Raw genomic sequence first — 115,343 nt, forward strand, 5'->3', positions numbered from 1 at the left:
GCCACCAGCGCCGGGGTTTTTAGAAAATTATTTTTTTTGCAGTACCTCCTTATTAATTTATGATTTTGCCATATAACTATTACTTATACTGCACAGATTTATTAGTTAAAGAAGGTAGATATGCGTGCAGATGCATATCTACTTTCCAATTGTTTTCAAATTTTCTTAAAATCTCAATATTTAAAAATAGCTCTTGCATATCTATCATCATGCCATATTTCAGTCTAACGGACTCTTAACCCCCAATCCTCTATTGAGAACATGGGTGTAAATCATAGTGGTTTTAATAGAATTGTGCCCAAGTAATTCTTGTATGGTTCGTATATCATATCCGTTTTCTAGTAAGTGAGTTGCGAATGAATGTCTGAATGTATGCGGGCTTGCAGGTTTTGTAATTCCTGCTTTCTTTACTGCTTCTTTCACAGCTCGTTGTACCGTACTCTGGTGAATATGCCACCTTAAAATTAATCCACTTTCCTTATCTTTAATAAACTTATCTGCAGGAAAAGCATACTGCCATCCAAACTCTTTTCCGGCATTTGGATATTTTTTCTTCAGTGCATAAGGTAAAATTGTTTCTCCCTTCCCCTTTTTCAAATCGTCTTTGTGCTGTAAGAAAACTATATTTAAATGTTTCTTTAATTCCGGAATTATTGAATCAGGAAGAATTGTGTGTCGATCCTTCTCGCCTTTACCATCCCTTACAAGAATCTGCTTATAATCAAAATCTATATCTTTAATTCTTAGCTTTAATGCTTCAGTTAATCTTAAACCACTGCCATAAAGTAATGAAACAATTAATTTATTCGTTCCTTGTATATTCTTAAATACATTAGCTACTTCTCTTTTAGATAATACAACCGGCAGATGTTTCACTCTCGTTGATCGCTTAATATTTTCAATCCACCCTACATCTTTATTCAAAATATTTTTGTAAAGATAAAGTATACCCTGTAAAGCCTGGTTTTGAGTAGCACTGGAAACATGATGATTAGTAGCAAGATTGTTTATGAATGCTTTTATTTCTTCAGCACCCATATCTTTTGGATGACGCTTATTATGGAAGTAAATAAACCGCTTAATCCAATTCGTATAAGCAGTCTCAGTTTTTCTACTGTAGTGAGCCGTACGCATAGCAATGCGTACCTGCCCGAGCAGTTTCGGTTTGTGTTTTTCAGTTTGAAATATCTTCGGGTCTGAAGAAATATTTTGCTTCCCACCTTGCAAAAAATATATCCCTTTCTTCTCTGATTAAAACTTATGAATTTACATAAGATTTGTCAAGATTTAGTTGATTTTTTTAATCCTCTACATTATGAAGCTATTTAAGTCATTAAATCATTAGCCACGAATTTCACTAATTATTCACGAATTTATGATTTATCCCAATAGTGGTTATGGCATCTATTGTTTATTGATTTGTTTTTAATCACCTACTAAAAAACTTTTCATAATCTTAGAGTTGATTATTTGTTTAATCCAAATTTTATCTGTGAAAAAACTGTGTTTTCTGTGGTTAAATTTTTCTTAACTTGAATGTAAAAGAAAAAAATAATATTACTTCAGCATTAACTATCTTCAAACCTTAAAAATCAGAACAAAGTTTATATTATTTTTGTAACTAAGTAATTGAAGGAGATTGAAATCGAAGGAATTATTTCAAGAGTTGAGAGCAAAGATTATTATGTATATGAGTTAAAATCTCATAATCAGATCCGTTGTGTTCTGAGGAGAACATTCGAAAAGGAATTTTTAAAGAGTTGTTACCAAACTCGCTTAATTCAATCAAGAATATTCATCGTTTGATCAACACTTTACGGTATTGTACATAAAATGCTGCCCAAAACTGCAATGTAAAATTGAAAAGCAATGCCAATAATTATTTATAAATTTGTTTTATTCACCATACTCAAAAAGTAATTATTTTTTCAACTCAACAATAACATTTTTAGAATGCCGCAATGTTTAAAGCAGTCGCTTTGATTTGAGGGTTATAACGTATTTTCTACAGACTAGCAATTCTATAAGTTGCAATTACCAAAAGATGACTTAGAATACCCACTGTAAAAAAATAACCAATTTGTTTAAAATCTATCATGAGTTTATAACTAGCTCTTATGACAATTAAAAGCAATATTAAAAGAACTATTATTCCTGCTGTATATGTACCGATTCCCATTATTATTGATATTCTTGTTTCATCTTGTTGACTAAATCCTCCAAAGACTAGTGAAAAAAAACGAAATACGAATTGAAAGAATAAAACTGGGTAAGCATATATCATTGAATATTTCTCTAAAATTAAAAGAGATATCACAGCCACCAGTATAGTAAACGCAGGTCCACCGATACTTACATATAAATTATGACTTTCATCTAAATAATGTCCACCTTCAGGCCAAACATAGTTTAGACTATATATCATTTTGTTCCCTAGATATTCTCCTACTAACCAATGCCCGAATTCGTGGAATAGATAAGAAAAATAAGATATAGGAATAAATAATAAATAAAGTCTAATTGATATTTTTTTATCAACGGTCACAAATTGATATTTTTTAATTTTACGTTATGAATATTACTCATACTATGTTTATTACTTAATTTACATGGATGTGCGTGCAGCTTCATATCTACGTACTAGCCACTTTTTACTAAGTATTTCTATCTGTATTCCATATGATATAATAAGCAGCTCCAAAGCAATGAGTATCTTATCAAGTAGTTCCGGATTTTCAGAATTATTAATTCAGCAGTTAAGAGAAGTATTTAGCTTTCCACTTTGCAAAAAATATTTCCGTTATTCTTGCTTGAAATTATGATTTTTGGATTGACTTGTCAAGTTAGAATCATTCTTTTTCTTCTTGTTTATATCAATTCAATATTTATGTAAATTTTTTTGGTCATTCCACCAAGTTTATTTTTATAAAAATTCCGATACAGAACTAAATACCTTTCATAATACTTTAGATTAATCATTTAATCCGTATTATTTGTTAGTTAAGGATTTCTTTAATTAAATCTAAAATTTTGTTGTTACTGAATTGAGTTTTAAACTCAATTTTTATTTTTCCATCAAAGAACTTTTCGGCATGTTTAATTTTCATTTTTTCTTCTTCACTCAATCCGCTTGCATCTGGATAATTTTTGCATTCCACCACAAAGTGCAGTTTCTGCTCTCCGGTACTATTTTTTACCACATAGGCAAAGTCAGGTGAATAGGTTTTGCCACCTGCCACAGGAATTTTAATGGAGTTCTTAGGAATTTTTGTAAAGACAATGACTTCCTCAATATCTGTTTGTATATTTGATTTTTCTAGGTCGGAGTCATAATATAATTCTTCGAAGAAATAAGAGTCTGCGACATTTTCATCAGAAAACAATACACCTACATCAGAAGCCGAAATTTCTTTCAGCACATTTCCTTTTTCGTCTGTTAGCTTGGTAGGATGAATGCTATTTTTAACCTTTTTGTATTCTATTGAGTATTTATCAAAGGCTTGTGTCATTAGGAAAAGGTCAAAATTCTGTTTTATAGTTCTCAGTGTCGATTGGTTAAGATAATTATTAATATCAGTTTTTGCTTTAATAATTGATTGATGCAATGTTACAATGTTAATGTTAAGCGATTTTGAGAGTTCTTTCAAAAAATCACTATATTTCATCGTAGCAATAGATTCAGTCTTTGGTTTGTAAACGGATATAGTCTCTTTCGCCACCGCTTTATTATCCCTGGTTTCAACCTTTGAAATTCTTTCAATAATTCCGTCTGAAATAAATTTATCTTTTTGTGTTTTCAAAAATTCCGTAAATAAAGCCTTGAAATTTGATTCGTTTTCAAACTTATATTCAAGAACAACTTTTTCATTAAGCTTTTCCCAGAGTTCTTTTAACTCATCATACTTCGATGTCCTTACCGTGACCTTTTTCTTTGGATCAGTGGCTTTACGAACTTTATTAGAGTTTACACCTTCGAAAATAAGCGGGAAATTTTCTTTGATAAAGTTAAAACCATTTTCTTTAAAATCATTGTTTCTTTTGATAACTCCTTTTTCATCAAGATATTCTAATAAATTTTCATCGTTTGTAAATTTATCGGAGTATTTTTGTAAAATAATTTTTATCAATGGATTAACACTTGTATAGGTTTGTTCAATAGAAACAGCTCCCGATTTTTCGTTAATTTCATTAACCAGCTTATCGACAAAATCGCTTTCGGTAAAATCTACAAAATAGTGTAGATAAAACTGTTCGTCTTTTACTCGATTACCATATTCGTTAACAGGCAAACGCAATCCTCGGCCAACTTCCTGCAATTTAGATATTTCGCTACCGCTGCTTCTCAGCTTACAAATCTGAAATACATTAGGATTATCCCATCCTTCGCGTAATGTCCATTTGGAAAAAATAAATCGTCTTGGATTTTCCAGATCAAGTATTGCTTGTTTATCATGAAGAATTTCATTGATTTCTGCTTCTATTTTTTCATCATTTTCGATATTATCTTTTGAAAAATATCCACCGTGCGTTGCAGAAATGTCAATTAACGTTTTTTCAAGATATGATTTATATAAAGGATCCGTTTCGTTTTTTATTAATTTTTCTATTTCTGCCTTTACATAAGTTTCAACTGTTCTGCGGATATAACCATCCTTATTTCTGTATTCATCAATATTATCAATAAAGAAAAGCGTTAAAGGTTTGATTTTTACTTCTCTTGTTAAAAGTTGTTTTTCTATTTCAAAATGGTGCTTTATTGCCTGTTTTATCATTGTCTCCTGTAATTTTTCAGCATACGAGTAAGGGTTTATTTTATCGCCCTTCTTCATTTCTAAGCCGTTTGACAAAATAACAGTGCTTTTGTTAAGTTTCTCTATGAACAATTCCTTCATTTCCGGATGAACTTTAGCAAGACTTTCTTTTTTTGCAACTTTTACTGTGTTTCGTTCGGCATTTTGAATTAATTCAAAGCTGGCTTCTTTTCCATCAGAATCGATGAACCTTACAATTGCATTTTTACCGCTTTCAAATTCAGTAATGTGCCCAATTACGCCTTTAACTAAATTTCTGTTAAATGCATCTACGGCTGTTAATTTATATACCAGATTTTCATATTCTGTAAATGTTGCCCCATATCGCAAAATAAATTGGGGTTTCATTTTCTGAATGTTTTCCCAGGTCTTATTTTCTTGTGCAAACTTATGAGGCTCGTCAATAATCATAAAAGGATTTACCGCTGCAATAGCATCAAAAGGAATAGTGTATTTATCAAACAAACCTTTATCAAAGCTCTTTTGCATTGTTTCGGAATTAATCATACCTGCATTAATGATCATAACCTGAATGCTGTTTTTTTCAAAATTTCCGGCATTTACAAAGCTACTTACTGCCGCTGGTATGGATGACTTTTTGTTTTTATTACTTTTCTGACTTTCTACAATATGTAAATTCAATATTTTGCCGTATTGCTCTTTGAAATGTTCACGGCAACTTTCAGACTTTAAAAAATCTACTGTTCCAGCTTTGATAGATAAAGTGGGCACAACGATGATAAATTTAAAGACACCGTAAAGTCTATTGAGTTCGAAAATAGTTTTGGTATAGGTATAGGTTTTCCCTGTCCCTGTTTCCATCATGATATCAATGATGTTGCTTTTCTTAAACCCTTCGGTAATTGTGTTGTTACGTTGAATGTTTTCAATATTTCTTTTGTACTGTAAACCAGACTCCCAAATTAACGAAGGATTAACATAATTTTTGTTTACATCAGTGGGGAAGGTAATTTGTAAGTTTTCAAAAACCGCAACGGTATTATCTACTGCTTGTTTCTGATGGGCTAAATCTTTTTCAAAATTAAAGCCTTTCATTTTCCGCCCTCAGTTTTTAGTTGTTTTTGCAACTCTTTTCCTTTTTCTGTAAGGCGATATTTTTGTTTACTACTGGTAGGTTTATCAGGAATAGTAGGTTCAACCAATCCCAGTTGAATAGATTTTTCAAGATACTCTTTTCTGAAATGCTCTCTATCCGATAAATTAAGTTTTTTTTGAAGCTCACTTCTTGAGAATTCACCATCCAGTATTTTTATAATCTCAAGAACTTGCTGGGTGACTTGCTGGGTGACTTGCTGGGTGACCTGCCCGGCTTTTTCTTCTTTTTTAAGATATTCAACTACTTCTTCGTCGGAATAAAAGATGGTTTTAGTAAAATTCTCTGTAAACTTAAAAGAATCTCTGCTATAAAACTGTAGTATTCTTGGCAAACCTGACCCTAATTGCTCCACCAATTCAAGATCTTTAAAAATACGCATTAGTTCCTTGTTTCGTGGAACCGATACCCCATCAAAAAATTCCTCTATAGATAAAAACTCTGGTAGTGATCCGGCAGATATTATTTCTATTCTATCGTCAAAAATTTCAAATTTTGGTGGCACTTCTCTTGTGTAGTCATTATGTACAATGGCATTAATAATGGCTTCGCGCAATGCCACCGGTTGCCATAGCCGTTTTTCTATTCTTTCTTTGGGGGTAATGCGGGCATAAACTCTGTTTTCTATATCAATCTTATCCAGTACACTTTTGGTTGCTTTAATTAGTGAACAGTATCCAAGTTCGGTATTTTCAATCAAGTTAACTCTATCTTTTCCAGAATATTTTGCTACTTTAAATGATATACCATTTTCATCGGCAAGAAGATAAGCCACATAATTTAAGTGCCCATCATCGGTAAGTAGTTCAAGATTTTTTTTGAACTGTTTGTTAAGCGGCTTGCCCTTTTCTTCGTAGTAAATGCGCAATTGTTCAAAGGTTAAATCCTGTCGGGGTGACTTTATTTTACCGATGGAATTTCTTGCTCTTTTTGCAAAAAGTTCATCAATCATTTTTTGCGACATTGGTTGAGCGGCGGTACCTATACGAATAAAACATCCTTTTTCGGTCATCCCATATCTTTTCTTAAAGTACGGCTTTTCGCTTCCACTTGCTACGATAATCTTAATAACAGATTTACCTTCTTTTGTTTCCTCAACAACATCAAAAAGGCCCAGTGCAGAAGGTTGAATATTATTTTTTATACGGTCTATGATTTTTAGTATGGTTTTATCCAGATTGGAAACACCTACCACTTTACCCGAATTATCTATTCCAATATAAATAAATCCCCCTTCGCGATAATTTAAAAAAGCAATAACTTCTTTTTCTAGATCAAGATCATCCGTATATTGGCTTTTAAATTCTATACGGGTTGTTTCCATTGTTAATACCTTACAACAAAATCTATGTCTATCTGCTTTTTGTTAGCATAGTTTTTTACATTTTCGGATAGTTCGCGTAAGCGGGCACTTTCAAAGTGATAGCCAAAGGCAATGATGGTTTTGGGTTCAAAGTGTTTGTCTGTATCTATTTTTTCCAGCAATGCTTTTAAATGATCGGCAGTAAAACCCTTGTGCATTAAATAGAGCTTTCCGTTACCATAAAACGATGTATAGCCTCCTAAATCAATGGTTTCTAACTCTTCTGTTAACGGAATACCATCGTAGGTTTTCCAGGTGGTAAGTAGTGCTTGTATATCTTCGTCGTTAAGTTTTCCGGCATCAAAAAGGGTTTGCGAGCTGTCAAACGCTTCGGCTTCAAAATTATAATCTTCCCAGATGGGGATGGTTTCAAATATTTTAAAGCCCAAATCCTGCCTTTTAAGGGCTTCAATTTCGTTCTGTAGTTTTTTGATTTTTTCTTCTTTGTCTTCTAAATCCAATTGATTATGTAATTCCTGAAGCTCATTTTCTTTTTCTTTGATTTTAGTATCAATGGTTTCGGTTTTAATTTTTTCTGCTGCTCTTATAAGTCTTTCTTTAGTAATTTCAAATATCGTAGGTTCGGCTTTGAGTTCGTTTTTGACAAAATCATAGGCAGTTTGGTTTTTCTTTGGGTCGATTGGTTCTGGTAATTGTACTAAAATAAACTTTCGATTACCCCCATCTTCGGCATTAAGCTGCATCACCGCATCGCCTGTGGTGCCACTGCCAGCGAAAAAATCAAGGATGAGGTCTCCGCAAGATGTCGAAATTTGAGCTATTTTGTAAATAAGTGAAATTGGTTTTGAATACTCAAAAACTTTTTCATCAAAATACTTTGAAATATCTTTTTTAGCATTATCATTTGAATATTTATTATCAATGAACTCAAGTGAAGATGTGGATTTTTTTCTTTCTTGTATTTCAATAAAATAGCCGTTTTTCTTATCTTTTTTGATTACAGCATTTTTATAAGTTTTTGTATAAATTCTATCATTTTTAACAACAATGAAACCATTTTTTAAGCCAAATTCAAATAAGTCTTTTGACCATCTCCAACAAAAGTCGCTTTTAGGATTTGCCTTTTGACGAGCTTCCATTTGTTCTTTTGAAACATTACCTGGTCGGTAAATTTTTCCGTCAAACTCAATCTCATAATCAAGTGATTTAGAATACTGGATTGAACTATAGTCAAGAGTTTGACTTAATTTAAAACTCCCCCTTTCTTCAAAGTATTCATCTATTCCATTATACTTTAAATCTTCAAATGAGCTTTTGCCTATAATCAATTTATCGGTTTTACTATAAGTGATTAAGTAATCAGTGTTTTTTGCTATTAAGTCCGTTGTTTTTCCTGCCTTTTTTGTAATTCTTGGAAACTCCGCCACAAAATTTTCTTCCCCAAAAATCTCATCCATCAAAAGTCGCAGTTGTGCCACTTCGTTATCATCAATAGAAACAAATATTACGCCGTCGTCTCTAAGTAATTGTTTAGCAATGTAAAGTCGCGGGTACATAAAAGTAAGCCAGGCGCTGTGGCTGTTGCTTTTGCTTTGTGTAAAATCTAAAATCCGTTTGGCTTTTTCTTCGTCAATGCCAATAAGGTTTTGCAGGTCTTTTACGGTATATTTTCTATCATCATTATACACAAAGCCATCATTACCGGTATTGTAGGGCGGGTCTATGTATATCATTTTTATTTTTTCGTAATAGGCATTGGCAAGGTGCTTGAGTACTTCCAAATTGTCGCCTTTTATGAGCAGGTTTTCAGAGTTAGTATTTTCAGGTTTTGCGTTGTGGGTTTCGTCTGCTTTTAATAGTGTTGTAGCGGGGTCGCTTGCCAGGAGCCGTGCATAGCTTTTGCCAAGCCATTCCAGCCCATAGCTTTCTGTGGAAAAAGAAATTTCTTTTTCGGTAAGATAGTTTTTAAACTTTTCAAAATCAAAATTGCCGTTTTTATCAAAGTAATGCGGAAAATGAGTTTTCAATATTTCTAGATCCTTGTTCTCCACTTTTATATCACCTGTAACTTTCTCTTTACGCATAGTTAATCCTCTTTTTTATTACGAAATATGACAGCGAGTGTTTAAGACAAGCAAATTTGTCCTTTGAAAATATATCTTAATAAAAATAAAAGTATCAATATAAATTTAGAACCATGCATTTTACACAATGAATTACTGGCAACCTTACTGTTTTCAGATGAACTACTGTTCAGGGGTTGTTTGACATAAGGCATCCACAACAAATGGCAAAGAATACATACGGTAGCCGCAATGTGACAATTCCAATGTCCTGGAGTTGTGTTTTGAATAGTACATCTAAACGCTGCTTTCACATGCTCCTCGTTCTGGAGGTAGATAACTAACAACTGCAGTACGTGAATATCCACGCTCATGAATTTGCTTGATTTACAGATCGGGTCAAGGAAGATCGCCTTTTGATTGCTCCAAAGATGCAAAGACATCAGGTTTAGCATCTTGTTTTTCTGCTCTTTCAGGGTGAGCACCTCGCCAAATTGAGCAACTCTAAGTTTTGATTTTACATGGCTCTGACTGGAACTCATACCACTATATTACCCTCCTCGAACGGACGACTTGCTTTTATTTTTTACGCAATCAAACTTTCACTCAATCGACCAATTTCTACTACAACAATTCTTTTTAATCGACGAAATATTATTTTTTGATCAAATATAACCAACTACTCTAAAATACTCCAAAAATTTATTTGTTCTTTTCGAAATATTTAAATGTCTACATACATTAAAGATAGATTTCAAACAAAATTTTTTCATTTGATCTGGTTAACAAAAAAAGCAGGAAATTTTAGAGTTGATAAATTGGGACTGGCAGATAGATAAATCAATTTATTATCAAATTCAGTCATAATTTCAAAAGTTTTTTATATCCAGGAAACTTGAAATTATCAATAAATGAACGAGGAAAGATGTGTGTGACTTCAGACTTTATGAAATATAGATTTAACAAAATAAAATATTTACGAGTACAATTCTTCTTCATTAAAATTTGTCATTTTTTTATTAAGGCAATATATTTCGGCATAAAATTTTAATGCCCCCGTAGCTCAGCGTGGATAGAGCAGCGGTTTCCTAAACCGCGTGTCGGAGGTTCGAGTCCTCTCGGGGGTACAAAACTTAATCGAGGGATGTGTGAAAAAGTTATTAACTACGCTAATTTTCGCCCTTGTAGATATCGTCTGTTTCCTGCAGGGCTCAGTTATCCTTGTATATTCACTCCTTCATGTAAAATACAAAGTCGAAATTGCACGCGCCGAAGGTTTTACTTCTGTTGAACTAAGTAATTTGCCCGTCGCAATTGGAGGTTACTACTACTATCCCGAGTCGTATATAAAAATTGCAATGATTGGTATTGGATTAATTGTAATGGGTATACTAATGCGCAGCTGGCGCAAACATTATATTGAAAGCGCCGAAATCTAAGGCAAAAGCGTTCCACTTAGCATCATGTGAGCCACGGTAAAATAAATTATAATACCCGTTACATCGACCAGAGTCGCAATAAAAGGCGCCGATGAGGTTGCAGGATCGAATCCCAATTTCTTCATAATAAAGGGCAACATCGAACCCATCAAACTTCCCCAGGCAACAACTCCAATTATTGAACATGCTACAGTAGTAGCTAGCAAAAGCCAGTGGTCGCCATAACTATTTCCTGCATATTGCCAGATTGTAATTCGTATAAATCCAATAATTGCCAGGATTACACCAAGCAGTAATCCCGTAATAATTTCCCGCCTGAAAACGTAGATCCAGTCCTTCAATGTAATTTCATTTAGAGCCAGAGCGCGAATGATAAGTGTGGAGGCCTGAGAACCTGAATTACCACCACTCGAAATAATTAAAGGAAGAAAAAGAGCAAGGACTACCGCCTGACTAATTTCATGTTCGAAAAATCCCATCACAGTAGCTGTAAACATTTCACCAATGAACAAGATGCTAAGCCATACAGCTCTTTTTTTAATCATTTCAAGTACGGGTGTATCTGGATAAGGTTCTTCGAGAGCTTCAACTGCTGCACTTTTATGGATATCTTCTGTGGTTTCTTCTTCGGCTACGTCCAGGACATCATCAACAGTTACAATTCCGACCAGTACTCCTGATGAATCTGTAACAGGCAAAGCAATTCGATCGTACTTCTTAAAAACCTCGATTGCAGTTTCCTGGTCGTCATTTACTTTCAACGATACAAAATTTCCGTCCATCAATTCCGATACTTTTGTGTCAAGTGGTGCCAGCAAAAAATCCCGAATTTTTATATCGTCAATTAATTTCCCTTTGTCGTCCACTACATACAAAATGTTCAAAGTTTCTTTATCGTGCCCGTATTTTCTGATATAATCGAGAGTATCCTGAACTGTCCAGTTTTCCCTGATTGCAATATAGTCGGGTGTCATTAAACGACCGACGCTATCTTCGGGATAGCCGAGAAGTTGTTGAGCAATTTTGCGTTCTTCTGGAGTAAGGTAGTTTATCATCTGTTTAACTACATTCGGCGGCATTTCTTCGAAGAGAGCTGTACGGTCGTCGGGCGACATTTCATTGAGAAGTTCAGCAATCTTCTCCTGACTCATCGACCTGATAAGATCAATCTGTGTATCGTAATCGAGGTATTCAAATACATCTGCAGCAAGTTCTTTGGGCAGCAGTCTGAACAAGAGAGCGCGTTCCTCTTCGTCAAGATTTAAAATAAGATCCGCAATATCGGTGGGATCCCAATCGATAAGAATTTCTTTGAGTTCAGAGAATTTTCTGGTTTTAATTAATTCTTTGATTTCGGGGTTGACAAGCATAGTCAGCATAAATTACCTCCGTTGAGTGGTGAGGTACGGAATTGATTAAAATCGGCAGGTCAAGATAATACTTTAATGTTAAAAATCACATTCTAAATTCAAAATTTCTTAAATTCTGCAATAATTTTATTGATCTCTTCCTCGCTTATGCCGCTGCCGAATTGTTTGTTAGTTTCCTTTTTAGAAGTATTGAAAGAACCGACAGGTGGATTGCCTGCACGTGCTCTTAATCTTTCTTCTATAATATTTGTAAAGCTGGATGAGACGGTTTCAGTTTTTGTGAAACTGTTTCCGTCCAGCGAATTAATAACATTGCCTTTATTAATTGGATTGGTCTCAAAAGCCAGAGTTTTAATATTCATCAGATGAGAAGCCGTAACGTTTTCCGATATAATTGAACCTCCCCAGGTTCCGGGGCCTAAAGTCATTGATGGAATTAATCCCGTTGTATAGCCCACAGCGCCAACAGAAGATGGTGTGTTAACAACAATACGAAATGCCGGTTTTTCCAGCGCAAATTTTAAAATTATATCTCTATCGTTTGAATGGATAGCCATCGTATGGCCAAGTCCTCCAAACTGGAGCAGTTCAATTGAACGGTGGCAACCTTCGAGCCAGCCGTCAACTGTGTAGAAAGCCAGGATGGGCGATAGTTTTTCGATCGAAAGGGGTTCTTCTTTTCCAACTTTGTTACATTCAGCTATCAGTACCGTAGTGCTGGAAGGCACCTCAAATCCTGCATAGGAAGCAATCCAGGTAGCTGACTTACCGACAATATCGGAATTGAGTTTGGCACCTTTGGCAACTTTTTCTTCGAGAAGTTTTTTTTCTTCGGCATTGAGGAAATAGCAACCGAGCTTTCTGGCTTCTTCAATTACTTTTTCTTTTATCGGACGATCTACAATCATTGCCTGTTCGGAAGAACACAAGACTCCATTGTCGAATGTGGTGCCATAGACGATATCTGCCACTGCTTTTTTAATGTCTGCAGTTCTTTCAATAAAAGCAGGCACGTTACCTGGTCCAACTCCGTATGCAGGTTTGCCGGCGCTGTATGCGGCGCGTACCATTGGAGTGCTACCCGTAGCCAGTATGACCGCAATGTTTGGATCGTGCATCAATGCTTTTGTGCCTTCGAGAGTAGGAATTGTTAAAGTCTGGATTAAGCCAGCTGGAGCGCCCGCCTTTTCGGCTGCTTCAGAAAGTATATTCAAAGCTTCTGCTGTCGACTTAACTGCTTTGGGATGCGGACTGGCAACAATTCCATTCCTGCATTTTAAAGAAATTATTGCTTTGAACAATGCTGTCGATGTTGGATTTGTGGATGGAATAAGAGCAGCAACTACTCCCATCGGCTCGGCAATTTTTACTACTTTGCCGTTATTCCTGACTTCGATTATGCCAACAGTCTTGAGATCTTTAATCGAATTATAGACATCCCGCGTGGCAAATTGATTTTTAATAATCTTATCTGAAACTTTACCAAACCCGGTCTCCTCGTGAGCAAGTCGAGCCAGTCTTTCAGCTTCTCTGAACCCTGCCTCGCACATAGCTTCAACAATTTTATCGACTTGCTTTTGAGTAAAATGTTTGAATTCAAGCTGAGCCTCTTTTGCCTTTGCGGCTAAATTGCGAGCCATTTGAATCGACTGAAGGTCCTTATCGAAATCCATTTGCGTCCCTAATTTTTCTTCAAATATAACGACTCCCTTTTCAAAGGTCAATTTTTTATCTGTTCATCAACTTCTTCAGTCGCTGGTATCCAGATTTGCTTACAGAGATTTTATCCCCATTTTTCAAAATCGCTTTGTAGGATTCTTTTTCGTAAGGTTCCAGCTGCACAATTGCATCGAGGCGAGCAATAAAAGAGCGGTGCAAGCGCAAAAAGTTATCGGAATTTAAATTCTTTTCGAACCATCTCATTGTCTTTTGTTTCAGGAATTTTCCCCTTTCAGTGTGCAACATTACGTAATCGTCCTGCGCTTCAATATAAATTATTTCATTGGCAGGAATGATTAAAATCTTGCTGTTGTGCTTTAAAACCACACGTTCGAGCCATTCGCCTTTTTCTTTATCTGCTTCTTTCAATTTGTTTAGTTTATTCAGTAGTTCCGACTTATTCCCGATGTACATTTTTGCTTTTTCGAGAGCTGCTTTGAATCGCTCTTTTGAAAATGGTTTCAACAAATAATCGACTGCATTAACTTCAAATGCTTTGATGGCATATTGATCGAATGCAGTAGTAAAAATTATTGCGGGTGGCTCGTCGATCAATTCGAGCATTTCGAAACCTGTTATCTTTGGCATCTGTATATCGATAAAAATTAAATCGGGCTTTACTTCATTTAACATCTTTATTGCTTCAAAACCATTTGAGCATTCACCTACAATTTCAAATTCTTCGTAATCGGACAAATACTCAGCCACAATATCGCGTGCTAATTTTTCGTCGTCGACTATCAACGCTTTTATCTTTTTCATAAATACTCCGGTATGTAAATATCAACCCTGAATAGTCCTTTGTCTTTATCGATAGTGATAAGATTTTCGTTGTTGTAAAATAATTTGAGCCTGTTTTTAATATTCTTCAAGCCGATGCCTTCGCCTTTTCGGGGCACGGCTTCAGGGTCGTAATTATTTTCCATAGTTATTTGAATGAATCCATTGCCTTTTTTGCATTTTAATTTAATCGTTACTTTTTCGACGCTTTCGTAAACGCCGTGCTTAATTGCATTCTCAAAGAGAGGCTGTAGCAGCATGGCGGGCACTTCCACCTTGCCACATTCGTCGTCGCATTCTTCGACGTAGTCGAATTTGTCTCCGAACCTGACTTTTTCGATGTCGAGATAGAGTCGCGAATTTTCGAGCTCTTCTTTCAAAGGATTGGTTTGATTTTCGTTGCGGGATAAAGTACTTCTTAAAAAAGTCGAAAGTTTAATCGTCATCTCTCTGGCTTTTGCTGGATTGCTCAGTGTCAAAGAGCTGATGGAATTGAGACTGTTAAAAATAAAGTGTGGATTAATTTGATATTTCAACGACCTCAATTCCGTCTCTTTGAGTAAAGTTTTCAGCTCGGCTTCCTTCAATAATTTATCGTGAAAGTTATTGTAATAAATAAGAACGTAATCAATAGCGATAATAATAATGTAAAACATAATTCCCGCAATTGAACGCCATACAAGGCTACTGTTGAGTATCGACAAATATTTTTTATCTTCAATAATATTCGATAGAATAAAATAAGAAATACCAAGCCAGAAAGTTGTAATGATAAATGCAGATGCAATATGATTTAGAATAATCTTAAACGCAGAATAATTATCGAGTGAATTGAAATTTACCATATACCAGAAGCTAAGTCCCAGAAAACAATAAAGCCCATTAAAAATGATACTGTCGATAATCGAGTAACCGAAAGAGACGTCCACAATAAAAGTAAGAATTAACGAATGTGCCACAGCAATAAACACCCACAACAGAAAATAGATTAAGAGAAGTTTTCTATTTTTGATAAAAGGATTAATCATATTATTTTTCGTCAGGAATAATAAACTTCGCAGCCACCGAAAACAACCGAGCCTTTCAGAATTAATAATCCTTCCTGCATTTCTTCTGAATCAGGAATAAAGTAACGTTTATCGTCAAATCCACCGAAGATTGAGGTTAGATTTGAGATCACCTTCCAGTTTTTTGGTACAAAGAGTGTACATCCTCCCATAACACAACTGATATTGAGTACAATCTCTCCCTCTGCGAGTCTGGAATTGTCGAAGTTAAGTTGAGCGCTTCCAAGTATGACATTAATTTTTCCACCGCTGAAATTATTCGATTGTATTAATTTAGTGGAGCTTGTCAGAACGCATTCTTCGTTTATATAATCCGCATTCTCAGTATAATCAAAACCTTTAGAACTCTCTTCCGTATGTGCTGCTTCGAAATGATGATGTTTATTAGAATGCCCATTTCTTTTGAGAATAATAAGAAGTCCAATAATAATTATTATAATCGGCCAGAAATCACGAAACCTGAGAACAAAGAAAGGATGCAGGATTTTGCTTGCAATTCCAAAAATACCAATAACAAGAAAGACTATGCCTGCTACGCTGTTTTTTGATTTCGAATGGATGACAATGCCGATAATTAATGAAACTGTATGCCATGAAAAAATAATGTGTCGGAAAGAAAAGTCGAGCATAAAGATGTTATCAACTAAAAGCAAAGCTCCTGCGATAATTAGAATAATACCGAGCCAGTTTGTTTTTGATATTTTTGAATTGTCCATTTCGACTCCTTAGTTTTTAATTTCGCCGCCGCCGAAAATTATAATTCCTTTGATATAAAGAATTTTGTCCTCGTCAATATTTGAATCTGATACATTCCTTCTTGAATCAGAAAAGCCGCCAAAAATCGGTAGTACGTCGATCACAATCTTCCAGTCTGATGGTACAATCAACGTTGTACCTCCGAAGATGATTGTAATTTCGAGAGTGCTATCGCCTTCGGCAAGATTGCAATTGGAGAGATTAATTTCCGAGCCTCCAAAAATTGATACGATATTTCCGCCTTTGAAATTATTTATATAATAATTCTTGTTGCTACCGCCGAAGACTGAGACTTCTTCGATCATTCCATCTTCCGTCGATGCTTTCCTTTCGCCGATTTTAGTTTTATGATGGAAATATCTCCCGCCGAAACGATGGATTGAATTCCCCCTTTGACGAAAAAGTAGATAGACACCGAGAAGGATAAGTAAGATTGGCCAGAGTTCTGGTGCTATTTTGAACAATCCGATGGCTATAAAAATAAGTCCTGCTGTTTTATTGTGCGTCAACAAAAAAAGAAGGAGTCCGAACAGGATAAACAAATATTCCCACGAATAAATGAACTCGGGAAGAATCAGGACTCCGTAATTGTCGAGCAATAACAATGTTCCCAGCACTATTAGGATAAGTCCCATTAGAATTCTTGTAGTCATATGACTTTGCATTAATTACTCCATTTATAAATTCCATTCGCAAGTTAATAAATCGAAATTGTTCTGAAACTATAATTCGGCAAAATGCAGATTTTTATCGGTAAAGTCGGACTATGCAATTTCAATTGTCGAATAGATTAAATGTTTTCGTAAAACTCTCTGATGATCAATGGATTTTCAATATTGAATTTATCGATTACAGCGTCGAGTAAATTTTCTCGAACGGCAAGAATCAATTGATACGAAGCAGAACTATTGAGCGCAAACTTCAAAGCGGAAGCGAGTCCTGAGTCTTGAAGTTCGAGTCTACCGATCTCGTCGAATACGATGGCTTCGAAATTTTGTTTAACTGCTTCGATCAGTCGCTCGTTAGCCCAGTTGAAAGCTTTCAGACTGAAACGATATTTTCCGACGTTTACGGCATCTTCGCTTTCAGTAGTTTCTAATGAGAACAACGTTTTGCTTTTAATGTGAAAAAGGAAACGCTTACCATCAATAACCGGCTGGAGAATGCCATCGATATTGGATTGCGTGGTTGTCCATTTAAAAAGAGCCGTAGTTTTGCCTGAGTTAATAGGGCCTGAAATAATTTTTATACTGTACATTTTCTTCATTCATCGTAAGAAGCAAGAAAAAAGAGAGGGAAAAGAAAAATATGAGCCGTTGTATTCCGAGGTATCTTCTGGAGACCGACCAGCTGTTATTGATAATGGCGCGGAAACTCGGAAAGAGATCGGTTATTTCGTTTATTTCGGAGGCATGTTCAAATTTTTCCTTTTCGATAAATCTTTTGAATTTTCCGATTACAATTGGAGAGATTATGCTGAACCAGATAAACGAAATTGTAAAGGAGCGGAGCAACATAAACACAACACCCCAGAAACGATTATAATTATTCAGATAATACGAGAATACCAGCAGAAACAAACAAAATATGATAAATAAAATTCCCGACGGGCGCTGCCACCATCTTTTAATCTTTTTACCTTTTTTTTCTTTATTAATAAAATAGTCCGAGGTAATCAGATGAAAAACATAATAAGATTTATAATAATCGTAGGCACTCCTTACCCACCTGGGTATATTAGAAGCCTTTAATCCTACTATTATTCCAGCAAACAAATGCACTCCAACATAGAACGTAATAATCATCATACTGAAGCTGAAGCCAGAACTTGTATCGAACTTATAGAACTGTAGAACGATATAATCTGCAAATTCGTTGAGCGATTCCCATAATGTAAAACCGAACAATAGAGTTAGAACAAAAACCTTCTGAAATGCCGAATAGAACAAAGATAGTACACCCAATAAAAAAGTTGCTAATTTGTGCGATTTGATATAAGAATATAGATAAAATCCAAGGAAAGCCTGAACTGTTATTGCAAAGTAAGAATTCAAGGGGCTGTAAGGACTGACAACAGCTTTAACTAAAGCAGCTAAGAGTGCTGATTTCAAAATGATTTTTTTGTCTTCGGAATAATAAGCCAGAAGTGAAATATATATGACAGTGGCGACGCTAAGGAAAAGGCCGGTGAAAGGAATTTTAAGGATGTGTAGAATACCACCAAACGCAGCCTCGCTGAAAGCCCAGAGAGCAGTTATTCTTTTTAAATCAATTTTGACTTCGTCTGGCTTGACTGAATCAAATAATTCTTCGGTGATAAATCTCAATTATTTCTTTCCTTTCTTTTTGTCGAGAATATCGTCGATCCAGCTCATTACTGCCATCGAAGCCGGGAAACCGATGGTTGGGATTGCCAGAAGCGCCACATGTCTGATTTCCTCATTTTTAATCTTTGCTTTGACTGCTTTTCTGACCTGAGCATGGACTGCGCCTTCCATCATCGCACCTGCCGAAAGAGCCAGCTTAATTAGTATTCTCGTCTTTTCATCGAGCGGACCAGCCTCGTGGACAGCACCTCCCAGCTTTTCGTAAGCCACTGCTACTTGGGGATATTCTTTTAAAAAACGCTCAAATCTCTTGGGTAGTTTTGCCATTTTTTGCCCTGATTGATTCTTCAATTAATTAGTTCAGAGAACTAATCATAATTATTATAGAGTTGAAAATATAATTTTGTATTTTTACAAACAACAAAAAAAATTTTTTCAGGGTACATCAAAAGTGAAAATATTAGTTACAGGCGGAGCCGGATATATCGGTTCTCATTTCGTAAAATACCTCGTAAACAACAATTATTCACCTGTGGTGCTCGACAGTCTCGTAAGAGGTCACCGTGAAGCTGTCGATAAATCAATTCCTTTTGAAAATGTCGACCTGCTCGATTACGTTGAGTTAGAAAAAGTAATTAACAAATATAAACCCGAAGCGATCGTTCACTTTGCTGCTTTTGCATACGTGGGTGAATCGGTAGAAAATCCGGAACTTTACTATACAAATAACGTTGTTGGAAGTTTTAATTTGATTAAAGCAGCTGTTAAACACAATCTGAAAAAGTTTGTCTTTTCTTCCACGTGTTCGATCTACGGCAATCCAAATAAAGTTCCAATTTCGGAGTCTGAACCGGCAAAACCGATTAATCCTTACGCAAACACCAAACTTGTAATTGAGATGATGCTGAAGGACTTTGAATTAAGATACGGTTTGAAGCACGTTTGTTTAAGATATTTCAATGCTGCAGGCGCCGACCCCGAAGGAGAGATAGGCGAGAGCCATTCGCCTGAGACTCATTTAATTCCAATAGTTCTCGAAGCCGCTCTGGGCAAACGCGATAAAGTTTTTGTTTTCGGAAACGACTACGATACACACGACGGCACATGCATCAGGGATTATATTCATGTGATGGATCTGGCAGATGCTCATTTAAAAGCGCTTCTTTATCTGGAAAAAGAAAACACTTCGTCGGAAATTATTAATCTTGGTACAGGCGTTGGAAATTCTGTTCTTGAAATAATTAATAAAGCCGAAGAAGTTACAGGCAAAAAAATAAATTACGAAATTACAGGACGACGTCCGGGCGATCCTGCAGTTCTCGTTGCCGACAATAAAAAGGCACGACAACTTCTGAACTGGAAACCAGAAACAAATATTGATGAAATCCTTTCGACAGCATGGAAATGGCATTCTAATCCAAAATACTGATTATGATTTTCGAAAAAGTACATATCGATGGACTACTGATCATCAAACCAGATATTTATGAAGACGAGCGCGGTTTCTTTTTTGAATTGTTCAACAAATTCAAATACGAAGACGGCGGAATTAAATTTGAATTCGTTCAAGATAACGTTTCAAAATCTGTAAAGAATACAATTCGTGGACTTCATTATCAAGTCGGCAAATTTGCTCAGGGGAAACTCTGCACGGTCTTAAAAGGCAAAGTTCTCGACGTGGCAGTCGACATTCGATATGGTTCGCCAACTTACGGCAAATGTTTTTCTTACGTGCTTGACGACATTAAAAAAGAGCAACTCTGGATTCCGCCAGGATTTGCACATGGTTTTTCAGTCCTATCGGACGAAGCATTTTTCATGTACAAATGCACGGCGCGATACAGCAAAGAACACGAACGAGCTATTTTGTATAACGATCCGCATTTAAATATCGACTGGCACATTGAAAATCCAATTGTTTCGGAGAAAGATTTGAAAGCAAAAAAATTTAACGAAATAGAACACGATTTCTTATTTAAGCAGGAGGACATTTAATGAAATTAGCTGTTATTGGAACCGGTTATGTGGGACTGGTCAGTGGAACTTGTTTTGCCGAAATGGGCAATACGGTTATCTGCGTGGACAACGACCAGAAAAAACTGGAGAAATTAAACCGTCGGATTGTACCGATATATGAACCCGGCCTCGAAATTTTATTCCAGAGAAATATTGACAAAAATAGACTTACTTTTACATCCGACCTGCGTCGCGCGGTTGAAGAGTCTGAAATAATTTTTTTATGCCTGCCAACTCCACAAGGTGAAGATGGATCGGCAGATTTGAAATATGTGTTTGGAGTTGCTGAAGAAATTGGCAAAATATTACAGAATTCTCAAAAGAATGATTTTAAGATTATAGTCAATAAGAGCACTGTTCCTGTTGGCACTTCAGCAGCTGTCAAAAAGATACTTGAAAAGTACAACATTGAAAATTTTGAAGTGGTTTCGAATCCTGAATTTTTGAGGGAAGGATTTGCAGTGGATGATTTTATGAAGCCCGACCGGATAGTAATAGGTGCAAGGAATCCGAAAGCTTTTGAAAAAATGAGAGCTTTATACGAGCCCTTTGTGCGACAGGGTAACCCGATTTTTGAAATGGATCCAGAAAGTGCAGAGGTAACTAAATACGCTTCGAATTCTTATCTGGCAATGAGAATTACATTTATGAACGAACTGGCAAATTTCTGCGAAAAAGCCGGTGCTAATGTGGAAATGGTTCGCAAAGCAATGGGATCCGATACACGTATTGGCAAACGCTTTCTTTTTCCTGGAATTGGTTACGGCGGATCCTGCTTTCCAAAAGATGTAAATGCATTAATTAAAACTTCCGAAGAATTTGGCTCGCCGATGAAAATTCTGAAAGTTGTCGACGAAGTAAATAAAAACCAGAAAGAAATTCTCGTAAAAAAAGTTAAAGAGCATTTCAACGGTATCTTAGATGGCAAAACTTTTGCCGTCTGGGGTCTCTCCTTCAAACCCAATACCGACGATATGCGGGAAGCACCCTCAATTGTAATTATCAATCAATTACTCGCTGCAAATGCAAAAGTGGTTGCATACGACCCGGCGGCAATGGAAAACGCGCGTTTCTATCTGGGCGATAAACCTCAATATGCTCAAGACCAATATTCGGCTCTCAAAGACGCCGATGCACTGCTGATCCTTACAGAATGGAATGAATTCAGAAATCCAGATTTCGAGCAAATGAAAAAGCTGCTGAAAAACAGATTGATTTTCGACGGCAGAAACATTTTCGACCCAGCAAAAATGAAAGAACTTGGTTTTGTATACTACAGCATCGGACGCAAACCCGTAATCAATTAAATTTCTCTTTCCCTCAATGCCTGCCTCGTTTATGGCAGGCATTTCATTTTATGTACCATATTGATAAAACACCACTAAATGGGACACCGCATCTTTAAATTACTTCATTTTTTTGATGAATAACCCTAAAATTAAGGCACTATTTATGCGATAATAAAGGAAAGAAATTTTAAAATTTTATGGAACTAGACGAAATCATTTTTCATATTCTCACAATCTCATTCGCAACTGCAATAATTATAATTCTTTTTTCTTATTTAATTACAAAAATAAGAAAGAAAAATCAGCCGCCTGTTATAAGAACCAGTCAGGTTCCCCCGGTTATCAATCCCTGAACACATATAATTTTGCCGCGTAATATAAAAGTAGTTAAGCAATACGACTTTAAGAAAGAGATGGAAAAGAGGCACGTCAAAGCGCACCGATATAAAATTATTAACGAGGAAATTCATAAAAGATAATAGTGAACTGAATTCTTGAAAGTATAGCGGATAAGAATATATAGTCTATTACGAGTGTAATAAAAATTGTGACCTGTAATAGACACGTTACGTTAGCAATTAAATTTATTCGAAGAAAAAAGAAATCCTTTCATCAGATAAGAGTCGGGACTATCTTAATGCGTGCTTTAAGCGATCGGCACAAATTTCATTATACTTTTGATAGCCCCGACTGTCAAATTAAGCTTTCATCCGTTCGCCTTTTTCTTCTTTACTGAAGATCCATCCGACCACTTTACCGATATCGATTTTACCGAAGTCGTTCCAGTATTTCCTGGTACGAACGTGCATTGAACTGGTATCTTCTTCTGGAATTGAACTGGCTTCTGCAATGATTGCATTAATCCTCTCGATCCAGGTTTCCATGTTTTTCTCTCTCAAATCGACCCAGCCGTCGTGTGCCCACAAATCGATACTTTCTGCGGTAATATTCAATTCATTTTCGCCTCTGAACGGAGGAATCTTCATCGTATTACCTCGTAGCAGGGATTTGCCATCGGGCAGAAGAATTGGAATACCAATCGAAATTATTTCATTTCTCAACCTGTCGTTTTCTTTGATGTACTCGAAAACTTTGTTCGATAGTTCAGCTGGAGAAAATTCTGGTATTCTTTTCATTTCGCCGGCGACGTGTCTCAGTAAATTTATTTCATGCAATAATTTTGAAAGGCGCGGTGGACCTAACAATTCGAATGCAACACTTTCTTTGCCGTACAAATTTTCGAGTTCTTCGAGTTTCTCGACGGCTGAATGCTGCAAGAATCCGGCTCTGTATGTTGGTTCGAGCGTTGCATTGTCGAGAGCATTGATTATGTCGTGACCAGTATTACCGCCTTTAATTTCGTATATCAGGTCGTCGGCAATTTCTTCTGGAGTTACATATTCCATCTGTCCTTGAGTTGTAATTGCCTCGAACTCTCCTCTGGAAAAAGTGCCATTCTCTCCGGTATCTATGTAAACCGATTTTAATGATTCACCGGTTGACTTGAATTTAATATCGGGTTTTAATTGCAACTTTCCTTCTAACCTAACAGCATCATTCAAGTCGACATTCTGAATTTCGATTGGTTTTCCTCCTTTTCTAATTTCACCGAACTCAATTTTTTTCCAGGCGATGGCGGCAGTCGGTTTAATTTCTTTTGTAATTGGTCCTTGTGGAGTTCTGCCCATTAAAAATAGCAATAGAGTATGAGCTCCGGCTACGGCAGATTTACTCAGCAGAACGCGTGACGGTTTCTCTTCGCTGTGTGTGTAAGGGATATTCAATCCCATTCCCCCTGTGCCGCTCGTTCCAATCTTAAAATAAATTTTTGTGCCTGCCCTGCTCATTGCATTATAAAGTATTTGTACGTGTCGGATAATTTGAGGAACATATTCGCTGCAGAAGAGTTTTTCCATTTCATTTCGCATTACTTCGGCATCCGAGCCTTCGTTCATTAATCTTTTAATCCGGTAATAAGTCGAATAGATATCCTGGTATGCGATTGCCGTTGCTGAATTTACACAATCGATAACAATTTCTGGTTTGAATTCCATAATTAATTTATAAGCCGCCGAAGCCTCAAGTATCTCGTCGTTCAATTCCTCCATTATATCGTACATAAGAATTCGGCGTGATTCGGGATCTTCGAGCAGTTCCAGACGATTTTTATCCTTAAATTCATACCGTACAAAAATATTTCCCCACCACGGAACAAAATAGTCTTCCGGCAATCCGGTGAATTCTTTCTTTAGCTTTTCAACCTGTGCAAGCGCTTCTTCTTTTTTGAGTGAAGTTACAATAATTCTTTTTGGCTTTTCGCTCACCAGTTTGCGCGTAACGGCGTTACCTACCAGTCCCCATGCCCCCAGAACTAATACTGTTTTGTTTTGAATATCCATTATAACTCCAATTTTATTTTTAATGATAAATTAAGGTTACTTTTATCCGATTTCAAGAAAATTGGTAGTAAAAAAATCTGGTCGATTGATAAAGGGATAATGGTTTCTTAAATTTGTAGCAGTAAAAACTAAGTGGGTATTAGATGAAAATTTCGGATATTTTACAACCCGACAAAATTATACCTTCGTTGAAGGGGAAAACCAAAGCCGAAGTTATTAATGAATTGGTAGATTTATTTCGAGATGACGAACGGGTTAAAGACCTTGAAGGGGTTCGTGAAGCCGTACATGAACGTGAAAAAATAATGTCGACAGGTGTTGGTAAAGGTTTTGCCATACCGCACGCTAAATCAAACGGCGTCAATGATATCATTGCTGCATTTGGTAAACTCGACGAGCCAATCGATTTTCAGGCTCTCGACGGTCAACCGGTAAACCTTGTCTTTTTACTCGTCGGCAAAGAAAACCTTGTCGGGCCGCACATCAAACTCCTCAGCAGGATATCGAGAATGATGAATAACGAGGAATTCAGAGAAAATCTTTCCAAGGCTAAAACTGCCGACGAAATTTATAATCTCTTTCTGGAAGAAGAAAAACAATATTTCGAAATTAACTAATACCAGGTTTCTCCTTAATGATTAAAGCCGTTACAGGTACAAAAGATATCCTTCCAGGTGATATACCCAAATGGAGGTATATTGAAAATCTCGTCCGCACAACTTTTGAAAAATTTAATTATAGTGAAATTCGGACACCGATTTTTGAAGAAACGCGACTTTTTGCTCGTGGCATTGGAGAAGAGACCGACATAGTTAGCAAAGAAATGTATACATTCGAAGACAGAGGCGGACTCAGTATTACTCTTAAACCTGAAATGACAGCCGCTGTAGTGAGAGCATTGATTGAGCATTCACTCCATAAAAAATCACAGTTAAACAAGCTCTTTTATATCTCTCCTATGTTCCGGCAGGAAAGACCTCAAGCAGGCAGGCTGCGTCAATTTCATCAATTTGGGGCCGAAGCAATCGGCAGCAACGACCCTTTTTTAGACGCTGAAATGATTGTGATTGCCTATTCCATATTAAATCAAATTGGACTGAAAAATTTAACCGTAATCATCAATACTCTCGGTATTCCTTCAGAAAGAGAATCCTACAAAAATGAATTAAAGGGTTATCTAAAAAATCACTACAGTCGTCTTTCAAACGAAAGCAAGAGAAGATATGAGACCAATATCCTGCGAATCTTCGACAGCAAAGAGGAACAGGATATCGAGATAATGAAAGATGCACCCCTTCTTATCGATTTTCTCGGAGCTCAAAGCCTCGAACACTTTGATAAAGTAAAGAATGCTCTTGTTAAACTTGGAATAAAATATGAAATAGAACCCAGATTGGTAAGGGGGCTGGATTATTACACACACACCACATTCGAAATAGCAAGTGGCAGCGTCGGCTCGCAAAGTGCACTGTGCGGAGGAGGTCGTTATAACGGTCTGGTTGCCCAACTCGGAGGCGACGATTTGCCAGGCGTTGGATTCGCTGCTGGAATTGAACGAATTTTACTGGCTTGCGAAAATGAAAATATCCTTAATATCCCTCAAGATAAAATTGACGTATATGTAGCATTGCTCGATAAAAATCTCAACGACGATTCTTTTATTCTTACTAATCGATTGAGACAGAAAGGATTAAAAGCCGAGTGCGATTATCTGTCGAGAAGCCTGAAAGCACAAATGCGAGAAGCAAACAAATTGAATGCTTCATACGTACTCTTTTTTGGTGGCGAGGAATATAATGATAAAAAGGCTCTATTAAAAAATATGACGACCGGCGAACAAACTGCCATTTCGTTTGAAGATATTGACTTGGTCGTCGATAAAATAAAGAGAGGTTGATATGCCTCTGCGTAAAGTAAACGATCCGCCAAAGATTCCCAAAACGCGGAAGAAAAAACCCGAATCGGTACTGAAAGCTATACCAGCACCCAAGCCCGACAAGCTCGAGTATTTATGCAAACTCTTTTTCAGATACGATAAAACTGTAAAGAAACAATATCTCGTTATACGTATCGAAACTATCGCATATTTTACAAACTTTACGTACGAAATCACTTATGACTTGATAGAAAAAGAGAACAACATTTATATAATAATTACAGGACTGAAAGCTAGAATGGACCTCGTGCCTGAAGTAGGTCCTGCATCATGCGAATTATTGAGAGAGTTTCTGGAAGGTAATATCAATATAAATCTAACAAAGCAAGACGGGGCTATCAACAGCGCTGAATACCAGGTCGATTTCAACAACAGGGCAATTAATTTGATAAAAGAATTTATGCCTCCCAAAAAAAACAACCGCATCTTCTGTAAATTCGAAGTGGATAATAATAATTTTAGTTTTGCTGACTAAGCGGGGACTTTAAATTGGAAATTATTTACGGCAGGAAGCCCGTACTCGAAGCAATTAATGCAAAGGAAGACATCGAGGTAATTTACGTTGCTTATGGTCAGCATGGCGAAGCAATAAATCGAATATTTACAGCAGCCAAGAAAAACAATTTTAAAATCACACAACTCTCTTCGAAAAAATTCAAGCAGCTGGCTGGCAATCTAAATACTCAAGGTGTAATTGCAATTAAAAGCATCTATAAATTTCTGGATTATCGCGAACTGATCGATCATTCTTTAAAAAGTAAAGAGCCTTTAATTTTAATACTCGATACATTGCAGGATACTCACAATCTTGGAGCAGTTTTGAGAACAGCCGAATGTGCAGGGGTTGATGGAGTAATAATTACGTCAATCAACAGTGCACCTGTAAACGAGACAGTAGCAAAAATTTCAGCTGGTGCATTATCACATTTGAAAATTTCCAGAGTCGGAAATCTTATGCAGCCAATAAAATATCTCAAGGAGAAAGGATTCTGGATTGTTGGAGCTGACGTTTCTGAAAAATCGGTAAATTACGACACTGTCGACTATTCTTCTCCAATTGCCCTTATAATAGGTAACGAAGAAAGAGGAATAAGAAGGCTCGTTTCAGAAGAATGCGATTTCCTGGTTAAAATTCCGATGAAGGGAAAAATTGACTCATTAAATGTATCTGTTGCAACAGGAGTAATTCTTTTCGAAATTAACCGCCAGCGTTCAGTCAAACGAAAGGATTAAGAATTCATAACTTTTTCGTAATAGTCTATGTACTTCGGCACAATCAAATCTTTGTCAAAATTTTTCACTGCTCTGTTTCTTGAATTCAATGAAAAAGTTTTATACTTCTTTTCGTTAGTAAGCAAATCGAGAACATATTTTGCCATTCGTTCCACGTCCCCAATTTCTGCAATATATCCGGTTTCGTTGTGAATAATTAATTCGGGTAATCCACCTACTGAGGAACTGACAACAGGCAAACCACAAGCCATTGCCTCAAGAGCAGAAAGACCAAAACTTTCGGACTGAGAAGGCATTAAAAAAATGTCAGCTGCATTTAAAATTTCTGGAAGTGCATCTTGCTTGCCCAAAAAAATTACTTCTTTATGGAGATTTAATTCCCTCGTTAATCGTTCGCATTCCGAACGTTCCGGTCCATCGCCTACAAGTAAAAGGCGTGTTGGAATTTGCTTATTAACAATATAGAGTATTTTGATTGTATCGGTTACTCTTTTAACGGCTCGGAAATTAGAAGTGTGAACCAGCACTTTTTCTCCATTCGGCGCAATATGATTCCTGAAGTCTTCGTTCTCCTTAGGTCTGTATTTATTAATATCTATAAAATTATAGATAACCTCTATCTCTTTCTGGATATTGAAATTCGTCAAAGTTTTTTCTTTCAGGAAGCGGGAAACTGCCGTTACGCCGTCGCTTTCTTCAATACTGAATTTAACGAGCGGCATAAAAGATGGTTCCAATCCCATCAAAGTTATGTCGGTACCATGTAATGTCGTTATAAATTTAATATCGCTGTTTAATTTTTTTCTAATTTGCTTTGCCAGATATGCACTTATCGCATGAGGAATTGCATAATGTACATGCATTAAATCCAGGTTTTCATATTCAATAACTTCAAGCATTTTACTCGTAAGCGATATATCGTAAAGCGAGTGCTCGAAAAGCGGATAACTTGCCATTTCTACTTCGTGGAAAAAAATATTTTCGACAAAACGATCCAGACGATGAGGAATTGCATAACTAATAAAATGAACCTGATGACCTCTGGCAGCAAGTTCAAGTCCTAATTCGGTTGCAACAACTCCGCTACCGCCATAAGTTGGATAGCATGTTATTCCGATTTTCATAACTTTTCTTATAATTTTTTGTAACTTTTGACCATACAACAAATTCATGATTTAAACTGTTCACAATATATTAATTTTTCAAGATATGAATATTGCACTGGTAGGACATTCGATTATCGACTATATCTCCCATTACGGGAAAGAATATATAAGGCCAGGTGGAATTTATTATTCTGCGCTCGGCATGCTTTCGCAGATTAACGAAACGGATAACGTTTTTTTAATTACGGGTGTAGATAAAAATAAGTTCCACCTCTTTAATTCTCTCTACAGTAAATTGCGCACCGATTTTATTTTCAATTTAGCTGATATGCCTTCAGTCCTTTTAATTACCGAACAAGAAGGAGAGCGGGAAGAAATCTATAAAAATTTATCCGACAGATTAATTCTACCCGATATCGACTGGAACCGTTTCGACGGCATTCTAATTAATATGATAACTGGTTTCGATATCGATCACCAACAACTTGAAAAAATTAGAAAGAATTACAAAGGACTAATTTATTTCGACGTCCATACATTGGCACGCGGAGTTGATACAAACAACAAGCGCTTCTTTAGAACAATACCTGAAATAGAAAAATGGCTATCATGCATCGATATCCTGCAGTGCAACCAGAACGAGTTAAAAACTATTTATGACTACAGTGACAGGAAAGAAGCAGCGGCAGAAATTATAAATCACGGAGTTAAGATTGTTCTGATTACAAAAGGAAATTCAGGAGCAGAACTTTATTATATTTCGGGCGAGCAATTAGAAACGGTCGAAGTCAAAGCTGAAGATGTGGATGAGATTAATAAAATTGGTTGCGGCGATATCTTTGGGTCGGTCTTTTTTTATTCATATCTTTCGACGCAGGATTTGAATTACTCTCTAAAGAAAGCCAATTATTTTGCCGCTCTATCTGTATCTGGTAAAATTGACAACATTATAAAAGCAAAATTATGATTAAGACGAGAATCTTGATTGTTGGATCGAATGGAATGTTAGGTCAACGTCTCACACGTTTCTTTTCATCGCGTTTGGATAAATTTGAACTTTTGTGTACCTCGATTGAAAAGAATTCATATATAAAATCAGTTCAGTATAAAACCCTCGACATAACAGACAAAAACAGTGTAAAGAAAATAATACTCGATTTTTTTCCCGATTTTGTAATAAACGCCGCCGCTTATACAAATGTTGACAAAGCTGAAACAGAACGCGAACAGGCGTGGAAAATAAACGTAACGGGTGTAGAAAATCTGGCATTCTATTCATGGACAATCGATGCCCATCTTATCCACATTTCTACCGATTATATTTTTGACGGGAAAAAGGGACCTTATACCGAGACCGACCGTCCCTGTCCAATTAGTTATTACGGCAGGACAAAACTTGCCGCGGAGAATTCGATAAGAGCAAACGGAGTTAGATATACAATATTGAGGACAAACGTTCTCTACGGTCCAGTTCAAGAAGGTAAGCCGGATTTCGTTAAATGGGTAATTAACTCTCTGAAAGAAAACAAGGTTATCAGCATTGTAACCGACCAATACAACAATCCAACTTTTACGGACGACCTGGTAGATTCCATAGCCAGAATAATTGAATTCAAGAAAGAAGGAATTTACAATATAGGCGGGAAAGAAATACTATCCCGCTACGAATTCACACAGAAAATTGCGGACTATTTTCAACTCGACAAAAAATTGATTCGACCTATATTAACAAAAGATTTGAATCAACCGGCACCGCGCCCACTGAAATCGGGATTAATTATTCTCAAGGCCATAACCGAACTGGGTTATCAGCCTCATTCAATTGAAGATACTTTTTCTGTAATAAAATCGGAATTGAATTTATAGTGTTTCATATTTCTCTTTTAAAATTAAATGCACTAATCGTATCGGAAAAATTATATCCAGTGAATATTTTTGAACTCAACGTAGATAACTTAAGTAAATCAAAAAAAAATGTATTTTTTAATATATAATTCAGCATTTCAATACCCATTCAAAATTTGTATATTTTGTTATGATTTATATCATACAATGGTAAAACACAATTTCTTAATATTCAGGCAAGAAATTTAACTTTCGTGAAATATGGAATTCCAAAACTGGTCTATCGACAAAGGGGATTATAAAAGAGATAAAACAGCCACGTGGACTTATCAAAAGAAGCTAATTAAGAAACGGCGACTAAAAAAAATATTGCTATTAATTCTTTATATAACAGTCCTCACATTTGCATCATACATAATTATAGAAGGATTATGAGTAGCGATCGAGTCTGAATTTTTCACCAAGATAAAGTTTACGAACTTCCTCGTCTTCAGCTAATTCGTGGGCAGTTCCTTCCTTAAATATTTTTCCGTTAATCAATATGTAAGCCCGATCTACAATGCTCAACGTTTCGTGTACGTTGTGGTCTGTAATTAAAATGCCGATGCCTTTATGTTTCAAGTTGGCGACAATATTCATAATATCTTCCACGGCAATCGGGTCGACGCCTGCAAAAGGCTCGTCGAGCAGGATAAATTTTGGATTTGTAGCCAGTGCTCTTGCAATTTCTGTCCTTCTTCTTTCGCCTCCACTGAGTTGAAATCCCATACTTTTTCGAACGTGTTTTATACCGAGTTCGTCGAGAAGGGATTCGAGCCTTTCTTCCCTTTCTGACTTAGAAATGTCTATCATTTGAAGAATTGCCATAATATTGTCTTCGACACTCAATCTACTGAAAACGGAGGCTTCCTGTGGTAAATAACCGATGCCCATTTTAGCTCTTTTGTACATCGGTTCTTCCGTAATCTCGTTACCATCCATGAACACTCTTCCGCCATTGGGTTTAATCATTCCAACAATCATATAAAAAGTAGTGGTTTTACCTGCGCCGTTCGGCCCTAAAAGCCCTACCACTTCTCCCTGTTCAACCGATATAGAAACTTCGTTTACGACAGTTCGTTTCTTATAAATTTTCTTAAGACCTTCACCACTTAATTTCATATTACCAACCGTAGTTTTCAATTTTTAATGAATTCGTCTTTTACTGGTTTATCTTTTATTAGTATAAAATCGGGCAAAGTAAAGTCAATTTCTTTTTCGGTCACAAGATTTTCGGGGTAATATTCACTTGCCGGTTTTCCGAATAATTTTACTTTGTCCACCTTATTATCAATGAAATAAATCACTGCACTTTGTGAACTCGATTTTATCAAACCGTTAGGTTTATTTTCTTCATAAAGGTAATAAATACTCAGCATATTTCCACTTACAACCGTTTTATTCAATTTGCCACTTTCAAAAAACATTTCGAATTGTGCACCAGAAATCTGGTCGTATCTTTTTGGATAGTCAATATTCTGCGTGACAAGAAGTGCATTTAACGTTGTTTCGGAATCCGATTTAATTATCATTCTTTCCAGTTTATTATTATCGGTTATAATATCGATTGTGTCCCCAAGAATCTGCGTATTTTCATTCCATATTACAGGCGCCATTTGATCGTTCGGTAATTTGTATGTAAAAATTCTATCTTTATCTCTATAATAAATGGTAAAGTTATTTACCGAAGCAAATTTTCCTTTAAGTATCCTAACAGAATCGGTGCAAATCAGTCGATTTGTAGAATCCGAATACGATTCCATAATTTTAGCTTTTACAAACAATGTATCCTTTTCACCAGATTCGAGTGTGTCAATCTTCATCAGGAAGGCATTGCCGGTTACTTTCGAGTAATCGTTTTTACTTTCCAGATAATTACCTTTAATCAACATACTGTTATTCAAATCTTTCAAGATGACGTTATTAAAAGCAAACGTAGTATTCTCGTTTCTGTAATTTATCAAACTGTCTGTTTGGAGAATTAAAGATGTGTCAATCACTGTTACGTTGCCCGCAGCGACTGCTTTATCGGCGTCATCGTAATAATAGAAACGGTCGGCATTTAATTTTGTCACCAAATCGTGTATAACGACATTGCCATAGAAGAATGCTCTTTTTTCGTCGTAATAATAATAACCGTTATCTGCAGTCAACGTTATATGACCATCTGTGTAAAATACTCCGTTATTTGAAAAACTAATTTTTGAGTCGTCATAATAAAATCCACGGGTTGTTTTTATTACAATGCTATCCTGTAGAATTATAACATTTCCGATCAATTCAGCTCTTTCTTTTGTAATGTATTGAATGGCAGTATCACACTTTATAATAACATTGTCCTGATACATAACCACGTTGCCGTGTACTTCGCGTATTGTTTCACCGTTAATTCTTTTGCCAATTAGGCTGTCGCCTTCTACACGTAATATATTACCCTGTCCGTATATTATAGAAAAAGAGAGCAGCATTATAAAAATTGTTTTCTTCAACGTTCATTTCCGTTTTTAATGATTGCAGAATAAGTAATTCTGAAAATTGTGTAGTTACTCATTTGCTGGTCCGATAGGAAACCGTAACCCTCAATAATCTCATCCTTCGATCTAATCGATACAAATTTGTCAGTTAGAATTTTTTTATCGGAATTTCTCCACATCAGTTCGCTCGTAGTTAATACAGTACCGCTATCGTTAACAGCCATCACACTGTCGTAAGCAAACATATCCATCGTTCTGTCGTCCACTTTACCTCGAAGAGAAGTGAGGGTGGTAGTTTTTTTATTTTTGTCATAAAAATCGATTTTCACTCCTTCGAGTAAAGTTATTTTTTTTTCGTCGTATTTTCGGAGATGGTCGGCATATAAAATTGCTTTCAGTATCCCGTCGTTACTGAATACAATTCTGGAATTCCAGCTTTCGTGAGCGGGTATTTCACTTTCAGCAGGAGTATCCGAAATCACGGGTTTCAGATTTTCATCTGAGCATGTTGTAATTATCAGTACTGACAGTATCAGAAAAAATTTTTTCATCTTCTTTGCAAGCCGAGTTTAACAAGGTCGTGCAGATGTACTATTCCCACAGGAATTCTGGAATCGTTAATTACAATTAGAGAAGTAATATTGTATTTTTCCATTTCTTGCAGAGCAAACGATGCCAGGAGGTCGGGCTTTATAGTTTTAGGATTTTTGGTCATGACGTCGGCGGCTTTCAGGTCTTTCAAGTCGAGTGTTTTTTCGAGAAGTCGTCTTAAGTCGCCGTCGGTTATTATGCCAGTTAATGTACCATTTTCGTTCACCACGCACGTAGTCCCGAGTCGTTTCGAAGTGATTTCGTAAATAGTGTCCTTCAATGAAGTCTTTTCATTTACAATTGGAATGTCTTTTCCTTTAATCATTATTTCTTCGATACGCAGCGAAAGTCTTTTGCCCAGGCTGCCTGCAGGGTGAAGCAAAGCAAAATCCTCCGGTGTAAAACCTCTCATCTCCAGAAGAGCAATGGCGAGTGCATCTCCCATTGCCAGTGCAGCGGTGGTCGAAGCCGTTGGAACCAGATCGTGCGGACAGGCTTCCTGCTCGACAGATACATTCAAACAGACGTCGCATTCTCTGCCAAGTTTTGATTCGCGGGCTCCAATCATTCCGATTATCTTTACATCAATTCTTTTGAACATTGGGATAAGATTCAATAATTCATCGGTATTACCACTTTTGGAAATCATAATAACCACATCGTCTTTTCTTACCATGCCGAGGTCGCCATGAAGTGCGTCGGTCGGATGCATAAAGATAGCAGCTGTACCCGTAGAATTCATGGTGGCTACTATTTTCCGGGCAATCAATCCCGACTTTCCCATGCCTGTAAAGACAACTCTTCCCTTCGATGAAAGAATAATCTTTACGGCTTTTACAAATGAATCATCGATACTTTTTTCCAATCCGAGTACGGCTTCCCCCTCGATCTTTATCACTTCCTTTCCTTTTGATATAATTTGTTCTTCCGACACTTATTGCCTCTTTTTTGTTTTAAATAAAGAAAATAAATCGAATATACTTTTACTTTTTGGTATTTCATTTAACTCAAGTTTAATATCAAGCCTTCTAATATATTTGTTGTAGAAATACAATCCTCTTATAAAATCTTCATCTTCGAACTCATCAATATTTTCAAACAAATAATCTGGATTACCGACAATTTTTGGCGATTGGATTTTTTTAGCCCGCATTATTTCATTGAATAAATTTGATAGAGGAATCAAGTAATTTAAGCCCGTCTCAAATTCATAAAGCCATATTCTTTTGAGTTGAGGCGCTATTGCGAGCAGATATTTATTTTTTACAATTTCAATTTCTCTAACTCTGGAATTGTCGAAAGGAGCTTTCACACCGGGTACCCAGTTTGCGAATGTTTCGATGTTCAAGAGCCTGCCGTATTGACTAAGCTTTTCGTCCTTAGAAATTTCGATTTCGAAAACATCATCTTCAAGAGAAGAAATTGTAATATACACTTCTGCATTTTCATATTTAATTCTTCCCACCGAAATTGGAGTTGTTGCATAAATATCCAGATTATTTTTACCGCTATTATTTTTGGGTACAAGAATTAATTTGTAAGAATCTTGAATCTGTTCGTTTGATAAATCAATTCTTTTTAAAACAAAAGAATTTTCGATTTTATTTCGGATTGATCTATAACCAGGTTTGTTTTCGGGAAGAATGGCAAAAAGCCATTTTTTTTCGAGAGTATTGATTTTTGTATCAAAGTTCATCTTTAACGTCAAGATAGTCTAAAATTTCCTTAAAAATTTCTTTTGTGTTAGTACCATTAAGAATAAAATCGACCACTCTTCTTACTTCCCGGCGTGCGGTGCGAGGCGCCGCCGAAAGTCCACACAAATTCAGTAACGGTATGTCGAGTATGTCGTCCCCCACATAAAAAGTATTTTCACAATCGATATTCATTTTTTTCAAAAGAAGTCTGGCAGAGGATACTTTATCGATACTTCCGTATACAACATAACAATTTTCTATATCCTTCAGTTTTTCAACTAATTCATCTTTCTGTCTGGCAGTGATGATGGCAATTGCGAGATTACGATTTTTAAATTCTTTGGAGTACTCAGCAACGGATTCAATCAAAAGTTCTGCATCGTTTTCATTCTGAATAAGCACGCCGTCGAGGTCAAAAACAAATAATTTAATATTGTTCAGTTTCTCTTTTATATTAATATTCACTTTTCACTATCTCGTCGAATTTCTTAATCAAAATCAGCAAATCCTCGAGTTGATTCAATGGGAGCTGACTTCCCGAGTCGCTCAAAGCTTTTGGAGGATCTGGATGAACTTCGAGAAAGAGTCCATCGATACCCACAGCGGCAGCAGCTTTTGCGAGCGTTTTTATAAATCTCGGCTGGCCTCCGCTTATTCCTCCTTTACTCGGAATTTGAACCGAGTGCGTTGCATCCATAATTACCGGATATCCGGTCTCTTTCATTATTTCCAGACTCCTCATATCGACAATTAAATTATGGTAGCCAAATGTGGTGCCTCTCTCTGTCAATAAAATTTTTTTATTGCCAGTCGATTCAATTTTTTCCACAACGAATTTCATATCTTCTGGTGCAAGGAATTGCCCTTTTTTAACATTGACGGCTTTACTTGTTTTACCAGCGGCTATTAATAATTCCGTCTGCCTGCAAAGGAAAGCTGGAATCTGGAGTATATCTACAACCTCAGCTGCAGTTTTAACTTCCGGTTCTGTATGAACATCGGTTAAAACTGGAAGACCTAAAGAATCCTTTACTTCTTTCAGTATTGCAAACGCTTCATCTTCTGGTAATCCTGTAAAAGAATTGAGACTTGTGCGATTTGCTTTTTTGTAACTCGATTTGAAAATGTATGGAATTCCTAATTTCGAAGTAATTTTCTTAATTTCCTCTGCGGTGCGCAGTGTAATTTCTCTGTTCTCGATCACGCATGGACCGGCAATAAGAACGAAACGATTTCCCCCGCCGATTTCTATATTATTAATCTTCAGCATCATTAAAATAGAGATTGTTGATTGTTATGGATTCCGCGTTTACGATTAAAGCGAGCGTATGCCAGTTCGGTGGCTTCTCTGCCGCGTGGAGTCCTTTGAATAAAACCTTGTTGAATTAAAAACGGTTCATAGACTTCTTCAATTGTACCTGCATCTTCGTTGACTGCCACGGATATTGTATTTAACCCGACTGGGCCACCGTTGAATTTTTCAATTATTGTAAGGATAATTTCTTTGTCCATTTCGTCGAGACCATCTTCATCAACTTCGAGTGCAGAGAGTGCTTTGCGCGCAATTTCGACGTCGATATATTTTTTATTTTCATAATCGGCAAAGTCCCTTGTTCTGCGAAGCAATCGGTTAGCTATTCTTGGAGTTCCTCTTGAACGTTTTGAAATCTCCTCGGCTGCAAGGTCATCAATCTCGATGTTTAAGAGGCGCGCCGAGCGATTAATTATTTTTTTAATGAGAGAACTGTCGTAATAGTCGAGCCGTGCTTTAATACCGAAACGGTCTCGCAGAGGAGCCGTCAAAAGACCAGCACGCGTTGTTGCTCCAATTAGAGTATACTTTGGCAACTTAATCTGGACAGTTCTGGCATTTGGTCCACTGTCGATCATAATATCGAGTTTAAAGTCTTCCATTGCAGAATAGAGGTATTCTTCGACAACTGGACTCAAACGATGTATTTCGTCGATAAAAAGGACAGAATGTTCTTCGAGATTTGTCAATAAACCTGCGAGGTCCCCTGGTTTTTCAAGAACGGGACCTGAAGTTACTTTAATCTTAACCCCCATTTCATTTGCAATAATATGAGCAAGGGTTGTTTTGCCTAATCCTGGTGGACCTGTAAGCAATACATGATCCAGACTATCACCTCTTTTAAGAGCAGCGCCGATAAATACTTTCAGATTGTCTGTAATTTTACTCTGACCCGTAAACTCGTTAAAAGTTCTGGGGCGCAGAGTTTGTTCAACTCTAATATCCTCGTTATTTGCAGCGGGATTTAGATTCTCGGTTCTTTTCTTCAACTTCGGGCTACCTCTTTTTTGAATGTCAATTTATACTTTTCTATACCCCATACCATAATAATCATCGCAGCAATCATAACAATTGCACAGCAAACAGACAAATATAGATTCATACTCTTTGCAAAAATGGTATTAAGTCCCGGTACCCATGCACTGCCGTAAAGGATTATTACATGCACCGCATAAACAACGAGTGTATGCCTTCCAATCCATTTGACAATATCAGGAATGCTATCAAGTTTAACTGCAATATACGACATAATGCTATTCAGTACTATTACAGCCCCCAATCTCAACAAAATAAAATAATAAGCATCTTTTTGGAGTTCGTTCAGATAGTTAATGAAAAGAAAGAGGTGTGCAGCAATTATAAGAACAATACCGATTATTAATAAATTTTTGCTGAAGCGGCGTGAGGTAAAGACATCAGGATTTTTTGCCAGATAACTGCCAAGCAGAGCACCGCTTATGACATAACCTGTCCACGGGAAAAGAGGAAACAGAGAGCCCGTTTTATGATAAAAATATGCTGCCAGTGGAACGGGCATATACGCTGTCCACTGAATATTTTCAGTAAAAGGATGGATGATAAAAAAGAAAAGTGCTCCTAGTAAAAAAACAATATAGCTGTTGATTTTAAAAGTTTCGCTGATATATTCAAAGATCAGAATAAATAACAAGCCGAAACCAATCAAGTGGAGCGCATCTACAGTAAAGAAAATATACCACTGTTCTAAAGAAACACTCTGATAATCGATCAAAGTTGCTGTGGGGAATCGAAGTAGATAGCCGATTAAGAGCAGAGTGATAACACGTTTAAATCCTTTGTATACTCTCAGATTTTCCCAGAAAGGGTGATTTTGAAGTTTGAGGAGATAAGTAAATACAACACCTGAAGTAAACATAAAAATTGGTGCTGTAAAACCACGCTTTATTAACCAGAGTTGGTATAACCATGAATCTGGATTGCGGAACTGGTCTGCGAGGAAAGTATCGGTTGTGTGGCCTTCGACCATCATCAAAACAGCAAGGGCACGCATTAAGTCGAGGTATATTATTCTTCGAGGGGAGATATTCATCTTCTGTTCTGTTCAACCCATTTTTTCAAAAAGTCGATAATTTCTTTAGTTGGAGTACCTGGTGTAAAAAGTTCACCTACACCCATTTCCTTGAGTTTTTTTAGGTCCTCATCAGGAATGATACCGCCGCCGAATAGTAAGACATCATTGAGATTTTTTTCTTTCATCAATTCGAGAATTCGTGGAAAGATAGTCATGTGAGCGCCCGAAAGAATACTGATACCAATAGCATCCACGTCCTCCTGCAATGCCGCTTCAACAATCATTTCGGGAGTTTGTCTTAGCCCCGTGTAGATTACTTCCATTCCAGCGTCCCTCAAAGCCGCCGCAACAACTTTTGCACCCCTATCGTGTCCGTCGAGCCCTGCTTTGGCTACCAATACTCTAATTCTGCGATCCATAATAACCTCATTATTTTTATATCACTAAAATAAAATGGTTTAAAGGAAAAGACAATTTGTCATCTGTGGGACTTGATGTACCTTTCGTAAAATCGGCGTGCGATTTCGAGGTCCTTAGGTGTATCAACAGAAAGGCTGTCGTATTGGGTCAAAACCACTTTAATTTTAACTCCGTGTTCCAGCATTCTAAGTTGTTCAAGCTTTTCAATCCTTTCAAGATCAGTTTGCTTCCATGAAGTAAATTTAAGCAGAGTTTCTCTCCTGTAGACGTAGAGTCCTATGTGTTTATACATTTCTCCAGTTTCTACACGTTCGAGATTTGTTTTCGCATCCCTTACGTATGGAATTGGCGAGCGCGAAAAATAGAGAGCAAAGTTATTATAATCGAAGACTACTTTTACAACAGAGGGGGATTTCATTTCTTCGACCGTTGAAATTCTTCTAATCAGTGTGGAGACTTCCACGTCTTTATCGAAAAGCAAAGGTTCAATGGCTTCGTCAATCATTTTGCCCTGGATAAAAGGCTCGTCGCCCTGAATGTTTACGAAAATTGATGCTTCTGGCAAATGTTCTGCTACGATTGCAATCCTGTCGGTGCCGGAATTAACTTCTTTCGGAGTCATATATACTTCGGCTCCGAAATCTTTGACCACTCGATAAACTTTGTCGTCGTCAACAGCAATTACTATTTTATCGACCAGTTTCGACCTCTTTGCATTCATCCACGTATGCTGAATCATCGGCATACCTCCAATGTCTGCAAGAGGTTTACCCATAAGCCTGGTTGAAGCGAAACGAGCGGGAATTACACCGACAATCATATTAGAACAATTTATTTATTGATGACTTTGGGAACTTTAAAGAACTCTTCGTCTCTGGAAGGGGCGTTTTTTAGAGCATCGGCACGGTCTATCGACGCAACCAGCTTATCCTCCCTGAACACATTGACATTTTCAATCGGATGAGACAGCGGTTCAACTGTTTCTGTGTTTAACTCGTTCAGTTTTTCCATGTAATTAAGTATCTCATTCAGTTCTGCAGTATAACTTTCGAGCTCTTCGTCATTAAATCTCAATCGGGCAAGTCGAGCAATATATTCGACTTCCCTTTTCGTAACAGACATAAAATCTTTCTCCTTTAATTAGTTGGAATAGAATCCTTTACTATTGAATGTTCCCACCACAAAAGAACCTTCGCCATTAAACGGGTTGTTTTTTATTCTCACCATCAATGTATGATTCCTGTCCCCTCTTTTGGGACTTTTATACGAAATCAAATAAAAGCTGTTTGCAAATTTATCTACTTCCAATTTTATTTGCTCGAATCTGGAATTCAATTCTGATATATGGGATATCGGATAATAACCTGCAGTTCCAATTGAATTTAAAACAGCTGGTTGAATTTCTGGTCCAAGTCCAACTGCAAATACAATTTTGTTATAGACAGAATTGACTGCTTCAGTTAAAGTGTGCGAACCCTGGGTATCTCTACCATCGGTAAAAAGAATCATAAAGCTTTGAATAACGCTATCGGCAGTAAAAACATCTTTGAGTAAAGACGCGCCTTTAATCACTGCGCCATATAAATCAGTCGACGAATAACCAGGCTGATATCGCTGAATGCTTCGCATTAGGGAATCGGTGTCGCTTGTAAAATTAGCAAGTATTTCTGTCTGTTCAGAAAATTGCATAATAGAAAATTCCTGCTCATTGTATTTATTAGAAATAAATTCCACAGCGGCGTTTCTAACTTCGTCAATGTCGTTGTTCAGACTTGTACTGTTATCCAGTAACAAAAGTGTTCGTAATTTATAATTGATCCCTTCTCTTTTATTTATTGACAATTTAGACTCGGAAGGTGAAAGTGGTTCGCCGTCCTCAAATACTTCGAAGTCGGAAGATTGAAGATTCGTTACACCCTTCCCCGTAAGGTCGAAAACCTGCAGCAATACATAAACGTTGCTGGGTTCAGACGTTTCAACTTTATAGAGCTTTATCACATAGCCAGAAGTAGCAGCTTGACCGGATTCTATAGTAGTAAAACTCCAGATCGGTCCGGCTATTTTAGAACCATCACTGAAATAAGCCGTTACTTGCCAGTAATATGTAGTTGATGCTTTAAGATTCGTTAAAAGATACGAAGGCTCACTCAGACTGTCTGCATAAATAATACTCGGCGGATAAGTTTCTCCAAAATATAAATCGTATCTAATAGCATTGTCTGCCTGCCATTTCAACGTAACAACGGTCGAAACTCCAGTTTTGTTGTTTTCTGGAGAGGGAGAATGAGGAACATTTGTATCGTTAATAAAAGGTTCGGTTCCAGCCTCTTTCTCAAACTGGCAGCCCGACAATACAAATGCTAAAATTATAGAGTATTTTGCTATCTGTTTTATCAAATCCATAAATTCATTTTATGCAATTCAAATATAATCAGATTGGTAAAAAGAATTGGCTTTTTATTTATTATACTCATATTTCTATTGCTTTTGTAGACAGCCAAAAGCTATTTACACATTTGTTGATTCATAAAATTCAACTACAAAGTTGCTATAATTTTTCTATATAGCCAATTCTTTTTTTCAACGAAGGATGGCTGTAGAAGAACCACTCGATCAACGGGTGTGGTTCTTTATCGACGAGATTTTGTTCAGACAGAGAAATGAGCGTACTTATAAATTCCTCTTTTCCACCCGTTATTTTGACTGCAAATTCGTCCGCTTCATGTTCATATTTTCGCGATATAAAGTTCATAGCTGGAGTGAATACTATCAAGATCAATCCCATACATATCAATAACAAGGGAAGTGCGGCAAGCCGGTAAATATTGTCAAAACCGAACCACTCTACAGCTTTCGCATAAAATCCCGCAGTTAAATAAAAGCTCGTAAAACTGAATACAGCTCCGATAAAAATATTTTTTATTAAATGTTTTTTCTTATAATGACCGAGTTCGTGGGCAATTATAGTTATTATCTGCTGAGGAGAATAATTCTCGAGTAGTGTATCTGCCAATAAAATTCTTTTGGCTTTACCCAGTCCGGTAAATGCGGCATTCGCTTTTCTGGTATTCTTGCTCATATTGAATTTCATAACAGATTCAACTTGAAGCCCCGCATTCTTAATCAGCTCTTTGATTCTATCTTTTATTAAATCATTTTCGATTGGTGTAATTTGATAAAAAAGCGGTATCAATACGAAAGGTGCTATTCTGGCAAGCAACACCGAAAACAAAAAAGTTACAACGCCGAATGGCAACCACCATAAATCTCCAAACTTTTGGAGTATCCAGTAAAAAATCAAAACAAGCGGCAACCCGATAACGCCGCTTACCAGAGCACCTTTGAGTTTATCTATAATCCATCCAAAAATATTTTGATTCGATAAATTGTATTTATGCTCAAGTAAATATTCCTCATAAAAATCGATGGGTAAAAGAATCACGGATAAAATTATCAGGGCAATGGATACAAATAAAATCAAAGCTATGTATGCATTGCTACTCAAAGAAATAACAAATTGTTCAAGGCGAGTGCTCCACCCTGTGGCTATAAATACAATGAGTATGATGAATGACAGAGCAGTTTTAGAAATAGAGAGAAGAATTTTAATCCGGCTATATTCTTTAGACCTGTCTTCATATTTGTCTGACAACATTCCTTTCAACCCATCCTACTTTTCCGTCTGGTAGTTTAATTTTCACCCATTCACCTACTTTATCGATAAGTTCCATTTTTAATCCTTCGTGCACTACAAATGCATCGTTACTATTATCGTCGGGAGCAACTTTAACGCTGTAAACATTTTCGACTAAAATTCCGTAATGCATCGATACTTCCCTGTTGTACCTTGTATAAAGAATTAACGACAAAACTATCAGAATCGGGAGGGCAAATGAAGCCGAAAAGAAAGAGATTTTCTGGATCTTAATTTTTTTCGATAGGAAGTATCCACCTAAACTTGCAATAAAAATAAGATAAACTACAATTACAACGGCTGCCCATCCATCGAGCGAAAGTGAAGTGACAATTGCATCCCACCATTCAACCAGGAAAATGCGCGGTACTTCTTCCACCTTATCGACCGTTCTTGCTCTGGCTATGCGAAGATTATATTCGAGATCCTCGTCGCCCGGTTTAAGTTTAAGTCCCTTTTCATAATAAAGTATAGCGTAACCAATTTTACCTGACTTGAAATATGCATTGCCAAGGTTGTAATAAAGCTCGGGGCTTTCATAACCAGCGTTTAATATTTCATTATAAATCTCGATTGACCTGTCGTAATTCTGCTGTCGATAATATTCATTGGCTTGTTTAAATAACTCTTCTGCAGACTGAGCATTCAAATTCAAACTCAGAACCAGCATTAAAAAGACTGTTAATCGCAGTATCATTTTTTCTTCTCCAGATATGAATCGATTTCTACTATTGTTTTAACTGCGTTATCATAAAATTCATTGGCAGAAATTACAGTTTCAGATTTTGGAGCAAATCTAACATATTCACATTTTTCAGCAATGTCTTTGATTTTGTCCAATAAATCTGCGGGCACATTATATACCGCTAATTTATTCAGAGCCAGTTCAATTGTAAATTCGGATTTATCGATGCCCAATTTATCCTCGAGATATCCGAAAAGGGCTGAGGACAATTCAGAATAGAATTTCTCGATGTCGTTTCCATCGAGAGCTTTTCTTGCCAATTTCAATCTTTTCTTAGCGGCTTGTTCAGCTTTTCTGTACTTGAGCAAACGAACATCACTTTGAATCCTATTCTTCCTCCTGTTGACAAAAATCAATATTGTTAGAATCAGAGGTGAAAAAATGAGAGTAATCCAGAACCATGGTTTTATTAATCTTTCATTTTCTTTTTTCATTAAACTCAAATCTGAAGTTTTGATATATCTTATATCTTCGCTCAGTAGTTTAATATCTTCTTTAGAAAATCCCGCAGTTTCAGATTCGTATTCGCCCATACCCTTTAATATGGTAATTTCGTATTCGGTTGATTTTATTGTCACATATTTTTGCGTTGAAGGATTGAAATAAGAAAATTCAATTGAAGGGATAACTTTTTTACCAGCAGTTCTTGGAACAATTAGATATTCGGCAATCTTCTGGCCTGATATAACGGAACTGCGATTGATGTTTTCATAGACTTTCGGATCATATTTTTCGACCCCTGCCGGCAAAGGAGGCTCAGGTACAGTCAATAGTTTTATATTGCCTGTTCCGGAAATCGTATATCTCAACGTAATGCTTTCATTTGTGTAAGCTTCCTTTTTGTCGATTTCTGTTTTAAAAGTAAAATTACCGACCGCACCGTCAAACGACGGCGGAACGTTTTCCGATGGCAATGGCATTACATTTATTTTCAATGTATTCGAACGAGCTGTGTATTCTATTGTTTCAGTTCTACCAAAGAAGGAATCGTTAAAAAACTCGTCAAAGATATCGTTACCTGTTCGTTTGCGTCTGATAATAATTGGGACATTCAATTCAAAAGGCGTAACACTTAGAGTTCCCGCTCTTGTTGGGAACAATGCAACTTTTTTAATTTCAGCTACGCGGTATCTTTCACCTTTGTAAGTTCCTATCGTAAAATTGATGGTCTGTCTCGGTTCAATTTCTTCAGCCCAGAATCCCTGATACTGAGGTAATTTGGTTATTTGAGGCGAGGCTATATTTACTTTTGTATAAAGCTTATAGGTTACAGTTACTTGCTCTCCTACGTATGCACGGGTTTTACTTGGTATGGCTAATATAAAAACACTTTTGGCTAACTCTTCTTCCGAAATTCCTCCTGTTGATGTTTTATTATTCTGTGGAGAACCTTTAACTACATTTATAGTTATCGGTTCCGTTTTGTAAGTCTTCCCTTCGAAATTGATTTGTGCAATACCGATAGTAAACTTTCCAATATTGGAAGGCTGGAGTATGTAAGAATAAGTCAGAGATGCAGAGACCTTGCCGTTTATGATTTGCATGCTTGTAGATTGGTTTGGACCGCTGAGAACTCTAAAACCCTCAAAAGATGGCGGTCTGAAATTAGTCAAATTATGGATCGATTCGCCTTCGAATATAAAATAGACCTGAAATTGCTCGTATTGCGATACGGTTGTTCTGTCAACACTTGCACTGAAACTTTGCGCCGCAATATTAATCAGTGCACCGATCCAGATTAAAATTAAGACTACAAACTTTATTCTTCCTTTTTCCATATACCACCTGGTATTGAATTACCAATCCTTTTCTGTCTTTACAGGTTTACCTTCCATTTTACGTAATTTTTTCTGCAATTCTTTTTCATTGTCTTTCATGGCTTCAAGAATCCTCTGGGCCTCTTCTTTTGAAATCTGATTTCTCTGTTGCTGCTGTTGTTGTTTCTGATTCTGTTGATCTTTTTTATCCTTCTGATTGTCCTGATTGTTTTTATTGTTCTGATTTTTATCCTGGTTTTTATTCTGGTCTTGATTTTGATCTTTGTTCTGATCCTTATTCTGATTCTTATTTTGATTCTGGTTCTGATTTTGTTGCTGTTTTAATTTATTTAAAGCGTAAGAAAGATTATACTTTGTTTCAAGGTCGTCAGGATTAAGTTTAAGAGCATTCTTATAAGCTTCGATGCTTTCATTATATTTTTCGGATTTCAATAACGAGTTGCCAATATTGTGAAATATCTTTGCCTTCATCAACTTATCGTCCGTAAACGAGAGGGCATTTTTGAATGATTGAATCGCTTCGCTGTATCTGCCCTGTTTATAGTATGCATCACCCAGATTGAAATGACCTTCGAACAAATCATTCTTTTTTTCGAGACTTTTCTTAAAATTCACTTCGGCTTCGGTATATTTCTGTTCTTTATAAAGTTCGGCGCCTTCGTTAATTAAATCTCTTATGCTTTGACCGGCTACAATTCCGTTAAGTAAAATAATAATCAGCCATGAGATAATTTTCTTCATTCCGATGCCTCTCTCAAATTTACAATTTTTGTAACAAGAGAACTCTTATTGTAAGAAACAAAGAAATCGATCAGCAATAAAATAATGGCGGGCACAAGAAAATAATAAAATCGATCTTCATAATCAGTAATTCTTTTGGCACCGTATTCCGTCTCTTCAATTTTTGCGAGATCATTGAAAATTGCTTCCAGTTCATCTTCTGTATTGGTACCGTGATAGTACTTTCCCCCTGTTTCACTGGCAATTTTTTTTAGAATTTCTTCATTGAGTCGTGTTAATACAATTTCGCCGTTAGGATCTTTTTTATAACCAACCTGAATTCCGTCTTGATTATAAACCGGGATCGGCACTCCCGATACAGAACCGAGTCCTATGGAATATATTACCACGTTTTTGTCATTAGCTTTTTCGATCGAAGCGTCGATATCACCTTCGTGGTCTTCGCCGTCGGTTATTAAAATTATTGCTTTCTGAGTTGGGTCGTCGTATTTAAATGAATTTAATGCCAGATCGATAGCAGCAGCAATTGCTGTTCCCTGCTGTGGAACCGAGTTGATATCGACAGCATTCAAAAACAAATTTGCAGCATTGTAATCCGTCGTAAGTGGGAATTGAATGTAAGCCCTGCCGGCAAAAACAATCAAGCCCAACCGATCGCCCTGAAGTCTTCTAATTAATTTCGATATTTCGTATTTGGCTTTTTCAAGACGATTCGGTTTTATATCTTCCGCCTGCATACTTTTCGATACGTCGAGCAATATATAAACATCAAAACCGACCTGTTTGACTTCTTCGACCTTTGTACCCACTTGCGGATTAGCCAGTGCAATCATAAGGGAAAAAAGAGCCACAAGGAAGAGAACAAACTTAAGATGTTTTTTAGCGCTGCTTGATGCTGGCATTAAGATTGGGTACAAAGGTGAGTTGGCAAATTGCTTGATAAGATGAATCTGTTTTTTATGGAAATAAAAATATAAAAATGCCAGTAGCGGTATCAAGAACAATCCGTATAAAAATTCAATATGTTCAAAGCGTATCATACTCAAGGCAGTTTTCTTAAATAAAATTTTGCTATTGAAAATTCAAGCAACAGAAATAACAATCCGCCGAATGCCCATGGAAAATACAATTCTTTAGCATGGCGATAAGAAGTAACTTCTACTTTAGTTTTTTCGAGTTTATCGATCTCGTCATAAATTTCGGCAAGTTTACGGTTGTTTGTTGCACGGAAATATTTACCGCCCGTAATTTCTGAAATCTGTTTTAGCAAATTTTCGTCGATTTCCACCGGCACCATCTGACGTCGGATGCCGAAGGGCGTTTGAAAAGGATAAGGAGCTTCGCCAAGCGATCCAACTCCAACAGTATAGATCCTGATGCCGAATTTCTGGGCAATTTGCGCAGCTGTAATCGGGTCAATTTCTCCAGCATTATTAACCCCGTCGGTCAATAATATCATCACTTTACTTTTTGCATTGCTGTCTTTGAGCCTGTTAACCCCGTTAGCAATTGCGTTACCGATCGCTGTGCCATCCAGTATCATACCGCTTTTAATTTCAGATAGTAGATTCCGTAACACATTATAATCGATTGTTAGCGGACATTGAGTAAAACTTTCTCCTGCGAATATAACGAGTCCGATTCTGTCGTTTGTCCTTCCTGCAATAAAATCACCGATAACATCTTTTGCAGCTTCGAGACGATTTGGTTTGAAATCTTCTGCCAGCATACTACCCGAGACGTCAAGCACTATTGCGATATCGATCCCTTCTGTATAAATATTTTCTCCACTCGAGAAGGTTTGAGGCCGCGCCAATGCAACTATGAGAAATGCAATCCCGACGAGTCTCAATGCTTGAGGCAAATGGACTAATTTTTCCCTGAGACTCTTTGGTACATCGTCCAAAAGTTTCAATGACGAAAAGAGAAGCGAAGGAGAATATTTATTGCGTTTTTTCCAGTAGAAATAAAAAAGCAAAGGCAGCAATAGCAGTAAATATAAGACCCATTGATTTGCGAATTCGATATCCTTAAACATTTGCCGCAGCCTCTACTTCGTTTTTAGGTATGAATACAGTTTCTTCGACAATCTCGTAGGCTTGTCTCATCATTTCTTCATTCACTTCTGGGAGTGGTTCGAATTTAGCAAACTTAACCATATCAGCATTACTAAAGAATTTTTCTGCCGTATCGATTATGTTTCTTCCGTCTTTGCTCTTTTTTAGTTCGTCAATAATTTCGGCAGATGTTTGCTCCAGTGCATTGAATCCAAATCTCTCCTCGAAATATCTCCTGATAATTTCAGTTATTTCGCTGTGATACTCTTTTATAAATCCTTGTTGCCACAACTTCTTTCCTTCAAGCTCTTTAAGCGAAGCCAGCGCTTTCTCATGCGGTGGTATCTTGATAACCGCTTCTTCCTCAGTCATACTCTTCTTCTTTTTCCAGTAACGATAGCCAACATAAATGAGCATAAGTAAAATTAAGATGCCAATGATTATCAATAAAATTGCTATCCAGTTGAGTGGTATCGTAACAGGAGCTTTTACATCCTGGATATCTTTTTCAGGGTCGGTTTTTAATGTATGTACATTAATCGTCAAACCCTCGACTGCGGCAAAACCGGTGTCGTTACCAGCAACATATTTAATGTAGAACGATGGAATGGTTACCCGGGCTGAATCGTAGTAAGAAAAAAGATAGCTGTGCTTTTCGATTATTCTATTGTCAACTCGTTTAATCTCCGTACTGAGCGTATCAATAAATTCAAGATTCTTCAAAGAATCTTTTATTGAAGGCAGTAAAATTTTTATATCTGGCGAGTGAACAATTTCGAGTTGATATTTTATATAGTCGCCAATTTTATAATCGGATGTATCAGTTGTTGCTCTAAGCAAAACCTGTTGCGCATTAATTAACTGTGAAATTAAGAACAAAAAAAGAAAAATATTTGAATAACCGTATTTTACCATCTTCTTTCTCGCATCTTAAAAAATTCTACCAGCGGCTTAACATAGGCCTGGCTTGTATCTATTTCTATGGAATCGATCCTTCCGGAAACAAAAATCGATTTCCTGTATTCTTTCAATCTTCTGATTGTTTCTGAATAATTTACTTCGAAGTTCCTGCTGTTAGTATCAACATATCTTATTTCACCAGTTTCGGGGTCGTGAAACTTAATAAGTCCGAATCCATAAAGTTCTTTTTCTCTTCTGTCGTTAAGAACAATTCCTACAAGGTCATGCTTTTTTCCAACTATTCGGAGAACCTTATCATAGCCCTCATCCAGAAAGTCTGATATCAAAAAAACAATTGCTCTTTTTTTAATTGCATGATTGAGGTATTCGAGAGCCTGTTTGATATTGGTTTCATTTCCGCGAGGTTCGAAGGAAAGCACTTCCCTGATTAATCGAAACGAATGAGTCTTCCCTTTCTTAGGAGGAATGAATTTTTCAATTCGATCTGTAAATAAAATCAATCCAACTTTGTCGTTGTTTTTCAGGGCTGAGAATGCAAGTATGGCACTCAATTCGGCAGCTAATCTTTGTTTGTTTTTTTCATTACTTCCGAAAAGTAACGAGCCACTCATATCTACCATTAGAATAACAGTCAGTTCGCGTTCTTCTTCAAAGACTTTTATGTAGGGATGTCCAAAACGTGCCGTCACGTTCCAATCGATATTCCTGATATCGTCGCCCACTTGATATTCACGCACTTCGGCAAATTCCATTCCACGCCCTTTAAATACCGAATGGTACTCGCCTGAGAACAATTCATTGACAAGTCCTCTTGTACGTATTTCGATATGTCTTACTTGTTTGAGTATATCTTTGGTAGTCATCTTCAATCTGAATATTAAGGCACTTCCACTCTATTAAGTATTGTCTGAATAATTTTTTCGGAAGTAATTTCTTCGGCTTCAGCTTCGTAAGTTACTGCAATTCTGTGCCTCAGAACGTCGTAGCAAATAGAACGGACGTCTTCGGGAATTACATATCCTCTTCTTCTAATAAAGGCCATGGCTCTTGCGCCCAGCGCGAGATTAATAGAAGCTCTTGGAGAAGCGCCGTAACTAATAAGGTCGGTGAGTTCGTCCAGACCGTAATCTTTTGGATTTCTTGTAGCAAACACAATATCGAGTATATATTTTTCAACTTTCTCATCCATATAAACTTCGTGTACAAGATTTCTCGCACGCAGAATGTCGTCAGGATTTATGACCTGTTTAACTTCGGGTAAATTATTAGACGAATTTAGTTTCATTATCTTTAGTTCTTCCTCTCTGGAAGGATATGTAATTTTAACTTTCAGCATGAAACGGTCGACCTGTGCTTCGGGCAAAGGATATGTTCCTTCCTGTTCAATCGGGTTCTGAGTGGCCAGAACGAGAAATGGCTCGTCAAGTTTGAACGTCGTATCACCGATTGTCACCTGTCGTTCCTGCATGGCTTCAAGCAATGCACTTTGAACTTTAGCAGGCGCTCTATTAATTTCGTCTGCAAGTATAAAATTCGCAAATACAGGTCCTTTTTTAATTGCAAAGTTGCCATCCTTTTGATTATAAATTAACGTACCGACTAAATCTGCAGGTAATAAATCCGGTGTGAACTGAATTCTTTGAAACTTTGCTTTCATTGACGATGCAAGAGTTTTTATGGCAAGAGTTTTTGCCAGGCCTGGAACTCCTTCTAAGAGCACATGCCCGTTGCTCAATAATCCAATAACCAGCCGTTCGAGCATATATTTTTGACCGACAATAACTTTGCCGATCTCATTAAACAGAATGTCAATGAACTCGCTTTCACGTCTGATTTTTTCGTTTAATGCCGAAATGTCCAATTTGCCACCTCAATATTTTTTAAAATCGTACGGTTTAACAAAACTTGTATGTAAAAGTTTCTATAAATTTTACGAGGTGTAAATATAAAAATATTCGAACAGAGTAGTGCAATTCAATTCAGGTAAGAGAATTTTATAAATTTATTAAATTTAGTGTCAATAAAAAGAGGTTTCTGATGAAAAAAATAGTTACCCTTTTTCTAATATTAATTTTCGGATGTGCTACACAACCGAACATTGAATACAAGGAATATAAGGATAAACTGATTGAAACTGCCAGAAGATGTTACGACCGTCAGCTTTTCTGGGGCTCTGGAGGGGATATCAGTGTAAAGATTCCCGGCACAAATAAGTTTATTGTTAAATCAACTGGATATTCGCTCGGGTACCTCGACTACGACAAAATTACGACTATGACATTTGACAATGATGTGATTGAAGGAAGGACTCCTTCGCACGAAGCTCCTATTCACGGTAACATCTACAAAATTAGAAAAGATGTGGGTGCAATTCTTCATATGCACGCTCCTTATTCAACTGCATGGGCAACCGCTGGTATGAAAGTGCCTCCAGTAACTCAGCAATCCGTTAAGCTACTCGCAAAGAGCGGTATCGTTAAATACTATCCAGTAGGATCAAACGAGCTTATCGATGAAATTACCAATTTATATAAAGACGAAGTTATAAAAGTAGTATTCATGGAAAATCACGGTGTATTCGTCGTTGGCAAAGATCTCGACGAACTGCTAAACAATGCAGAACTTGTCGAGAACACTGCTCGTATAGCTTATTTGTTAAAATCAATTGGTACACCAAAGGAGTTCAAGTTCGAGTAGCAAATCGATTTGAATAACTATCAGAAACACCAACTCGAATAAAATGACGAGCTTATATTTTATTAGTCAAAGAAAATGGATGATTAACAAACAACTCTAAGCTAAAAGGCGGTTGATATATTCATAATTTTATTCCTTTAATTCTGACAACCAGCCAATTTTTTTGTTATCTATTTATTGCTGAATATGAAGTCATTGGGATTGTAACCGTTTTGTTTCAAAATTGAAAAAATTTGTTCCATGACTTTATTTTCTAATTCAGGGGTACGACTTAAAATCCATCCATATTTTCGAGAAGGTGTTCCCACTATTGCCCATTTGTAATCCTTATCCAGTCCGATAATCCAATAATCGCCCCACACAGGTCGCCAACCCAAAATGCTGAAAAAACTTACTTCAAGTTTAGAATTCGTTTTTTTATCGACAATTCTTGCCACACCTTCAACTTTATCTAATTCACCCTCTTTATCGATACAGGAGTTTACCACTTTTATTTTGCCATCTTCAGTTATTGTGTAAAGTGCAGTTGTTCCTTTAATACAATCATCCTGAAATTTATTTTGTATTTTTGCAATTTCGTACCAGAGACCAGCATACTTATTAATATCGACGTGGTCAACTGTTTTAAGTTGCTTGTTCTGTGCAAATAATAAACCAGCTAAAAGAAACATAAGAGAAAGATTTTTCACACTCCTCCGTTAATTTTATAAATCCAAAATTAATTTCAGATTTTCTTCTGTAACTTTCAATAATCCATTGGGAATAAGTCTCGGCGTAAGATCTTTCCAATTTTTATCTTTGTCAAAGACTTCTTTGAAAAGCTTGAGAGCGTCTTCCACTTTTCCGTTATTGGCCAGAGTAACAGCCGTCCAGTATTTCATTTCAAGGTTTTCGGGAAACATTTTCATAGCAGCTGAATATTCTTTCATAGCAGTTTCCATGTCATTTTTTTCAACAGCCAGATCGCCGTTATTCATATGCTCGTATGCGCGGTGTACTTTAAGTAACCTTTTAATTTCTTTTATCGGTTCGGGGTGGTCGTCTACTCTTAAGTCGATCAATTTATCGATCCATATTTTACCCGTTGGTTTACCAGAAAAGACCAATAAAGCGGCAGATTGTTTGCCTCTGATATCGCCGCCAGCATTTTCTGCTGCTTCTAATGCAGCCACCATTCTCTCGGCAAGTGGACCTTTTGAATTTTCAAATGCATTTGACATTGCACTCCAAATTTTGTCGTTCGACATTAAATTGGCTTGAACTGAGTAATTTTTCCCTTCGATGTGTCCGGCAGGCTGAATGCAATTCTTGCCCGTAAAAGCTGCCACATTTCCTCTGGCATCGAGGATGGCTAACTGTCTGTATTCCCTTCCTTCATCTTCTTTGAGAAGTTGATCTACAGCTTCTTTCGGACTATATCCTTTTTTCAGAAGTTCCAATCCTTTCGGTCCGAAAGATACATTGACAAACGATTGAGTAGCCACAACTCCAACTCCTGCTTCTCCCCAGCAAACTACAGTGCCAACAGAAAACCAATGCGATTGAACGGCAACGCCAATTTCGCCCGTAGTTGAATCGTAAGCAACAATGGAATAAGTGTGGGCTAAAGGAATATCGCCGTAAAATGTTTGTGCCGTCATAACGACGAATGGAATTAATAACAAGTATATTATCTTCTTCATAACTTAATCTCCCGATTGATGTAATAAAAATAATGCATGGAATAAGATTAGTCAATTTATTTGCTATTCACAGAGACAGGATATATTTTCAACAATCACAATTTATTAATTTACGGGAGTACAAATGAAATTAAGCAAAATATTCGTATTACTTCTCATTTCTGCAACAGTAAGTTTAGCTCAGCAGGAATCCATTCTGAAGACAGCGGAAGATTCGATCAGTTATAGCGTAGGACAAAGTATCGGGAAGAATATCAGTGACCCTCAATTAAATATTAATTATGAAGTTTTGTATCACGGCTTGAAAGATCAATCGGAAGGAAAGTCACTTTTGACCGAAAGTCAGATTCAGACAATGATGATCAGACTAAATCAAAAACTGATTGCAATGCGCAATGCCAGGATCGACGAACAAAAAGTAAAGAACAAAAAGGCAGCTGATGAATTTCTAACTGAGAATAAAAACAAAGAAGGCGTAGTTACTCTTCCAAGCGGATTACAATACAAAGTACTAGTAAAGGGCGATGGTCCTTCGCCAAAAGAAAATAGTATAGTAAAAGTGCATTACAAGGGGACAACAATCGATGGTAAAGTTTTCGACAGTTCTTACGACAGAGGCGAACCCGCTGAATTCGAACTCAATAGAGTTATAAAAGGCTGGACGGAAGCATTACAATTGATGCACGTCGGCGATAAGTGGGTGCTTTACATTCCACCGGAATTGGGTTATGGAGAAACTGGAGCCGGCGAGGTTATCGAACCGAATTCACTCTTGATTTTTGAAGTTGAACTGCTGGAAGTAAAATAAAAGAGGGAGGCAATGCCTCCCTTCCTTTTTAAGCTAAATTTTTTTCTTCCAGCCAATGTTGTGCATCTAAAGCCGCCATACATCCTGTACCTGCTGCTGTAATAGCCTGTCTGTATTTTTTATCTGCAACATCACCTGCAGCGAACACACCTTCTACGCTAGTATGAGTGCTACCAGGTTTAGTAATTATATATCCCGTTTCATCCATTTCGAGCTGGCCTTTGAAAAGCGATGTATTGGGTTGATGTCCGATTGCTATAAAAATTCCATCGGCTTGAATTTCTGTTGTCGAACCGTCTTTAGTATTTTGGAGAATTGCACCGGTAACAGATTTTCTTCCGTTTTCTTCTTTACCCAGTATTTCTTTGATAACGGAATTTGTTATGAATTTTATTTTTGGATTTTTTTGTGCGCGTTCGAGCATAATTTTAGAAGCTCTGAATTCATCTCTTCGGTGTATAATTGTAACTTCAGAAGCAAATTTTGTTAAATAAGTAGCTTCTTCCATTGCAGTATCGCCACCACCAACTACGAGCACTTTCAAATCTTTAAAGAAAAATCCATCGCACGTTGCACATGCCGACACTCCGTATCCCATATATTTCTTTTCGCTCTCGAGTCCAAGTAATTTTGCTGATGCTCCTGTGGCAATAATTACAGAATCTGCTGTGTGAATTTCGTTCTCAGCTTTAATTACAAAGGGACGTTTTGAAAAGTCGACTTCTGTTACATTTTTGAATATACATTTGGCACCAAATTTACAAGCCTGTTTTCTCATTATGTCCATTAATTCAGGTCCTTGAATCCCGTTTTCGAATCCAGGATAATTTTCTACTTCGGTCGTTATTGTCAACTGTCCACCGGGTTGCATCCCTTCAAAAACATAAGGATTCAAATTTGCTCTTCCAGTATATAATGCAGCTGTTAAACCCGCCGGTCCCGATCCAATGATAATTACTTTGTGATGATTATTATTCATAATATCTCCCGTATTTTAATTTCGTTAGATGTAAATATATTCAATCCGTTTCAGAATCAAGCAGAAATTTTGCGTTTCGTTTTAGACCATTTACTTTCGACCTTTTGATTGGGCTAATAGAAAACTTTTCTTTGAACTCTTCCTCAGTGATATTTTGAATATCTTCAATTAATAATTCTTTCCCGATCAACGGCTTGAAAGCTTCCTCGTTAGTAGACGAAGAAAATTTTTTATTCCATGGACATACATCCTGACAGATATCGCAACCGAAAAGCCAGCTGTTAAACTTACCTTTGAACTCCCGCGGTATCTCCCCTTTATTCTCGATTGTTAAGTATGAAATGCATTTGTTAGCATCAACAACGTAATCCTGAACAATGGCATTTGTAGGACATGCATCGATACAAGCTCGACACGTTCCACATAGTTCATTTACTGGTCCAGTATATTCGAATTCCCGATTATTTATTAATGTGGCAATAAAAAACCAGCTGCCTAAATATCGGTTTATGATATTAGAATGCTTTCCCATCCAGCCGAGGCCGGCTTTAAGAGCCCATACTTTATCCATTACAGGACCTGTATCTACATAAGATTTCGATATAAAGCCCTCGTCCAGATTCTTTAGTTCTTCTTCGAGTAGTTCGAGTTTATCCCATATAATCAGGTGATAATCTTTACCCCAGGCATATCTTGAAATTTTTCCGTGTCCCGGCAAATTAGAATGCTTTTCGTCTGTATAATAATTCAGCCCCAAACTGATAATTGATTTTGCTTCGGGCAATATTTTTTTAACGTCCTCTCTTTTTTCGATATTTCTTTCCATGTATTGCATGCCAGCGTGGTATTTTCGATCGAGCCATTGAGCGAGCCTGTCTGCTTCATCTCGTAAAATTTGATATGGAGCAAAACCGATTAAATCGAATCCAATTTCTCTTGCTTTTTCAATTACGATTTCATTTGTAAGTTTCATAATTTGACCGAAAATTCTGTATTGTTTTTCACCAATCCGGGAATCGATCGGTAATTTTCACGAATACATCGTCTCCGATTAATTTTACTTCATATACAGGTATACCACGACTCCCATTAGGCAAACGGCCATCTTTCAAATTAAATTTCCAGCCATGCAAAGGACAAATTACATATTCGTTTTCAATAATACCGTCATACATAAGATGAGTCTTTTGATGCGGACAAATATTACTTATAGCATATACATTATTATCGATTTTGAATAATGCAATTTCCACATCATCAACAAAGAATTGTTTCCCTTCTTCTTCTTTTAATTCATTGATTTTGCAGACTTTTACAAAACCGTCGGGTACCTTCATGGCAGTTTATCGAATTTTTCTTTGATAACGATTGTTCCCTTTTCATTGCGCTCGAGCGTTGCGGCAGCACTAAATGGGTCGTGCTCAAAAAACAAAATCCAGTTTTCCTCAACCGCTCTGTTAAGTATTTCAGTTTTCTCTTTCAAAGTTACCAGCGGTTGGAGGTCGTATCCCATAATGTATGGCAAAGGAATATGTGAGGTAAACGGGAACAGGTCGGCACAGTAAAGGAGTGTCGTATCCGAATCGCAAATTCGAACAAGTTGCTGCGCAAATGTGTGTCCGTTAACTTCGATTAGTTCAATTCCTTCAGTAAGTTTTTGATCACCTTCTGTAAAAACAACCCTATTTTTATCTACAAGAGGTTGATACCGCTCATTAAAGTAACTCGCTTTATCTCTCAAAGAAGGGTTCATTGCCCATTCATATTGCTTTTTCTGAATATAATAAGTGGCATTGGGAAATGAGGGTTGCCACTCGCCGTCAACTAATTTTGTTGCTCCTCCCGTATGGTCAAAATGTAAATGCGTTATAATAACATCCGTTATTTCTTCATGACGTATGCCGTTTTGCAACAACGACTTTTCCATTGAAAAGAGTGAATTATCGATACAATAAATGCTTGAAAATTTTTCGCTCCAGTTTGCGCCGACACCTGTATCAATTAAAATTTTTCTTTCTGGAGAATTTAAGAGAAGACAGCGCGCATGCAAAACAATCCTGTTATTTTCGTCGGGGGGATTTGTCTTTTCCCACAATATTTTCGGTACAACGCCAAACATAGCGCCGCCGTCGAGTTTGAAACTGCATGTCTCAAGTGGAATCAGTTGATATCTATCTATTTTCATTAATTTTTCTTATGTTTTTTGGAAAAAAACATCAATTAAGATGAAGGTACATCATGAACATCAAACACAGACTGTTGAGTTCAGCTACGCTGCTCATTTTGCTTGCACTGCTTGGTTGTTCTCCTGCAAATCTAATAAAAAAAGAAGAAAAAGATGCCGTTGCCATAAAAGTAATGACGTTTAATATTCGATATGGCAGCGCCGAAGACGGAATTAACAGCTGGAGCAATCGTAAAGAAGTTGCCTTCGATGTAATAAGAAATTATTATCCAGATTTGTTAGGGATGCAGGAGGTACTCAAATTTCAGCTCGATGAAACACTCGATCAATTTCCGTATTATGCTTACGTGGGGGTTGGGAGAGATGACGGCAAAACAGGTGGAGAATATTCACCCTTATTCTATTTGAGGGAGCGGTTTATAGTTGATACATGCGGAACATTCTGGTTCTCTGATACACCTGAAATTCCAGGTTCGAAATCGTGGGGTAACGAAATTACAAGAATAAGTAGCTGGGCCCGGCTTTTTGACAAATTCACAGGAAATGTAATTGAAATTTACAATCTCCATCTTGACCACAAATCGAAAGAATCGAGAATTAAGAGCGCCCAGTTGTTACTCAGTAAAATCAATGAGAATATTCCCACTATAATAACTGGAGATTTCAACAGTTCCGAAGACGAAGAAACTATAAAGTTAATATTAAACAGCGGCTTTAAGGACACCTACCGTTTTGTCCATGCAAAATCAAGCCACGAGGGGACATATCATCGTTTTATAGGCGACGATAGAGGAGATAAAATAGATTTTATTTTCGTTTCGAATCATTTTAAAATAGTGGATGCAGAGATAATTAAAACATACAAACTGACAGGTAATAATAAGTACTATCCTTCAGACCATTTTCCTGTTGTAGCTGAAGTAGTAATAGATGTCCACCTTAAATAAAAGAATCCCGAAGCTTCTGAAGCTTCGGGAATTTAAAATTATCTCCCTAACGAATCGAGATATTCTTTCTTTTTTAGGAGAGTTTCTTTGTCTTCTACATGCTTGGGGTCGGGAACGCAGCAATCGACTGGACAAACAGCAGCACATTGAGGCTCGTCGTGAAAACCAACACATTCAGTACACTTGTCGGGGACAATGTAAAAGTAATCGTGCGAGAAAAATCCAGTAGCACCGGATGGAGCCGGATCGTCAGGGCCATAGGTTTTACCTCCCAGTGACCATTCAGCACCGCCTTCATAAATTGCATTGTTAGGGCATTCCGGTTCGCAAGCGCCGCAATTGATGCATTCATCAGTAATCATTATAGCCATTTTCAAATCTCCTGGTTTATTTGATAAAAGAAAATTTAGCTTAAAATCTTTCTAAAACCAATGAAATAATAATAAAAGGATAATATAACTTCAAGGGAAAAAGGACTTTCGCTCTTGAAATATCACCAGCTTCCGCTTGCACCTCCGCCTCCAAAAGAACCTCCTCCACCGCTAAATCCTCCTCCAAAGGACCCGCCGCTCCAACCGCTACCTCTACCTCCCATCGAACCGATAACCAGCCACGGCAGTAATCCCCCTCTCCTTCCACCTCTGGTTAAAAGTATGAAAAGTATTATCATTATTATGTAACCGATCGGTAATTTTATATCGTCCTTTTCTTCCCGTTTTTCATTAGTATATTCACCTTTGACAGCCATCATAATAGCTGCTATGCCCGACTTTATGCCTGAATAGTAATCGCCTTCCTTAAAATAAGGCCTTACTTCATTTCGTAAAATTGAACTTGCGAGCGCATCGGGCAAAACTCCCTCCAGGCCGTATCCCACTTCGATACGCATTTTCCGGTCATCTTTTGCAACAAAAAATAAAACTCCGTTATTTTTACCTGCCCTTCCTATTTTATTTTTTTCTGCAACTTCATAGGTATAATATTCGAGTGGGTAACCTTGTAAAGAACGAATCATAAGAAAAACAATTTGTGTAGAAGTTGAGTCGTCGAAACTTTTGAGTAAATAATTAAGCTCACTCAATTGCTGTTGTGCAAGTGTTGAAGTAAAATCGTTGGCATAATTTTTCAGAAGAGGTATTTCCGGCTGAGCCGCCAACTGAATTGTAATTAAAAATATTAATAAGACAATTTTTTTCATCAATTGTACATCTTAAAATTGAACTCTGGGAGCTTCTTCCGCTCCGGTTGCGGCTCGGAAATACTCTTTTTCTTTAAAACCCGACATATTTGCAATAATAGAAGCAGGGAAACGTTTGATTTGAGTATTGTATTCCTGTACTACCTGATTATATTTCATTCTTTCGACGGCAATTCTATTTTCCGTTCCTTCGAGCTGAGCCTGTAACTGCAGAAAATTTTCGTTTGCTTTCAGTTGAGGATAATTTTCAGAAACAACCAGCAATCTCGATAATGCATTGCTCAAACCATCCTGAGCCTGCTGAAATTTTCTAAATGCTTCAGGGTCACTCAATTGGTCAGGCGATAGTCGTATTTGACCGACTTTAGCCCTTGCTTCAGTAACAGCAGTATAAGTTTCTTTTTCGAAATTTGCCACGCCTTTTACAGTTTCAACTAAATTTGGGATCAGATCGTATCGTCTTTGATATTGATTTTCAACCTGGCTCCATGCCTGATTGACCTTTTCGTTCAAACCAATCAGATTATTGTAGATGCCCACACCCCATCCCACTATAACAAGAATGAGAATGACAAGTGCTGCAACTATGCCCAGTGTAATAATTAAACCTTTTTTCATCATACCTCCTGAAAAAATTAATTAGTAAGACTTCTCATAGGGGCAGGAATTCTGCCTCCTCTATTTATAAAAGCGGCGCTGGAAAGTCTTTTAACTTCCATAATTGGAGCTTTACCAAGCAAGCCGCCGTAATTAACAAAATCGCCAACGCCTTTGCCGAAAGCAGGAATAATTCTGACAGCAGTAGTTTTATCGTTAATAACTCCGATAGCAGATTCGTCGGCAATAATACCAGCTATTGTTTCGACTGGGGTATCTCCTGGTATAGCAATCATATCGAGTCCCACAGAACAGACAGCAGTCATAGCTTCAAGTTTTTCTAATGTCAGATTTCCACTTTGAACGGCACGAATCATACCCATATCTTCACTAACTGGAATGAAAGCGCCGCTTAGGCCTCCAACTGAAGAACTTGCCATCAAGCCGGCTTTTTTTACTGCATCATTCAACATAGCCAGAGCAGCCGTAGTTCCCGGAGCTCCAACATCCTCCAGGCCCATGGCTTTAAGAATATCTCCGATACTGTCTCCTTCAGCCGGTGTGGGAGCCAGTGATATGTCGACGATCCCGAAGGGAATACCGTTTTTTTGGGCTACTTTTCTACCGATTAATTCACCTGCACGTGTAATCTTAAAAATTGTTTTTTTAATTACTTCTGCAAGTTGCTGCAGGTCAACATGCCCTGCTTCACGGATTGCATCGAGTACAACGCCGGGGCCACTAATTCCGACATTGAGCACCACTTCCGGTTCGCTAACTCCATGAAATGCACCGGCAACAAATGGATTGTCCTCAACTGCATTGGCAAATACGACCAGCTTGGCGCATCCGATCGAATCGTTTTCTTTTGTTAATTCGGCTGTTTTTTTAATGACATCAGCCATCATTTTAACAGCGTCGATATTAATCCCTGTTTTTGTAGAAGCGACATTCACACTCGAGCAAACACGCTTCGTCGAAGCAAGCGCTTGGGGTATCGAATTAATTAGTTCAGCTTCGCCATTTGTCATTCCTTTTTGAACAAGAGCTGAATATCCAGCGATATAGTCAATACCAATATCTTCCGCAGCTCTGTCAAGTGTACGCGCAATTTCGATGAATTCCTCTTCTTTGCAGGAATCAAACGGTATGGAAATCGGGGTAACAGAGATTCTCTTATTGGCAATCGAAATTCCGTAATGCGACTCGATTTCTTTTGCATATTTAACGTGATTTTTCCCGTAACGAATTATTTTATCGTATATTTTCTGACAAGTAACTTTAATGTTTCTGTCGGAACAGTCCCTCAAACTTATTCCCATTGTAACCGTACGGATGTCAAAGTGTTCAATTTCTGTCATCCGTATAGTTTCAAGAATTTCTTCGAATTCGTATTGCATATCAGATAATCTTTATTTGTGATTGTCGATTAAATTCTGTGCATAAATCTGAAAACATCCTCATGCTGCAAATAAATTTTAATTTTAAGGTCGTCAGCCACTTTTTGCATTTCATTTTGAATTGCGTTCAAATCTTTTGGAGAAGCAGTAATATCGATAATCATTATCATTGTAAAAAAGTCTCCCATGATTCTTTGACTCAAGTCGAGGATATCACAACTATTTTCGGCAAGCGCCTTTGTGACTGCAGCAACTATGCCGGGTTTATTCAATCCGAACGAGGTGAGAATCACCTTGCCCGAATCCATACTCTTGTCTTCCAGATTTATATTGTCAATGTTCATCTTTTCGATTTTGGAGCGGACTGCATTTTTAATCTCATCTTTTGAAGCTCCCAGACCAAGTTCTTCGATTGTTTCGAGTGTAATTTTTCTAATAACGTCTTCCGTTATTTTCATGGTTTTGCTCCGTCATAATTTAACTGGAAATAAACGAGCGCACGGTTAAAAATTTCTTTGTTTCTTTTGTGTGCACTTTTTTCTGCAGCTTGGATACTTCCTCTGTAAAAACGTAACCATAAAAGAGCGCCATTTGCCATTCCGTCGAAAATACGTTCAGCCGCAAAAGCCTCCCCCGTAAAATAACCGAACAAAATGTTATATCCGAGAGATAATAGTCCTTGTAGATAATTGCCAGTATAAATGAGACCACTTCCCGGCACAATATAAGAAATTGTTTTTGCAAAAGTAACCGAATATTTTTCTTCGATAACATTCCTGCAAATTCGCTGCATCTCATACGACAATTGATTTTCCTTCAGAATCTGATAAGCCGATTCCCAATCTTCATCAAAAATGTGTATCCATGCCTTCCAGTATAAAAGCGAATCTTTTTTATTCTGGAATCTCGCATCATTCTCCATTTCATGAATGATTTCGCTGGCTCGTGGAAGTGTCCCTCTCAAAATATTCACCTTGACCATTTCGATTTTTGCCCTGAATTCGCTATTGGCATCATTAGCATCGAGCGCTGCTTTAAAAAAATATTTAACCGCATCGTCAAAGTGCGCACCTCCTTTATAAGATTTTCCTATCATCAGATTACAATAGTAAGAGTATTCCTGCTGACGATTAGTCGTCTCTGCAAAAAAAATGAGCCTTTTGTATTCTGTTATAGCATCAAAATAATTATGAGTTTTATAAAGACTGTCTGCTTTTGCCTTCAAAAACTCCAGAGAATTCTGAGCATTTATGGGACTTACAACAAATAGTAATATTAAGAGAAACTTTTTCATTGTAGTGTTAAGTCCGGTAAATAATAATTTCTTGAATGAAAATAAAATTTAATTTTTTTGGCAATTTCTATACGGATTTTTGCATTATAAATATTTGCCGAAGCAACCGAGCCATAAATATTTCCTGCATAAAATGCTGTTGCTATTCCGGCAAAAAGATAACCTCTAAATTTATGATTATGCTGAAAAGCCGATACGGAAAGATAAGCTGTTAGTCCTGTAACTATAAACGAAGTGACGCCGTCGCTTAAATTGCCTGTATAAATTTTTCCAGCTCCTGGAATAAAAGCTGAAAGAAGTCCGGCTTGTAATTCGCTCTTAAGTGGTGGATTAAGTTTAAGATAGTAGAGACTTTTTACTTCGGATCTGTTTGAATCCGGGAAGATCTCAAAGAATGCGGTCGTATCCTCTACTTTTTTGCCTTCATACAGATAAGATATTGCAGAAAGTAATTTCATTTTATCACGATATACTTCCGGTTGATAAACTTCATGTTGTGCCAGTTTTCTGAAATTATCGAATTTACCCGTCAAAAAATTCGACAGGTAAAATTTTAATTTTGCCTTATCTTCCAAACTCGAGTTAAAGAAAAGTGATTTGAAAGTTGCTGCGGCTTCTTCATAACGCTGCATGTTAAAAAAGCAGTCAGCGTACTTAAAGAGAGCAGTGTCGTTATACGAAGATTTAAGATAGGTTTTGTATTCATCCAGAGCTCTTAAATAATCATTTGTACTATAAAGGTAATTGGCAAATTTCAGCCGTAATTCTGGGGAGTAAAAATCGATGTCGGCTGTTTGAGCTACAAGCCTTAATTGAAGAAAAGAGAGAAGAAAAATTACAAGAAGCCTATTTATCGTCATTCAGAATCGCCTGATATTTTTTCGGTGAAAGCGAATAGATTTCGGGAGGGTCGTAAAATTTACCCTTCTTCGAAACGGGATAATGATTAAGTCCTTTGAAAAAATTGATATCTCGTTGAAACCTGTCAGAAAACATGAGAAATCCCTTAAATAATCCTTCCGCTTTGATTGATTTCACAAAGAATGCCGAACATGAAGGTTCGAAGGGGCAATTGTCGCCGTCAATATCGGAAATTAAAAAACGATAGCCGTTAGCAAGGAAAACAAGGAAGTCGTAATCATTCTGTTGAACCTCATCAATGCCATAGTCGACATAATTAATTTCAACCGCGCTCCATTTAATCCATTCGGCTTGTGCGTTCAATGTTGTGCCGAAAATCAATATATACAGTAATACTCGTATCATCATTCACTTAAAGTTAAGGTTCACTAAAATAATTAATTTTAACTACAAGATGGAGGGCGGAGATGAGAATTCCGCCCTCTAAAAAATTAATTGAAATGTTTCAAGATTTCTCGTGCAATAACAATTCTCTGAATTTCAGAAGTGCCTTCGTATATTTCTGTAATTTTAGCGTCGCGCAGATATCTTTCCACATGATACTCTCTAACATAACCATAGCCGCCATGTATTTGAATGGCTTCGAGTGAATTCTCGACCGCAACTTTTGAAGAATACAATTTTGCCATTGCTGCTGCTTCGATGTAATCCATCTGCCTGTCTTTCATAAAAGCTGCTTTAAGGGTTAGAAGTTTGGCAGCTTCGAGGTTAACCGCCATATCGGCAAGTTTGAACTGGATAGCCTGTAGATTTGCAATTTCGGAGCCGAAAGCTTTCCGAGTCTTTGAATATTTAACTGCTGCCGAAAAAGCAGCTTCGGCAATGCCGCAGGCTTGTGCAGCGATGCCAATTCTACCGCCGTTTAAGGTGTTCATTGCCACATTAAAACCTTTGCCGACTTCCCATAAAATATTTTCTTCGGGCACTTCGCAATTATCGAATAATAGTGAGCAAGTGTCGCTACTTCTGATGCCCAGTTTGTCCTCTTTTTTACCCTGTGTAAATCCCGGCATCCCTTTTTCTACAATGAAACAAGTAATACCTTTATGACGTTTTTCCCTATCGGTTTGAGCAAAGACCAAATAATAGTCCGCGTTAATACCGTTAGTAATCCAGTTTTTAGTACCGTTTATAATCCATTTACCACCTTTCTTAAAAGCAGATGTATGCTGGTGAGTAGCGTCGCTACCGGCTTCGGGTTCCGACAATGCAAAAGCCCCAAGTTTTTCGCCCCGCGCCAGGGGTTTAAGATATTTCTCTTTTTGATAATCCGTCCCCCATTCTTCCAGACCGTAGCATACCAGTGAATTGTTAACCGACATAATTACTCCTAGACTTGCATCTATTTTCGAAATCTCAATCATAGCCAGTACATAACTAATTGTGTCCAGTCCTGCCCCACCATAATCGGTCGACACCATCATGCCCATGAATCCCAGCTCCCCCAATTTTTTTACCAGGTCGTACGGAAAAACGGCGTTAATATCGCGTTCCACCACAGATGAAGCTACTTCGTTTTCCGCAAATTCTCTGGCTGTCTGTTGAATTAAAAGATGGTCCTCTGTAAGGTTAAAATCCATAAAGACTCCTGGCATTCGTTAAAATTATTTTATTTCTTATGAAACTAAGGAATGGAATTCCGAATATCAACCAAATTATTGACAGGCAATTAATTTATGGAGTATTTATATTTGGAATTATGAAAGACAATCCCAAAAAAATATTAAAAGGTCAGACGCTGAGTGAACTGCGCAATTATTTCGAATCGATCGGCGAGGCAAAATATCGCGGCGATCAGCTTTTTAACTGGCTCTATAATCATATTGTATTTGATGCGATGGAACTATCAAATTTTCCCAAAAGTTTGCGCATGCGACTGGCCGAAGAAACAGAATTTACTACTCTTACATTACTGGATAAACAACATTCAACCATAACAGGAACGATTAAATATTTGTTCTCAACAAATGACGGACACAAAATCGAATCGGTATTGATTCCCGACGGAGAAAGAAACACACTCTGTTTGTCGACACAGGTAGGCTGTCCCCTCGATTGTAAATTCTGTGCAACGGGATTAATGGGCTTTAAAAGAAATTTGACAGCTGGAGAAATAATTGATCAGTACCTCATAATTGCTTCTAATAACGGCAAAGAAAAAATAACAAATATAGTTTTTATGGGGATGGGTGAGCCATTAACCAATTACCAAAATACGTTGAAAGCTATCGAAATATTCACACACGAATTATCTAAAGGATTGAGTCGCAATCGAATCACAGTATCGACCGCAGGAATACCGGAAAAAATAAGGGAACTTGCTGATAGCAACCTTCGTGTAAAACTGGCATTTTCACTCCATTCTGCATTTAACGAAATCCGCAATAAAATTATGCCAATCAATAAAAAATATCCCCTCGAAAAAAATATTGAAGTATTGAAATATTATGCGGCCAAAACAAAAACACGAATTACTTTCGAATACACAATGCTTCGAGGTATTAACGATCGAAACGAAGATATAAAAGAATTAGTTAAATTGTGCAGTCAGATTCCATCTAAAATTAACATAATACCATTTAATAGCATTAAGCATATGAATCCAGGCGGAATTTCGGCAGAACTGGAACCGACTCCGTACGAAGAAATAATAAAATTTGCAGATAAATTGCGACAACACAACATAAGCGTTTTCATTAGAGATACTCAAGGCGACGATATTGCAGCTGCCTGTGGGCAATTGGCAGTTAAATATAACTAATTAAAAGTGAGTCAATCATGAAAGCAGCAATTATTATCCTGCTTTCGTTTATTCAGGTTTATTCGCAATCAACAGTAGAAAAAGCAAAAACTGTCCTCATATTACCTTTTTATGAACGACAGTTCAATGTATCGACAGAATTGTATCACTCTCTCAAGACGGGCTTTATGAGAGAAAATTATTTAGTACTGGCAAACGATACAGTGTGGAAAAAACTTGATAGTCTCGGCATTTCATTTTCCGACATCGATTCTGAGATTGCAGATTCGATAAAAAAAATCATCGACTGCGATTTAATTGTCTACGGAAGGATTGACGAGGATATTAAGCCACGCAGTTCATCTTTTCACGATCGAAACGTTTCTTATAAGCCTTTTATAATAAAAGTATACGATACGCGTTCAAAATCTCTGGTGCTCTATGAAAGGATAGAACTGATAAGCCGATGGGGACTTTTCAGCGACAATACTGAAATTCACGATATCGGATATAAAACGGCATTGAAATTAAGGGCGCGAGGCTACTAATGATAAATCGATCGTTAATTCTAATTTCGATAATTATAGCATCATACGGTTGTGAAGTGTCGAATACCGAACCAGAAGCACATAATTTCAGGTTCGAGCAATTAGATGGCTGTCAAACTCTCTTGTACCAGAATAGTCTGGATAAGTCAACCGCTGCAAAGGACAGTTGTTTTAATTACAGCTTTAACGAAAATTTAGTAGTTGAGTTTTGCGTAAGAGGAAACTGCTGTCCCGATTCCAACCGATTTGCTGTAGATGGAAAAGTAGTGGGAGACACTATCAACATAGCAGTCAAAGACACCGCAGCTAACTTATGCAGATGTATCTGCAATTACATTATTTTGGCAGAATTTCAGAATTTAACCGGCGACGAATATTTTGTTAAATGCATAGAAAAAGACTCGGGCAAAATTCTTTATCTGAGAGAAGTAAAACGTCGCTAACTTTTTTGAAGTTGTTTCGTCATATATTCATAAATTTTCCAATTATTCGAATGAAAAAACTGATAATAATTTGTTTCCTTTTTTCGTCTCTTGTTTACTCTCAGCAGAAAGGAACTATTAATGGTTTTATATACGACGTCTCCAATGGCGAGGCTCTAATCGGAGCAAATATTTATCTTAAAGGGATCAATCTGGGAACGGCTTCGAACACCAGTGGTTACTATGCTATCCCAAATATTCCCGAAGGGACATACGAGCTTACGGCAAGTTATATCGGCTACGAAACTTTTTCTACTAAATTCACAATTAAAAAAGGGGAAGAAAAAAGGCTCGATATTAAATTAACTCCGAAAGCTGTTGAAAGTCAGGAAGTTGTGGTTTCAGCCGATTCGGTCGGAGTGCCAGAAAGACTTTTCAACAAACCGGTATCGAAAATTGACCTTACCCCCGTTCAATTGAGCAGAGTGCCACAAGTAGTAGAAGCCGACCTGTTACGCACACTACAAAGCATGCCAGGCATTGTGCCTGTATCCGATTTTTCCTCAGCAATATATGTGCGGGGTGGTACACCTGATCAGAATTTATTTTTAATCGACGGCACGGATGTTTACAATCCCGAACATGCATTCGGATTGTTTTCTACTTTCAATACTGATGCAATTAAAAAAGTAGAAGTATATAAAGGAGGATTCGGCGCCGAATATGGTGGTCGCCTATCGGCAGTAATAAACGTTACCAACAACGACGGTAACAGAAAAAATTTCGAAGGGAAAACTACATTAAGTCTTCTTACATTAAATACTACTTTACAAGCACCGATTGGTAAAATTGGTTCGCTATCCGGCTCATTGCGCCGTACCTACCTCGATCAAACACTTGCAAAAGTAATTGATGACATACCAGACTATTATTTTCTGGATGGTAACTTAAAAGCCTTTTTTGATATTAATAATAAAAATAAACTAAGCATAAGTTTTTATGGCGGCATAGACGACCTCGATTTCAAGTTGGATGAAGACCGTCCTCAATCATTCGGCTTCAAATATGTTTGGGGAAATCAAACGGGGAGTATTAACTGGAAAACAATATTATCCCCAAAACTTTTCGGAAATTTCTGGATAACCGCCAGTAGATTTTTCTCTGATTTTAATATTGATCTAGTTGAATTCAGAGAGGAAAACAGAATTGAGGATTTTACTTTTAAAGGAGCGATTGATTATTTCTATAGCAAAGAGTTTAATTTTAAATTGGGTTTCGAACAAAAGAATATTAACGGAGCTTTAAAACAGAGTTTCACGTCTGCGCGCATCGATGTATCGAAACACAGAACTCTCTACTCACTTTATTTCAGTGCACAATGGAATCCAAATCCTCTCTGGAATATCGAAACGGGTCTGCGCTACGATTATTTCGATTCCGACAAAAATTTTAGTAATCTCGATCCGCGTTTGACAATCAAATATAGACTAACTGAGGAGAGCAACCTTAAATTTTCCACCGGAATTTTTCATCAATATGCAAACAGAATTCCGAGATTATTTTTCGTAAGCATCTGGGTCAGTGCCGACGATTACATAAACGGTTCCAGTTCAAACCATTACATCCTCAGTTACCAGCGCATGCTCACTAAAAATGTCGAATTGGAAATTGAGGGCTATTATAAAACATACAACAACATTTACTCCTTCAATCCCAATTATACAGCGGAAGTGGAACCGCAGGGTTATTCGGAAGACAATTTACCCATCTTTGCTTCAACCAAAGGTTTGTTCAACCGCGGTGATGGGCATTCGAAAGGCATTGAAATTCTGCTCAGAAAAGACGCTGGAGCATTAACTGGCTGGCTGGCCTATTCTTACGCACAAACAGAATATCTAATTAATAACGTTAACAATAACAATTATTTCAATCCCAGACACGACAGAACTCATGCAATAAATTTTGTACTCAATGCTGATCTAAACAATCTATTCAACGAATTATACGGAAGGAAATTTACTAATAGCAAAAAGCAATGGAATCTGGGATTAAACTTCACGTACTTTTCAGGACAACCAATTACACTCCCCGCTTCAGTTTATATTGCAAATTCTGTTCCCGACTGGGACTTAACCAAGAACAGTTTACAACTTTATCCTTCAGGAATAAATGAATTCAGGTTACCATATTATGCACGACTCGATCTTAGTATCAATTATAAAATATTATACGATGGATGGTCACTTTCTCCTTACATTCAGGTATTTAATCTACTCAATAGAAAAAATGTATGGTTTATTCAATACGAAAATGAAATTGAAAATAATACTGCACGATTGAAAGTTAAAGATGTAACAATGTTTCCAATTCTTCCAAGTATTGGCATTACAATAAAATTCTGATAAAATGAAAAAATATTTATTAGCAATACTTAGTTTGTTACTGGTAGCATGCGGTGAAGGTACCGTTGAAATTGGTACCGAACAGTACAAACCGAAAATTGTAGTTGAAGGGTATCTTATACCAGGGAGTTCCATAAAAGGAATTCGTATAACCAGAAATTTCCCGATTAACACTCAACCAAATCCTTTTGATCTTATTCTAAAAAATGCCAACGTTAAGATTACAGAGATTGAAACAGGGACTACAGAACTCCTTTCCTACAACGATTCAATGTTTTCATTTGAGGGTTCGGACAATTTTGTTATCAAATATAATAAGTCATACCGCCTAACAGTTGAAGCTGATATTGATGGTTATCGTCTCAGAGCCTCAAGCGTAACGACTACGCCTGCAGAAGGTTTCGAAGTCATACGTGGAGAGTCGGTACTCGATTCGATGAAATACCGTCAGAAGGAAACTGATAACAATGTCAAAAATTTCAAAGTTGTCTTTAAACCATCGCCTGGAACGGACTTTTATGCTTTTTCAATAGTTGCACTCGATGCTTCATATTCTACGTTTATTTACGATAATCCATATATCGCTGTCGATTCGTCGGACCTCGACGAGAATTTTGATAATTTGAGGAATCAGCTTAAATGGCTTCAGTACGTAAATTCATCGGCAGAAAAAATTGAATATGAGATCGAGTGGCTCGATACCTGGTTCTACGGCAGATACCGTTTAATAATTTATGCTGGGGACGAAAATTTCCGTCGCTTCCTTTTAACTCATAACAACGTTCAGGAACCAGATGGTAATTTCCATGAACCGTTGATGAACTTCGAAGGCGATGCCATTGGTATTTTCGGTTCGTATCTTGCTGATACTCTCTACTTCAAAGTTCTCAAGTAATATCTTCTCGTATTTATTATCTTTGTAAAAAAAATTTTTTTGTATGGGTTGGATTTACATATTAATTGCCGCTTTGTTCGAAATAAGCTGGGTTGTTGGCTTAAAATACAGCAACGGACTTACTAATCTTAAAGCGAGCATTTTTACCATAATTACAATGCTACTTAGTTTTTATTTTCTTGCACTCGGTTCAAAAGAATTGCCGATAGGAACTGCTTATGCTGTATGGACAGGCGCTGGAGCAGTTGGTACAGTAATTTACGGCATGTTCTTCTTTAACGAATCGAAAGAATTTTTAAGAATATTTTTTATTATGATGATTATTCTTGGAATAATAGGCCTGAAATTAACTGACAAACAATTTTGACAATGAGAAAATTATCGCACGAAGAAATTTCAAAAAACAGAAGCACACTCGATACGCTTCATAGAGTAAAAAAATTGCCCGTCTACGCTGTCCTTCACAATATCAGAAGTAGCTACAACGTAGGCTCGATATTGCGTACTTCGGACGGAGCCATGATAGAAAAATTGTATTTGTGTGGGTTCACTCCTGCACCTCCGAAAAAAGAAGTCCTCAAAACATCGCTTGGTGCTGAAGAGAGCGTAGCCTGGGAATATATTAAAGATACCAAAAGCATTATTAATGAGCTTAAATCTAAAGGCATTAAAATTTGTGCACTGGAATTGACCGATAGCAGCAAACCGTATTATAATCTAACAAAAAATGATTTTCCGCTCTGCCTAGTAGTTGGGAATGAAATCAGCGGAGTAACCGACGATATACTCGAATTATGCGATATTTCAATTGAAATTCCTCAGTACGGAATAAAGCAGTCGTTGAATGTAGCGGTTGCTTATGGCATATCGATTTTCGATTTAAGGAGGATTTACGATACAAATAATTAGCCCGCATATGTAAAATAGCTTTCCCCTCTGTCGTTAATATGAATCAGCAAAATATTTGCACGGACAAGTTTAATTAAAGTACGCGACGCTCTACGTTCAGAGATATTCGCAATTTTACAAAGAGTTTTAACGGTTATCGTTTCATGCCTGTCAAGGTAATCAAAAACAATTTTTTCGTTTTTCCCAAGAGAATAATTTTTTAACGACACGCCTGCTGACTGTGTCTGTAACAACTTGATCATTTCTTTACTCGCCTGTACGCTTTTATCGTTAATCCTGACGTACACAATTGCGTTATTTAAATCAAGGTTGGGTTTATAATCCTGTAGTCTATGGGGTTTAAGTTTAGATTCTTTAATTTCCACGACCATAATTTCTTTGTCATTAATTGGAATAACTGAGGTAGAATATTCGATAGGTGGTTCAATAAATTCACGTGCGGTTTTTTCAATTAACTCGAGATCGGATTTTTCACTTTCGATGCCATAAATTTTTTTATCGTCGTCCACTCCAAATAAAAGATAGCCACCGCGCGTATTTGCAAAAGCCATCATTTCTTTGGCAATCTTTTCGTAGGAGGAGAAGCGCTGTTTGAATTCAACATATAAACTTTCACCTCCTTCTATTAATTCCAATATTTTTTTGCGGTTCATTTCAAAAGCTTTTTCTTCACAGAATCGGCTTTTTCTTCGTGTTGAATTACTGGATGTTTTGTAGTATCCTGTTTAACGCCTTCGGATTTTTCCTCTTGAATTAATTCCCTTTTCATCATTTCTTTTTTCACATTAACTGAGTCAACCGTCTTTTCAGCATCATGTACTTCCCTCGTTTTTACGGTATCCTTAGATGCGTTTATCTTTTCGGCTTTTTCTTTCTCAAGTCGTTCCATTTCATCTTTGTATGTATTATACTTTGCAGCCACAGCTTTTCCATAAGGCGTCGAAAGGTAATCTTTGGAAGTCAATATTTTATAGTAAAATGCAGCTGAATCGTTCTTCGCCTGTTCTTCGTAGATAAATCCGATGTAATAAATTGACTTTGGTGCATAGGGTGAACGGGGATGCTGAAGATAAATATTTTTAAATGCCGCAATTGCCTCGTTATAATTTTTCTGGTAATATTTTTCTTCAGCTTCAACATATAACTTTTCGACAGGATCATCAACTTCTTTTATTTCAGTTGCATCTTCTATTAAACCGAGTTGCTTACCAGCCGCTGTATATAATTTATGTCGGGGATAATTATCATAAATTATTTTAAAAAGACTATCGGCTTTTTCTTTGTTCCCTTCGGCTTCGTAATATGTACCAAGCGCGTAAAGTGTATTAACCTTGAACTGACTTTCTGGATACTCTTCCAGAACTTTGTTGAAATAAAACAATGCAGAGTCAACATTGTTCAGTTCTGAATAAAACAAATTTCCTTTTTCAAACAGATTCTCTGCTATTAAAGATTTAATCGAATCGACACTAATTGAAGGTCGCGCGGGCTTTTTGACTTTTCCTTTTGCAATTAAGTCGATTAGCGACTGATTTTTTTCCGACATATCAGTAGTGTCGCTTACGGTTGTATCTTTAACGGCAACGGTATCCTCTTGGGACTCGCCTTCTTTGCTCCTTCTCAAAGGGTTATTTGTTCGAGCAGTATTCCGTTCCATTTTTTGGCGGTTCTGTTCGAGGTATTGTTTGTATGCAATATCGTAATCGACCGAATCGCGTATGAACCGGTCAGGATTCACCATGTAAATATATTGCAGATTTAAGTCGTTAATTTGGTCGTTCAGTTTGAAATATTTATCCATTACTTTATTGTGCGATACTACCTCGGCTTTCAATTCCCTGTCAATTAAAGGAGAAGTAACCACCTTATTATAATATTTGTAGGCACTATCAAAATCTCCTTTGTATAGTTCATAAATTTTTCCGATCATAATATCGGCAGAGACAGCAGAATTTTTCTTTTTGTATGTGGTATCGATATTCTTGTAAATCTCAAGAGCTTTATCAATTTCTTCTTTTTCATAATAAATATTACCCAGTTCCAGAATAATCCTATCTTCCTGTTCCTTGAATTTACCTTCGCCCAACAAATCATTAATCATTTCCTCGCTCTCTTCGACTTTGCCCAGGTCTCTTAAAAGTCGGGCGTATTCAATTCTACTTTCAAATTCGACGTCGAAGGAGGGAGAATATTCGAGAACTTTTGCAAAAGATTCGAGCGCTTTTTCTTTGTTGTCAAGGATAAGATGGATCTTACCAAGCTGATAATAAATCAAAGCCACCGTTTCGTCGTCTTCGGCATTAGTAAGAAATGAATTACACTCGTCTACTGCATTTTCGTATTCTTCCCTGAATAGAAGAAATGCAATTTTAGTTATCGAAGCTTTTTCAAATAACTCATAATCTTCGTCGACAAGAGCTGTCTTTTTTACTTCTTCGATGAGGTTGAGACCCTCTTCGAAATTTCGAAGTTGCAGATGTGTTTTAGCCAGCCACAATTTATTTTCGAGGGCATATTCCGATTCCGGGATGGCAGACAATTCAATGAATTTACGTTGAGCTCTCGCATATTCCTGCTGATAATAAAATGCTTTGCCGGTAAGGAAAAGCGCATCGTCGAAATACGAAGATTCTGTATCGAACTGTAATATTTTAGAGCACTTTTCGATAACCCTCGTCAACTCTTTATCGAGTTGAGGTCGGACTTTTTCCATTCTAAAAATAAATGGATCTGTTTGTTCTTTAAGGATATCTTCTTCAGCGCGTTCGAAAATTGTTTTTGCATTATAGTAGGTGTTGAAATAAGTAGTAAAATTTTTCCAGAGGCTGCAGGAATAGAAAACGAATCCAATCGAAATAAAAATAAAAGTTCTCTTGAACATAAAATTACCGTTCAATTTCAAAGCGCTTCGGTGCCCGATTCGTCCGTACGTATACGGATTGCATCCGAGATATCAGAAATAAAAATCTTGCCGTCGCCCACCTGTCCAGTTTTTGCTGTATTCAGGATTGCATCGATGGCTTTCTCGAAAATTGATTCGTCGACTACGACTTCGAGTTTAATTTTAGGAACGAATTCTATTTGATATTCACTACCTCTGTAAGTTTCTTTATGACCTTTCTGGCGTCCGTAGCCGCGCACTTCGGTAATGGTCATACCTCTAACGCCGACTTCGAGTAGAGCCTCTTTGACTTCGTCGAGTTTAAAAGGACGAATTATGGCTTCTATTTTTTTCATAAAGTCCTCTAATTAGAAAATTTACCGTGGCAATTTTTGTATTTTTTTCCGCTGCCACAGGGACAGGGATCGTTTCTGCCGATTTTTTCTTCAACGCGTACGGGCTTTTTCTTTACCATGGTGGTTGCCTCTTCCATAGGCTTCGCCCTCAGACCAAGATTATCAGCGGAATCTTTTATTGTACTCATTCTGGAAGGCTGGTGTCTTCTGCTTTCTTGAACTTCAACTGCTCTCTGAGGCCAGAATTTAAAGACAAAAGAAATAATTTCGTTTCTGATAGTATCGAGCAGCTGAACAAATAATTTGAATGCCTCGGCTTTATATTCAAGGAGTGGATCTTTTTGACCGTAAGCTCTCAAACCGATACCTTCTTTAAGGTCGTCCATGTCGCGTAGATGTTCTTTCCATTTTTCGTCGATAACGCTTAGAACGGCGTATCTTTCGAGGCGCGACATCAACTCTTCACCAAGCATTTCTTCTTTACGTCTGTAGAAGTCTTTTGCAGCTTCAAGAATTTTTTCTTTTAAACCATCTTTCCCAAGCTTTTCGATTGCATCTGGTTCGAATTTAATATCAACAAGAATTCTCTGGAATAATTCGTCATGAATAACATCAAAATTACCCTCATCAAAATTTTCTTCAACTAAAGCATTGACATACTCTTCGAGGTATTCGATAATTTCACCTTTGAGGCGTTCGCCTTCGAGAGCCTGCTTACGTCTTGCGTAAATTACTTCGCGCTGTTGATTCATAACGTTGTCGAATTCGAGCAAACGTTTACGGATTGCGAAGTTGTTTTCTTCAACTTTTTTCTGAGCTCTTTCAACCGAGCGACTTATCATTGGATGTTGAATCGCCTCGCCGTCTTCCATTCCAAGTCTTCCCATAATCGATGTTATTCTGTCGCCTCCAAAGAGTCTCATCAGATCGTCTTCGAGTGATATGAAAAATTTTGACGTTCCGGGGTCGCCCTGCCTTCCGGCTCTACCCCGCAGCTGTCTGTCGATACGACGCGATTCATGACGTTCAGTGCCGAGTATATAAAGTCCTCCCAATTCCCTGACGCCTGCTCCGAGTTTAATGTCCGTGCCGCGTCCTGCCATATTGGTTGCAATTGTAACGGCGCCTGGCTGGCCAGCAAATGCTACGATTTCCGCTTCTCGCTGGTGCTGTTTTGCATTAAGTACATTATGAGGAATTCCCTGCCGTTTTAACATACGGCTCAGAGTTTCGGATACTTCAACGCTTGTAGTACCGACAAGTACAGGACGCCGCTGTTCGCGCAACTCTTTTATTTTTTCGATAACCGCATTGTATTTTTCTCTTTTCGTTCTGTAAATCGCATCATCCTCGTCTACTCTGATCACGGGCTTGTTTGTGGGAATAACAACAACTTCCAGTTTATAGATTTCATAGAATTCATTTTCTTCGGTTTCAGCAGTACCTGTCATACCAGCGAGCTTTTTGTACAATCTGAAATAGTTCTGCAGAGTTATGGTAGCAAGTGTTTGAGTGTCTCTTTCGACCTTAACATTTTCTTTAGCTTCGATAGCCTGATGAAGACCGTCGGAATACCTTCTTCCTGGAAGGATACGACCGGTAAATTCGTCGACGATTGCAATCTTGCCATCTTCTGTAACGACATATTCAACATCTTTTTCGAAAAGAGTATAGGCTTTCAACAGTTGATTAATGGTATGTATTCTATCGGAACGTTCAGTAAATAATGCGTAAAGTTCGTCCTTCTTTTTCAGTTTATCTTCGGCAGAAAGGTTCGGATCGTTTTCGATTTTGCTTATTTCGGTGCCCAGGTCGGGAATAATAAAAAATTCTTTCCCTTCATTGCTGCCTGCAGCCAATTCTTCGCGACCTTTTTCGGTAAGGTCAATTTGATTAAGTTTTTCATCGATAGCAAAATAGAGTTCTTCGTCAATTTCAGGCATTCTTTTGGCATTCTCTCTCAGGAATTCCAATTCGGTCTGCTGAAGTAACTTTTTATTTTCTGGTTCTGAGAGCAACTTCATCAATGCCTTATTTTTCGGGAAGCCTCTGTAAGCTCTTAATAATAGAACACCTGCTTTTTCTCGATCTTTGGCATCTCCTGAAGCAAGTAAAGTTTCGGCTTCTTTTACAATCGATGCAACAAGATTAGCCTGCTTTCTAAACAGGCGCTCGACGCGTGGTTTCATTTCGTCGAATTTATGTTCAGCCTTTTCAACTGGTCCTGAAATTATTAGAGGTGTTCTGGCTTCGTCAATGAGTACAGAGTCGACCTCGTCGACAATTGCATAGTTGTGACCTCTCTGGACACAATGACTTTTGTCGATTGCCATATTATCGCGCAGATAGTCAAATCCAAATTCGTTATTCGTGCCATAGGTTATATCGCAATTGTATTCTTTGATTCTCTCTTCGGGTGTCATATGATTTAAAATACATCCGACCGTAAGACCGTGGAATTTGAATATTTCTCCCATCCATTGACTGTCGCGTTTAGCGAGATAGTCGTTTACCGTAACAAGATGAACACCCCTACCAGTAAGCGCATTGAGATACAGAGGCAATGTAGCAACTAAAGTTTTTCCTTCACCTGTAGCCATTTCTGCAATTTTACCCTGATGCAGAACAATGCCACCAATCAACTGGACATCGTATGGAATCATATCCCATGTAATTTTGGAACCAGCTACTTCCCACGATTTTCCTACCAGACGCCTGCATGTATCTTTTACAACTGCAAATGCCTGTGGCAATATTTCATTTAGAATTTCCTCGTATTTATCGTCGAGCTCTTTTTCCAGCTCTTCAATTTGATCATATACTTTGTGTTTTTCGCTTGCATCTTCAATATGGGCAAGTCTTTCTTTGAGCGTTTCAATTTGATTTCGGATTTCAGCAGTTTCCGATTGAATTTTTTCTTTAAATTCAGCGGTTTTTGCTCTAAGTTCGTCGTCCGTCAAATCTTTTAGTTTTTCGTATTCCTCATTGATTTTGTCGACTATTGGCCATAATTCTTTCAATGCTTTTGTATTCTTATCCCCAAAGATTTTTTTCAATAGCGTACTAATCATCAATCACTCCAGTTTTTCGAAGTTGAAAGTTAAATAATGAGGTTCTGAAATGCAATTAATCACCTGATAACTCCACACTTATAAAGTCAACCAATCAGATAGTTCCACTCGATATAAAAATTGGAACAGAATATTCTTATTTTTGTTTTCAAACCTTTAGCCTAATATGAATAAGAAGAAATTTCGGTTTTCAGAGAAATTCACAAAAAGATTAATCGAGCTCTCGGAAGGTTTGATTAATTCGGAGGAGTTCGAATCTGTCTTAAGTCTCCTGAAGGAAGAAGCGTCGAAATATTATTTTTCTCCCTCCTCTGAAGTAAACTTACTCAGAGTATTGACTGCAATATATGACAAGCGAAGCTTTTTAAATGAATTGTTAGTTTATCCCCACCACGCCGAAATTCTAATAGCAATTACTGCCAGCAGCAATTATTTAACAGATATAGTTGTGCGTAACCCGGAATATCTTTATCAAACTTTCGATCAGGAATATCTTAAGAGTATTCTCGAAGAAGAAAAACTAAAAGAAGAATTGTTAGCAGGGATCGAAAGATATTCAACAGTAAACGCAAAATTAAATTATATACGACAATTCAAAAAAAGATACATACTGAAAATTGGATTAACCGATTTGCTGGGCATGGGTAACCTCGAGGAAATAACTTCTCAATTAGCCACACTGGCTAAAGTAATCAATTCCGGTTTATTCGATTTTTGTTATTCTGAAATATTAAAAAAATACGAGGTGGAAAATATTGATAACAGATATTGTCTGTGCGCTCTTGGTAAATTAGGAGGCAACGAATTAAACTACAGCTCAGATGTAGACATGCTGCTTTTTTATGATGAGAATGGTTCATACGGCAATAAAGAATACCACGAAATTTTATCCGAAGCCGCCCTGCTTTACATCAAATATTCGACAGAAATTACTGAAAGGGGTTACATCTATCGCGTCGATTTCAGACTGCGACCAGATGGTAAATTTTCGCCTTTATGTAAATCCTATACAGATTACATACGTTATTACGAGGCACGGGGTGAGGATTGGGAAAGGCAAATGTTAATTAAACTCGACTTTGTTTCGGGCGACAGAGAACTTTACAAAAAATTTTACGATCTAATTCAACCATATATCTTTCCCGCATCGTTTACAAAATCCCTTAAAGCGCAAATTAAAAAGATGAAGACGAATATTGAGCTTCATAGCAAATCAGAAAAAAACATTAAATTGTTTGCTGGTGGAATAAGAGACATCGAATTTACCGTTCAGGCGCTTCAATTAATTAACGGCGGAAAAATAAAGGAACTGAGAACTGGCAATACTTTGATGGCAATAAAAATTCTTAATTCTTATCGCCTGCTAAACGACCATGAAGCTGAAATACTGAAGGACGCTTACATTACCTACAGAAAAATCGAGCATTTCCTCCAACTTATGAACGATACACAAACGCATTTAATTCCTGCGGAAGGCGAGTTACTCTTTAAATTGCTGAACTATCTTGGATTTAAAAATCCTGCGGAATTCAATAAGAAACTTGATGAATTAAGAAAAGAAGTAAGAAAAATTTACAACGATATTATGGGCGAAGACGAAGAGGCTTCTACAGATCTTTTCGTCAATATTAAATTTACAGATATTAATCGTGCGGATAAAAATCTAAAATACTTGCGTAGCGGGATTGGATATCTTGAACAAAAACAATTCGACTCCAGAACGATTGAACTATTTTCTAATCTTGAAAAAGACCTGGCGAACTATCTTGAAAACTCAACGGCTCCGGATGTAGTACTCGAGAATTTTACTAAAATTATCAGAGCAACAAAATTTCCGTCAATCTGGTATGCTCAATTTTCTAACACCGATTTTTTCAACGACTTCCTGCGCATTTGCGAATTCGCATCGAAAGCAATCGACATTATTACAATAGATAAGCTCTCTGAAGAGTCTTTTATTTCAGGAGAAGTTTTTCTTAAAAATTTATTCGACGACATTAGTAATTTCAGTCTCAATAAAATCATTCTATCAACTTCTATCCAGTATACACTGGGTTTTATTGACGTAGATACCGTTTCGAAAATTTTGTGTAAATATATTGACATAGCAATACGTGAATCGTGTGAAAAATATAGAGAAGAATTTCCCTTTTTCGTTGCAGGACTGGGCAGTTACGGAACGATAAAAATGCACTACGTTTCTGATGTCGATTTAATCGTCGTTACTGATGATATTACAAAACATCCCGAAATCCACACCATTTTTCAAAACGTACTGGGAATTATTAAGAACAGGCTACCTTCATTCGAAATCGATTTTCGTTTGCGACCCGAAGGGAAAAGCTCGCCTCTCGTCTGGGACATTAAGAATTATAAACAATACCTGCGAACAAGAGCGCGCACGTGGGAACTTCAGGCATTGTGGAAATCGCGTATAATTACGGGTGAATTGAATTTATTCGAAGATTTCAGAGGAGAAATAATCTCCCGAGTAAAAGAATCCGACAAGGAGAGATTAAAAAAAGAGATTCTGGAAATGTATAAACGCATTCAGAAAGAGGAGATACTCAGAACGGGTGATACATTTAATATTAAAAAACAACGAGGTGGTCTCCTGACGCTTGACTTTCTCACTCAATTTATTGCACTTACAAATGCAGAAATTTTTGATTCTACATTCGGACAACCGACGGTTCATACTCTCGATATTTTAACAGAAAAAGTCGACAGAAATGATTTCGAAGCGCTCTCCAAAAATTACAGGAGATTAAAAGAAATTGAGTTGGCAATTCAGATACTTTTCAATACGAAAAGTACAATTGTGCCGCTTGGCACAGAAAAGAAAAATCAACTTGCTGCATTTTTCGGCCAGAGTCCTGATGAATTCATGAACGAATTCAAGTCGATTATCAAAGAAAATATCCAGTTGTTCGAAAAATATACTGCTTGAATGGACTATTCGAGTTCATCCATCAAATCTTCTTTTTTCTCCGGGTCGACTTCCCTTTCGGTCATGAACGATTGTAATAACACATCTACCTGTTGAATTAATTTTTTCTTATAATATTTCGGCGCATAAATTGAAGCGTCGAGCATATAAAGCCGTTTAGTAGGTTCATCGTAAAAAGTATAATTAATAAAAGGACCACCCATCGAGCCGTCATTCATCTTCCATAATCCTTGAGTCATCAAAGCATAACGTCCCAGAAAATTGACTTCTTTTGTAGTTCTGTAGTTATCTTCGATTACGACGTAATTAGAATCGTCTGAAGTTCTATAGAATTTTTCTGTAACTCTATTACGAATAGCATAAACTGAATCCCTATTAAGAAGCAGAGGCGATGCATTATCAATCCAGTGAACAAAAATCCATCTTTCCATATCCGTACCGGGAGCTCGTCTTAGCCATACAAAATTATGCTTGGGATTATCGATTGCCAGATGATAGTCGGCCTGTACATAAATCAACCAGCCGTAATTTTTAAGAAGTTTAGCTTCGATATCTTTTTTTTCGTATCGGGAGTTGTACAAACTCTTAAAAAGTCGCTCGTTGGATATTTTCTGAAAAGAGTAGAGCAGATTTTCATGTTCGTCCAGAATTTTTTTGCTGAGTGTGTTCAAGTCGTTAGCTGTGAGAATCATTACCAGTTGTCCTTTTGCCCACACGTCAAATTTATTTATCACAAAAACAGAATCCTGACGCACCATCTCCTTTACCTGCCTATTTAATAATCCATCAATATAATTCGAAGTATTCGATCCACTCCCCAGCGGTGCAATGATTATAATGTTTTTCTTGTTTTTGTATTTATCGAGGTCGGAGATCTCTTTTCTGATCAGGATGAACAAATTTTCAGGCTGTGGTGTGTAAATGATCTTGCTAAAGACGGTCAAAAGCGAGGCTTCAATTTGTTCATATTCGGTGGAATCTGCAAAGACTATGATTTCGTCCTCATTACCTGTAGCACTTTTCTTGGCATCGCAGGCAACAATCAATGCAATCAGTATCGGAATTAGTAAAAGATTTTTTGTTCTCATGACTCAAATTTAATTTTTGACCTTATACATGGTGCTTTCAATAATTGTTTCAGTAAGGGACGTTATGAAGCAGAAGGGAAACGTTTGGGAAAAAAATCGCATACAAAATCCACATAACGATTCCCACAGATATCGGTATTGTTAAATTGTCATCTAAAAAACCTGCCGATAAATTTTCTACTATAGCTCCTGCAGCCACAGCTACAAATCCGATAAAATACTCAGCCACATCGCCTGTAACTTTTGGTGTAAAGAGAACTACCAATCCAGAAAAGAAAAAAAAGGCAAAGGTGCCTTCAAGACTTTTTTTCAGTAATGGTGTGTGTCCATATTTCCGGCCTACTAAAGCAGCTGCAATGTCGCCAATTATCAGAACGGCAAAAGCAGTAACTGCAATAACTTTTGGAAAGACTGAAATCACTATTACGGCGGATACCAAAACATAAGTTGCGCCGTTCAACCTTTTTGTGGAATGATCCTTTTCATGATTTCTCAATAGGAAGCCGAATAATTTATAAAAAAAGTCGCTGACTGGTTTAATGTAATACCTGCTTAGGTCGATAATTACAGATAAGATAAGAAGAGGCGCAAGTATAGTGAGTGCCAATTCCTTAGTTATATGGTAATAGATAACTGGAATTGACATGGAGCACAGATGAATTGCCTTCCTGAGCACTTCGTTTTTATAATCGATTGTAGCGTAGTCAGTCGGCATTATCTGACTTATTGTTATCGTCTCCGGTTTCTCTCTTCTTTTTTCTTTCTTCGAGTAATTGCTTGACATGTTCGGGTACTTCGTTCTCTTCTTTTTGTGTTTCGGTATTATTTCTTTTTACCGGCGGAAGTTCCTCGCCTTTAATAATTTTTTCAATTTCTTCGCCGTCAAGAATTTCTCTTTCCAGCAATTCTTTAGATAGTTTATGAAGCAGGTCGATATTATCAGAAAGAATTTTTTCGGCTCTATTCATACAGGTCATAACAATGTTCTTAATTTCGTCGTCAATCTCCTGTGCAGTTCTTTCGCTGTAATCTTTGTGACGAGTGATTTCTCTGCCGAGGAATATTTCCTCCTCTTTTGAACCGTAAGAAAGCGGACCTAATTTTTCGCTCATACCCCATTCGCATACCATTTTACGGGCAATATTTGTAGCTTTTTCGATATCATTGCCTGCACCTGTAGTATATCTTTTAAAGACAATCTTTTCAGCTGCTCGTCCACCTAAGGCGTAAGTAATCATCGCTTCGAGGTATTCTTTCGAATACGTATGTTTTTCGTCAACGGGTAAATATGTAGTAACTCCGAGAGCCCTGCCGCGAGGTATAATAGTTACTTTATGAACGGGATCGGCTTCCGGAAGCATTTTTGCAACAAGCACATGTCCAATTTCATGGTAAGCCGTAATTTTCTTTTCTTCTTCTGAAATAATAAGGCTTTTACGCTCCATTCCCATCATTACTTTGTCTTTAGCCTCTTCAAAGTCTTCCATCGAAACTTTCTTTTTATTTTTACGGGCAGCCAATAATGCTGCTTCGTTGACCAGATTTGCCAGTTCAGCGCCTGCGAGTCCTGGCGTTGCTTTGGCAAGTACACTCAAATCGACGTCTGAATCAAGAGGAATTCTGCGAGTGTGCACTTTTAGAATTCCTTCCCTGCCTTTAACATCGGGACGATCGACAACAATCTGACGATCGAATCTGCCAGGTCTGAGCAATGCCGGGTCGAGAACGTCGGGTCGGTTTGTAGCTGCAATAATAATTACTCCGCTATTTTGTTCAAAACCGTCCATTTCAACCAGCAGCTGATTCAAAGTTTGTTCACGTTCGTCGTGACCGCCACCCAATCCGGCGCCTCGATGTCGACCTACCGCGTCAATTTCGTCAATGAAAATTATGCAGGGTGCATTTTTCTTGCCCTGTTCGAACAGGTCGCGTACACGACTGGCACCGACACCAACAAACATTTCAACGAAATCGGCTCCTGAAATTGAAAAGAATGGAACACCTGCCTCGCCAGCAACAGCACGCGCCAGTAAAGTTTTACCCGTTCCTGGAGGTCCCAGCAGAAGAACGCCACGCGGAATTTTTCCGCCTAACTTCTGGAATTTGCCCGGTTCTTTTAGAAATTCGATAATTTCTTCGAGTTCAAGCTTGGCTTCGTCTGCACCTGCAACGTCTTTGAAAGTAACTTTAATTGCCGATTCAGTAATTAACTTTGCACGACTTTTACCGAAGTTGAACAAGCCTTTTGTTCCACCAGCACCACTTTGCATCCTTCTAAATAGAAGGATCCATACGCCAAATAAAATTATCCAGGGCAAGAATCCCAATAAAATGGTTGTCCACTCGTTGGAATCTTTTACAAATGTAAACTTGATGTTTTTCTCTTTCCACAGTTTTACCTGTTCTGATAGGACGGGCTCAATAAGAGTAACCACGAAGACCTTGACTTCGACATTTACACCGTTGAGAAAAATATTTTCCTGAGTTTTTAGCTTGCCTTCGAAACGGTAATCGTTAATGTCTGTTTTATAGACTTTAGCTTCCGATATTTTATCCTGATTTAAAAAGTTTTCATAAACATCATACGGAACTTCAACAGCGTTATCTACTCCGCTGCGCATAAATTGCATAATAATCACAGCAATAACGATTATAGCGCCCCAGCTAAAAACTGTTCTAATAATTTTCGACCAATCAAAATCGCCGTCAGGTTTTTGTTCGTTATTGTTTAACGATTTTCTCGGTTTTGAATTTTTCTTTTTATATTCGTTTGGCATTCCTTTTTTAACCTCAATTTATTCACTCAATGCATAGATGGATTTTAAATTCCTATATTTTTGGGCGTAATCGAGACCGTAGCCGATTACAAATTTGTCTTCAATTTCAAATCCAATATAATCAATTTTAACGTCATATTTTAAACTGCTCGGTTTTACCAGCAGAGAAACAACCTTCATACTTGCCGGATTGTGCCCGGCTATTAAGTTTTCGATATATTTAATGGATAATCCACTATCGACAATATCTTCAACTATAATGAGATGCCTGTCCGAAATATCGGCATTAAGATCTTTTATAAGTTTTACATTGCCTGAACTTATCTTAGAATCTCCGTAACTCGAAAGTTTAAAAAAGTCGACCTCACATTTGATTGTAATTTGTTTCATTAAGTCGGACATAAACATAAACGAGCCATTTAACACACCAATGAAAATTGGTAGTTTTGTTTTATAGTCGGCCGATATCTGACGTCCCAATTCTTTAATTCTGTTTTGTATTTCTTCTTCTGTAAGATAGGGTACAAATTTTTCCGTGCCGACCCATATTTCGTTATTCAAGGGATTTATCATTTCATCCATAGTTTGTATATCTTCCTTGTGTTAGTTGTAATTTTAAATCGTTCGTCTATCCTTAAACCGACGACCCAAATAATATAGTTCCCATTTGTCATGACCAGTTGATTATTCCTTTCGACCGGCGCTACTCTGGAATCGGTAAGGAAATCTGAAATTTTCTTGTGGTGTTTCATTCCCAGCGGGATGAATTTATCCCCCGCTTTCCATTTCCTGACCACAAAATTTTCGGATAAATTGTCTCCCGTAATATATTCAACTTTCCCTGATTTCTGGTAACTTACTTCCGTTTTGTCGACAGGAGTGATCCCGATGGTTTGCCCAAATATTTTCACGCTTGTCCCCGGTGTTAATTTTACACTGCAATCCTTAACTTTTTCAGGTTCGAGAAGTGTTACATATCCTCTCTGTCGAACTGCAATAAGTTGTTTTTTTAATTCAATCGTTTTACCTGTTTGATTTAGATTTCCGATCGACTTCAAGTCTGTATATTCGAGTTCTATTTTCCATTTTTCTCTAACAGCCTTTCTGATCGCATCATTTAAAAGTACGCTTTCAACTTTTTTAAATGCTGTCGATTTTATTGATAATTTATTTTGCTTTACGATGAAAAAAGAATTGATGATTTTATTTATTTCCTTTTCGAGATAATCAAAGTATTTTTCAATTGTTTTTGACGTGCGAAAGACAGCGTCGTCAGCAGAGGGATTTATTTCTTTAAAAAGAGGAATAATTTTATTCCTTATAAAATTCCTCCTGAATGCGTTTTGAAGATTCGTGCTATCAATTTTGAAATCGATATTTCTATCATTAAGATATGATAATATTTCTTCCTTGGTCAAAGCAAGGAGGGGACGTATGATATTATCTCTTTTAACGGGAATTCCCGAGATTCCTTTCAAGCCGGTTCCTGAAATTAGATTTAGCACCACAGTTTCCGTATTGTCGTCTTTGTTATGAGCTGTTATGACCTTAGCATTCAGTTTTTTAGAGAGCCTGGCGAGTTCTTCATATCTTAGATTACGCGCCGCTTCTTCAACAGAAAGTTTATTCTTCTTTGCATATTCTTTTACGTCCAGGTCGATAATGGTCAATGGTATTTTTAACTTGTCGCAGATTGAAACTACAAATTCACGGTCCCGATCGGATTCCTTCCCTCTCAAGTGATGGTCGAAATGGACAGCATAGAGGTGGCATTTATATTTTCGCGAATATTTGAAAAAAAATGAGAGAGCAAAAACGGAATCCGGTCCTCCGCTGAGTGCAATCAGCAAATTATCTCCCTCGTTGACAAGCTCTTGTTCTTTAATAAAATTAATTACTTTCTCTTCTATCTTTTTAATCATTCAAAATCCTTATCTTCTCATTAGACGAATCAAAGCATCTTCTCCAACTTTTCGGACTTCATTCATATAGAATTTATAGGCTTTTGAAAGACTATTGATTCCCAATCCGCTGCATAATGGAATACCTTCGCAAAGCAGCTTGGGAGCAATGAACAGAAGAATTTCGTCGTCGAGCTTATTCTTAATAAACGACGAGAAAACTCTACCCCCTCCTTCTACAAGTATCGAAGTGATTTTCATTTTACCCAGTTTTCTCATCAACGATTTGAGATCGAGCATTCCTTCAGAACTTACAGGGACAAAGACAAATTCTACACCCGCTTCGTAGTATTTAGTTAATTTCGGTAGATCTTTGTTTTTTTTGTCGGTAACAATTATCAAGTTATTGTCCTTATTTTTCCGTACGAGATCAGAATTTGGTTTTAGTTCCAGACGGGTATCGAGCACAATTCTTTTGGGATTGCGCCCTTCTACCAGTCTTACGGTAAGAGAAGGTTTATCTGTTTTAACAGTATTATAACCTACAAGAACAGCATCATATTCGGTACGAAGTTCATGAACCATACTTCTCGATTCGACAGAAGAAATCCATTTCGAATTCCCGTTTATATCGCTTATTTTCCCATCGAGTGTAAGCGCCATCTTTAACGTAACATAAGGTGTTTTAAAGGAGCTGTATTTCAGAAAGAAGCGGTTTAAATCAATCGATTCTTTTTCCATTATTCCGGAGATAATTGCAATGCCACTTTCTTTTAATTTCTTTGCAATTTTATTGTAGAAAAGAGAATTATTGTCGAGGGTGCCGAAGACCATCTTTTTGACGCCTGAATTTCTGAAAAGGGCAACATATCTTTCTTCTTCTCCAGAAGTAATAATGGGATTGATATTTGAATAAAGTATTGAACCATTTGGAACATTACACTTCGAAAGAAGAACAAATTCAGGTTGCTCCGAATGACGGTCCTTCAGAAATTCGGCAGCAATAATTTTACCGTCATTTACAATAACGACGCCTCTCAAAGAAAGGGGGCTAACTGCTCCCTTCCCTTTTTCAGCCATCTGGAGTGTAATTTGAATGAAAGATTCGTCTTGCAATTTATTCCAGCTCTAAGATTTCAAATTTTATAATGCCAGCCGGAACTTTTGCTTCCACGATCTGACCCACTTTAGCGCCAATTAATGCCTGTCCGACAGGCGAAGAAATTGAAATTTTACCCGCCTCAAGATTTGCCTCTTCGGGAGATACGAGTGTATATGTATACGTTTTTTGATTTTTCAGATTTTTTACTTTTACAGTAGACAGGATATGTACCTGGTCTTTCGGCATATTGGATGTGTCGATAATTCTGGCTCTCGAAAGGAGTTCTTCGAGCTTGCTAATTTTCATTTCAAGAAGACCCTGTTCTTCTTTGGCGGCGTCGTATTCAGCATTTTCCGATAAATCGCCGTGTGCGCGAGCTTCGGCAATTTTTTCCGCCATCTTTTTTCTGCCGTTGGTCTTTAATTCATTCAGTTCTTTTTCTATTTCCCGCATTCGCTCTTTACTCAGATATACAAAGTTTGCCACTTCAATGACTCCTTTTTCTTTATTTTTGTCTTTTCGTAAAAAAAATTGCCACCGCATTCGCAGTGGCATCGAAAAAATAAAAATATTCATCGAAGTTTTCAACTATAAAAGGCATATCAAATAGGAAATCAATTTGAGTCGTTTGATTTGCTAAAATAAACCAACCATGTGAAAAGTACTTTATCCAGATAAAAATTACACAACAAGACGTAATAAAAGTAAAACTAAACTACGATGAGATTATATGATACTAAATTGAGAACTCGATAACACCGTAAGCTTAACATTACTTTAATGAATACCATTAAAATATACTTAATGGGGGAAGCAAAATTTAAGAAGCGAAGTAGAGAGATGATCTATTTGACTTTAAGGATACCTTTTACAGTAATCTTTATATCAGTAATTTAGAGCAAACTTTCAGTTTTGAGTTGGCTTTCTTAAATTGTAATTACTAATACTGTAGGGCAAAGATGAACAAAAAATTGTTAAGTCTGATTTTATTCTCAATAGCGATGGCTTATCTTGAAGCAAGTGTAGTTGTATATTTACGTAAAATCTACTATCCCGACGGTTTCAATTTCCCTTTGAAGCAAATTGAAACAAAGATGTTGATAATCGAAATCGGGAGGGAAATAGCCACAATATTGATGATAGTATCGATTGCATATATTTTCGGGACAAATCTTCGAAAGAGATTCATAACTTTTTTGCTGGTATTTGGCATCTGGGATATTTTTTATTACGTATGGCTCAAAATACTTATAAATTGGCCGCTTTCACTTTTAGACGACGATCTATTATTTCTTATCCCCGTTCCGTGGGTATCGCCAGTTATCGCTCCTGTAATCGTATCGTTATTCTTCATATTGATTTATATACTTGAATCGAAATTTGCAGACGAAAGTCAGACAATTAAACGCAGCGCCATTTTACCTCTGGCTACAGGAACTACTTTAATACTTATTTCGTTTATGTGGAACATCAACGAAAGGATTAAATCGTATTCTCCTGTTGAATTTCTTTGGGAAGTTTTTACTGCAGGGATAATACTCTGGATAGCAAGTTTATTAATTACATACAGAACTAAGGAGAAAATTATGGCTACGGAAAAATTAAAACTCGGTTCTAAAGCACCCGACTTCAGCCTCGAGGGTGTTGACGGCAAAACATATTCGCTCGACAGTTTTAAGGAGAAAGAAGCTTTAATTGTGATTTTCAGTTGCAATCACTGTCCTTATGTACAGGCATATGAAGATAGAATCATAAAAATTCAGGAAGATTACGCCGGAAGAGTACAGGTTGTAGCAATCAATTCAAATGATGATGTAAAATATCCCGAAGATTCGTTCGAAGAGATGAAAATTAGAGCCGAAAAGAAAAAGTTTAATTTTCCATATCTAAGAGACGAAACTCAAGAAACAGCCCGAGCATACGGAGCCACGCACACACCTGAAATTTTTTTGTTTGACAAAAAGCGTGAACTCCGCTTTCACGGTAAGATTGACGACAACTGGCAGGAACCTGCAGCAGTTAAACAAAATTATCTACGAGATGCACTTGATGAATTACTCTCTGGCAAAGAGATATCTGTGCCGGAAACTTTTACAATTGGCTGTACGATAAAATGGAAATAAAAAAAGCTGCCATAAAGGCAGCTCAAATTCTGACTTTAAATCTTCAGAAATTTAATACATAATTCCGAGATTCAGTGTGATGTAAATATGTCCAAAATCCTTGCGAACCTTACCTTCAAGGCTTTCAACTCCATCGTCGAGCATATGAATAAAATAATAGCGCACGTTAAGCCCGGCAAGATTTTTTTTGCTAATTCCAAAATTGGCGCCAATTCCTACATACCCGCCAGCAGCGTAGTGCATTTTAGCATCGCCGAAGGCTGAAAAAAATTCCTTTTCGTAGGGTGTTGTAAAAACAAATGTTGGACCTACACCCGCGTTGACATAAGGTCTCAAATTATCTGTTAACGTTTTACTGAATAGTCTGTACTGAATTCCGAGGTTCAACGGAAGAAGAAACACACGATTCTTTTTCCCGATTACATAAGGAATTCCAAAGTAAGGGTCGATATATTCGATTTCCCGCTCGTCTTTCGATTCAGAAACTGATAAGTCAACAAAGCCGGTAATATTTTCACTCAAACTTTTTCTGAAAAAAGTACCAAGTCCAAATCCTCCTTCTCCAAACATAATATCAATTCCCCAGCTGTTCTCGGGAAAAATTTCATTCCGTTTTTCAGGTGCAAGTTTTCCAATACGTTGTCCGTATGCTGAGAACAAGGGCAACAAAATCATCATAACCAAAAACCTCTTCATAATACACCTCCTTTTCGACTTGTAAACCAATTTTTCACCTTTAATATGTATATTAGACAAGAATAAAACAAATTAAACTGCAGATAGGTTTAACATGCCACAAAATCTGGAACTAAAAGTAAGGGTACAATCACATCGAAGATTTCTTACCTGCTTAAAAAATAACAATATACCGTTAGTTTCTCAATTAAATCAGAAAGATATTTATTTCACTTACGATCAAGGATTGTTAAAATTGAGAATAGAAAACGGAAAATATTCTCTTATAAAATATAAGCGGAATGAATCCGGGAAAAGATGGAGCAAATATCAAATATTGTATCTCAACGGCGACGATCCATACAACTATTTAAAGGAGATTCTCCAGATCGAAACAGTAGTTGAAAAGAAGCGCTTTCTCTACATTTATAAAAATACCCGTATTCATCTGGATAAAGTAAAACTGTTAGGATTTTTTATCGAGCTGGAAAATGTATTAAAAGAAAATAAAAAAGATGCATCTCAAGAATTTAATTTTATAGTAGAACTTCTTAATTTGAATAACGAAGAAGAAATAAGAGGTTCATATAAAAATTTAATAGACTCTTTATGATACTAACTAAAGAACACAACCCGATATTAAATATTCCAGATGCTATTGACAGTATTATAACTTCCAAAAAGTTGAACGAAGCATTATTCCTTGTACCGACGAACCGTAAAGCCCGGCATTTAAAGAAAGAAATAATTTCAGGCGTTCCAGGAAATTCAACCGGGAAAATTAACATCGAAACACTTACCACATTAACCTCAGGCATCCTAAACAGGAAATATAATTTTAAGACATTAAGCGATGCCTCTGCATCTGTTTTTATCAAGCAAGCGGTCAATAGCATCGAGCTTCGATACTTCAAGGTATATAACGGAGAAATTCCACACGGCACGCTTGACAGGCTAAAAAATGTGATTTCTGAATACAAGCGACACGGTATTACACCTGAGAATTTGAGAAATTCCGCAGATGAACTCGACTCAAAAGAAAAACAGAAAGCGCTCGACATAGCTGACATTTATGAAATTTTTAAGAAGAAATGTTATTCGACAAAAACATTTGAAATAGGCGACATCTACGAAGAGCTCCTTAACCTAAACAAGAATGAATTTGAAAAATATTTCAGAGACTATTTACCGGAAGTACAATTCATATTTGCAGATGAATTTATTGAATTCACACATCCAGAAATTAAAATACTAAGCAGGATTTCAGACATCAAAAATGTGCATCTGTATATCAATTTCGATTATAACAAAGACAATAAGTTACTTTTTGGTCACCTCAATCAATGCTATTCGTATTTTGAACAAGAAGGCTTTACGAAGATTTTCGATACGTCCATCTATCCTGAAAGTAATTATAAAGTAACATTAAAAGAAAATTTATTTAATCTCACGCCGGTCAAAAAAGAATCAAGGAAAGTACCCGAGCAGGACAAAATCTTACTATTAAAATGTGACGACCGCGAAACTGAAGTGGAAATGATATCCCGAGCAATAAAGAAACTTCTCAAAGAAAATAACGCAGAACCGCATCGTATATGTGTTGCCTTTAATAAAATACAGAATTATTCAGTTATCATAAGAGACGTTTTTAGAAAAAACGGACTTCCAATAAATTTAACCGATCGATTTACACTTGCAAACAACAATGCCGTAAACGGAATTATTAATTTCCTGGAAATCATAGAAAGCGATTTTTTTTATCAAAATATTTTAAGAGCACTGAATAACAATCTCTTAACTACCAGCGATATTTCTGCTTCAAACCTTTATAAAGCGGCAGTAGAATTAAAAATAATTGCTGGGAAAAAAAATTGGAAGACTGCATTAGAAGAGGCAGTAGAGACAGAGAAATATACACTTTACGGTGATGAACCTGGAATTTCTTTCGCACAGGCAAAGCGGGATTTCGATAAGTTAGTAGAGTTTTTAAAGCCCTTCGAGAATTTAAGCCAGGAATTCTCAATCGAGGAATTCGACAAATGTTTGAGAGAATTTATTTATAAATCGGGTTTACCATTCAAGATTTTATCTGACGAAACCGATAAAAATATACTTGAAGAAAATATTAGAGCATTTGAAAAATTTATCGATACTCTCGACGAAATATTTTTCTTATTGTCAGAAGAATACGGAAAAGAGACTAAATTTAAATTAAGCTTTTTTATTGAACAATTAAGAACGATAACGCAGTGGACCCGATATAATACAAAAGAAAAATCCGGATACGGCATTACAATTACTACACTCGATGAAATACGAGGTTTGAAATTCGACTATCTTTTTATCGGTGGACTTTGCGAAGGTGACTTGCCAACAAGATATAATCCCGAAATTTTCTTCAGTGGAAAATATAAAAAAGGCGCAATGATTCATCAATTAGAAGAGCGTTACCTTTTCTACAAAGCATTATGCTCGTGGGATAAACAACTCTATTTATCTTACCCGCTTACAGATAATGGCAGAGAATTAATTAAATCAAGTTTCCTGAACGAACTCGAATCACTTTTTGACATTAAAGAAGTCGACATGTCGGAACTAAATGAGTTTATCTATTCTGAGGAAGAGTGGTTGATGAACTACGGTCGAGGGCAAAAGTGCCAGTACAACTTCTCCAGGAGAAGTATCGATCTCATAAAAACAGCAATAGAAATTGAAGCCACACGTGAACAAAACCAGGAGTCTTTCGAATATAACGGTTTTATTAATTCAGCAACGATGAATAAGTACAGAAGTATTAATAAGGGCAATGTTTTTTCTGTTTCGCAACTGGAAACTTATGCACGCTGCCCTTTTAAATATTTCGTTGAAAGTATATTAATGGTAGAAGCAGAATCACAACCGACAGAAGACGTTGAAGCGAGAGAATACGGAAATTTGTTGCATTATATTCTATTCAAGTTCTACGAAAGCATAAAGAAAAATAGTTTAGATATTACGAATGATAGAAATAAAGCGGAAGAACTTCTCTTTTCAATTGCAGAAAATACACTGGGCGGCACACTTTTTAGATCACCTTTTTCTTTCTTCGACAGAGAAAAAATACTTGGAATAAACAACGACAGAAAACAATCCGTGCTTTATAAATTTCTTGAAAAAGAGATCGAATATGCAAAGAATGGATTTCGCCCTGCATATTTTGAAATCTCATTCGGCAGAAAAAAACTTTCAGATGTTGATAAGGAATTGAGCACCCCGGATGCTGTCGAGATTGCACCTGATGTTAAATTAAGTGGTAAGATCGATCGCATCGATATTTGTGACAATGCCTTCGACATCATCGACTACAAAACTGGCAATAAAACGCCTACAAAATCAGACTTACAAAAAGGTTTATCATTGCAGTTACCGCTCTATGCTCATATTGCTTCGCAATTGCTAAAAAATTATTATTCTATCGAGTTCAATAACCACGAGCTGTACATCTACACATTAAAATACAACAGTAATTCCTTTGGGAAGAATCCTCTTCCTAAATTCAACGACAGGACTTCAAATAATGAAAAAATTAATAATGCCATCGAAAAATCGAAAGAATTTTTCGATGGGATACAGAACGGTAAATTTCACGTATCGACACTTCCCAACAGACAAACAATAGTCTGCAACTATTGTAACTTATCGACAGTATGCCGCGTTAAAAATTATTGAAGCCCTGATATAATTTCACTATTTTTATTATTGTTAATAATGAAAAAATATGGATACTGTCAGAATATTATTTCTCATTATATATGTAAGTTACCTTGGTCCGCTTTTCAGATTTAAGGGACACAAACTATTTTACTTCTTTTTTATTTACGCAATATCAGATCCGTTGTTATTAATTTTGGCAACATCTACAAGTATGGAGCCTTATCATTATTATTACTACCTTTTTATTCTCTTAATCGCAGTTTTCGTTTTACCGGATATTGATATAAAATATAAAGCAGCAATAATCTTCAGCACACTTTTTTATTTATCGATTGACCCTGATTCATTAGATAAAGTGATAGCAATTATTCTTTTGCTATTATTTCTTTGCTTCTATTTTGCGAGTATGTTCTTTAAAGAATTAATTACAAAGAAAAAAGTTTATGTTTATTTATTGGCATTGATTGGAATACATGGAATTATAATTGCTTCTAAATGTCTTTATTACATGGACAACGACCTGTTAAAAGAGCTTTATTCAATACGCTTGTCAATTAATATTCTACTGGTTTTATTAATAACACTTGCAGGACCTGACCTGGCTATACCTATTAATCTTAAGATTTTTGATAAATTGGCAAAAAAAAGGCTCGGCAATCTCGAGTCGCCTTTGACTTTCATTTCCGAGCTCAAAAAATTAGGACTCACCAATCGCGAACTTGAAATATTGAAATATATCGGCGACGGCTATACATCAAAAGAAATTGCCCAAATGTTAAATCTTTCAAAGAAAACTATCGATTACTACAGAAGTGTGATAAAAGAAAAATTAAATGTTAAAACTAAATCAGAATTAATCCAAATCGTTAAAAACAATAGCTTAGAGATTGAGCAATATATAAAAAATAACAACGGCTCTAACATTGAGAATTCTTCTTCCCACCTACAAACTTCAATTAATTGACATTTACGTGTGAATTAGTACTTTTTTAGGATTTTTTCCCCTTTAAAATGGGAATAAGCCCCTACCTACTTCTCCAAATTAAATTTATTTTTGCACTGTTTCGAGGGCACCATTAGGACCGGATCACCAATCCCGATCCGGTCTGCAGTGGTAATCAAAAATTATGATTAAGAACATCAAAACAAGAAAGCACAAAGTTTCTAATATTCTAACTGCAATACTTTATCATCTCCTTACCTTTTTACTTTTTATTGATTCTGTTACATCTCTGCTTTACCCAAAATTATTGTTCGAAAGATTTACGAAGGATCTGCACATTATACCCGAAATTGCATTTTTCGCAGTTACAATAATTCCATTATTCATACTTATACTCAGCACTTTGCTTTGTTTCAAAATAAAAATTAAGTTTGTTTTGATTTCCGTTTTACTGATTTATTGTATCGATCTACTCTCGCATCTAATTCTATTTTGGGGTGGTCAAGGTGTTGCATATTTTGAATTACTGACTAATCTGGTAATAATTTTAATCACATCCTGTCTGTTAACCAACTACAAATAACTTCCGTTTATTGCGGCTGACTTTCGTTCATATTATTCATAATTTTAGATTAAATAAAAAGAAAATCTATGCTTGATAAAGAAACACTAAAAATACTCACCGAGAAATATCCTGTCTATAAAGTAAAGGATATAAATACTGGCTATATCAAACCGATCGACTTGTATAAAAAATTGAATAAAAATAGAACAAGTTACACTGTTGAATTAGTGGGAAAATCGATTGGTAAAAGAGAGATTTATAAAGTAAGGTATGGTAACGGCAAAATTAAAGTTTTAATATGGACACAGATGCACGGCGACGAACCCACTGCAACATCGGCAATACTCGACCTCCTCAATTTCTTCGAACATGAAGATGACATTCATAATTTGAAAAAGAAAATAAAAGAGAACCTCACAATATCAATCATTCCAATGCTCAATCCCGACGGAGCAGAACTATTTACGCGGGAAAATTTAATCGGGATCGACATCAATAGAGACGCATTACGCCTCCAAACTCCCGAAGCTCAAATTTTGAAAGAGGAATTTGAAAAGTTCAAACCCGATTTCGCCTTTAACATGCACGACCAAAATTGTTACTATACAATTGGAAATAGTGATAAGCTGCCATCGATCTCATTTCTTGCACCCCCTTTCGATTATAATGGTTCTATGAATTCAGGCAGAATCAAAAGTATGAAACTCATAGTCGAGCTAAATCAAATCCTATCATCCATTCAGCCCGCTTCTGCTGCTCGATACAAAGATGACCACGAGCCGAGGTCGTTCGGAGACTATTTTTCGAGCAGGGACACAAGTGTTATTTTAATTGAATCCGGTAACTCGATCGAAGGGGATGGAAAAGAACTTATCCGCAAATTGAACTTTCTCCTTCTTCTTGCCGCATTTGATACAATTGCAGATAATTCCTTTATTCATAATGACGAGTCACTCTACTTCGCAATCCCCGAAAATAAAGAACGCATGTACGATTTAATACTCCGAAATGTAACCTTAGAGAGATTCAATCAATCTTTCACAGTCGATATTGGAATTAAAAGAACCAAAAAATACGATACAAATGGAAAAAGATTTTATTACACTAGTAACATAGAAGAAATTGGAGATCTTTCGACTTATACGGCATGGGAGGATTATAACTTAGAAGGATTTACAATTCAACCATTAAAATATTATTACAATGAAAACTCAGCTGCCTTTTCTGACAACTCAGTTAGAGAATTATTAAAAAAAGGATACGGCTTTATTGTCGACACCCTCCAATCAGATAGCATGGTTTATACTACAATGCCAATTAATCTTGCAAGGTCGAATAAGTTTATTGATTATCCCGCAATCGGTCAGCCTGCCAATATGATGTTGTTAAATAAGTCTAATGAATATTATGTTCTAATAAACGGTTTTATTGTATCGAGTAAAGATTTAAATTTCTTACCTGATTTGTCAAATAAAATAAAGAATGCTCTCATATTCGATTAGAATAGTAGATGACGAAAGAAAACAAAATAGCGAACGATAAAGATCTCTATAAAGAATTCGAGCAGGAAGCGATACCGCATATGAATGCTCTCTACAATTTTGCATTGAGATTGACCGGGGATCCCGAAGAAGCCGACGACTTACTTCAAGAAACTTATCTAAAAGCATTCAGATTTTTCGATAAGTTTGAAAAAGGTACAAATTGCAAAGCCTGGTTATATCGAATAATGAAGAATTCCTTTATTAATGACTATCGAAAAGAAACTAAGGAACCTGTTAAAGTTGATTACGAGGACGTACAGAATTTTTACGAATCGATAAAAGCTTCGGAAGTTACATTCAATCATTATCAACCCGATGCATTCAGCAATCTTTTAGACGACGATATTACTGGAGCTTTATCGGATTTGCCAGAAGATTTCAGAACTGTGATAATACTCAGCGATATTGAAGGATTTTCTTACGAAGAAATAGCCGACTTTGTCGATATACCTGTTGGAACCGTCCGTTCCAGACTCCACAGAGCCAGAAAAATGCTCTATTCAAAACTTTTCGATTATGCAAAATCAAAAGGTTTTCTAAAAAAAGCTGGTAAAAACAAGTGATATGAAAAACGTTAAAAATATTATAATGCCGACGGATTTCAGCAAGCTTTCATTATCCGCTTTCGAGTTAGTTAAACAGATATCCGAACTTATAAATGCTGAAATACACGTTATCCACGTAGTAGAACCAAATCCTCCCTTAATTACAATGAAGTCTTACAACATCGATGAGCAGGAAGTTAAATCAAATTACATTGCACAAACCCGTGAAGAACTTGAAAGAATAGTTGATGAATTACGGGATGAAACCGATAGCAAAATAAAATCGGTTCTTTTAACGGGAATCGATTTTGAAGAGATTGTAAAATATGCCGCAGTTTTACACCATCCGAATGAAGCTGAATCGTTAATAGTTATTGCTACCCACGGCAGAACAGGATTGATGCATACATTGATGGGAAGTGTGGCTGAGAAAGTAATTCGTTATTCAAAATGTCCGGTATTGGTTGTACCGCCCAATCCTGATTGATTCTTAAGGTATTTATTTATAACTTTGACGTGCTAAATAATTTCTATTAAACTAAATAAAGGCAGGTGAGAAGAGTGGTAGGCATCATTGTCCAGGAAAATGAAAATATCGATAAGGCTTTAAAACGTTTTAAGAAGAAATACGAACGTTCAGGCATTCTCAAAGAATACAAAAAAAGAACGTTTTACGTTAAGCCATCGATTGAAAAAAGAATGGATATGATCAAGGCCAAAAGAAGAGCTTCACGCGAACAAGCTCTCAGAGACAAAAAGGCTTGAAAAATAAACCCCGACTAATCGGGGTTTATTTTTTCCCGTTGTTTTCAATCAAACTTCCTTTTTGATTTAAAAAATACTTCTTAAAATGAGTGGTAATTTTATCGAATGCCTCGTCGACTGTATTACAAAAATCGAATAATTTCATGTCTTCTTTACTAATTGTACCATGCTCAATTAATGCGTCAAAGTTTATAATTTCTTTCCAGTATGCTTCGTCGTAAATTATAATCTTCATTTTTTTTGTCACTTTCTTTGTCTGTACAAGAGTCAGTACCTCCATTAGTTCATCCATCGTACCAAATCCACCAGGGAATACTATAAGAGCTTTTGCCAGATACATAAACCAGAGTTTTCTCATAAAGAAGTAATGAAATTCAAAAGCAAGTTTATGATCGACATATTTGTTAACGAATTGTTCGTAAGGTATACTTATATTCAGTCCGATTGAATGGCCACCGGCCAGATATGCTCCTTTGTTGGCTGCTTCCATAATACCGGGGCCACCGCCCGTGCAGATAATAAACCTGTTGCCATTGCCGTCAAGCTTCTTCGACCAGAGTGTCAACTTTTTCGAAAGTTCTACTGCATCTTCATAATATTTTGACATTTCAAGGAGTTTAACGGCTTTCTCAAAATTTCGCTTCCCTGCTGGAGTATTTTGCTTTTTTGCTTCATTTACGAGTTTCAATGCGTCTTTTCTCGATAAAATTCTGGCGGAGCCAAAAAAAACAATTGTATCGATAATTTTATTTTTTTCAAATCTCGATTTGGGTTCATAATATTCAGATAAAATACGAATGGTTCTGGCTTCAGCAGAATTCAAGAACTCGGCGTTTTTATAAGCTTTGACAGGTCTCATAGATTTGCCCATTTTTACCTCGGATGGTTTAATAGGAAAGAATTTTAGGGGCGAAAGAACGACCTTCACCCCTTTTATTTAAATTATTGATTCGGTTGTTCTGTCGATTGTTGAGGTAAAACAGGCGTAGCAGGCACTGATTGTTCGCCACTGCCCTGAATTACACTTTCGCGTTCATTTACTGTAGATTTGCCTGGGAGGAAGAACAGGTTGATTAAAATAGCCAATAGAATCAATGTACCTGCCAACCACCAGGTAGATTTGCTCAAAAAATCAGCCGTCCTTCTCGAACCGAATATTGTGCCGAATTGACCTGTGCCACCAAATGTACCTGCCAGTCCTCCACCTTTACTCGATTGCATCAATACAACTACAATCAACAGGAAGGAAACGATCAAAGCTATGGTTACTAAAAAACTGTACATTCTCTTTTCTCCGATGATATTGTAGCGAGGGAGGGATTCGAACCCCCGACACGTGGATTATGATTCCACTGCTCTAACCTACTGAGCTACCTCGCCAATCATTTAAAAATTGGATAGTAAATATAAAGAGTTGCATCCCAAAGTTCAAGAATTTTGTCTTATTGCATTTTTGACTTAATAAATCGTTGATACTCTTTGAAAAATATCCCTGCGGCGGCAGTGTCTTTGTAGGTCAAAATTTTCAATCCCATTTCTCCGATTCTTTTTTCTGTATTCTCTATTCTGTCGAGAGGGTCGGGATGAGTAGATAAAAACAGAGCAATCCCCTTTTCTCCGCTCGATATTTTACCATCATCCCTTAACTTCTCAAAAAAGAATTTCACGCTTCCCGGGTAAAAACGTGTGCCCTTTAAATACAAAATAGAATATTGATCGCTCTCGTCTTCATTTGCGCGACTGTTTGCAAGGAGCGCCAGTCCAGTAAACATATTTGCCGCAAGTTCTGCTAATTGAGTAGGATTATTTCCCAAGACAATACTCATAACAAACGAAATGCCGTACGCGGCTGTTATTCGCTGTGTGGCGTGTCGCCTTTCAACATGTGCAATTTCGTGACCGAGTACACCCGCGAGTGCGGCTTCCGAATCGAGATACTTAAGCAATCCTGTGTAGACGTATACGTAGCCTCCTGGTACAGCAAATGCATTCAGCACAGAATCATTGTCTATGATTTCGAGCTGGTAATTGTACACAGTCCTTTTTTTGACCTCTGGCGAGTTTAATATTTCTTTGAAGATATTATTTTCAATGTATTTTTTTACTTCAGGATTTTTATTGTAGATTGGATATTCTTTAGAATTTTTCCGTATTTCCTCGTCGAATTTTTTACCGAGTCCAACTTCATCGCTGTCAGAAAATAAATTTATACCTGTTGAACAAGCTACGGTGAAAATTATTAGTATGATCGATATCTTCTTCTTCATATAACCTCAAAACTTTTTTTTCTCTTTAATAAATAAATAAAAACAGGAGCCCCAATAATCGATGTAATGGCTCCTACTGGCAATTCAGCAGGAGCAATAACCGAACGTGCAATTGTATCGCACAATATTAAGAAAACTGCTCCAATTATAAAAGAAGCAGGGAAAACAATTCTATTATCTGTGCCAAAAATCAAACGACATACGTGTGGAATTAACAGTCCTACAAATCCAATGATACCACTTACTGAAACAAGCGAGCCAACTAATAAGCCGGTCAATAGATAGGCGATTGTTTTCAAAAGTCTGGTATTGAGCCCTAATTGCTTTGCTGAATAGGTTCCCATACTCAGAATATTAAACTTATTCGAAAGCCCTACCAGGAAAATTGATATAGATAAAGAAACAATTAGCACTGGATATACATGCTCTTTAGGAGCCATTGATATGTTTCCAATTAACCAATAAACAGCCGTTCTTAAAGAATCATTCAAAAAACTCATAATCAATAATATCAGGGCAGAGAAAAAAGCACCGACCATTACACCCGACAGCAAAAGAGTATTTGGTTCGATTTCTCCAAATCTTTTCCCAAGAATAAAAACAATCATCATAACCAGCAAAGCACTTGAAAATGAAAGAACTTGTGTGCCTTCAAAAGTTAATCCCAATACAAAAGAAAGAACTGCGCCGAAAGTACCACCGCTCGAAATACCGAGTATATACGGCTCTGCCAGAGGGTTCATAAGTATTGATTGAAATACTGCTCCTGCTATCGATAAACCACCCCCTATTGCTAAGGCATATAAAATTCTCGGCAGTCTAATGTCGAATATTATTCGCAATAACAAATCGTTCTTTTCGTTCCCGATTAAAATATTTACCAATTTTTTGAACCCAAAATCTGCACTCCCAACTGATATCGAAAATAATACTGTCAGAAGAAGAATTAAGAATAATAATACAATTTTGATTATATAAAGTGTGGGAGTTAGTCTTTTAATTCTGTCCATAATGTATCCAGTAATTCATCAACACCATAGCCGCTAACAGCCGAAAAAACCACTACCTTTCCGTTATAATTATCAAAAGTAAGTGATTTTATTTTCTCAATTTGTTCAAAAGTTAGCAAATCTGCTTTCGATATTCCGTATATTTTTTTCTTCCGGGCTAATGTTTTCGAGTAGTTATTCAATTCCTTAAGGAGTATATAAAAATCGCGTTGATAATTGTCCGAGATGCCTTCAACCATTATAAGTAATATCTTTGTCCTTTCAATGTGTCTTAAAAATTTCAGTCCCAATCCTTTTCCTTCATGGGCACCTTCTATGATTCCAGGAATATCTGCAATTGTAAAACTATCATATTCTTTATAACGGACGATTCCAAGGTTAGGTTCTAAAGTTGTAAAAGGATAGTCAGCAATTTTAGGCCTTGCTGCAGAAACTGCAGAGATCAAAGTTGATTTGCCTGCATTTGGGAAGCCAACTAAACCCACATCTGCAATCAACTTTAGTTCGAGAATTAAATTCTTTTCTTCGCCTTCTTTCCCTTTTTCGGCGTAACGCGGAGTCTGATTTGTGGGTGTTGCAAAATTACTGTTTCCTTTTCCGCCTTTACCGCCTCGTGCTGCTATAAATTGTTTGCCGTCCTCATTTAAATCGCATAGAATTTTGCCCGATTCTTCATCTTTAATAATTGTGCCTACGGGAACTTTAATTATTATATCTTTACCATTTCTGCCGTCTTTTAAAGAATTGCCTCCTGCCTGACCGTCTTCTGCAACATATTTTCTGTTATATTTAAAGTCGAGCAACGTACCCAGATTTGAATCCGCAACGAATATAACATCGCCACCTTTGCCTCCGTTGCCGCCTGCGGGACCTCCCTTTGGAACGTATTTTTCTCTCCTGAACGCAACTGCGCCGTCTCCACCCTTGCCAGCCTTGACGTAAATTTTTGCATAATCGATAAACATATCAGGAATCTTTTCCGAAGTGTTCTGTAATGATTGATTTGAATAGTTCCGCTTCTTTCCCTGTGGAATCGATATTTCTATTGAGTAATGCCTCGTTTATTATTGCGTAGGCTTCATATATATCTTTTGACTTGGAGATATTTTCTATTGTGTTTGTGAATTCTTCAATATCGTAATCGAATATTACTTCAATTATTTTATTGATATCTTTGTTCTCTAGCAACTTATTGATATCAATTTTTTCTTTACTCTTTTCAGCTCTCGAAAGTTCTTCAGTCGATTCTTTAGTTTCATAATTCTCCTCTTTATCCCTCTTTTCTGTCACAGGTTCTTTGAATAATGTAATTTCATCCTCGCTATCCTCCAACTTTTCTCCGGTTATGTTAGCCTTCTCATCTATTTCATCAACATGGATATCGACCCTCGGCGGCTTATAAGTAATTGACACTTCTTCGTCTAACAAACCGTTATCTACTTCTGAATTTTCCTTTTTTTGTTCGTCCGGTTCGTCTGCTTCACTAAACTCTTCTTTAATGGTTTTTTCTTGCTTGTCCTGTTCCTGTGAAATGTCTTCGAATAATGTTTTCTTTTCAATTAATTCTATCTGTTCATCCGTTTCGGTTATTTCAATTTCTTCATCCCTGGTCTCATTTGTTTCTTCCTGTTGTAAATTTTCAGAATCGTTTTCTTTAATTTTTTCTGCCAACTCAGATGAATCAATTTTGTTTATTTCCACTGTTTCTTCTTCTTTTTCCAACTGAATCAACTCTTCATTTTCATCTTCATCTTCTTTAACATCTTCTTCAACTGTTGTTAAAATAGTTCCGAATTCTTTCATAAGGTCGTGGACATTGCATCTAATCGATTTGTCGTCGCCGTAGAGGATTCTTAGCTTTTTTATATGTTGATCGAGTTGTTTTTCTTTCAAAAATTCTTCTACAGCAAGTAGAGGCACTTTATTTTTCTGGAGTTCACCAATATTAAAGAAATCAGCCATCGATTTTAGGGCGTTTAAAATCAAACTTTGCAGATTTGTCTCAATGCCGATATCGTCAATTTTTTTCAGTAAGTCTGAAAATTCTTCTGCATTCAGAGAAATAATTTTCTTTTTGTCGATATAAGATGAAATAATTTTTTTGAGGTAGGAGTAATAATAGAGGTAATTAAGTATTTGTTTAATTTCGAGGGTTGTGCGATGATTGTTCTCGTCGAAAATGAATTTGGTTAATGTCCAGCGCGGGCGAGCGAGAAAATTAGCATTAAATGATGAAGCGTGTAATAATAATTTCGATACAAAGTCGGACGGCAATTTTTTAGTTCTTTTGATTTCTTCATTTATTAAATAAAAGTAGTGAGAAATTTTTTCGCCGCTGTAATCGAAAAAAGAATTGCTCAAAAGTTTTTGCCTATCCTCGAATATGATAAAGTCGATTTCAGCTGAGATATAATTTATGATGGCAGGGTGAAGTTCCAGATTTTTAAGTTGTTCGAAAGTAAAATATGTCCCGAGCCTGTTTATTTTATTCAGGTTAAAGTCATAAATAAATTTTATTTCCCTTTCGAACATAAAAATAAGCTCGTTGAATTAAGTATGAATAAATTATGGAATTAACAATTCAATAATACCAAAAAGGTCAAAAAAAATCCCGACATTCAATGTCGGGATTCAGTCAAACGTCCACCTCTTCGGATTTGATTTTAGCCATTATAAATTCCCTGTTCATTCTGGCAATATTTTTAATGGAAATTCCCTTTGGGCATTCGGCTTCGCATGCGTAAGTATTCGAGCAAGCCCCAAAGCCGAGCTCATCCATCTTTTTGACCATCGCCTGTACTCTTCGGTATCTTTCTGGCTGACCTTGTGGAAGCAATGCAAATTGTGATACTTTTGCGCTAACGAATAGCATAGCAGATGCATTCTTACAAGCAGCCACACATGCACCGCAGCCGATACATGAAGCGGAATCCATAGCTTCCGAAGCAACATCTTTGGGAATTGGAATTGCATTGCCATCGGGCACACTGCCAGTATTGACTGATATAAATCCTCCAGCTTCCATTATTCTGTCGAAAGCCGAACGGTCTACCATTAAATCCTTAATTACAGGGAAGGCTTTTGCACGGAATGGTTCGACCCAGATTGTATCGCCATCTTTGAAATTTCTCATGTGCAGTTGACATGTGGCAATTCTGGGAAGTGGTCCATGAGGGTGGCCATTAATTACAAGTCCACAGGTGCCGCAAATTCCTTCCCGGCAGTCGCTTTCAAATGCGATCGGGTCGAGGTTTTGACTTTCAAGTTCATTGTTCAATTCATCGAGCATTTCGAGAAACGATGAATCGGGCGAAACAGTAACTTTATACTCCTGAAATCCGCCGGCTGCATTTGGAGCCGGTTGTCTCCAGATTTTTAACGTCAAATTTAATTTTTTCTCTTCCATTTTAATACCCTTAACTTTTCAGTATTATTTGTAACTTCTTGTAGCTAACTGAATATTTTCGAATTTGAGTTCTTCTCTTATAAGTTCCCAATTTCCTAATTCTTTGAATATCCAGGCAGCCACATAAGCGTATTCTTCGTCGTTTCTAAGAGCTTCGCCTTCTTCGGTTTGATATTCTTCTCTGAAATGAGCTCCGCAAGATTCATTGCGGTTCAAGGCATCGATAGCCATCAGTTCGCTTAATTCGAGATAATCGGCAACTCTGCCCGCTCTTTCCAGGCATTGATTGACATCTTCGTTTTTGCCAACTACGTTAACATTTTTCCAGAATTCTTCTCTTAACGTTTTAATTTCCTCGATTGCTTCTTTCAAACCTTTTTCATTTCTCGACATTCCAACTTTGTTCCACATAATTCTGCCAAGTTCTTTATGAATGCTGTCGACCGTTCTCTTACCTTTAATCGACAAAAGTTTATTAATCATATTCTTAATATTGCTTTCAGCTTTATCGAACTCTGGATGAGATGTTTTAATTAGTTCAGGTTTCTCAGAAGCTATATAGTTGCCAATTGTATAAGGCAAAATGAAATATCCATCGGCAAGTCCCTGCATAAGTGCGCTTGCGCCAAGCCTGTTAGCGCCGTGGTCGGAAAAATTAGCTTCGCCTGCAACAAACAAGCCGGGTATTGTACTCATCAGGTTATAATCTACCCAGAGTCCACCCATAGTATAATGTGGTGCGGGATAGATCTTCATCGGCACTTCGTATGGATTTTCACCCGTAATGGTTTGATATATTTCGAACAGGTTACCATAACGTTCTTCAATTACTTTTTTACCGAGTCGTTTGATTGCATCTCTGAAATCGAGATAAACAGCTTCCTGGCCCTGAGCACCCCTCCCTTCGTCTACAACTTCTTTAGCCGCTCGGGAAGATATATCGCGTGGACTGAGATTACCATAGGAAGGGTATTTGCGTTCAAGATAATAATCGCGTTCTTCTTCTGGAATATCATTCGGATGTCTTTTATCGCCTTTTATTTTAGAAACCCAGATTCTGCCGTCGTTACGCAAGCTTTCACTCATTAAAGTCAATTTCGATTGACCTTCTCCATGAACAGGCAAGCAGGTCGGATGAATTTGAGTGAAACATGGATTTGCAAATGCGGCTCCTTTTTTGTGCGCACGCCATATTGCAGTAGCATTACTGTTCATTGCATTTGTAGATAAAAAGTAAACATTCGAATAGCCGCCCGTAGCAAGTATAACGGCGTGAGCCGAGTATTTCTCAATCTCGCCTGTTATTAAATTTCTAACGATTATGCCCCTTGCAACACCATCCACCACAACCAGGTCGAGCATTTCCCTGCGCGAATAAAGCTTTACTTTACCTAAATTAATCTGTCGGTTCATTGCCGAATATGCGCCAAGCAATAATTGTTGTCCCGTTTGGCCTTTTGCATAAAATGTTCTTGAAACCAATGCCCCACCAAAAGATCGATTGGCAAGTGTACCGCCATATTCACGGGCAAAAGGGACTCCTTGAGCCACACATTGATCAATTATATTGCCGCTCACTTCGGCTAATCGATACACATTGGCTTCCCTCGAACGAAAGTCACCGCCTTTAATTGTATCGTAAAATAAGCGATAGACAGAGTCACCGTCGTTCTGATAATTTTTAGCAGCATTAATTCCGCCCTGAGCTGCAATACTGTGCGCTCTTCTGGCGCTGTCATGGAAAGTAAAAACTTTGACGTTGTATCCCAATTCACCGAGAGTTGCCGCTGCTGATGCTCCTGCCAGTCCAGTCCCGACAACAATTATATCGTATTTACGTTTATTGGCAGGGCTTACAAGCTTCATATTGAATTTATGATTAGTCCATTTTTCTTCAATCGGACCTGACGGAACTTTAGAATCTAATTTTAACATCAGTTACCTCCGTAAAAAAATAAAAAGTAGATAGGAATCGAGGCAAAGCCAATAACCATTATATAAGTGTAAATATCTCCCAATTTTCTGATAATCGGGAAATATTTATTGTTATTCCATCCGAAAGTTTGAAAGGCACTCTGGAATCCATGTTTCAAATGAAAACCGAGTAATAGAATTGCCACAACATAAAACAATGAATAAACTGGATCCATGAATGCTTGAACTACAATTTCATAATAATTATGAGATTGAGCCAATGGATGACCCAAATTAAACGATACCCAGAATGTGCGTAGATGGATTACCAGAAAAATAAAAATTATGCTTCCGCTCCAGATCATTGTTCTTGAAAATAAAGTACTATTTTCCGAAGAAGCGTTGATTTTATAGTTGATTGGACGAGCTTTTTTATTTCCGTACCATACACGAATGGCGTCATAGATATGAAAAACAAAAATGAGAACAAGTATTAATTCAATAACCCTTACAAGCGGTTTGATACTTTCGAGGTTTTTAACAACTGTGTTGAACAACTCGGGTCCGCCGTAAAGTGTGAGATTATTAATCAGATGAATTATCAGGAAGAGTAACAGACAGACGCCGGTTAATGCCATTATAAATTTTTTACCGATAGACGAATTAAGTGCATTAGCGATCCAACCCATTAATTATCTCCCGTATTTAGATTGTGGTTGAATATAATTATTAGATGTGCCTTTGAGAAATGTGAATGTAAATTCGAAGTCACGATTAATACCGAACTTTAATAATTCTTAAATTAAGATAAGTTTATTAAATATCTTTTTCAAAGGAAATTTTATTGTTGTATTAAATTATATTTTCTATATTCGCTCAGTTCTTAAAAAAGTTTGCGGTGTCTTTAAAGACTTAATAGGGAAACCGGTGAGGTAACACAAATCCGGTGCTGCCCCGCAACTGTGAGGGACATATAAATCCTTCAGCAAAATGCCACTGTACTGTCAAACGGTATGGGAAGGCGCTGATAGGAGTCCCAAGCCAGGAGACCTACCGCAAATTAAGAATAATCAACCTTCGCGGGTGAGGTTGTGATTAACGAATTTTCTCACATTCGTTCGTTCCAATCCCCTAACCCACGAAGTTACAACTTTTTAATCAACCGATTCTTAATTTAAAAAGGAGTAACTTCTATGAAAGCTTCCATCACTTTATTATTAATTTTTTCTTTCTCGTTTTTAAATGCACAAACCGATACGCTTAAAACTACTCTATCGGAAGTTGTTGTAACTGCAACCAAAACCGAAACTCCCTACTACGCAATTGCCAGCTCGGTTACGGTTTTTACACGAGATGAAATTGAAAATTCCAATCTCAACGACGTAATCGATCTATTGAGAAGAGCACCAGGCATTTCTATCACTCAACAGGGAGGACGCGGTAGAATATCATACTCGTTCATCAGAGGCGCAAATTCAAACCATACGCTTGTTTATATCGATGGAATTAAAATGAACGATCCCACTTCACCGAACAACGCTTTCGATTTTGCGAATCTAACAACCGACGATATAGAACGAATCGAAATTGTAAGAGGTCCCCAAAGCACTTTATACGGCGCTGACGCAGCAGCTGGAATTATCAATATCATTACTCAGAAAGCCGGAGCGAACAATTATTCTCTAAATGCTGAAGCGGGGTCACATTCAACATTTAAAGGTGCTCTTAACCTTAACAGCACTATTGGAAAACTCAATTATTTTATTAATCTAAGTAGACATTCAACAGAGGGAATTTCTGCAAGCAATTCGAAATACGGAAACACAGAAGACGATGGTTACACAAATAACGGCATTACCGTTAAACTTAATTACCCGCTACTTAACAATCTTAATGCAGAATTTTTATATAAATATATAAAGACAAATACCGATCTCGATCAAAACGATAAATATGGAGACGATCCGAATTACACTTATAAAAATGAAGACCAGGTTTTCAAGGCAGCACTTAATTATAAGGGACTGGAAAATTTGCTCGAGCAATCTCTGGTTCTTTCAGCAACCAGAAAATTCGCCAACGCAATCGATCTACCTGACGATTTACGACCTTCAACTTCATCTGACAGTTACAATAGAGGGACACGTCTGGCAGCCGATTTTATGAATATATTACATTTGAACTCCAACACAATAACCGCCGGCGTTGCTTACGAAAAAGAAACAGCTTACACAAACTATTTAAGCAATTCGCAATGGGGCGAATATGCCAGCACCTTCCCTGAATCGTCGATGGACAATGTGGGAATTTACTTACAGGATCAAATCAACATAGCAGGTAAAATTTTCATCACAGCAGGAATTAGATTCGACAAACACAGCAAATATGGTAACAAAACCACATACAGATTTGCACCATCTTATTTTATTTCTCAAACTGGCACAAAGATTAAACTTTCATACGGTACTGGTTTTAAAGCTCCTTCCCTCTATTATTTGCTGGATCCACTTTACGGCAATCCTGAATTAAAACCTGAGGAAACAACCGGTCTGGACATTGGAATAGAACAGTCACTAATCGACAACAAATTTATAACTGGCATAACATATTTCCAGCTCGACATGAAAAATATGTTTGGTTATGATGAGAATTATAAAACTATTAATATCGCAGAAGCGGAATCCAATGGCTTGGAAACTTATATTAATTTAAGAAATTATTACGGTGTTGATTTGAACTTCAGTTATACTTACAACAAAACCAAAGACAAGTACTTGGCAAGCGAAGATTATGGAAAAGAACTTTTAAGAAGACCCGCTCATCAACTCTTCTTTTCAGCAGGCTACCAGATAGATCGTTTTTATCTTGCTGCTGAGTTAAAATATAAAGGTAGCCGATACGACAAAGATTTTTCGGTTTATCCAGCTCAAAGAGTGGAATTGAGTCCTTACACTCTTGTTAATTTTTCGGTTTCATTTAAATTGACTGATAAAATTAGATTGTACGGAAGAATTGATAACATCTTTAATGAAGATTATGAAGAAATACTTTATTATGGAACTTATGGAAGAAGTCTTTATGGAGGCATTAAATTAAGTATGTAGCTTTTAACGCTGCTTCGTATTCGATAAAAAATGCGAAGCAGCTTTTTTATTAATTATTTTATAAAATTCCGAAAGCTTTCTTCCTTGCAACTGAAGTACTTCCCCGGGTTTCATATTTTTTAGATGGAGATTTTCTATTCGCACTCGTACAAGTCGCAATGTAGGATAACCAACAGAAGCCGTCATTCTTCTAACCTGTCTGTTTTTCCCCTCAATTAATGTAATACTTAGCCAGCAAGTAGGTATGTTTAATCTTTTTCTAATAGGTGGAATTCGTTCCGGAAGGTCGGGAGACTCAATCAACCTGACTTTTGCAGGCAATGTTTTCATTCCTTTAATAAACACTCCTTTTCTCAATTTATCGAGTGCTTCTTCATCGGGAATTCCTTCAACCTGTACATAATACTCCCGCTCGTGACAATAATCTGGATTTAATAAAATATTATTTATTTTTTTATCGTTAGTAACCAATAACAAGCCTTCGCTATCCATATCTAATCTACCAACAGGATAGACATCTTTCGGAAACGGGAAAAGTGATTTTAATGTAGGTCGTCCCTGATTATCAGAAAATTGAGAAAGCATCCCGTATGGTTTATAAACCAAGTAGTATCTATACTCTTTCATGATCGCACGGTAGAATTATTGTAAAGCGAGTACCTTCGCCTTCTTTGCTTTCTACTGTAATTTTTCCGTTGAGTTTCTCAATCATTTCTTTACATATCAATAATCCCAATCCAGTGCCGCTTTCATTCTGAGTCCCAGCTGTCGAGCGGTTACTGCCTGGTTTGAACAAAGTTCTCAATCTCTCGACTGGAATTCCTACTCCTGTATCCTGTATCGAAATTTCCAGAGTGTCCGAATTGAATTCGCAGCGTGCAATAACTTTGTCGCCGTCGTCCGAATATTTAATTGCATTACCTATCAAATTATTAAAGATGGAATTGAGCATATATTCGTCGCTCTGAACAACGGCTTTCTTATCAATTTCATTCAATAACTCAATATTTTTCTTTTTAGCATTTGGCATATGCAGATTATAAACTTCCTGCACCAGCTCGTATAAATTAATTTCTTTTATTTCTATTTCCATTCTATTGGTTTTTAAGCGCGACCATTCAAGGAGATTAACTAAAAGATTGTAAATATTTTTCGTTGAGGAACGAATTCCTTTGGCAATTTCAAGTTTAACATTGTCGTCCAATTCGTTGAATTCCTCATAAAGCATTTCCGAATAGCTAAGTAAACCCTGGAAAGGATTTTTAAGGTCGTGTGAAATTACAGAAAACATTCTGTCTTTATCTCTGTTGGATTGCTGAAGTTCCTCTGCCTTTTCGAGTAATTTTTTCTCCGTTTCTTTTCTGAGTTGTATTTCTTCCATTAATGTATTATTGAGGATTTCGAGCTGCTGAAGTTTGAGGTTAAGTTGATTCTCGAGTTCCCTGCTTTTATTCTTTATCTTTTTTATCAGAAAATAAACTAAAATGCTCGCCAGTAAAGAGAGCAGCAGGAGAAGTATAAGTATTAGTTCAAGGTTTATATTCATTATGAATACATAACTTAAAGATATCCAATCAATTTAAAATAGAAAAAGCAGGGCTCATTTGTAAAGAGGAGGGAGAAATAAAAAGGCTGCCAGAAAGGCAGCCTATAATTGTCAAAGGGATTTATAAGTAAACCACCAATCGTATCCTTCTTTTGAGGATTTTCTTTTTTCGGCTTCTGCTATGTCTTTCGGCGGTGGTATGATTACTTTATCCTTAATCAATTCGTTATTGGGCCAGTTTTCGGGCATAGCCACTTTATTAATATCCGAAATTTGAAGTGCTCTTAGAGCTCTCAATACTTCGTCAACCTGCCTACCGATTTCCTGTGGATAGTAGATCATAAGACGGATGACACCATTCGGATCAATTAAAAATACCGCCCGTACAGTATTTGTACCTTTACCTGGATGTACCATTCCAAAGGCTTCGGCAACTTTGCCCATATCGTCTGCGATAATAGGGAAAGGAATTTTAACGCCGATTTTTTCTTCGATCCATTCGACCCATTTAATATGCGAGAAGACCTGGTCGATTGAAAGCCCCAGCAATTCTGCATTTAGTTTTTTGAATTCGTCATTTCTCTTTGCAAAAGCAACAAACTCGGTCGTGCACACTGGTGTAAAGTCTGCCGGATGACTAAAAAGTACAATCCATTTACCTTTGTAATCACCAGGAATATTTTTTATACCGTGAGTAGTTTGAACTGTTAACTCTGGCATTTTGTCGCCAATCAATGGAATTCCATTTCTTACCTGTTCCATTTTTCCTCCTTAGTTATTAATTAATGATTTAAGCATCCACAGATTTTTCTGGTATTTCTGAGCAAGACCATATAACAGTCCCGCTGTAATTTCATCCCTGAATTCGTCTTGAATTTTTATAGCATTTTCAATTATACGATTTGTTACAAGTTCATAGTCGTTTGTAAATGTACGCACCATTTCCTCGGCAGCTGGATAGTAATTTTCAGTTTCGCCGATTTGAGAAAGTCTTAGAAATTCGCTTAATGTCCCGGGCGCATTAACTCCAAGGGCCCGAATTCTTTCAGCCACTTCATCAATATCTTCAGCCAGTTCATCGTACAATTTTTCAAATATTTCATGCAAGCGATAAAAATGTCCGCCGGTTACATTCCAGTGATAGTTTCTCGCTTTTGTGTAAAGCACAAATTGATCCGCCAGAACTGTTTTAAGAAGTTCAGCGGTCTCAACATTAACGCTATTTGATACTTGAGTTTTCATCTTCTTCTCCTTTTGTTTAATTAAAACTAACATTATTAAGTCAATTTGTGTGCCAGAATAATTATCATATTAACTCATTTATTAACAATATCTTAGAATATTTTATTTTCCAGCATTGATGTTGCAACTATATTTAGTTATATTTTGCAACGATTATTCGTAAAACAACTATTATTCGGTGCAATGATGAACGATTTGAAACTAAATACAATCAGTTATTTAACTCCTGCAGTTACGATGGATATCTTGCTTGATGCTATCCAGGAAATAGTCCCTTATGAACTTGCTGTAATTCTAAGTCGTGAAGGAGATGATAAATTGAAGGTCCGTTATGCAAAAGGGCTGCTGGTAACCGATGAAATCTACAATTTTGCAGTTGACCTGAAAAAAAGAACTGACATACGTGATGTACTTATTTCAGGTAATGTTAAATTAGTAGAAGAATCGAAAGATCCCCATCACGAAGACACTTACAAAGGAGTAATCGATCTCCCTTTGGGACATTCGTGTATGTTAGCTCCTCTGAAGATCCATGGAGATATCCTCGGCTTGATGACGCTCGACCACCGTCAGTGCGACATGTTTACTCCTATGAGGGTAAATTTAACAAGCACATTATCCAAATTAATTTCTCTTGCACTTGCTCAATCAATTATGAACGATTCGTTATTGAGTGAAAAACAAACTTTGATTTATGAACGCAATTCTTTATTGGGTGACATTTCATCGGTTCTCAAAGGTCTGGTTGGTAAATCTCAAAAGTGGACTCAGGTAATAGAAAAGATTAAGCTGGTTGCCCCTACGGAATCGCACGTAATGATATTGGGCGAAACTGGTACTGGAAAAGAACAGGTCGCAAAAGCAATCCATGCTCTATCAAATCGTTCTGACAAACCATTTATTACACTCAATTGTTCAGCATTGAATTATAATTTAGCTGAAAGCGAATTATTTGGACACGAAAAAGGAGCTTTTACAGGAGCAATCTCTCAAAGACGCGGAAGGTTTGAACTTGCCGATGGCGGCACTTTGTTCCTGGACGAAATTGCTGACCTGCCTTTCGAAATACAACCGAAATTATTACGTGCAATCCAGGAAGGCACATTCGAAAGACTTGGCGGCGAAATAACTATTAAATCCGATGTTAGAATCATTTGTGCTACCAACGTAGATTTATTCGAAAAAGTAAAAGAAGGAAAATTTCGGGAGGATTTATATTATCGATTGAATGTATTTCCAATAAAACTTCCACCACTGAGAGAACGCAAAGATGATATTTTCTTACTGGCAAATTATTTTATTGAGAAATTAGGAGAAAAATTAAATAAACCAAATATAGCTCTTTCAGAAGCTGCATTAAATAGACTCACAGACTATAGCTGGCACGGAAATGTTCGTGAACTGCAAAATACTCTCGAACGAGCAATTATTTTGTGCAATTACGGAATTATCAAACCCGAGCATATTATTTTTGAATATGAAGAAATTAAAAACAATTCAAATGACGAAGACAACACGGTAGCGCCTTTTGACGAAGAAATCAAAAAAATTATACTCAAAGCTCTCAAAAAATCGAAAGGGAAAATTTATGGTCCAGATGGTGCAGCCTCCCTATTAAAACTTAAACCAACAACTTTGCAAAGCAAGATGAAAAAACTCGGTATATCTTAATCGGCAATGTTGACCTTACTTAACTTCGAATGAATTTCAGGTATCATCATTAGGGCGGCAGATCCATACCATGGCTTTATTTCCATCCTGAGAACCCCTGCTTTAACAGCAGGATCGGATTCGGTGAGTTGTTTCGCTTCCTCCATCGACTCGACATCAAAAATGAAAATTCCTCTCAAATCTCCGTTGTCCAGAAAAGATCCTGCTAAAATTAATTTCTTGTCTTCTCCAAGTTTTGTGATATTTTTCAGGTGAGCTCTTTGAATTTCATTTCGTTTTGCCTCATCTTCAATTTTGACGTCACCTCGAAAGAGAAACACCATAAAATATTGCTTCATACCGTACTGATCGGCACCAACCTGTTTTGCTAATGTTGAATCATAGCTGCCACTTTGAGCTGAAGTCTTTGCCGTTATCATTAATAAAATAATTGCTATAATAACCGGTGAAAGATTTAAGTTTGTCAT

At 36.9% G+C, this 115,343-nt stretch carries 112 protein-coding genes, 2 tRNA genes and 1 riboswitch (1 of these 115 running past the window's edge); of the genes, 33 read left to right on the top strand and 81 right to left on the bottom strand.

Annotation, left to right across the window (positions count from 1 at the left end):
- Positions 1-219: 219 nt before the first annotated feature.
- The 5 genes from ACSSV9_RS00005 to ACSSV9_RS00025 form a co-directional block, all read right to left on the bottom strand.
- On the bottom strand, positions 220-1,227 hold the full coding sequence (locus ACSSV9_RS00005; protein WP_437345180.1) for an integron integrase: 1,008 nt from the start codon (positions 1,225-1,227) through the stop codon (positions 220-222).
- Positions 1,228-2,005: 778 nt separating this feature from the next.
- Complete coding sequence (locus ACSSV9_RS00010) at positions 2,006-2,425, bottom strand: hypothetical protein (protein ID WP_437345181.1); 420 nt, start codon at positions 2,423-2,425, stop codon at positions 2,006-2,008.
- Between the two features lie 571 nt (positions 2,426-2,996).
- On the bottom strand, positions 2,997-5,867 hold the full coding sequence (locus tag ACSSV9_RS00015) for a type III restriction-modification system endonuclease (RefSeq protein ID WP_437345182.1): 2,871 nt from the start codon (positions 5,865-5,867) through the stop codon (positions 2,997-2,999).
- Positions 5,864-7,249: a Fic family protein gene (locus ACSSV9_RS00020; protein ID WP_437345183.1), complete on the bottom strand. Its 1,386-nt coding sequence runs from the start codon at positions 7,247-7,249 to the stop codon at positions 5,864-5,866. The genes ACSSV9_RS00015 and ACSSV9_RS00020 overlap by 4 nt, the downstream gene beginning before the upstream one ends.
- Before the next feature lie 2 nt (positions 7,250-7,251).
- On the bottom strand, positions 7,252-9,333 hold the full coding sequence (locus tag ACSSV9_RS00025) for a site-specific DNA-methyltransferase (RefSeq protein WP_437345184.1): 2,082 nt from the start codon (positions 9,331-9,333) through the stop codon (positions 7,252-7,254).
- 1,031 nt (positions 9,334-10,364) lie between these two features.
- Here ACSSV9_RS00025 and ACSSV9_RS00030 point away from each other — a divergent pair.
- Positions 10,365-10,439 (top strand) — tRNA-Arg (locus ACSSV9_RS00030).
- Positions 10,440-10,460: 21 nt separating this feature from the next.
- Positions 10,461-10,751: a hypothetical protein gene (locus ACSSV9_RS00035; protein ID WP_437345185.1), complete on the top strand. Its 291-nt coding sequence runs from the start codon at positions 10,461-10,463 to the stop codon at positions 10,749-10,751.
- Here the strand turns inward: ACSSV9_RS00035 and mgtE are convergent.
- From mgtE to ACSSV9_RS00080, 9 genes are all read right to left on the bottom strand, one after another.
- Complete coding sequence (mgtE, locus tag ACSSV9_RS00040) at positions 10,748-12,130, bottom strand: magnesium transporter (RefSeq protein WP_437345186.1); 1,383 nt, start codon at positions 12,128-12,130, stop codon at positions 10,748-10,750. The genes ACSSV9_RS00035 and mgtE overlap by 4 nt on opposite strands.
- An 89-nt stretch (positions 12,131-12,219) precedes the next feature.
- Positions 12,220-13,794: an aldehyde dehydrogenase family protein gene (locus ACSSV9_RS00045; protein WP_437345187.1), complete on the bottom strand. Its 1,575-nt coding sequence runs from the start codon at positions 13,792-13,794 to the stop codon at positions 12,220-12,222.
- Between the two features lie 55 nt (positions 13,795-13,849).
- Positions 13,850-14,602, bottom strand: a complete 753-nt coding sequence (locus tag ACSSV9_RS00050) for a LytR/AlgR family response regulator transcription factor (RefSeq protein WP_437345188.1) — start codon at positions 14,600-14,602, stop codon at positions 13,850-13,852.
- Positions 14,599-15,648, bottom strand: coding sequence for a sensor histidine kinase (locus tag ACSSV9_RS00055; RefSeq protein ID WP_437345189.1), 1,050 nt, complete (start codon positions 15,646-15,648; stop codon positions 14,599-14,601). Before ACSSV9_RS00055 ends, ACSSV9_RS00050 begins: the two co-directional genes overlap by 4 nt.
- Before the next feature lie 11 nt (positions 15,649-15,659).
- Positions 15,660-16,403, bottom strand: a complete 744-nt coding sequence (locus ACSSV9_RS00060) for a LiaF transmembrane domain-containing protein (protein WP_437345190.1) — start codon at positions 16,401-16,403, stop codon at positions 15,660-15,662.
- Positions 16,404-16,412: 9 nt separating this feature from the next.
- The gene (locus ACSSV9_RS00065) at positions 16,413-17,108 is read right to left on the bottom strand and encodes a LiaF transmembrane domain-containing protein (protein WP_437345191.1); all 696 of its coding nucleotides are present in this window, start codon (positions 17,106-17,108) and stop codon (positions 16,413-16,415) included.
- A gap of 125 nt (positions 17,109-17,233) precedes the next feature.
- Positions 17,234-17,701, bottom strand: a complete 468-nt coding sequence (locus ACSSV9_RS00070; RefSeq protein WP_437345192.1) for a nucleoside-triphosphatase — start codon at positions 17,699-17,701, stop codon at positions 17,234-17,236.
- Positions 17,667-18,770, bottom strand: coding sequence for a hypothetical protein (locus ACSSV9_RS00075; RefSeq protein ID WP_437345193.1), 1,104 nt, complete (start codon positions 18,768-18,770; stop codon positions 17,667-17,669). Before ACSSV9_RS00075 ends, ACSSV9_RS00070 begins: the two co-directional genes overlap by 35 nt.
- A complete protein-coding gene (locus ACSSV9_RS00080) occupies positions 18,771-19,097 on the bottom strand; it encodes a carboxymuconolactone decarboxylase family protein (protein ID WP_437345194.1) in 327 nt (108 codons plus the stop codon).
- Between the two features lie 124 nt (positions 19,098-19,221).
- On the opposite strand from ACSSV9_RS00080, the gene galE reads away from it, so the two are divergent.
- From galE to ACSSV9_RS00095, 3 genes are read left to right on the top strand one after another with little or no spacing between them, the layout of a single operon-like run.
- Positions 19,222-20,199, top strand: a complete 978-nt coding sequence (gene galE, locus ACSSV9_RS00085; RefSeq protein WP_437345195.1) for a UDP-glucose 4-epimerase GalE — start codon at positions 19,222-19,224, stop codon at positions 20,197-20,199.
- 2 nt (positions 20,200-20,201) lie between these two features.
- Positions 20,202-20,765, top strand: coding sequence for a dTDP-4-dehydrorhamnose 3,5-epimerase (gene rfbC, locus ACSSV9_RS00090; RefSeq protein WP_437345196.1), 564 nt, complete (start codon positions 20,202-20,204; stop codon positions 20,763-20,765).
- Positions 20,765-22,093, top strand: coding sequence for a UDP-glucose dehydrogenase family protein (locus tag ACSSV9_RS00095; RefSeq protein WP_437345197.1), 1,329 nt, complete (start codon positions 20,765-20,767; stop codon positions 22,091-22,093). The genes rfbC and ACSSV9_RS00095 overlap by 1 nt, the downstream gene beginning before the upstream one ends.
- Positions 22,094-22,773: 680 nt before the next feature.
- On the opposite strand, the gene ACSSV9_RS00100 is transcribed toward ACSSV9_RS00095, so the two are convergent.
- A complete protein-coding gene (locus ACSSV9_RS00100; protein WP_437345198.1) occupies positions 22,774-24,474 on the bottom strand; it encodes a Rossmann-fold NAD(P)-binding domain-containing protein in 1,701 nt (566 codons plus the stop codon).
- 143 nt (positions 24,475-24,617) lie between these two features.
- On the opposite strand from ACSSV9_RS00100, the gene ACSSV9_RS00105 reads away from it, so the two are divergent.
- Genes ACSSV9_RS00105 through rlmB form a run of 4 tightly spaced genes read left to right on the top strand, consistent with a single transcriptional unit; the run spans position 24,618 to position 27,643 of the window.
- A complete protein-coding gene (locus ACSSV9_RS00105; protein WP_437345199.1) occupies positions 24,618-25,091 on the top strand; it encodes a PTS sugar transporter subunit IIA in 474 nt (157 codons plus the stop codon).
- Positions 25,092-25,108: 17 nt separating this feature from the next.
- Positions 25,109-26,371: a histidine--tRNA ligase gene (gene hisS, locus ACSSV9_RS00110; RefSeq protein ID WP_437345200.1), complete on the top strand. Its 1,263-nt coding sequence runs from the start codon at positions 25,109-25,111 to the stop codon at positions 26,369-26,371.
- Between the two features lies 1 nt (position 26,372).
- Positions 26,373-26,885, top strand: a complete 513-nt coding sequence (locus ACSSV9_RS00115; protein WP_437345201.1) for a hypothetical protein — start codon at positions 26,373-26,375, stop codon at positions 26,883-26,885.
- Between the two features lie 14 nt (positions 26,886-26,899).
- Entirely contained in the window at positions 26,900-27,643 is a 744-nt protein-coding gene (rlmB, locus tag ACSSV9_RS00120; protein ID WP_437345202.1) for a 23S rRNA (guanosine(2251)-2'-O)-methyltransferase RlmB, read from the top strand.
- Here rlmB and bshA read toward each other — a convergent pair.
- Positions 27,640-28,767 (bottom strand): N-acetyl-alpha-D-glucosaminyl L-malate synthase BshA, encoded by a 1,128-nt coding sequence (bshA, locus tag ACSSV9_RS00125; RefSeq protein WP_437345203.1) that lies wholly within the window; start codon positions 28,765-28,767, stop codon positions 27,640-27,642. The two genes, rlmB and bshA, sit on opposite strands and share 4 nt — an antisense overlap.
- 85 nt (positions 28,768-28,852) lie before the next feature.
- Between bshA and ACSSV9_RS00130 the strand changes: the two genes are divergently transcribed.
- Both ACSSV9_RS00130 and rfbD read left to right on the top strand, forming a co-directional pair.
- Entirely contained in the window at positions 28,853-29,716 is an 864-nt protein-coding gene (locus tag ACSSV9_RS00130; RefSeq protein ID WP_437345204.1) for a carbohydrate kinase family protein, read from the top strand.
- A complete protein-coding gene (gene rfbD / locus ACSSV9_RS00135) occupies positions 29,713-30,615 on the top strand; it encodes a dTDP-4-dehydrorhamnose reductase (RefSeq protein WP_437345205.1) in 903 nt (300 codons plus the stop codon). Before ACSSV9_RS00130 ends, rfbD begins: the two co-directional genes overlap by 4 nt.
- A gap of 408 nt (positions 30,616-31,023) precedes the next feature.
- Here the strand turns inward: rfbD and lptB are convergent, their stop codons facing one another.
- From lptB to ACSSV9_RS00245, 22 genes are all read right to left on the bottom strand, one after another.
- The gene (gene lptB / locus ACSSV9_RS00140; RefSeq protein WP_437345206.1) at positions 31,024-31,755 is read right to left on the bottom strand and encodes an LPS export ABC transporter ATP-binding protein; all 732 of its coding nucleotides are present in this window, start codon (positions 31,753-31,755) and stop codon (positions 31,024-31,026) included.
- A 17-nt stretch (positions 31,756-31,772) separates the two neighbouring features.
- Positions 31,773-33,122, bottom strand: a complete 1,350-nt coding sequence (locus tag ACSSV9_RS00145) for an OstA-like protein (RefSeq protein ID WP_437345207.1) — start codon at positions 33,120-33,122, stop codon at positions 31,773-31,775.
- Positions 33,119-33,658: an LPS export ABC transporter periplasmic protein LptC gene (gene lptC, locus ACSSV9_RS00150; protein ID WP_437345208.1), complete on the bottom strand. Its 540-nt coding sequence runs from the start codon at positions 33,656-33,658 to the stop codon at positions 33,119-33,121. Before lptC ends, ACSSV9_RS00145 begins: the two co-directional genes overlap by 4 nt.
- Positions 33,655-34,632, bottom strand: coding sequence for a KpsF/GutQ family sugar-phosphate isomerase (locus ACSSV9_RS00155; protein WP_437345209.1), 978 nt, complete (start codon positions 34,630-34,632; stop codon positions 33,655-33,657). The genes lptC and ACSSV9_RS00155 overlap by 4 nt, the downstream gene beginning before the upstream one ends.
- The gene (locus ACSSV9_RS00160; protein ID WP_437345210.1) at positions 34,633-35,394 is read right to left on the bottom strand and encodes a hypothetical protein; all 762 of its coding nucleotides are present in this window, start codon (positions 35,392-35,394) and stop codon (positions 34,633-34,635) included.
- Positions 35,384-35,860: an HAD hydrolase family protein gene (locus ACSSV9_RS00165; protein WP_437345211.1), complete on the bottom strand. Its 477-nt coding sequence runs from the start codon at positions 35,858-35,860 to the stop codon at positions 35,384-35,386. The genes ACSSV9_RS00160 and ACSSV9_RS00165 overlap by 11 nt, the downstream gene beginning before the upstream one ends.
- The gene (gene kdsA, locus ACSSV9_RS00170) at positions 35,850-36,674 is read right to left on the bottom strand and encodes a 3-deoxy-8-phosphooctulonate synthase (RefSeq protein WP_437345782.1); all 825 of its coding nucleotides are present in this window, start codon (positions 36,672-36,674) and stop codon (positions 35,850-35,852) included. Before kdsA ends, ACSSV9_RS00165 begins: the two co-directional genes overlap by 11 nt.
- Positions 36,668-37,696 (bottom strand): Holliday junction branch migration DNA helicase RuvB, encoded by a 1,029-nt coding sequence (ruvB, locus tag ACSSV9_RS00175; protein WP_437345212.1) that lies wholly within the window; start codon positions 37,694-37,696, stop codon positions 36,668-36,670. Before ruvB ends, kdsA begins: the two co-directional genes overlap by 7 nt.
- Complete coding sequence (locus ACSSV9_RS00180; protein WP_437345213.1) at positions 37,693-38,775, bottom strand: heparan-alpha-glucosaminide N-acetyltransferase domain-containing protein; 1,083 nt, start codon at positions 38,773-38,775, stop codon at positions 37,693-37,695. Before ACSSV9_RS00180 ends, ruvB begins: the two co-directional genes overlap by 4 nt.
- A complete protein-coding gene (locus ACSSV9_RS00185) occupies positions 38,772-39,176 on the bottom strand; it encodes a cobalamin B12-binding domain-containing protein (RefSeq protein ID WP_437345214.1) in 405 nt (134 codons plus the stop codon). Before ACSSV9_RS00185 ends, ACSSV9_RS00180 begins: the two co-directional genes overlap by 4 nt.
- Positions 39,177-39,235: 59 nt before the next feature.
- Complete coding sequence (kdsB, locus tag ACSSV9_RS00190) at positions 39,236-39,997, bottom strand: 3-deoxy-manno-octulosonate cytidylyltransferase (protein ID WP_437345215.1); 762 nt, start codon at positions 39,995-39,997, stop codon at positions 39,236-39,238.
- A gap of 11 nt (positions 39,998-40,008) precedes the next feature.
- On the bottom strand, positions 40,009-40,299 hold the full coding sequence (gatC, locus tag ACSSV9_RS00195) for an Asp-tRNA(Asn)/Glu-tRNA(Gln) amidotransferase subunit GatC (RefSeq protein WP_437345216.1): 291 nt from the start codon (positions 40,297-40,299) through the stop codon (positions 40,009-40,011).
- Positions 40,300-40,317: 18 nt separating this feature from the next.
- Entirely contained in the window at positions 40,318-41,580 is a 1,263-nt protein-coding gene (locus ACSSV9_RS00200; protein ID WP_437345217.1) for a VWA domain-containing protein, read from the bottom strand.
- Positions 41,581-41,725: 145 nt separating this feature from the next.
- The gene (locus ACSSV9_RS00205; protein WP_437345218.1) at positions 41,726-42,832 is read right to left on the bottom strand and encodes a M48 family metallopeptidase; all 1,107 of its coding nucleotides are present in this window, start codon (positions 42,830-42,832) and stop codon (positions 41,726-41,728) included.
- Positions 42,813-43,568 (bottom strand): tetratricopeptide repeat protein, encoded by a 756-nt coding sequence (locus ACSSV9_RS00210; protein ID WP_437345219.1) that lies wholly within the window; start codon positions 43,566-43,568, stop codon positions 42,813-42,815. Before ACSSV9_RS00210 ends, ACSSV9_RS00205 begins: the two co-directional genes overlap by 20 nt.
- Positions 43,565-45,394 carry a BatD family protein gene (locus ACSSV9_RS00215; RefSeq protein WP_437345220.1) on the bottom strand — a complete coding sequence of 610 codons (1,830 nt, stop codon included), beginning with the start codon at positions 45,392-45,394 and terminating at the stop codon, positions 43,565-43,567. Before ACSSV9_RS00215 ends, ACSSV9_RS00210 begins: the two co-directional genes overlap by 4 nt.
- 18 nt (positions 45,395-45,412) lie before the next feature.
- On the bottom strand, positions 45,413-46,135 hold the full coding sequence (locus tag ACSSV9_RS00220; RefSeq protein WP_437345221.1) for a tetratricopeptide repeat protein: 723 nt from the start codon (positions 46,133-46,135) through the stop codon (positions 45,413-45,415).
- Entirely contained in the window at positions 46,132-47,175 is a 1,044-nt protein-coding gene (locus tag ACSSV9_RS00225) for a VWA domain-containing protein (RefSeq protein WP_437345222.1), read from the bottom strand. The genes ACSSV9_RS00220 and ACSSV9_RS00225 overlap by 4 nt, the downstream gene beginning before the upstream one ends.
- A 2-nt stretch (positions 47,176-47,177) precedes the next feature.
- Complete coding sequence (locus ACSSV9_RS00230) at positions 47,178-48,173, bottom strand: vWA domain-containing protein (RefSeq protein WP_437345223.1); 996 nt, start codon at positions 48,171-48,173, stop codon at positions 47,178-47,180.
- Positions 48,166-49,107, bottom strand: a complete 942-nt coding sequence (locus ACSSV9_RS00235) for a hypothetical protein (RefSeq protein ID WP_437345224.1) — start codon at positions 49,105-49,107, stop codon at positions 48,166-48,168. The genes ACSSV9_RS00230 and ACSSV9_RS00235 overlap by 8 nt, the downstream gene beginning before the upstream one ends.
- Positions 49,101-49,976 carry a DUF58 domain-containing protein gene (locus tag ACSSV9_RS00240; RefSeq protein ID WP_437345225.1) on the bottom strand — a complete coding sequence of 292 codons (876 nt, stop codon included), beginning with the start codon at positions 49,974-49,976 and terminating at the stop codon, positions 49,101-49,103. The genes ACSSV9_RS00235 and ACSSV9_RS00240 overlap by 7 nt, the downstream gene beginning before the upstream one ends.
- A 14-nt stretch (positions 49,977-49,990) precedes the next feature.
- A complete protein-coding gene (locus ACSSV9_RS00245; RefSeq protein WP_437345226.1) occupies positions 49,991-50,974 on the bottom strand; it encodes an AAA family ATPase in 984 nt (327 codons plus the stop codon).
- Between the two features lie 176 nt (positions 50,975-51,150).
- On the opposite strand from ACSSV9_RS00245, the gene ACSSV9_RS00250 reads away from it, so the two are divergent.
- A complete protein-coding gene (locus ACSSV9_RS00250; RefSeq protein ID WP_437345227.1) occupies positions 51,151-51,810 on the top strand; it encodes a class II aldolase/adducin family protein in 660 nt (219 codons plus the stop codon).
- A gap of 170 nt (positions 51,811-51,980) precedes the next feature.
- On the opposite strand, the gene ACSSV9_RS00255 is transcribed toward ACSSV9_RS00250, so the two are convergent.
- Both ACSSV9_RS00255 and ACSSV9_RS00260 read right to left on the bottom strand, forming a co-directional pair.
- Positions 51,981-52,499 (bottom strand): lipocalin family protein, encoded by a 519-nt coding sequence (locus ACSSV9_RS00255; RefSeq protein ID WP_437345228.1) that lies wholly within the window; start codon positions 52,497-52,499, stop codon positions 51,981-51,983.
- 15 nt (positions 52,500-52,514) lie between these two features.
- Complete coding sequence (locus ACSSV9_RS00260) at positions 52,515-53,492, bottom strand: DUF1028 domain-containing protein (protein ID WP_437345229.1); 978 nt, start codon at positions 53,490-53,492, stop codon at positions 52,515-52,517.
- A gap of 124 nt (positions 53,493-53,616) precedes the next feature.
- Here ACSSV9_RS00260 and bamJ point away from each other — a divergent pair, with 124 nt between their 5' ends.
- Positions 53,617-54,300: a BamJ family beta-barrel-assembly machinery protein gene (bamJ, locus tag ACSSV9_RS00265; protein WP_437345230.1), complete on the top strand. Its 684-nt coding sequence runs from the start codon at positions 53,617-53,619 to the stop codon at positions 54,298-54,300.
- A gap of 28 nt (positions 54,301-54,328) precedes the next feature.
- Here bamJ and trxB read toward each other — a convergent pair whose 3' ends face one another.
- From trxB to ACSSV9_RS00285, 4 genes are read right to left on the bottom strand one after another with little or no spacing between them, the layout of a single operon-like run.
- On the bottom strand, positions 54,329-55,279 hold the full coding sequence (trxB, locus tag ACSSV9_RS00270) for a thioredoxin-disulfide reductase (RefSeq protein WP_437345231.1): 951 nt from the start codon (positions 55,277-55,279) through the stop codon (positions 54,329-54,331).
- Between the two features lie 40 nt (positions 55,280-55,319).
- Entirely contained in the window at positions 55,320-56,252 is a 933-nt protein-coding gene (gene queG / locus ACSSV9_RS00275; protein ID WP_437345232.1) for a tRNA epoxyqueuosine(34) reductase QueG, read from the bottom strand.
- A gap of 28 nt (positions 56,253-56,280) precedes the next feature.
- The gene (gene nirD / locus ACSSV9_RS00280; protein WP_437345233.1) at positions 56,281-56,616 is read right to left on the bottom strand and encodes a nitrite reductase small subunit NirD; all 336 of its coding nucleotides are present in this window, start codon (positions 56,614-56,616) and stop codon (positions 56,281-56,283) included.
- Complete coding sequence (locus tag ACSSV9_RS00285; RefSeq protein ID WP_437345234.1) at positions 56,613-57,464, bottom strand: MBL fold metallo-hydrolase; 852 nt, start codon at positions 57,462-57,464, stop codon at positions 56,613-56,615. The genes nirD and ACSSV9_RS00285 overlap by 4 nt, the downstream gene beginning before the upstream one ends.
- 53 nt (positions 57,465-57,517) lie before the next feature.
- On the opposite strand from ACSSV9_RS00285, the gene ACSSV9_RS00290 reads away from it, so the two are divergent.
- Positions 57,518-58,411: an endonuclease/exonuclease/phosphatase family protein gene (locus ACSSV9_RS00290; RefSeq protein ID WP_437345235.1), complete on the top strand. Its 894-nt coding sequence runs from the start codon at positions 57,518-57,520 to the stop codon at positions 58,409-58,411.
- Positions 58,412-58,449: 38 nt separating this feature from the next.
- Here ACSSV9_RS00290 and ACSSV9_RS00295 read toward each other — a convergent pair whose 3' ends face one another.
- From ACSSV9_RS00295 to ACSSV9_RS00335, 9 genes are all read right to left on the bottom strand, one after another.
- Positions 58,450-58,782, bottom strand: a complete 333-nt coding sequence (locus tag ACSSV9_RS00295; protein WP_437345236.1) for a 4Fe-4S dicluster domain-containing protein — start codon at positions 58,780-58,782, stop codon at positions 58,450-58,452.
- A 122-nt stretch (positions 58,783-58,904) separates the two neighbouring features.
- A complete protein-coding gene (locus tag ACSSV9_RS00300) occupies positions 58,905-59,609 on the bottom strand; it encodes a TPM domain-containing protein (protein WP_437345237.1) in 705 nt (234 codons plus the stop codon).
- A 12-nt stretch (positions 59,610-59,621) separates the two neighbouring features.
- Entirely contained in the window at positions 59,622-60,227 is a 606-nt protein-coding gene (locus ACSSV9_RS00305; protein WP_437345238.1) for a LemA family protein, read from the bottom strand.
- Between the two features lie 17 nt (positions 60,228-60,244).
- Positions 60,245-61,606: a PFL family protein gene (locus tag ACSSV9_RS00310; protein ID WP_437345239.1), complete on the bottom strand. Its 1,362-nt coding sequence runs from the start codon at positions 61,604-61,606 to the stop codon at positions 60,245-60,247.
- Positions 61,607-61,635: 29 nt separating this feature from the next.
- Positions 61,636-61,914 (bottom strand): ACT domain-containing protein, encoded by a 279-nt coding sequence (locus ACSSV9_RS00315; RefSeq protein WP_437345783.1) that lies wholly within the window; start codon positions 61,912-61,914, stop codon positions 61,636-61,638.
- Positions 61,915-62,060: 146 nt separating this feature from the next.
- Positions 62,061-62,900 carry a hypothetical protein gene (locus tag ACSSV9_RS00320; RefSeq protein WP_437345240.1) on the bottom strand — a complete coding sequence of 280 codons (840 nt, stop codon included), beginning with the start codon at positions 62,898-62,900 and terminating at the stop codon, positions 62,061-62,063.
- Positions 62,897-63,760, bottom strand: a complete 864-nt coding sequence (locus ACSSV9_RS00325) for a tetratricopeptide repeat protein (RefSeq protein WP_437345241.1) — start codon at positions 63,758-63,760, stop codon at positions 62,897-62,899. Before ACSSV9_RS00325 ends, ACSSV9_RS00320 begins: the two co-directional genes overlap by 4 nt.
- The gene (yidD, locus tag ACSSV9_RS00330; protein WP_437345242.1) at positions 63,747-64,169 is read right to left on the bottom strand and encodes a membrane protein insertion efficiency factor YidD; all 423 of its coding nucleotides are present in this window, start codon (positions 64,167-64,169) and stop codon (positions 63,747-63,749) included. Before yidD ends, ACSSV9_RS00325 begins: the two co-directional genes overlap by 14 nt.
- Before the next feature lie 83 nt (positions 64,170-64,252).
- Positions 64,253-65,401, bottom strand: a complete 1,149-nt coding sequence (locus ACSSV9_RS00335; RefSeq protein WP_437345243.1) for an acyl-CoA dehydrogenase — start codon at positions 65,399-65,401, stop codon at positions 64,253-64,255.
- Between the two features lie 38 nt (positions 65,402-65,439).
- Here ACSSV9_RS00335 and rlmN point away from each other — a divergent pair, with 38 nt between their 5' ends.
- The 7 genes from rlmN to ACSSV9_RS00370 are packed head-to-tail and all read left to right on the top strand — an operon-like array spanning position 65,440 to position 71,737.
- Positions 65,440-66,582, top strand: coding sequence for a dual-specificity RNA methyltransferase RlmN (gene rlmN, locus ACSSV9_RS00340; RefSeq protein WP_437345244.1), 1,143 nt, complete (start codon positions 65,440-65,442; stop codon positions 66,580-66,582).
- Positions 66,583-66,599: 17 nt separating this feature from the next.
- A complete protein-coding gene (locus tag ACSSV9_RS00345; protein ID WP_437345245.1) occupies positions 66,600-67,109 on the top strand; it encodes a hypothetical protein in 510 nt (169 codons plus the stop codon).
- Positions 67,109-67,552 carry a hypothetical protein gene (locus tag ACSSV9_RS00350; protein WP_437345246.1) on the top strand — a complete coding sequence of 148 codons (444 nt, stop codon included), beginning with the start codon at positions 67,109-67,111 and terminating at the stop codon, positions 67,550-67,552. The genes ACSSV9_RS00345 and ACSSV9_RS00350 overlap by 1 nt, the downstream gene beginning before the upstream one ends.
- 50 nt (positions 67,553-67,602) lie before the next feature.
- Entirely contained in the window at positions 67,603-69,933 is a 2,331-nt protein-coding gene (locus ACSSV9_RS00355) for a TonB-dependent receptor (protein ID WP_437345247.1), read from the top strand.
- A 4-nt stretch (positions 69,934-69,937) separates the two neighbouring features.
- The gene (locus ACSSV9_RS00360; RefSeq protein ID WP_437345248.1) at positions 69,938-70,828 is read left to right on the top strand and encodes a DUF4249 family protein; all 891 of its coding nucleotides are present in this window, start codon (positions 69,938-69,940) and stop codon (positions 70,826-70,828) included.
- 43 nt (positions 70,829-70,871) lie between these two features.
- A complete protein-coding gene (locus tag ACSSV9_RS00365) occupies positions 70,872-71,195 on the top strand; it encodes a DMT family transporter (protein ID WP_437345249.1) in 324 nt (107 codons plus the stop codon).
- 2 nt (positions 71,196-71,197) lie between these two features.
- On the top strand, positions 71,198-71,737 hold the full coding sequence (locus ACSSV9_RS00370; RefSeq protein ID WP_437345250.1) for an RNA methyltransferase: 540 nt from the start codon (positions 71,198-71,200) through the stop codon (positions 71,735-71,737).
- Here ACSSV9_RS00370 and ACSSV9_RS00375 read toward each other — a convergent pair.
- The 4 genes from ACSSV9_RS00375 to secA are packed head-to-tail and all read right to left on the bottom strand — an operon-like array spanning position 71,734 to position 78,045.
- On the bottom strand, positions 71,734-72,390 hold the full coding sequence (locus ACSSV9_RS00375; protein ID WP_437345251.1) for an AlbA family DNA-binding domain-containing protein: 657 nt from the start codon (positions 72,388-72,390) through the stop codon (positions 71,734-71,736). The two genes, ACSSV9_RS00370 and ACSSV9_RS00375, sit on opposite strands and share 4 nt — an antisense overlap.
- A complete protein-coding gene (locus tag ACSSV9_RS00380) occupies positions 72,387-74,618 on the bottom strand; it encodes a tetratricopeptide repeat protein (RefSeq protein WP_437345252.1) in 2,232 nt (743 codons plus the stop codon). Before ACSSV9_RS00380 ends, ACSSV9_RS00375 begins: the two co-directional genes overlap by 4 nt.
- Before the next feature lie 17 nt (positions 74,619-74,635).
- Positions 74,636-74,974 carry a P-II family nitrogen regulator gene (locus ACSSV9_RS00385; protein ID WP_437345253.1) on the bottom strand — a complete coding sequence of 113 codons (339 nt, stop codon included), beginning with the start codon at positions 74,972-74,974 and terminating at the stop codon, positions 74,636-74,638.
- An 8-nt stretch (positions 74,975-74,982) separates the two neighbouring features.
- Positions 74,983-78,045: a preprotein translocase subunit SecA gene (secA, locus tag ACSSV9_RS00390; protein WP_437345254.1), complete on the bottom strand. Its 3,063-nt coding sequence runs from the start codon at positions 78,043-78,045 to the stop codon at positions 74,983-74,985.
- Between the two features lie 166 nt (positions 78,046-78,211).
- On the opposite strand from secA, the gene ACSSV9_RS00395 reads away from it, so the two are divergent.
- Positions 78,212-80,995 (top strand): [protein-PII] uridylyltransferase family protein, encoded by a 2,784-nt coding sequence (locus ACSSV9_RS00395; protein WP_437345255.1) that lies wholly within the window; start codon positions 78,212-78,214, stop codon positions 80,993-80,995.
- Positions 80,996-81,000: 5 nt separating this feature from the next.
- On the opposite strand, the gene ACSSV9_RS00400 is transcribed toward ACSSV9_RS00395, so the two are convergent.
- From ACSSV9_RS00400 to greA, 7 genes are read right to left on the bottom strand one after another with little or no spacing between them, the layout of a single operon-like run.
- The gene (locus tag ACSSV9_RS00400; RefSeq protein ID WP_437345256.1) at positions 81,001-82,083 is read right to left on the bottom strand and encodes a DUF4837 family protein; all 1,083 of its coding nucleotides are present in this window, start codon (positions 82,081-82,083) and stop codon (positions 81,001-81,003) included.
- Between the two features lie 49 nt (positions 82,084-82,132).
- Positions 82,133-82,798, bottom strand: a complete 666-nt coding sequence (locus ACSSV9_RS00405) for a diacylglycerol/polyprenol kinase family protein (RefSeq protein ID WP_437345257.1) — start codon at positions 82,796-82,798, stop codon at positions 82,133-82,135.
- Positions 82,788-84,860, bottom strand: coding sequence for an ATP-dependent zinc metalloprotease FtsH (gene ftsH, locus ACSSV9_RS00410; RefSeq protein ID WP_437345258.1), 2,073 nt, complete (start codon positions 84,858-84,860; stop codon positions 82,788-82,790). The genes ACSSV9_RS00405 and ftsH overlap by 11 nt, the downstream gene beginning before the upstream one ends.
- An 18-nt stretch (positions 84,861-84,878) precedes the next feature.
- Positions 84,879-85,442: a hypoxanthine phosphoribosyltransferase gene (gene hpt / locus ACSSV9_RS00415; protein WP_437345259.1), complete on the bottom strand. Its 564-nt coding sequence runs from the start codon at positions 85,440-85,442 to the stop codon at positions 84,879-84,881.
- Complete coding sequence (gene tilS / locus ACSSV9_RS00420; protein ID WP_437345260.1) at positions 85,430-86,782, bottom strand: tRNA lysidine(34) synthetase TilS; 1,353 nt, start codon at positions 86,780-86,782, stop codon at positions 85,430-85,432. Before tilS ends, hpt begins: the two co-directional genes overlap by 13 nt.
- Before the next feature lie 9 nt (positions 86,783-86,791).
- On the bottom strand, positions 86,792-87,877 hold the full coding sequence (ribD, locus tag ACSSV9_RS00425) for a bifunctional diaminohydroxyphosphoribosylaminopyrimidine deaminase/5-amino-6-(5-phosphoribosylamino)uracil reductase RibD (protein WP_437345261.1): 1,086 nt from the start codon (positions 87,875-87,877) through the stop codon (positions 86,792-86,794).
- A gap of 1 nt (position 87,878) precedes the next feature.
- Complete coding sequence (gene greA / locus ACSSV9_RS00430; protein WP_437345262.1) at positions 87,879-88,349, bottom strand: transcription elongation factor GreA; 471 nt, start codon at positions 88,347-88,349, stop codon at positions 87,879-87,881.
- Positions 88,350-88,822: 473 nt separating this feature from the next.
- On the opposite strand from greA, the gene ACSSV9_RS00435 reads away from it, so the two are divergent.
- The gene (locus tag ACSSV9_RS00435) at positions 88,823-89,986 is read left to right on the top strand and encodes a thioredoxin family protein (RefSeq protein WP_437345263.1); all 1,164 of its coding nucleotides are present in this window, start codon (positions 88,823-88,825) and stop codon (positions 89,984-89,986) included.
- Between the two features lie 51 nt (positions 89,987-90,037).
- Here ACSSV9_RS00435 and ACSSV9_RS00440 read toward each other — a convergent pair whose 3' ends face one another.
- Complete coding sequence (locus ACSSV9_RS00440) at positions 90,038-90,682, bottom strand: hypothetical protein (protein WP_437345264.1); 645 nt, start codon at positions 90,680-90,682, stop codon at positions 90,038-90,040.
- Between the two features lie 94 nt (positions 90,683-90,776).
- Here ACSSV9_RS00440 and ACSSV9_RS00445 point away from each other — a divergent pair, with 94 nt between their 5' ends.
- The 8 genes from ACSSV9_RS00445 (at position 90,777) to rpsU (ending at position 98,716) form a co-directional block, all read left to right on the top strand.
- On the top strand, positions 90,777-91,274 hold the full coding sequence (locus ACSSV9_RS00445) for a CYTH domain-containing protein (protein WP_437345265.1): 498 nt from the start codon (positions 90,777-90,779) through the stop codon (positions 91,272-91,274).
- Complete coding sequence (locus ACSSV9_RS00450; protein ID WP_437345266.1) at positions 91,271-94,369, top strand: PD-(D/E)XK nuclease family protein; 3,099 nt, start codon at positions 91,271-91,273, stop codon at positions 94,367-94,369. The genes ACSSV9_RS00445 and ACSSV9_RS00450 overlap by 4 nt, the downstream gene beginning before the upstream one ends.
- A 196-nt stretch (positions 94,370-94,565) precedes the next feature.
- On the top strand, positions 94,566-95,318 hold the full coding sequence (locus ACSSV9_RS00455; protein WP_437345267.1) for a response regulator transcription factor: 753 nt from the start codon (positions 94,566-94,568) through the stop codon (positions 95,316-95,318).
- A 163-nt stretch (positions 95,319-95,481) separates the two neighbouring features.
- Positions 95,482-95,880, top strand: a complete 399-nt coding sequence (locus ACSSV9_RS00460; RefSeq protein WP_437345268.1) for a hypothetical protein — start codon at positions 95,482-95,484, stop codon at positions 95,878-95,880.
- Positions 95,881-95,948: 68 nt separating this feature from the next.
- Entirely contained in the window at positions 95,949-97,364 is a 1,416-nt protein-coding gene (locus ACSSV9_RS00465; protein ID WP_437345269.1) for a M14 family zinc carboxypeptidase, read from the top strand.
- Positions 97,365-97,372: 8 nt separating this feature from the next.
- Positions 97,373-97,969 (top strand): sigma-70 family RNA polymerase sigma factor, encoded by a 597-nt coding sequence (locus tag ACSSV9_RS00470; RefSeq protein WP_437345270.1) that lies wholly within the window; start codon positions 97,373-97,375, stop codon positions 97,967-97,969.
- Position 97,970: 1 nt separating this feature from the next.
- Positions 97,971-98,438 (top strand): universal stress protein, encoded by a 468-nt coding sequence (locus tag ACSSV9_RS00475; protein ID WP_437345271.1) that lies wholly within the window; start codon positions 97,971-97,973, stop codon positions 98,436-98,438.
- Between the two features lie 74 nt (positions 98,439-98,512).
- Positions 98,513-98,716, top strand: coding sequence for a 30S ribosomal protein S21 (gene rpsU / locus ACSSV9_RS00480; RefSeq protein WP_437345272.1), 204 nt, complete (start codon positions 98,513-98,515; stop codon positions 98,714-98,716).
- Positions 98,717-98,741: 25 nt separating this feature from the next.
- On the opposite strand, the gene ACSSV9_RS00485 is transcribed toward rpsU, so the two are convergent.
- The 10 genes from ACSSV9_RS00485 to ACSSV9_RS00530 form a co-directional block, all read right to left on the bottom strand.
- Positions 98,742-99,587 carry an LOG family protein gene (locus ACSSV9_RS00485; protein ID WP_437345273.1) on the bottom strand — a complete coding sequence of 282 codons (846 nt, stop codon included), beginning with the start codon at positions 99,585-99,587 and terminating at the stop codon, positions 98,742-98,744.
- 71 nt (positions 99,588-99,658) lie between these two features.
- Positions 99,659-100,000, bottom strand: a complete 342-nt coding sequence (gene secG, locus ACSSV9_RS00490) for a preprotein translocase subunit SecG (protein ID WP_437345274.1) — start codon at positions 99,998-100,000, stop codon at positions 99,659-99,661.
- Positions 100,001-100,022: 22 nt separating this feature from the next.
- Positions 100,023-100,096: transfer RNA gene (locus tag ACSSV9_RS00495), tRNA-Met, on the bottom strand.
- Between the two features lie 62 nt (positions 100,097-100,158).
- On the bottom strand, positions 100,159-100,983 hold the full coding sequence (locus tag ACSSV9_RS00500) for a M48 family metalloprotease (RefSeq protein WP_437345275.1): 825 nt from the start codon (positions 100,981-100,983) through the stop codon (positions 100,159-100,161).
- Positions 100,980-101,993: a FecCD family ABC transporter permease gene (locus ACSSV9_RS00505; RefSeq protein WP_437345276.1), complete on the bottom strand. Its 1,014-nt coding sequence runs from the start codon at positions 101,991-101,993 to the stop codon at positions 100,980-100,982. The genes ACSSV9_RS00500 and ACSSV9_RS00505 overlap by 4 nt, the downstream gene beginning before the upstream one ends.
- Positions 101,972-102,958: a GTPase ObgE gene (obgE, locus tag ACSSV9_RS00510; protein ID WP_437345277.1), complete on the bottom strand. Its 987-nt coding sequence runs from the start codon at positions 102,956-102,958 to the stop codon at positions 101,972-101,974. Before obgE ends, ACSSV9_RS00505 begins: the two co-directional genes overlap by 22 nt.
- 1 nt (position 102,959) lies before the next feature.
- A complete protein-coding gene (locus ACSSV9_RS00515; RefSeq protein ID WP_437345278.1) occupies positions 102,960-104,525 on the bottom strand; it encodes a ligand-binding sensor domain-containing protein in 1,566 nt (521 codons plus the stop codon).
- Positions 104,526-104,628: 103 nt separating this feature from the next.
- Complete coding sequence (locus tag ACSSV9_RS00520; protein WP_437345279.1) at positions 104,629-105,399, bottom strand: succinate dehydrogenase/fumarate reductase iron-sulfur subunit; 771 nt, start codon at positions 105,397-105,399, stop codon at positions 104,629-104,631.
- A gap of 24 nt (positions 105,400-105,423) precedes the next feature.
- Positions 105,424-107,334 carry a fumarate reductase/succinate dehydrogenase flavoprotein subunit gene (locus ACSSV9_RS00525; protein ID WP_437345280.1) on the bottom strand — a complete coding sequence of 637 codons (1,911 nt, stop codon included), beginning with the start codon at positions 107,332-107,334 and terminating at the stop codon, positions 105,424-105,426.
- A complete protein-coding gene (locus ACSSV9_RS00530) occupies positions 107,334-108,002 on the bottom strand; it encodes a succinate dehydrogenase cytochrome b subunit (protein ID WP_437345281.1) in 669 nt (222 codons plus the stop codon). Before ACSSV9_RS00530 ends, ACSSV9_RS00525 begins: the two co-directional genes overlap by 1 nt.
- 190 nt (positions 108,003-108,192) lie before the next feature.
- Positions 108,193-108,385, top strand: a riboswitch (cobalamin riboswitch).
- Positions 108,386-108,506: 121 nt separating this feature from the next.
- Here ACSSV9_RS00530 and ACSSV9_RS00535 point away from each other — a divergent pair.
- Complete coding sequence (locus ACSSV9_RS00535; protein ID WP_437345282.1) at positions 108,507-110,417, top strand: TonB-dependent receptor plug domain-containing protein; 1,911 nt, start codon at positions 108,507-108,509, stop codon at positions 110,415-110,417.
- A gap of 3 nt (positions 110,418-110,420) precedes the next feature.
- Here ACSSV9_RS00535 and ACSSV9_RS00540 read toward each other — a convergent pair whose 3' ends face one another.
- From ACSSV9_RS00540 to ACSSV9_RS00555, 4 genes are all read right to left on the bottom strand, one after another.
- Complete coding sequence (locus ACSSV9_RS00540; RefSeq protein WP_437345283.1) at positions 110,421-111,044, bottom strand: pseudouridine synthase; 624 nt, start codon at positions 111,042-111,044, stop codon at positions 110,421-110,423.
- Positions 111,031-111,963, bottom strand: a complete 933-nt coding sequence (locus ACSSV9_RS00545; RefSeq protein WP_437345284.1) for a sensor histidine kinase — start codon at positions 111,961-111,963, stop codon at positions 111,031-111,033. Before ACSSV9_RS00545 ends, ACSSV9_RS00540 begins: the two co-directional genes overlap by 14 nt.
- Positions 111,964-112,074: 111 nt before the next feature.
- Positions 112,075-112,725 carry a peroxiredoxin gene (locus ACSSV9_RS00550; protein ID WP_437345285.1) on the bottom strand — a complete coding sequence of 217 codons (651 nt, stop codon included), beginning with the start codon at positions 112,723-112,725 and terminating at the stop codon, positions 112,075-112,077.
- A 9-nt stretch (positions 112,726-112,734) separates the two neighbouring features.
- On the bottom strand, positions 112,735-113,205 hold the full coding sequence (locus ACSSV9_RS00555) for a Dps family protein (protein ID WP_437345286.1): 471 nt from the start codon (positions 113,203-113,205) through the stop codon (positions 112,735-112,737).
- Positions 113,206-113,391: 186 nt separating this feature from the next.
- Here ACSSV9_RS00555 and ACSSV9_RS00560 point away from each other — a divergent pair, with 186 nt between their 5' ends.
- Positions 113,392-114,876 carry a sigma-54-dependent Fis family transcriptional regulator gene (locus tag ACSSV9_RS00560; RefSeq protein ID WP_437345784.1) on the top strand — a complete coding sequence of 495 codons (1,485 nt, stop codon included), beginning with the start codon at positions 113,392-113,394 and terminating at the stop codon, positions 114,874-114,876.
- Here ACSSV9_RS00560 and ACSSV9_RS00565 read toward each other — a convergent pair.
- Complete coding sequence (locus ACSSV9_RS00565) at positions 114,873-115,343, bottom strand: YciI family protein (RefSeq protein ID WP_437345287.1); 471 nt, start codon at positions 115,341-115,343, stop codon at positions 114,873-114,875. The two genes, ACSSV9_RS00560 and ACSSV9_RS00565, sit on opposite strands and share 4 nt — an antisense overlap.
- On the bottom strand, positions 115,340-115,343 hold the end of the coding sequence (locus tag ACSSV9_RS00570; RefSeq protein WP_437345288.1) for a UDP-glucose--hexose-1-phosphate uridylyltransferase. It continues 1,046 nt past the right edge of the window; only the last 4 of its 1,050 coding nucleotides appear in the window; its start codon lies off the right edge, out of view; its stop codon occupies positions 115,340-115,342. Before ACSSV9_RS00570 ends, ACSSV9_RS00565 begins: the two co-directional genes overlap by 4 nt.

It is taken from the genome of Melioribacter sulfuriphilus, assembly GCF_051488685.1.
Classification (GTDB): domain Bacteria; phylum Bacteroidota; class Ignavibacteria; order Ignavibacteriales; family Melioribacteraceae; genus Melioribacter.

Bases quoted from the DNA above. Each gene is read 5' to 3' on its own strand.
- ACSSV9_RS00010 (WP_437345181.1), bottom strand. From the start codon at position 2,425: ATGATATATAGTCTAAACTATGTTTGGCCTGAAGGTGGACATTATTTA.
- ACSSV9_RS00015 (WP_437345182.1), bottom strand. From the start codon at position 5,867: ATGAAAGGCTTTAATTTTGAAAAAGATTTAGCCCATCAGAAACAAGCA.
- ACSSV9_RS00020 (WP_437345183.1), bottom strand. From the start codon at position 7,249: ATGGAAACAACCCGTATAGAATTTAAAAGCCAATATACGGATGATCTT.
- ACSSV9_RS00025 (WP_437345184.1), bottom strand. From the start codon at position 9,333: ATGCGTAAAGAGAAAGTTACAGGTGATATAAAAGTGGAGAACAAGGAT.
- mgtE (WP_437345186.1), bottom strand. From the start codon at position 12,130: ATGCTGACTATGCTTGTCAACCCCGAAATCAAAGAATTAATTAAAACC.
- ACSSV9_RS00045 (WP_437345187.1), bottom strand. From the start codon at position 13,794: ATGGATTTCGATAAGGACCTTCAGTCGATTCAAATGGCTCGCAATTTA.
- ACSSV9_RS00050 (WP_437345188.1), bottom strand. From the start codon at position 14,602: ATGAAAAAGATAAAAGCGTTGATAGTCGACGACGAAAAATTAGCACGC.
- ACSSV9_RS00055 (WP_437345189.1), bottom strand. From the start codon at position 15,648: ATGATTAATCCTTTTATCAAAAATAGAAAACTTCTCTTAATCTATTTT.
- ACSSV9_RS00060 (WP_437345190.1), bottom strand. From the start codon at position 16,403: ATGGACAATTCAAAAATATCAAAAACAAACTGGCTCGGTATTATTCTA.
- ACSSV9_RS00065 (WP_437345191.1), bottom strand. From the start codon at position 17,108: ATGCAAAGTCATATGACTACAAGAATTCTAATGGGACTTATCCTAATA.
- ACSSV9_RS00070 (WP_437345192.1), bottom strand. From the start codon at position 17,701: ATGTACAGTATAAAAATTATTTCAGGCCCTATTAACTCAGGCAAAACT.
- ACSSV9_RS00080 (WP_437345194.1), bottom strand. From the start codon at position 19,097: ATGGCAAAACTACCCAAGAGATTTGAGCGTTTTTTAAAAGAATATCCC.
- rfbC (WP_437345196.1), top strand. From the start codon at position 20,202: ATGATTTTCGAAAAAGTACATATCGATGGACTACTGATCATCAAACCA.
- ACSSV9_RS00095 (WP_437345197.1), top strand. From the start codon at position 20,765: ATGAAATTAGCTGTTATTGGAACCGGTTATGTGGGACTGGTCAGTGGA.
- ACSSV9_RS00100 (WP_437345198.1), bottom strand. From the start codon at position 24,474: ATGGATATTCAAAACAAAACAGTATTAGTTCTGGGGGCATGGGGACTG.
- ACSSV9_RS00105 (WP_437345199.1), top strand. From the start codon at position 24,618: ATGAAAATTTCGGATATTTTACAACCCGACAAAATTATACCTTCGTTG.
- hisS (WP_437345200.1), top strand. From the start codon at position 25,109: ATGATTAAAGCCGTTACAGGTACAAAAGATATCCTTCCAGGTGATATA.
- ACSSV9_RS00115 (WP_437345201.1), top strand. From the start codon at position 26,373: ATGCCTCTGCGTAAAGTAAACGATCCGCCAAAGATTCCCAAAACGCGG.
- bshA (WP_437345203.1), bottom strand. From the start codon at position 28,767: ATGAAAATCGGAATAACATGCTATCCAACTTATGGCGGTAGCGGAGTT.
- ACSSV9_RS00130 (WP_437345204.1), top strand. From the start codon at position 28,853: ATGAATATTGCACTGGTAGGACATTCGATTATCGACTATATCTCCCAT.
- rfbD (WP_437345205.1), top strand. From the start codon at position 29,713: ATGATTAAGACGAGAATCTTGATTGTTGGATCGAATGGAATGTTAGGT.
- lptB (WP_437345206.1), bottom strand. From the start codon at position 31,755: ATGAAATTAAGTGGTGAAGGTCTTAAGAAAATTTATAAGAAACGAACT.
- lptC (WP_437345208.1), bottom strand. From the start codon at position 33,658: ATGAAAAAATTTTTTCTGATACTGTCAGTACTGATAATTACAACATGC.
- ACSSV9_RS00160 (WP_437345210.1), bottom strand. From the start codon at position 35,394: ATGAACTTTGATACAAAAATCAATACTCTCGAAAAAAAATGGCTTTTT.
- ACSSV9_RS00180 (WP_437345213.1), bottom strand. From the start codon at position 38,775: ATGAATATCTCCCCTCGAAGAATAATATACCTCGACTTAATGCGTGCC.
- ACSSV9_RS00185 (WP_437345214.1), bottom strand. From the start codon at position 39,176: ATGGATCGCAGAATTAGAGTATTGGTAGCCAAAGCAGGGCTCGACGGA.
- kdsB (WP_437345215.1), bottom strand. From the start codon at position 39,997: ATGATTGTCGGTGTAATTCCCGCTCGTTTCGCTTCAACCAGGCTTATG.
- gatC (WP_437345216.1), bottom strand. From the start codon at position 40,299: ATGTCTGTTACGAAAAGGGAAGTCGAATATATTGCTCGACTTGCCCGA.
- ACSSV9_RS00200 (WP_437345217.1), bottom strand. From the start codon at position 41,580: ATGGATTTGATAAAACAGATAGCAAAATACTCTATAATTTTAGCATTT.
- ACSSV9_RS00205 (WP_437345218.1), bottom strand. From the start codon at position 42,832: ATGTTGTCAGACAAATATGAAGACAGGTCTAAAGAATATAGCCGGATT.
- ACSSV9_RS00210 (WP_437345219.1), bottom strand. From the start codon at position 43,568: ATGATACTGCGATTAACAGTCTTTTTAATGCTGGTTCTGAGTTTGAAT.
- ACSSV9_RS00215 (WP_437345220.1), bottom strand. From the start codon at position 45,394: ATGGAAAAAGGAAGAATAAAGTTTGTAGTCTTAATTTTAATCTGGATC.
- ACSSV9_RS00220 (WP_437345221.1), bottom strand. From the start codon at position 46,135: ATGAAGAAAATTATCTCATGGCTGATTATTATTTTACTTAACGGAATT.
- ACSSV9_RS00225 (WP_437345222.1), bottom strand. From the start codon at position 47,175: ATGATACGCTTTGAACATATTGAATTTTTATACGGATTGTTCTTGATA.
- ACSSV9_RS00230 (WP_437345223.1), bottom strand. From the start codon at position 48,173: ATGTTTAAGGATATCGAATTCGCAAATCAATGGGTCTTATATTTACTG.
- ACSSV9_RS00235 (WP_437345224.1), bottom strand. From the start codon at position 49,107: ATGGTAAAATACGGTTATTCAAATATTTTTCTTTTTTTGTTCTTAATT.
- ACSSV9_RS00240 (WP_437345225.1), bottom strand. From the start codon at position 49,976: ATGACTACCAAAGATATACTCAAACAAGTAAGACATATCGAAATACGT.
- ACSSV9_RS00250 (WP_437345227.1), top strand. From the start codon at position 51,151: ATGAAAAAAATAGTTACCCTTTTTCTAATATTAATTTTCGGATGTGCT.
- ACSSV9_RS00260 (WP_437345229.1), bottom strand. From the start codon at position 53,492: ATGAAGAAGATAATATACTTGTTATTAATTCCATTCGTCGTTATGACG.
- bamJ (WP_437345230.1), top strand. From the start codon at position 53,617: ATGAAATTAAGCAAAATATTCGTATTACTTCTCATTTCTGCAACAGTA.
- trxB (WP_437345231.1), bottom strand. From the start codon at position 55,279: ATGAATAATAATCATCACAAAGTAATTATCATTGGATCGGGACCGGCG.
- queG (WP_437345232.1), bottom strand. From the start codon at position 56,252: ATGAAACTTACAAATGAAATCGTAATTGAAAAAGCAAGAGAAATTGGA.
- nirD (WP_437345233.1), bottom strand. From the start codon at position 56,616: ATGAAGGTACCCGACGGTTTTGTAAAAGTCTGCAAAATCAATGAATTA.
- ACSSV9_RS00285 (WP_437345234.1), bottom strand. From the start codon at position 57,464: ATGAAAATAGATAGATATCAACTGATTCCACTTGAGACATGCAGTTTC.
- ACSSV9_RS00290 (WP_437345235.1), top strand. From the start codon at position 57,518: ATGAACATCAAACACAGACTGTTGAGTTCAGCTACGCTGCTCATTTTG.
- ACSSV9_RS00295 (WP_437345236.1), bottom strand. From the start codon at position 58,782: ATGGCTATAATGATTACTGATGAATGCATCAATTGCGGCGCTTGCGAA.
- ACSSV9_RS00300 (WP_437345237.1), bottom strand. From the start codon at position 59,609: ATGAAAAAAATTGTCTTATTAATATTTTTAATTACAATTCAGTTGGCG.
- ACSSV9_RS00305 (WP_437345238.1), bottom strand. From the start codon at position 60,227: ATGAAAAAAGGTTTAATTATTACACTGGGCATAGTTGCAGCACTTGTC.
- ACSSV9_RS00310 (WP_437345239.1), bottom strand. From the start codon at position 61,606: ATGCAATACGAATTCGAAGAAATTCTTGAAACTATACGGATGACAGAA.
- ACSSV9_RS00315 (WP_437345783.1), bottom strand. From the start codon at position 61,914: ATGGATTCGGGCAAGGTGATTCTCACCTCGTTCGGATTGAATAAACCC.
- ACSSV9_RS00320 (WP_437345240.1), bottom strand. From the start codon at position 62,900: ATGAAAAAGTTTCTCTTAATATTACTATTTGTTGTAAGTCCCATAAAT.
- ACSSV9_RS00325 (WP_437345241.1), bottom strand. From the start codon at position 63,760: ATGACGATAAATAGGCTTCTTGTAATTTTTCTTCTCTCTTTTCTTCAA.
- yidD (WP_437345242.1), bottom strand. From the start codon at position 64,169: ATGATGATACGAGTATTACTGTATATATTGATTTTCGGCACAACATTG.
- ACSSV9_RS00335 (WP_437345243.1), bottom strand. From the start codon at position 65,401: ATGGATTTTAACCTTACAGAGGACCATCTTTTAATTCAACAGACAGCC.
- rlmN (WP_437345244.1), top strand. From the start codon at position 65,440: ATGAAACTAAGGAATGGAATTCCGAATATCAACCAAATTATTGACAGG.
- ACSSV9_RS00345 (WP_437345245.1), top strand. From the start codon at position 66,600: ATGAAAGCAGCAATTATTATCCTGCTTTCGTTTATTCAGGTTTATTCG.
- ACSSV9_RS00350 (WP_437345246.1), top strand. From the start codon at position 67,109: ATGATAAATCGATCGTTAATTCTAATTTCGATAATTATAGCATCATAC.
- ACSSV9_RS00355 (WP_437345247.1), top strand. From the start codon at position 67,603: ATGAAAAAACTGATAATAATTTGTTTCCTTTTTTCGTCTCTTGTTTAC.
- ACSSV9_RS00360 (WP_437345248.1), top strand. From the start codon at position 69,938: ATGAAAAAATATTTATTAGCAATACTTAGTTTGTTACTGGTAGCATGC.
- ACSSV9_RS00365 (WP_437345249.1), top strand. From the start codon at position 70,872: ATGGGTTGGATTTACATATTAATTGCCGCTTTGTTCGAAATAAGCTGG.
- ACSSV9_RS00370 (WP_437345250.1), top strand. From the start codon at position 71,198: ATGAGAAAATTATCGCACGAAGAAATTTCAAAAAACAGAAGCACACTC.
- ACSSV9_RS00375 (WP_437345251.1), bottom strand. From the start codon at position 72,390: ATGAACCGCAAAAAAATATTGGAATTAATAGAAGGAGGTGAAAGTTTA.
- ACSSV9_RS00380 (WP_437345252.1), bottom strand. From the start codon at position 74,618: ATGTTCAAGAGAACTTTTATTTTTATTTCGATTGGATTCGTTTTCTAT.
- ACSSV9_RS00385 (WP_437345253.1), bottom strand. From the start codon at position 74,974: ATGAAAAAAATAGAAGCCATAATTCGTCCTTTTAAACTCGACGAAGTC.
- secA (WP_437345254.1), bottom strand. From the start codon at position 78,045: ATGATTAGTACGCTATTGAAAAAAATCTTTGGGGATAAGAATACAAAA.
- ACSSV9_RS00395 (WP_437345255.1), top strand. From the start codon at position 78,212: ATGAATAAGAAGAAATTTCGGTTTTCAGAGAAATTCACAAAAAGATTA.
- ACSSV9_RS00400 (WP_437345256.1), bottom strand. From the start codon at position 82,083: ATGAGAACAAAAAATCTTTTACTAATTCCGATACTGATTGCATTGATT.
- ACSSV9_RS00405 (WP_437345257.1), bottom strand. From the start codon at position 82,798: ATGCCGACTGACTACGCTACAATCGATTATAAAAACGAAGTGCTCAGG.
- ftsH (WP_437345258.1), bottom strand. From the start codon at position 84,860: ATGCCAAACGAATATAAAAAGAAAAATTCAAAACCGAGAAAATCGTTA.
- hpt (WP_437345259.1), bottom strand. From the start codon at position 85,442: ATGGATGAAATGATAAATCCCTTGAATAACGAAATATGGGTCGGCACG.
- tilS (WP_437345260.1), bottom strand. From the start codon at position 86,782: ATGATTAAAAAGATAGAAGAGAAAGTAATTAATTTTATTAAAGAACAA.
- ACSSV9_RS00435 (WP_437345263.1), top strand. From the start codon at position 88,823: ATGAACAAAAAATTGTTAAGTCTGATTTTATTCTCAATAGCGATGGCT.
- ACSSV9_RS00440 (WP_437345264.1), bottom strand. From the start codon at position 90,682: ATGAAGAGGTTTTTGGTTATGATGATTTTGTTGCCCTTGTTCTCAGCA.
- ACSSV9_RS00445 (WP_437345265.1), top strand. From the start codon at position 90,777: ATGCCACAAAATCTGGAACTAAAAGTAAGGGTACAATCACATCGAAGA.
- ACSSV9_RS00450 (WP_437345266.1), top strand. From the start codon at position 91,271: ATGATACTAACTAAAGAACACAACCCGATATTAAATATTCCAGATGCT.
- ACSSV9_RS00455 (WP_437345267.1), top strand. From the start codon at position 94,566: ATGGAGCCTTATCATTATTATTACTACCTTTTTATTCTCTTAATCGCA.
- ACSSV9_RS00460 (WP_437345268.1), top strand. From the start codon at position 95,482: ATGATTAAGAACATCAAAACAAGAAAGCACAAAGTTTCTAATATTCTA.
- ACSSV9_RS00465 (WP_437345269.1), top strand. From the start codon at position 95,949: ATGCTTGATAAAGAAACACTAAAAATACTCACCGAGAAATATCCTGTC.
- ACSSV9_RS00470 (WP_437345270.1), top strand. From the start codon at position 97,373: ATGACGAAAGAAAACAAAATAGCGAACGATAAAGATCTCTATAAAGAA.
- ACSSV9_RS00475 (WP_437345271.1), top strand. From the start codon at position 97,971: ATGAAAAACGTTAAAAATATTATAATGCCGACGGATTTCAGCAAGCTT.
- ACSSV9_RS00485 (WP_437345273.1), bottom strand. From the start codon at position 99,587: ATGGGCAAATCTATGAGACCTGTCAAAGCTTATAAAAACGCCGAGTTC.
- secG (WP_437345274.1), bottom strand. From the start codon at position 100,000: ATGTACAGTTTTTTAGTAACCATAGCTTTGATCGTTTCCTTCCTGTTG.
- ACSSV9_RS00500 (WP_437345275.1), bottom strand. From the start codon at position 100,983: ATGAAGAAGAAGATATCGATCATACTAATAATTTTCACCGTAGCTTGT.
- ACSSV9_RS00505 (WP_437345276.1), bottom strand. From the start codon at position 101,993: ATGGACAGAATTAAAAGACTAACTCCCACACTTTATATAATCAAAATT.
- obgE (WP_437345277.1), bottom strand. From the start codon at position 102,958: ATGTTTATCGATTATGCAAAAATTTACGTCAAGGCTGGCAAGGGTGGA.
- ACSSV9_RS00515 (WP_437345278.1), bottom strand. From the start codon at position 104,525: ATGTTCGAAAGGGAAATAAAATTTATTTATGACTTTAACCTGAATAAA.
- ACSSV9_RS00520 (WP_437345279.1), bottom strand. From the start codon at position 105,399: ATGGAAGAGAAAAAATTAAATTTGACGTTAAAAATCTGGAGACAACCG.
- ACSSV9_RS00525 (WP_437345280.1), bottom strand. From the start codon at position 107,334: ATGTTAAAATTAGATTCTAAAGTTCCGTCAGGTCCGATTGAAGAAAAA.
- ACSSV9_RS00530 (WP_437345281.1), bottom strand. From the start codon at position 108,002: ATGGGTTGGATCGCTAATGCACTTAATTCGTCTATCGGTAAAAAATTT.
- ACSSV9_RS00535 (WP_437345282.1), top strand. From the start codon at position 108,507: ATGAAAGCTTCCATCACTTTATTATTAATTTTTTCTTTCTCGTTTTTA.
- ACSSV9_RS00540 (WP_437345283.1), bottom strand. From the start codon at position 111,044: ATGAAAGAGTATAGATACTACTTGGTTTATAAACCATACGGGATGCTT.
- ACSSV9_RS00545 (WP_437345284.1), bottom strand. From the start codon at position 111,963: ATGAATATAAACCTTGAACTAATACTTATACTTCTCCTGCTGCTCTCT.
- ACSSV9_RS00550 (WP_437345285.1), bottom strand. From the start codon at position 112,725: ATGGAACAGGTAAGAAATGGAATTCCATTGATTGGCGACAAAATGCCA.
- ACSSV9_RS00555 (WP_437345286.1), bottom strand. From the start codon at position 113,205: ATGAAAACTCAAGTATCAAATAGCGTTAATGTTGAGACCGCTGAACTT.
- ACSSV9_RS00560 (WP_437345784.1), top strand. From the start codon at position 113,392: ATGAACGATTTGAAACTAAATACAATCAGTTATTTAACTCCTGCAGTT.
- ACSSV9_RS00565 (WP_437345287.1), bottom strand. From the start codon at position 115,343: ATGACAAACTTAAATCTTTCACCGGTTATTATAGCAATTATTTTATTA.